We start from the raw sequence: 113,743 nt of genomic DNA, 5'->3' as shown, positions 1-113,743 counted from the left end.
TTTCAGGCATCCGTGTGGTGCGCCCCCGATGCGGTATGCAGTCCCCATGAATCATGAGACCCCTGGGACGGAAGAGACCCTCGCCGCCCACCCCGCGCCCGCGCGGCCCGCGCCCACCCGGCCCGCCGCCGCCGAGCCGCTCGTCGCCGGGCTGCTGCTGGCCGCCGGGGGCGGCCGGCGGCTCGGCGGCCGGCCCAAGGCCCTGCTGTCCCATCGCGGCCGGCCGCTGGTCGAGCACGCGGTGCGGGTGCTGCGGGAGGGCGGCTGCGAGGTGGTGCACGTGGTGCTCGGGGCCGCGGCCGAGCGCGTACGGGCGGAGGCGCGGCTGCCGGGGTGCGTGCTGGTCGACAACCCGGAGTGGGCCGAGGGCATGGGCTCCTCGCTGCGGGTGGGCCTCGCGTCGCTGGAGGCGGAGGTCCTGCCGGTGGAGGCGGCCCTGGTGTCGCTGGTGGACCAGCCGGGGATCGGCGCGGCGGCGGTGGACCGGGTCCGGGCCGCGTACCGGGGTCCACGGACCCTCGCGGCCGCCTCGTACGAGGGGCGGCGCGGCCATCCGGTGCTGTTCGGCGTGGACCGCTGGGCCGGGATCGCGGCGGGCGCGGTCGGGGATCAGGGGGCTCGGGACTATCTGAAGGAGCACCGGGATGCGATCACGCTCGTGGACTGTTCGGATGTGGCCGAGCCGTACGACATCGACACGGAGGCGGACCTGGTGCACCTGGAGTGAAGGGGGTGGCACCGAGCGCCATCTTGTGTCGACCCAAAGAATCTCGACATCAACAAACCATTGAACTTCCACTATGAGGAAACTAGTATCCACTGTTCAGAAGCGCCTGATCCTCCGTGACGGCGCTCCCGGCCGTATCCCGGCGCCTGTGGCACTGCGTGCCGCATGACGACGCCCGGCGGCCGGATGGCACCGCCCGTGAAGTCCGCTGAAGGAAGTGACAGTTCATGTCCGCACCAGCGCCGTCCTCCCTGGTCGTCGTCGAAGCCGAGCCCCTGCCGCGCCAGGAGGAGGTGCTCACCGACGCGGCCCTCGCCTTCGTGGCGGAACTGCACCGGCGGTTCACCCCGCGCCGGGACGAGCTGCTCGCCCGGCGGGCCGAGCGCCGCGCCGAGATCGCCCGCACGTCCACCCTGGACTTCCTGCCCGAGACCGCGGCGATCCGCGCCGACGACTCGTGGAAGGTCGCTCCCGCCCCGGCGGCCCTGAACGACCGGCGCGTGGAGATCACCGGTCCGACCGACCGCAAGATGACGATCAACGCGCTGAACTCGGGCGCCCGGGTCTGGCTCGCGGACTTCGAGGACGCCTCCGCGCCCACCTGGGAGAACGTGGTCCTGGGTCAGCTCAACCTGATCGACGCCTACACCCGGAACATCGACTTCACCGACCCGAGGTCGGGCAAGTCCTACGCGCTGAAGCCGGCCGAGGAGCTCGCCACGGTCGTCATGCGGCCGCGCGGCTGGCACCTGGAGGAGCGTCACCTCACCGTCGACGGCCGCCCGGTGCCCGGCGCCCTGGTCGACTTCGGCCTCTACTTCTTCCACAACGCCCAGCGCCTGATCGACCTCGGCAAGGGCCCGTACTTCTACCTCCCGAAGACCGAGTCGCACCTGGAGGCCCGCCTCTGGAACGAGATCTTCGTCTTCGCCCAGGACTACGTCGGCATCCCGCAGGGCACCGTCCGCGCCACGGTCCTCATCGAGACCATCACGGCCGCGTACGAGATGGAGGAGATCCTCTACGAGCTCCGCGACCACGCCGCCGGACTGAACGCGGGCCGCTGGGACTACCTCTTCTCCATCGTCAAGAACTTCCGTGACGGCGGGCAGAAGTTCGTCCTGCCGGACCGCAACGCGGTCACGATGACGGCCCCGTTCATGCGCGCCTACACCGAACTCCTCGTCCGCACCTGCCACAAGCGCGGCGCGCACGCGATCGGCGGCATGGCGGCCTTCATCCCGTCCCGCAAGGACCCCGAGGTCAACAAGGTCGCCTTCGAGAAGGTCAAGGCCGACAAGGACCGCGAGGCCGGCGACGGCTTCGACGGCTCCTGGGTCGCCCACCCCGACCTGGTCCCGATCGCCATGGCCTCCTTCGACGCGGTCCTCGGCGACAAGCCCAACCAGAAGGACCGGCTGCGCGAGGACGTCTCGGTGGCCCCCGGCGACCTCATCGCCATCGACTCGCTGGACGCGCGTCCGACGTACGAGGGTCTGCGCAACGCGGTCCAGGTCGGCATCCGCTACATCGAGGCATGGCTGCGCGGCCTGGGCGCCGTCGCCATCTTCAACCTGATGGAGGACGCGGCCACCGCCGAGATCTCGCGCTCGCAGATCTGGCAGTGGATCAACGCGGAGGTCGTCTTCGAGAACGGCCGGAAGGCCACCCCCGAGCTCGCCCGCGAGGTCGCCGCCGAGGAGCTGGCCGCGATCCGCGAGGAGATCGGCGAGGAGGCGTTCGCGGCCGGGAAGTGGCAGCAGGCCCACGACCTCCTGCTGCACGTCTCCCTCGACGCCGACTACGCGGACTTCCTCACCCTCCCCGCCTACGACGAGCTGGTCGGCTGACCGCACAGCAGCCGCCCGGCCCCTGAGAGGCCACGCAAGGCCCCGCCCCCGGTGTTCGCACAGCACCGGGGGCGGGGTCTTTTCGCCCTTTGCACGCTTTTCGATCCATGGTGTTTCACAAGTCACGTAACGCAACCGAGACGCGCAGCTACCTAGCGGTAACAAGCCACGGCATGCGAAATTCCGCCATGCCACCGGCCGGCGGCTGTCCCCACCGCTCCGCGTACGACGCCGTACGCACACCGCAGGAGTACAGCCATGCCTTCGTCCCCTCACCGTGCGCTGCGCGGGTCGCTCGTGCTGTGCCTCGCCGCCGCGCTCTCCGCGCTGACCCCCTCCCCCGCCGCCGCCTCCCCCGGCTCCGGTCCGACCGCCGTCGTCGCCATGGGCGACAGCTACATCTCCGGCGAGGCGGGCCGCTGGCTGGGCAACAGCCTCACCACCAGCGGCAGCCGCAACGGCACCGACCGCGCCTGGACCGGCAGCGGCTACGACCCCTCGCGGGTCTACGGCAGCACGGCGGCCAACGGCTGTCACCGCTCGGACACCGCCGAGGTCAAGAGCGCCGGACCGATCGCCTCCGCCCTCGTCAACCTGGCCTGTTCGGGCGCGACCACCGACCACGTCTTCCGCGCGACGCACGGCGGTGTGGCGTACAAGGGCGAGGCCCCGCAGGCCGACCAGCTCGCGACCGTCGCCGCCACGCACGACGTGAAGCTGATCGCGCTGTCCATCGGCGGCAACGACCTCGGCTTCGCCGACATCATCACCACCTGCGCCACCGACTACATCGTCTGGTACTCCTACTGCCACGACGACCAGCAGGCCGAGGTCGACGCGAAGATCGACGGGGTGATGGCGGACGTCGGCAAGGCGATAGACGAGATCCGGGCCGTGATGACCGGTGCGGGCTACGCCTCCGGCGACTACCGGATCGTGCTCCAGTCGTACCCCTCCCCCATCCCCCGGGCCGCCGAGAACCGCTACTCCGAGAGCGGCTGGAGCCGGACGAACACCGGCGGCTGCCCGTTCTGGGACAAGGACTCCGACTGGGCGCGCGACTCCCTCGTGCCGCAGATCGCGAACCGCCTCAAGGCCGTGGCCACGGCCAAGGGCGCGCAGTTCATGGATCTGCGCGACATGCTGCAGGGGCGCGAGGTGTGCGCGAAGGCCAGCAAGCAGGTGAGCGCGACCGTGCCGGCGTCGGCGGCGACGAGCGAATGGGCCCGCTGGATCGACCAGAACCAGACCCAGGGCCCGCTCCAGGAGAACATGCACCCCAACGCCTACGGGCAGGCGGCCCTCGGCCGCTGCCTCGCCCTGGTCGACGAGCGCCCCGGTGGCAACGTGAGCTGCCGCAACACGCCGGGGACGGGCGCGTCGGGGATGTACCTGACGGCCGGCTGACGTCGGGACTGACGGCGGGGCTGACGTCGGGGCGGGGGCCGGAAGGGCGGGCGGGCCCGGGCGCCCGGGCGACTCGCGCGGTCGCGCCTCGTACGGTCCGGCCTCACGGCAGGCTGATGCCCAGCGGGCCCAGGACCCGGGCGGTCTCGTGGGGGTCGGCTTCCGCCATCGCGTGGACCAGGGCGGCCGAGCCGCCGGGCCAGTCCGCCGCGGCGGCGTCGAAGGCGGCGCGGCGGGACTCCAGCGGGCCGCGCTTGGCCGGCAGGCGGTCGAGGACGTGCAGGGCCCGGGCGGCCCGGGGCACCGCCTCCGGGTCGACGGACTCGCCCCGGGCCCGGAGCTCCTCGGCCGCCCGGGCGCCCGCCACCGGGTCGGTGACGGCCGTGCGGAGCACCGCCGCGGGGGCGGCGGACCAGTCGAGGACACCGAGCAGCGCACGGGTGGCGGCGGCGTCGGTCGCGTGCGCGTGCACGCTGCCCACCGCGCCGAGCAGGCGCCGCCAGGCCGCCTCGGCTCCGTCACCGCCTCCGTCACCGCCGCCGTGGGCGCGCAGCCAGTCGGCGAGGACCCGGGCCGCGACGGCCGGGGGCCAGCCCTGGGCGGCGGCCACGAGGGCCGGCGCGTCCCAGGCACGCGCGGCGGCGGCGTCGGGCACCGCGACCCCGCGCACGCCGAGAAGGTGGCGGACGACGGCGGCGCCGTGCGGGGTCAGACCGAAGGCGTCACCGCTGCGGAAGACGAGCCCGGTCGCGGCCAGCCGGTCGACGACCGCGGCGAGCGCGTGCGCGGGCCTGTCGAGCCGGGCCCGGTCGGTGTCGTTGACGCCGGGCGTGCCGAGCAGCCGGGCGAGCTCCCCGGCGGTCGGGGTGGTGTACGCCGGGGAGGCGGGCGACGGTACGCGGACGGGGGCGTCCTCCAGGGCCGGATCCACCGTCCAGTCCTCGAACTCGGCGGCTCTGCGGGCGACGGACTCGGCGGAGCAGCCGCGCTGGTAGAGGGTGTACAGGAGGTGCGCGGCCTCGCCGCCGTACGCCCCGGTCTCGGGGTCCGGCTCCGCGAGGGCCTCGACGGCGGCGGCGAGCAGGTCGGCGTCGTGCTCCAGGTCCTGTTCCCGGGCCGACCGTGCGTCCTGGTCCCGGGACGTCGGGGCGTCCTGGTCCCGGGCGTCCTGATCCGGCGCGGCCTCGGGCTCCGGTGGCGGCAGCGGGACGGACGGCTCCCCGTAGTAGTCGAGGTGCTCGTCGAGCAGGGCGTCGGCGAGGACGAGATGGGGGAAGTCGTCCGGTCCGGGCGCGAGGTGCGCGTAGTCGCCGACGAGCCCCTCGGCGAGCCCCGCCGCCGTCCAGCGGTCGAGCAGCGCGGCGGCGACGGTGCCGATGCCCTGGGCCACGTCGTGGTCGCTCAGGACCGGCCCGGCGGCCGGCGGCCGCTCGGCATCCCGTACGTACGCCCGGGTCAGGGCCTCGGAGAGGAGCACGTCGGCGAGGGCCGTACGGCCCATCAGGTCCGCCCGGCGCGCCCCGTCGGGCAGCGGCGGCTCCGCCAGGCCGTCCAGCCACGCCCGTACGGCCTCGGGGTCGTCCGGGTCGGTGCCGTCGGCGCGCAGAAGCTGGGCGTACCAGCGGGGCCAGGTGAGGTTCCCGGGGTCGCGCATGGCCCGCTCGAAGTCGCCCGCGGCCTCGCCGATCACGCGCTCGACCCGCGCCCGCCGCTCCCCGTCGAACCGTCCGGCGAGCGCCCGCAGCACCGCCGGGTACAGGTCGAGCTCCTCGGCTGCCGCGCACACGAAGGCGGGCAGGTCCTCCAGGAGCAGCCGCTCCGCGAGCTCCGGCGTGGGCTCGGGCACCCCGGCCGTCCGGTCCGCCCCGCGCAGCGCCAGCAGACCGAGGACGGCGTCGGCGGCGCGGGCCGCTCCGGGACTCCGGAACTCGGGGCTCGCCTCCAGGAAGGCGTCGAGCCCGGTGTTGGTGAGAACGATCTCGGCCACGTTTCCCAGCGTAGTTCCGGGCGGGGCGGGGCGCTCAGACCGTGACGGCGGTGCGCGGGGCGGAGAAGTCGCCCCAGGTGCCGTCGGGGAGCCGGGCGCGGAGGGTGAGGGTGTGGCGGACGCCGGGGTCGGCGGGGACGGTGAGGGTGTAGCCGACGGGGCCGGGCGGAGGCTGGGCGCCCCAGACGATGGTGGTGGCGAAGCGTCCGTTCAGGTGGAGTTCGTACTCCTTGACGGGGGCGCCGGTGCGGGGCGGGGTCCAGGTGAGGGTGATCGCGCCCTTGGTGGCGCGGACGGTGACGTCGGTGGGGGCGGTGTTCGGCCGGGCGCCGGGGGCGGGCGCGGTGGTGAGGTCGGCGGGGTCGCTGTCCGGGGAGGAGTTCTCGGCGGCGTCGCGGGCGCGGACGGTGAAGGAGTAGGCGGTGCCGGGGCGCAGGCCGGTCAGGCGGGCGGTGGTGGCGGTGCCGGGGACGGTGTGGACGCGTGCGTCCGCCTGGTAGACGTCGTAGGCGGTCACCCGGGTGTCGTCGCGGGCGGGGCGCCAGGTGAGGGTGGCGCCGTCGCGGCCGGCCGGGGTGACGCGCAGGGCGGTGGGGCGGGTGGGCGGTGTGCGGTCCTGGGCGGTGGCGGCGAGCGTGGTGGCGGTGACGGCGGCGCTGTCGGCGGAGACGTTGCCGGCGGCGTCGCGGGCCCGGACGGTGAAGGTGTGGGGGGTGGCGGGGGTGAGACCGGTGATGTCGGTCATGAGGGTGCCGGCCGGGAGCTCCTTCACCTTGTGGCCGTGGCGGTAGACGGTGTAGCCGGTGACGGCCCGGTCGTCGGTGGCGGCGCTCCACATGACGTGGACGCTGCTCGCACTGCCGGCGGTGGCGGTGACGGCCGTGGGGACGGAGGGGGCGCGGGTGTCCTCGGCGGGTTCGGCGGCGCCGGAGCAGGCGGTGAGGGTGAGCGTCGAGAGCGTCAACAGGCTTGTGGCGAGCGGGCGTCGCACGGGATGCCTCCGTCCGGCCGGGCGGTCCGTGTCCGTATCCGTGTCCGTGTCCGTGTCCGTGAAAGGTCTGGACCTGTATGACACACGGGTCGGGGGCGCGGCAAGAGTGCGGGGGGACGGAGGCATGGAGGGGGCGTTGTCAGTGGGGTGCGCTTCACTGGGTTCATCACTCTCCGTAGTCGAATCTGGGGGAATCGTGACGGACCGTACGACATATGTGTCCCTTGCCGGACTGCGCGGGCGCGGCTGGAGCGACGCGATGGTCAGCGAGCTGCTGGGCCAGGCCGACGTCCAGGGCCGCGACCCGAGGCGGTGGTCGCCCGCCCCGGTGCGGCTCTATCTCCTCGCGCGCGTCGAGGCGGTCGAGCGCACCCCGGAGTTCACCGCCGGGCGGACCTCCGCCGCGACCGGCGTGGCCGCCGAGCGACGGCGCCGTGCCGTCCTGGCCGCGATCCGGGCGGAACCGATCGAGGTGCCCCGCCTCCCGGCCCCGGAGCTGGAACGCCGCGCGGTGCGCCACCGCCACCTGCTCGGGGCGCGCGGCCCCGGCGGCATCACGGCGGCGGCGATGGCCCGCTGGCAGGTCGGCTACCTCCGCCACGCCCTCTCGCGCTACGAGTCCCTCCTCGACGACCTCTACGGCGACACGGGCCGCGCCGAGGCCGAGCGCCTCCTCCGCCGCCGCCTCTACGAGGCCATCGCCGCCGCCTACCCGGCCCTGGCCCCGGAGTGCCGACGCCGGATGGAGGTGGAACGGTGACCGGGACGCAGCACGCCCGCTCCGGCGCGGCTCAGCCCTGCGGGCCCTGTTCCCGCAGGAGGCGCAGCACCTGGCGGCAGGCGGCCGGGACGGCGAACAGGACACGGCACGCCCAGCCCGGCGGGGTTCAGCCCTGCGGGCCCTGCTCTCCCAGCAGGCGCAGCAACTGGCGGCAGGCGGCCGGGACGGGGGCGATGACCGGCAGGTCGAGGCGGTCCTGGAGGGCGGTGGCGGCGTCGCCGAGCGGGCCGCCGCCGATGACGACGGCCTCGGCCCCGTCCCGTACGACGCAGGCGCGGACGGCCTCCTCCAGGGCGGCGAGCAGCACGTCGGGGCGCGAGGCGAGGTCGCCGGGCGAGCCGGGAGTGAAACGCGTGCCCGTGAACCGGTCGGCGAGACCCAGGCGGGCGACGTGGGCGACGATCGAACCGGCAAGGCGCGGCGTGGTCGTGGCGATCCCGAAGCGCCGGCCACCGGCCGCGGCCTCGGCGAGCGCCGCCTCGCCGATCCCGACGACGGGGACGCCCAGCGTCCCGTGGCCCCACGCCGGGTGGCCCACGCCGGCCGGCCGAGGGCCGGGCGCGAGACCCTCCGGCCCGTACGGCCCGTACGGCGGCGCCGGCCCCTCGGCACCGGCCGTCAAGCCGGGGTGGCACGGCGGCACGGAACCTGCGGGGCCGGTCGCCAGGCCCGCCGCAGGGCCGTACGGCGGCACGGAACCCTCAGGCCCGGACGCCCAGCCGGGGCGGTGCGGCGGCACGGAACCTGCGGGGCCGGTCGCCAGCCCCGCCGCAGGGCCGTACGGCGGCAGGGAACCCTCGGGCCCGGACGCCGCTCGGTCCTCGGCCGCCCGCCAGGGCACCGGTTCGGCATCCGGCGAGCCGTACGGCCCGGGCGCCGCTCGGTCCCCCGCGGGCCGACGGGGGCCCGTCCCGGCACCCGGCGGGTCGTACGGCGGCACCGTCCCCTCGCCCCGTCCCCGCGACCAGCGGGCCCGTAGTTCCGACACGCCCGGGTCGCCGAAGGCGCCGACGACGAGGGCCGTGCAGGCGCCGCCGGTCAGGGCCTCGTGGGCGGCGGTGAGGACGTGGGGGACGGCGGCGCGGAGGGCTGCGGGGGTGGTCAGCATGGACGGGCCCGCGGGGGCCGTGACGCCCCGGACGGGGAGCCCCGCGGCGGACAGGGAGCGGCGGGCGATCGCCGTCATCAGGCGGGTCGTCGCCGTGGAGGTGTTGGGGTTGATCAGCACCACGGCCGCGGCCCCGGGCCCCGCGAGGTGCGCGGGGGCCGGGGCGGCGGGGTGGAGAGGCGGACGGCGGTGGCTCAGTGGACGTGCGCCGCCTTCGCCGTACGGGTCTCGGAGATCTCCTCGCCCGGCTCCATCGGAGCGGTCACCTCGTCGTCGTCCCGGCGCCGGCCGAGGTGGTTGAAGACGATGTTCAGGAGCACGGCGGCGACGCAGCCGGTGGAGATGCCCGAGTCCAGGATGATCTTCGCCGTCTCGGGGAAGGCGTGGTAGAACTCCGGCTTGGTGATCGGGATGATGCCGACGGCCAGCGAGACGGCCACGATCAGCACGTTGTTGTCCTTCTCCAGACCGGCCTTGACCAGGGTCTGGATGCCGCTGGCGGCGACCGAGCCGAAGAGGACGACGCCCGCGCCGCCGAGCACCGGCCGGGGCACGACCGAGATCAGCGAGGCGGCCACCGGCGAGAGGCCCATCAGGACCAGGAAGCCACCACCGGCGGCGACGACGAAGCGGCTGCGGATCCGGGTCATGGCGACCAGGCCGATGTTCTGCGCGAAGGCGCTGCACATGAAGCCGTTGAAGAGCGGGCTGATCGCCGAGCCGAGGGTGTCGGCGCGCAGACCGGCGGCGATGGTCTTCTCATCCGCAGGGCGGTCGACGATCTCGCCGAGCGCCAGCATGTCGGCGGTCGACTCGGTCATGGACACCAGCATGACGACGCACATGGAGATGATCGCGGCGAGGGCGAACTGCGGGGCGCCGAAGTGGAACGGGGTCGGGAAGCCGACGATGTCGGCCTCGGTCACCGGGCTGAAGTCGGTGACGCCGAACGGGATGGCGATGAGGGTGCCGATGACGAGGCCGACCAGGACGGCGACCTGCTTGAGGAAGCCGCGGGTGAAGCGGCGCAGCAGCAGGACCACGACGAGGGTGATGCCGGCGAGCGAGAGATAGGTGGTCGAACCGTAGTCCTTCGCCGCGGGGTTGGGCCCTTGGGCCCAACCGAAGGCGACCGGCAGCAGGGACACGCCGATGAGCGTGATCACGGAGCCGGTGACGACCGGCGGGAAGAACCGCACGAGGCGGGAGAACCAGGGGGCGGCTATGAAGCCGAGGAGTCCGGCGACGATGATCGCGCCGAAAATGACGGGGAGGGCGTCGGCCTTGTCCTTCGTCGTGTCGATGATCGCGAGCATCGGGGCGACGCCGGCGAAGGTGACACCGTTGACGAACGGCAGCCGGGCGCCGATCTTCCAGACGCCGAGGGTCTGGAGGAAGGTGGCGAGTCCCGCGGTGAAGAGACTGGCTCCGGTGAGGAAGGTCAGTTCGGTGCCGGAGAGGCCCACGGCCGCTCCGACGATCAGGGGCGGGGCGACGACTCCGGCGTACATGGCGGCCACGTGCTGCAGGCCGCTGGTGAGCATCTTGATGGGCGGCAGCGTCTCGTCGACCGGATGCTTCTCGCGGTCTTCGGGAGCGGAGCCTTCGTCTGGTGCATTGCGAACCTGGGGCGTGGCGGCCACGGCGGTTCCTCCGGTCGGTTACACGTCGGCGGCGACGAGGATGTCAGGGAGGTGGTGCGATGCGGTGCGGGTGCGAGGGTGCGGCTCGTTGCTCGGTGGTGCGGTGCGCCGGGCGGAGGGGTGCGGCGCGGTGACGGTGCGTCCGGTGGGGGCGGCGGACGCGGGTTCACCGTTCCGGGGGGTGCCGTACGACTGGTGCGTACGGACACCCCCCGGCCCGGCTGCCGTGCACCCCGCTCGGGTGCGCGGCGACCGACCGAGGGCCGTCCCCCTCGGTCGGACTCCTGGGGGAGGATCAGCCCTGGGCCGCGATGCGGGCCAGGCGCTGGGCCTCCGTGCGCGCGTCGCGCGCGATCTCGTCCTCGTCGGCGGTCAGCAGTCGGTTGTTCTCGACGATCTGCTTGCCGTTGACGAAGGACGCGGTGACCGGGGCCGCCGCGCCGAAGACGATGGCGGTGACCGGGTCGGCGATCGACGAGTGGCCGAGGCCGTCGATCTTCCACAGGACGAAGTCGGCGAGCTTGCCCGGCTCCAGGGAGCCGATGCTGTCCGCGCGGCCGAGGACCTGCGCACCGCCGTAGGTGCCGAGGCGCAGGGCCTGGCGGGCGTTGAGCGCGGCCTCGCGGTGGGCGCCGAGGCGGTTGATCAGCAGGGCGTTGCGCAGCTCGGTGTGGAGTTCGCCCGACTCGTTGGAGGCGGTGCCGTCGACGCCGAGGCCGACCGGCACGCCCGCCTTGAGCATGTCGGGTACGCGGGCGATGCCGGCGGCGAGGCGCGCGTTGGACGACGGGCAGTGGGCCACGCCGGTCTTGGTGCGGGCGAACGCCTCGATGTCGGAGTCGTTCATGTGGACGCAGTGCGCCATCCACACGTCCTCGCCGAGGAAGCCGGTGGACTCGAAGTAGTCCGTCGGGCCCATGCCGAACAGCTCGTGGCAGAACTTCTCCTCCTCCACGGTCTCCGAGCCGTGGGTGTGCATCCGCACGCCGAGCCGGCGGCCGAGGGCCGCGCCCTCGCGCAGCAGCTCGGTGGAGATGGAGAAGGGCGAGCAGGGGGCGACGGCGACCTGGGTCATCGCGTCGAAGGAGGCGTCGTGGAACTTCTTCACCGTCTCCTCGGTCGCGGCGAGCGCGCCCTCGGTGGTCTCGACGGCGAAGTCCGGCGGCAGGCCGCCGTCCTTCTCGCTGCGGTCCATGGAGCCGCGGGCGAGGGTGAAGCGGACGCCCATGTCGCGGGCGGCCCCGATGATGGCGCCGGACAGGTCGCCGGAGCCCTTCGGGAAGACGTAGTGGTGGTCCATCGCGGTGGTCACACCACCGCGGGCCATCATGGCGAGGGAGCCCTGCGCGGCGACGCGCACCATCCGCTCGTCGATCCGCGCCCACGTCGGGTAGAGCGCGACCAGCCAGTTGAAGAGGTTGTGGTCGGTCGCGAGGCCCCGGGTGATCCACTGGTAGAAGTGGTGGTGGGTGTTGATCAGACCCGGCGTGACCAGATGGCCGGTGGCGTCGATCCGCCGGACCACGTTCTCGAGGCCCTCGGGCGCCTTGCCGGCACCGATGGACTCGATCCTGTTGTCGGCGACCACCAGGTGGCCGGTGGCGTACTCGGTGTCGTTCGCGTCGACGGTCGCGATCGCCGCGTTCTCGATGACGATGCGCTGGGGGGCTGCCGAAGGTGCTGCCATGGCGGTGCTTCCTTCATTCCAGGGGAGACGGTCGGGCACGGCAGGACCCTAGGAGGATTTGAGTGCCGGGGCCGTGTGACGGCTCCGGGTGCCGAGATGATGGAAGAACAGGTTCAGCAGGACGGCGACGAGCGCGCCGGCGCTGATGCCGGAGCCGAGCACGGTCTGCGCCCAGGCGGGGAATCCGGCGTAGAAGGTGGGAGCGGCGAGCGGGATGATGCCGGCTCCCAGGGCGACGGCCACCAGGATGATGTTGGAGCTGTCGTCGAGGCCCGCTTCCGACAGCGTGCGGATGCCGCTGACGGCGATGGAGCCGAAGAGGACGATGCCCGCTCCGCCGAGGACCGGCATGGGGACGAGCGAGACGACCGCGCCGAGGACGGGGAAGGCGCCGAGGACCAGGAGGGCGCCGCCGGCGACGGCGACCACGTACCGGCTGCGCACCCGGGTCAGCGAGACGACGCCGACGTTCTGGGCGAAGGCCGAGGTGGGGAAGCCGCCGAAGACGGGGCCGAGCAGGGTGGCGATGCCGTCGGTGCGCAGGCCGCGGGTGATGGTCCTGCCGTCGCTGCGCCGGTCGCAGATCTCGCCGAGGGCGAGCATGCCGGCGCTGGACTCGGTCATCAGGACCAGCATCACGATGCACAGGGACAGGATCGCCGCGGGCTGGAACTCGGGGGTGCCGAAGGCGAAGGGGGCCGGCAGCGCGGCGACCGGTGCCTCGCGCAGGGCGGTGAAGTCCGCCATGCCGAAGGGGATCGCGGCGAGCGTGCCGATGAACAGGCCGAGCAGCAGGGCGATCTGCTTGACGAATCCCTTGCCGAAGCGCTGGAAGAGCAGGATGACGACGAGGGTGAAGCCGGCGAGTGCCAGGTACCTCATGGCGCCGAAGTCGGCGGCGTGCCGGTCGCCGCCCTGGGCCCAGCCCACGGGGACAGGCATCAGGGTGACCCCGATGAGGGTGATCACGACGCCGGTGACCAGCGGCGGGAAGAAGCGCAGGAGCCGGCCGAAGAAGGGGCCGACGGCGAGGCAGAACACACCGGCGACCATGACCGCGCCGTAGATGGCGGGAAGCTGGTGTCCGGGGGCGCTGGTCTCGGCGATCGCGAGCATCGGCGCGATGCCGGCGGAGGAGGCGGCGTTGACGAACGGCAGCCGGTTTCCGGCGAAGCGGCCGAGGCCGAGGGTCTGCAGGACGGTGGCACAGCCGGCGATGAGGAGACTGGCGGCGATCAGCCGGGTCATTCCGGCGGCGTCGAGGCCGACGGCCTGGCCGATGATGAGCGGAGGGGTGACGACGCCGGCGTACATCGCGGCGATGTGCTGGAGTGCCGCGGGGACGAGCCGCGAGGCGGGGAGCTTCTCGTCCACGGGGTGGCAGGCGGCCGGGGTGGACGGCGGGGTGGAACACGGGCCTTCGGCGGTTGCCGGCCCCTGTGCAGGCTGTGCCATGGAGGTTCCCTCCGGTCTGGTGCACCGGCCCCGCCCGACTGCGGGCGGGCGGGACCGGTGACGCAGTGCCGCTTAGAGGTTGGTCATGTCGACCGGGATCTGCGCCGTGGCGCCGTCCCGGAGGACGGTGGCCTCGATGAGGCCGTACATGCGGTCCGCGGCGTAGTAGACCTCGTTGTCGTTCTTCAGACCGAAGGGCTCGAGGTCGACCAGGAAGTGGTGCTTGTTCGGCAGCGAGAAGCGGACCTCGTCGATCTCCGCGCGGTGGTTGATGATCCGCGTGGCCATCTGGTAGAGCGTCTGCTGCAGCGAGTACGAGTACGTCTCCGAGAATGCCTCGAGCATGTGCTTCTTGGTCTGCTCGTAGGACCGCTCCCAGTTGGGCATGCGCTGGTCGTCGTCGGTCCAGTTGAACCGCCAGCGGCCCGACACCTGGGTGGCCAGGATGCGGTCGTACGCCTCCTGGAGGGTGGTGTACTTGTCCTTGATGTAGCCCCAGAACTCCGAGTTGGTGGAGTTCATGACGACGAGGTCCTTGAGGCCGGAGATGACCTCCCACTTCTCGCCGTCGTAGGTGATCTGGGTGACGCGGGTCTCCTGGCCCTTGCGGACGAAGGAGTGGTTCACCTCGTCGGCGCCGATGAACTTGGAGTTGGCGTCGGAGCTGGCGATCCGCTCCCAGGCGTACTCCTCGATCCGGATCCGGGCGCGCTTGATCGGCTCCTGGCTCGTCACGAAGTGGCGGGCGAGGTGGATGCCGAACTGCTCGGCGGACTCGATGCCGTACTCCTTGGCGAACGCGAAGACGGTGTTCTTCGTCGTGTCGGTGGGGAGGCAGTTGGCGTTGGAGCCGGTGAGGTGGACGTCGTCGAGGTCACCGGAGAGGGCGACGGAGACGTTCAGGTCCTTGATGTGGTGGGTGGCGCCGTCGCGGGTGATCTTGACGACGCGGTTCTCTGCTTTGCCGTACTGGTTCTGGCCGAGAATCGTGGGCATGTCTGCTAGCTCCCTCGGTAAACGGAGTAGCCGAACGGGTTGAGCAGCAGCGGTACGTGGTAGTGCTCGCCCGGCACGACGGCGAACGTGATCGCCACCTCCGGGAAGAACGCGACCGGAGCACCACTGTCCCGATTCGCGGGGGCGTCCTGCTGCGCCTCGGCTTGCTTGTTCTGCTTGCTCAGGAAGTACGCCTCGGTCTGGAAGTCGAGCCGTACGTGGGTCGTGCCCTCCGGCAGGGCCGGGAGGTCCTTGCAGCGCCCGTCCGCGTCGGTGGCGGATCCGCCCAGGGCGACCCACTCGGCGTCGGAGCCGGCGCGGGCCGCGAGCGTGATGGCCACGCCCTCGGCCGGTCGGCCGATGCTGGTGTCCAGGATGTGGGTGGACACCGAGGCGGTCGTGTCGGTGCTCATCAGTTCTCTTCCTCGGTCTCTACGAGACGGGTCAGACGGATGCGGTTGATCTTGCCCAGTTCGGTGCGGACGATCTCCCGCTCCTGCTCGGGCGAGTTCTCGATCCTGATCCGGATGGCGTCGCGCATCTGCTCGCCGGTCCTGCCGGTGGCGCAGATGAGGAAGACATGACCGAACTTGTCCTGGTAGGCCAGGTTGAGTTCGAGCATCTCGGCCTTGAGCTCCTCGGAGGCACCGGCCATCCCGCTCTGCTCGCGGGAGGAGGTCGGGTCCCCGGCCTTCGGACGACCGATCGGCGGGTGGCCCGCCATCGCCTCGGCCAGGTCCTCGGCGGTGAGCTCGGCCATGGCGGCGTCACTGGCGAGGAAGAGGGCTTCGGCGGTGGCAAACGGGCGCTGGGCGAGAATCTTGCTCCCCCACGCCGAGCTGGAGCACACCTCGTGGAGCGCGGCGAGGGCGTCGCCCTCCGCCGAGGTGTTGAACCGGGTGAGGCCCGGTGTCGTACCTGAAGTCACGGGAAGCCTCCGTGGCTGTTTTTCGCTGTGCGTCGGACGGGCTGCGGATAGCTAACGCCCTCCGCAACACGACGTCAACACTTTGTTGAAAACTCGGCCACACAAAAGCCGTCGTCCCGACATCTGGACGACGGCTTCCGGTGCGGATTGATCAACTAGCTGTCCTTCGGGGCTTTTTCCCTGTTCAGGGCGGTCTCCCGGTTCAGGTAGTTGTACACGGTGAAGCGGCTGACGCCCAGGGCGCCGGCCACCGTCTCGACCCCGTGGCGGACGGAGAAGGCACCGCGTGCCTCCAGGATCCGGACCACCTCCTGCTTGCTCTTGCGGTCGAGCTCGGCGAGCGGCATCCCGTGCCGTCGTTCCATGGCGGCCAGAATGTGGTCGAGGGATTCGGACAACTGCGGCAGCCGCACCGCGAGCACGTCCTCGCCCTCCCAGGCGAGGACGACGTCGTCGGCCTCGGCCTGCTCCGGCACCAGCATCTCGGCGCCCATGGCGTCGACCAGCGGCTTCACCGCGGTGACCAGAGGATGCTCGGTCACTTCGCCCCCTCGCCGGCCGCGTCGCCGCCGGCCTCGCCGAGCACGTTCACCTGGAGCGACACCCGGGTGGCGCCGGCCGCGAGGGACCGGCGCAGCAACGCGTCCACCGCCGTGAGCACCTCGTCGGCGCGCCCTTCCGCCGTGTTGCCGAAGGGGCCGACGTCGACCGCGTCCAGTTCGGCCGACTGGATGACCTCACGCGCCACGACCGCGTGCGCCGGGGCCTCGTCGAGGTCGAACGGCTCGGTCGTGAACTCCACTCTCAAACGCACCATGCCCCCACGCTACGGGCCGTTCGGCGGCTACGGGAGCCCCGGACCTGCGGGGACCCCTTGACAAGCCGAGCGCTCTGCTTGCAACATTCCGTCAGACAGAAAGTTACTTCCGCAATACGGAAGGAGCGCCGACCCCTCATGGGATACACGGACCAGCGCTTCGATGTGAACCTGTCGATCCTCTTCACGGAACTCCCGCTCCTGGAGCGCCCCGCGGCCGCCGCCGCGGCGGGCTTCACCGCGGTCGAGCTGTGGTGGCCCTGGATCGACACCGCCACCCCCGCCCAGAGCGAGCTCGACGCCCTCAAGAAGGCTCTGGAGGACGCCGGCACCCAGCTCGTGGGCCTGAACTTCTACGCCGGACAGCTCCCCGGCCCGGACCGCGGCGCGGTCTCGGTGCCCGGTGAGGAGTCGGACCGCTTCCGGGCCAACATCGACGTCGCCGCGGACTTCGCCGCCTCGGTGGGCTGCAAGGCGCTCAACGCGCTCTACGGCAACCGCGTCGAGGGCGTGGACCCGGCCGTCCAGGACGAGCTCGCCCTGGAGAACCTGGTGCTCGCGGCCCGCGCCGCCGACCGGGTCGGCGCGATCCTGCTGATCGAGACCCTCAACAAGCCGGAGTCCCCGCTCTACCCGCTGGTGAGCGCCCCCTCCGCGATCGAGATCGTCGACAAGGTCAACGCGGCCACCGGACTCGGCAACGCCAAGTTCCTGCTCGACATCTACCACCTGTCGATGAACGGCGAGGACGTGAGCGAGGTCATCGCGCGCTACGCCGACAAGACCGGCCACGTCCAGATCGCCGACATGCCGGGTCGCGGCGCGCCGGGCACCGGCGAGCTCCCGCTCGAGCGCCTGCTCGACGAGCTGAAGAAGGCCGGTTACGACGGCTGGGTCGGCCTGGAGTACAAGGCCGCCGACGCCGCCGCCTCCTTCGGATGGTTGCCGGAAGAGGCCCGCGCCGCCAAGTAAGTCCAGGCGTTCCGCCAGGCGACCCCCGACCTTTTCGTACGAAGCTTCAGAGAAGGACCCTCACCATGAGCACCCTCCCCAAGATCGCATGGATCGGCCTCGGCATCATGGGCTCCCCCATGTCCGAGAACCTGATCAAGGCCGGCTACTCGGTCACCGGCTACACCCTCGAGCAGGACAAGCTGGACCGTCTGGCGAAGGCCGGCGGCACCGCGGCCGGCTCGATCGCCGAGGCCGTCAAGGACGCCGACGTGGTCATCACGATGGTGCCCGCCTCCCCGCAGGTCGAGGCGATCGCCTACGGCCCCGAGGGCATCCTGGAGAACGCCAAGTCGGGTGCCCTGATCATCGACATGTCGTCGATCACCCCGCAGACCTCCGTGGACCTGGCCAAGAACGCCGCCGAGAAGGGCCTGCGCGTCCTGGACGCCCCGGTCTCCGGCGGCGAGGCCGGCGCCATCGAGGCCGTCCTGTCGATCATGGTGGGTGGCGAGAAGGCCGACTTCGACGCGGCCCTGCCGATCCTCGAGGCCCTCGGCAAGACCATCGTCCTGTGCGGCCCGCACGGCTCCGGCCAGACGGTGAAGGCGGCCAACCAGCTCATCGTCGCCGTCAACATCCAGGCGTGCGCCGAGGCCGTGGTCTTCCTGGAGAAGTCCGGCGTGGACCTGAACGCCGCCCTCGACGTCCTCAACGGCGGTCTGGCCGGCTCCACGGTCCTGACCCGCAAGAAGGACAACTTCCTGAACCGGGACTTCAAGCCCGGCTTCCGGATCGACCTGCACCACAAGGACATGGGCATCGTCACCGACGCCGCCCGCAACGTCGGCGCGGCCCTCCCGGTCGGCGCCGTGGTCGCCCAGCTCGTCGCCTCCCTGCGCGCCCAGGGTGACGGCGGCCTGGACCACTCGGCCCTGCTGCGCGCCGTCGAGCGCCTCTCCGGCCAGCAGGTCTGATCCGCCCCCCGTCCGTGACGGGGCCCAGATTTCCGGGCGGTGGCGGCGCTGACAACCTGTCCTGTCGCGCCCAGGCGTCGCCGCCGCCCGGAACACCAGACTTCATTTTCAACAAACTGTTGACGTTGTTCGCGGCGCGTCCTTACGCTCCAGAGCACTCACCCGCAGTCAGCAGTGCAGCTCTCCCGTACGGAAGGTCGACCCGACAAGATGGTCCAGCGTGTGCTTACGACCGAGTCCGGCGCGCCCGTCGCCGACAACCAGAACTCCGCCACCGCCGGCGTCGGTGGCCCGATCCTGCTCCAGGACCAGCACCTGCTGGAGAAGCTCGCGCGCTTCAACCGCGAGCGCATCCCGGAGCGCGTGGTGCACGCCCGCGGTTCCGGTGCGTACGGCTTCTTCGAGGTGACCGACGACGTCACCGCCTACACCAAGGCCGCCTTCCTCTCCGAGGTCGGCAAGAAGACCGAGCTGTTCCTGCGCTTCTCCACCGTGGCCGACTCGCTCGGCGGCGCGGACGCGGTCCGCGACCCGCGCGGCTTCGCGGTGAAGTTCTACACCGAGGAGGGCAACTACGACCTCGTCGGCAACAACACCCCGGTGTTCTTCATCAAGGACCCGATCAAGTTCCCCGACTTCATCCACTCCCAGAAGCGCGACCCGTTCACGGGCAAGCAGGAGCCGGACAACGTCTGGGACTTCTGGGCGCACGCCCCCGAGGCGACGCACCAGATCACCTGGCTGATGGGCGACCGCGGCATCCCCGCCTCGTACCGTCACATGAACGGCTACGGCTCGCACACCTACCAGTGGACCAACGAGGCGGGCGAAGCCTTCTTCGTCAAGTACCACTTCAAGACGAACCAGGGCATCCGCTGCCTCTCCTCCGAGCAGGCCGCCGAGGTCGTCGGCAGCGACGCCAACTCGCACCAGACCGACCTGCTGCAGTCCATCGAGCGCGGTGTGAACCCGTCCTGGACCCTCTACGTCCAGATCATGCCGGCCGCCGAGGCCGCGGACTACCGCTTCAACCCGTTCGACCTCACCAAGGTGTGGCCGCACGCGGACTACCCGCTGCAGCGCGTGGGCCGTCTGGTCCTCGACCGCAACCCGGACAACGTCTTCGCCGAGGTCGAGCAGGCCGCGTTCTCCCCGAACAACTTCGTCCCGGGCATCGGCCCCTCGCCGGACAAGATGCTCCAGGGCCGCCTCTTCGCCTACGCGGACGCCCACCGCTACCGCCTCGGCGTCAACCACACCCAGCTTCCGGTGAACGCCCCCAGGGCGACGGTCGCGGACAACTACGGCCGCGACGGCTTCATGGCCACCCGCAACGGCTCGCGCCACGACAAGAACTACGAGCCCAACTCGTACTCCGGTCCGCGCCAGACCGACGTCCCGCTGTCCGCGCCGCTCGCCATCCACGGCTGGACCGGCACCCACGCGGCCCCGCAGCACACCAAGGACGACGACTTCTTCCAGGCCGGTGAGCTCTACCGCCTGATGTCCGAGGACGAGAAGGCCCGCCTGGTCGCCAACATCGCCGGTGGCCTCTCGCAGGTCTCCCGCGAGGACATCATCGAGAAGAACATCGCCCACTTCGCCGCCGCCGACCCCGAGTACGGCCGGCGCGTCGAGGAGGCCGTCCGCGCCCTGCGCGAGGACTGATCCTCCGACACCCCGACTGCGTACGGCCCCTGACGGGAGGTCAGTGCCGTACGCGGTCCGGATCGCCGGCCCGGATGAGGGGTGGTCGGCGAACCGGACAGCGTGAGGACCGCGGTGGCGCCGAGCCAGTGCGGTGGTAAGGGCCCGAGGCTCCCCTTCTTGACCTGAAGGAAGGGGATGTCCCCGGCGCCCGTCGGCACCACCGCGGTCCCAACGCCCCCCTTCTCGCACAAGAAGGGGGCCCATACTCCGCCCGGCGGCGCGAACGTCCTGTCGCGCCAGCCTCGCACCGTCGGGCGGGCATCACGAGAGCGCGGAACCAGGTTTACGGTCCCTGGTTCCGCGCTCTTCCTCGTGTACGGGGAGGGCCTCGGCGATCCGCAGGGCGGCGGTCACCGCGAGCGAGCCGGCCGCCGGCACCGTCATCGCCGTCGCCGGCGAGGTGAGCTGGGCGACGGCCCCGCGAGGGCGGCGCTCACCCCTTGGAGCGCGAGCATCCCCCGAGGCGTGCAGACCGACGAGGACGAGCGGAAGCCCGGGGCGGAGGAGGAAGAGGAGGTACGGGGCCGCGAGCAGCGCCTGCAGGGGCGTGGCGAGCCGGCCCCGCCACCGCACCGGAACGAACCGTCCGACCACGGTGTCCCCGGCCGGCATCCCGACGGCGGCACACACGAACAGCAGCCCGGCGCGCTCGGGCTCGTACGGCACGAAGAGCGATTCGCAGCCGACGACCAGCCCGTTCGGGATCCACAGCGCCAGATAGGCGTGCCGGCGCGGCCGCGAGGACCACAGCCGGGCGTTGGTCCGCCAGGTCTCGGCGGCCGACGCCCGGCCGGTCGCCCGTGGGGACCGCCGGGAGAGCCCCCAGCGGGCGAGCAGGGCGCCGGCCGGCAGGGTGCCGCGCGGCGAGAGCAGCGCCATCGTCAGCCCACCCGCGGCGAAGCCGACGATCTGGCAGACGCCGACGGCCATGTCGAACACCGATCGGCCGATCAGGAGCCGCTCACGCGGCAGGATCTCGGTGAGCAGCCCGTAGCGCACCCCCCCCCCGCCGACGGAGCCGACGAGCCCCTGGAGGAAGAGCAGCGCGAAGACGGCAGCGACCGGCAGGCCGGGGACGGCCTGCGCCGCGGTGCCGGCCGCGAAGACGAGGGCGACGGCGGTCAGTGCCGCGCGCGGCGGCAGCCGGTCGGCGGCCGAGAGCAGGATGGTGGCGCCCACGAGCTGCGCGAGCGCCGGAGCGAACATCGCGAGGGCGGACAGCAGCGGGGAGCCGGTCGCCCGGAAGACGAGGGTCGCCAGGCCGAGCCCGGCGAGGGTCTGGGCCGCGGCCAGCGCGGACCCGCTGAGGAAGAGCGGGGTGAACTCGGGCGTGCGGAAGAGATCGCGATAACGGGGCATGCGGCGGAGTCTGGGGCCGGGCCGTGCACCGCCGTTATCGTTTCGCACGGAGACGAAAGAAGGACGCGTGCGAGGGGGGCCATGGGCTGGTGGCACATCGGTACCGACGCGCTGGCGCGCAGCCGGTTCGTGGTGTCGCCGCTCGCACGCCGACTTCCTCACGCCGACGCCGCTGGGCGAGGGCGAGCCTACCTTCGAGGAGGAGATGGAGGCGGTACGGGAGGCCGAACCGGCCGATGCTGTACCGCAGTTGGAGGTGGCCGTGGGCGGGCCCGTACCGGAGCCCCTGCGGTCGCGGCGCGATCTGCCGCGACGGATGGCCGAGGTCCTGGAGTGGGTGTGGCGGGAGACAGTCCTGCCGGAGTGGCCCCGCCGGAGGCGGATCGTCGAGACCGATGTGGTCGCGCGGACGGCCCTGTTGAGCCGGGGCGGCTGGGCGGCGGCGCTGGACGAACTGTGTCCGGGCAGGTTGCGCCGGCTCGGTGACGGCCGGCTCCAGATCAACACCCGTGACTACCCGCCGCGTTCGGTCGACGGCGGCAGGCTGCTGTTCGTCCCCGGTGACACCGGCCAGGGGCTGGTCGTCATGGGAGGGGACGGAGCGGTCCGCGATCGTCTACCCGTGCGCGGGCGTTCTGGCGGACGCCGCCGGCCCGGTGGTGCCCGAAGCGCTCGGCGCGCTCCTCGGGCGGGCCCGCGCCGGGATCCTCGTACGGCTCGGATCGCCCGAGTCCACCAGCCAGTGGGTCGCGCTCACCGTGCTCCTCGACGCGGGGCTGGTCCGGCGGAGGCGGGCGGGGCGCTCGGTGCTGTGCGATCGGACGGAGGCCGGGGCCGTTCTCGTACGGGCGGGGCGGGAAGGGTGAGGCCCCCGCCCCGGTGCTCCTCGGGGCGGGGGCCTGGTCACGGCACCCGGATCGGACGGCGGAAGGTCAGACCTTCAGGGCCTTGATCGCGGTGGGCGCGTGGCCCGGCTCGGTCGCGAGCTCCTCGAACTCGGTGACGTCGCTCATGTCGACCGTCTTGCTCATCGCGATGTTGGTGATGCGCTCCAGGATCGCCTCGACGACGACCGGGACCTGGAACTCGACGGCCATCTTCTTGGCCTGCTCCAGGGCCTCGCCCAGCTTGTTCGGGTCCTCGACGCGGATCGCCTTGACGCCCAGGCCCTCGGCGACCTTGACGTGGTCGACGCCGTAGACGCCGATCTCCGGGGTGTTGATGTTCTCGAACTCGAGGTTGACCTCGAAGTTGATGCCGAGGCCGCCCTGTGCCTGACGGATCAGTCCGAGGTAGGCGTTGTTCACCAGGACGTGGACGTAGGGGACCTTGTGCTGGGCGGCGACCGCCAGCTCCTCGATCATGAACTGGAAGTCGTAGTCGCCGGAGAGCGCGACGACCGGGGTCTCCGGGTCCGCGGTGGCGGCGCCGATCGCGGCCGGGATGGTCCAGCCGAGCGGGCCGGCCTGGCCGCAGTTGATCCAGTGGCGCGGCTTGTAGACGTGCAGGAACTGCGCGGCCGCGATCTGGGAGAGGCCGATGGTGGTGACGTAGCGCGTCTCGGGGCCGAACGCCTTGTTCATCTCCTCGTAGACGCGCTGCGGCTTCATCGGGATGTCGTCGAAGTGCGTGCGGCGCTGGAGGGTGGCCTTGCGCTCCTGCGCGGAGGCGGCCCAGGCGGAGAAGTCGGGCAGCGTGCCCGCGGCCTTCCACTCCTTGGCGATCTCGACGAAGAGCTCCAGGGCGGCCTTGGCGTCGGAGGCGATGCCGTAGTCCGGGGCGAAGATCTTGCCGAGCTGGGTCGGCTCGATGTCGACGTGGACGAACTTCCGGCCCTTGGTGTACGCGTCCAGGTTGTAACCCGTGTGGCGGTTGGCCCAGCGGTTGCCGATGCCGAGGACGAGGTCCGACTCCAGGAAGGTCGCGTTGCCGTAGCGGTGCGCGGTCTGGACGCCGACCATGCCGGCGGCGAGCTCGTGGTCGTCCGGGATGGTGCCCCAGCCCATGAGGGTGGAGATGACCGGGATGCCCGTCAGCTCGGCGAACTCGACGAGCAGGTCGGTCGCGTCGGCGTTGATGATGCCGCCGCCGGCGACGATCAGCGGGCGCTCGGACTCCAGGAGGAAGTTCAGGGCCTTCTCGGCCTGGGCGCGGGTGGCGCGCGGCTTGTAGACCGGCAGCGGCTCGTACGTCTCCGGGTCGAACTCGATCTCGGTGAGCTGGACGTCGATCGGCAGGTCGATGAGGACCGGGCCGGGACGGCCGGAGCGCATCAGGTGGAATGCCTGCTGGAAGACGCCGGGGACCTGCGCGGCCTCCAGGACGGTCGTCGCGGCCTTGGTGACCGGCTTGGCGATCGTGGCGATGTCGACGGCCTGGAAGTCCTCCTTGTGGAGCTTCGAGACCGGGGCCTGGCCGGTGATGCAGAGGATCGGGATCGAGTCGGCGATCGCGGAGTACAGGCCGGTGATCATGTCGGTGCCGGCGGGGCCGGACGTGCCGATGCAGACACCGATGTTGCCGGCCTTGGCCCGGGTGTAGCCCTCGGCCATGTGGGACGCGCCCTCGACGTGGCGGGCGAGGGTGTGGCTGATCCCGCCGACGTTCTTGAGCTCGCGGTAGAAGGGGTTGATCGCCGCGCCGGGCACGCCGAACGCGTTGGTGACGCCTTCGCGCTTGAGGATCTCAACGGCCGCTGCGGCGGCGGTCATACGAGGCATGGGAGTGCTCCTGCTTCGGGGCCTGACGACTTGTTTCCATAATGCGGAAGTACTGTTCTGCTATACGGAAGCAATGTAGGTGGGGTGGTGGAGAGGCGTCAAGAGACGTCCGAAGAGGGGGACGGGGCCCGGCCGCACGGGATGGCCGAAGTCCACCCCCCGGGCGGCCGGATTGGTGGACGATGGGGAGGCACGAGGCGGAGGGGGTTCGGTGTGGGTGATTCGGTCGAGGTGCGCTGCCCGGAGTGCCTCCGCGCGCTGCGGTACGCGGCGCCCGCCTTCCCCTGTTCCTGCGGCACCCCGGTCGCGCCCCCGGTGATCCCCGGCGCCACCGCCACGCCCCTCACCCACCGCAACGGGGCCGACGAGTGGGTGACCGTCCACTGCCCCGCCTGCGCCCGTGCGACCGACTGGCCCCACCCGGAGGTCGGCTGCGCGTGCGGGGCGGTGCTGCGGGTGCCGGTACGGGAGGCGGGCGGGTCCGACGGATCCGCAGGGTCCGGCGGAGGTACGGGTACGGTGCGCGGCGCACTCCCGGGTGCCCAGGAGCCCGTGGGCACGGGCACGGCGGTCGGGCTCGACGCCGTGGTGGAGCGGGACGAGCAGGGGCCCGGCGGGACAGGCGCGGCCCGGGCGGAAGGCCGCCGGCCGCTCGTACCGGAGAGCCCGGAAACTGCTCCCGACCTGGACCGCCCGGACGACCTGGACACCCGTGGGGAGGCCGCTGCCGTGCGGCACCCGGGCCCGGAGGCGCTCTCCCCCTTCGTACGACGGCATCCCTCGCCCCTGCCGCCGCCGCGCCCCGCGGCCGCCCGGCCCGGCCCCGAAGCCGCCCGTGCCCCGTTCCGGCCCGTCACGATCCGCACCACTCGGGACGCCGTCGCCGCGTCCGCCGGGTATCTGCGGTGGCTGGGCTTCCGGGACGTCGTCCAGCCCGAGGAGCGGTCCGCCTCGGCCGTGGACCTGCGCGGGCCCGGGCTCGTCGCCCAGGTGGACCCGAGCACGCGGCCGACCGGACTGCGGGCGGTCGAGTGCCTGTGGCTCAACGGGCTCAGCAGCGCGGCGCTGAGCGTCTCCTTCTCCCTCGCCGGATACACCCCCGAGGCCCATGAGCGCGCCGAGGGCCTCGGCATCCCGCTCTTCGTCCTCGACCTCACCGGCACCCCGCAGCCCGTCAACGGCCCCGCGGCCGAGCTCCTCGCCACCGGAGCGCCGTGAAGCCATGAGGCCGTGAGGCCCCATGGCCGAGGGAATTCGGCCATCCGGCACGTGACGATCGCCCCTCCCCCGGGCACAACACCTACGGGGGGTGAACACCATGACGACGGGGATGTGGTGGTTCCTGGGGGTGGCGCTCGGTCAACTGGGCCTGGCGGCCGTGCTGTTGCATACCCGCAGCCAGGAAGGGCCCGAACCGCCGCCGCAGGCGCTCGCGCTGCTGCGCGGCGGCCCGCGGGCGGCGGTCACGGTGGCCCTGGTCGCCCTGCACCAGCGCGGTGCGGTGGCGGCGGGCCGGCGGGGCACGATTCGCGCCAACGGCGGGGCCGGCCGGACCCACGACCCGCTCCAGCTCGGCGTGCACCGCTCGCTCCAGCGCGCCCTCGCCCTGCGGGTCCTGGCCTCCCGGCCCCAGGCCCGCCAGGCCCTCGCCGCGCTGGCCGCGGAGCTCGGCAGCCGAGGTCTGCTGCGCCCGCCGGGGCGGCTCCTGGCGGCCCGGGTGCTCCTGCTGTGCGTGCCCGTCACGGTCGGCACGGGTCTGTGGACCACGGGCGCGTCGGGCCCGGCGCTCGCCGCCGGCGCCGTGCCGGTGCTCGCCGCCGCGGCCCTGCTGTGCGTCCCGCCCACCACCCGCGCGGCCCACCGTCTCCTCGCGGACCTCCGCGCCCGCCACCCCCTGCCCGCCCACCGGCGCGCGGTGACCGACGGCCGGGACGTCCTCCTGTACGTGGCCCTCTACGGCGACCCGGCCCTCGCGCTCTTCCTCCCCCACTTCTCCCGCGACGGTGGCCTCCTGTCCCGCCACCCCCAGGAGGACACCCCCTCCGGCCCCCGCGGCTGGACCCCCGACGGGCCCGCCTGCCCGGACGGCCTGCCGGAGTGACCTCGGCACGGAGCGACCGGCGCCCCGCCCCGCACCCCCCGCCTCCGAGCCGGCGCACGCCCCTGACACCGCCCTGACACCGCCCCTGCCCGCGCCGCGCCATACTGGCGTATGCGCATCCGAGTGGCCGCACGGGCCGAACTCTCCCTGCTCCAGGACATCGAACGCGCCGCCGGTGAGGCATTCAGGCCGCTCGGCATGGAGGAGATCGCCGACGACGAGCCGCTGCCGCTGGACGTCCTGGAGGGCTATCGCGGGGCGGGCCGGGCGTGGGTGGCGGTGGACCGGGAGGACCGGCCCGTGGCGTATCTGCTCATGGACGCGGTCGACGGCGCCGCGCACATCGAGCAGGTCTCCGTGCACCCGGACGTCGCCCGTCGGGGCGTCGGCCGGGCGCTGATCGAGCACGTCGCGGCGGCCGCCCGGGAGCAGGGCCTGACGGCGCTGACCCTGACGACCTTCGCCGAGGTCCCCTGGAACGCCCCGTACTACGCCCGGCTCGGGTTCCGGCACGTCGGCGAGGGCGACCCCGCGCTCACCGAGGGGCTGCGGGCGATCAGCCGGGCCGAGGCGGCGCACGGCCTGGCCGCCTGGCCCCGCGTCTGCATGCGCCGCGAGCTGCCCGCCGCACCCTGACCCACCGCCGGGGCGCCCCTCCTAGGAGGCCCCCGCCCCGGCCCCGTACCGCTCGCGCAGCTCCACCTTCCGGACCTTCCCGCTCACCGTCATCGGGAACTCGGCCAGGATCTCCACCCGGCGCGGGATCTTGTAGTGCGCGAGGCGGTCGCGGCAGAAGGCCGTGAGTTCGTCGAGGGTGGGCGGGTCGGCCGGGTCGCGCGGGATGACGCAGGCGAGGATCTCCTCGCCGTACCGCTCGTCGGGCACGCCGACGACCTGCACGTCGGCGATCTTGGCGTGCCCGTACAGGAACTCCTCGATCTCGCGCGGGTACACGTTCTCCCCGCCCCGGATGATCATGTCCTTGATGCGGCCGACGATCTGGACGTAGCCGTCCTCGCGCATCACGGCGAGGTCACCGGTGTGCATCCAGCGGCCGGAGTCGATCGCCTCGGCCGTCTTGTCAGGCTGGTCCCAGTAGCCGAGCATCACGCTGTAGCCGCGGGTGCACAGCTCGCCGGCCGTGCCGCGCGGGACGGTGAGGCCGGTCGCCGGGTCGACGATCTTCACCTCGACGTGCGGCATGACCCGGCCGACCGTACCGGTGCGCCGCTCCAGGTCGTCGTCGCGCCGGGTCTGGGTGGAGACGGGCGAGGTCTCCGTCATGCCGTAACAGATGGACACCTCCGCCATGTTCATCTCGGCGACCACCCGTTTCATCACCTCGACCGGGCACGGCGAGCCCGCCATGATGCCGGTGCGGAGGCTGGAGAGGTCGTACGCGGCGAAGTCGGGCAGGTTGAGCTCGGCGATGAACATCGTCGGCACCCCGTAGAGGGAGGTGCAGCGCTCCTCCTGCACGGCCCTGAGGGTGGCGGCCGGGTCGAAGGACGGCGCCGGGATCACCATGCAGGCGCCGTGCGAGGTGGCGGCGAGATTGCCCATCACCATGCCGAAGCAGTGGTAGAAGGGCACCGGAATGCAGATCCGGTCCTGCTCGCTGTAGGCGATCATCTCGCCCACGAAGTACCCGTTGTTGAGGATGTTGTGGTGGGAGAGGGTGGCGCCCTTCGGGAAGCCCGTGGTCCCGGACGTGTACTGGATGTTGACCGGCTCGTCGCAGGACAGCGGCTCCGGCCGGACGCCCTCCGGTGCCCGCCGCGCGAGGAGTTCGTCCCAGCTCGGATCCTCGAAGTAGACCGTCTCGCGCAACTCCGGGCAGTCGCCCCGCACCTGCTCGACCATCGCCCGGTAGTCGCTGCTCTTGTGCGTGAGCGAGGCGAAGAGCAGCGAGATCCCGGCCTGGTTCAGGACGTACTTCAGCTCGTGCGCGCGGTAGGCCGGGTTGATGTTCACCATGATCGCGCCGATGCGGGCGGTGGCGTACTGGACGAGCACCCATTCCGCGCGGTTGACCGCCCAGATGCCGACCCGGTCGCCCTTCGCGACGCCGCTGCCGAGCAGCGCGTCCGCCAGCCGGTCGACGTCGGCGCCGAACGCGGCGTACGTCCAGCGGCGCCCGGTGGGGACGTCGACGAGCGCCTCGCGGTCCGGCCAGGTGGCGACGGCCCGGTCGAGGTTGGCGCCGATGGTGTCGCCGAGGAGGGCCGTGTCCGACACCCCGTGCGCGTACGAGAGAACGGCGGTGTCGCTCATGCGAGGTCCCCCTCGGTGTACTCGGTGCCGGTGTTCCCCTCCGCGGTGAGCCTGCGCAGTTCGACGCGGCGGATCTTGCCGGAGACGGTCTTCGGCAGCTCGGCGAACTCGATGCGGCGGATCCGCTTGTACGGGGCGAGGACCTCGCGCGAGTGCGCGAAGAGCGCCTTCGCGGTGTCGGCGTCCGGCTCCCAGCCGGCGGCGAGGACGACGTACGCCTTGGGGACGGCGAGCCGCAGCGGGTCGGGGGCGGGGACGACGGCCGCCTCGGCGACCGCCTCGTGCTCCAGGAGCGCGCTCTCCAGCTCGAAGGGGCTGATCTTGTAGTCGCTGGCCTTGAAGACGTCGTCGCCGCGCCCGATGTAGGTGAGGTAGCCGTCGGCGTCGCGGGCGCCGATGTCGCCGGTGCGGTAGTAGCCGCCGGCCATCGCCTCGGCCGTACGCTCCGGGTCGCCGTGGTAGCCGGCCATCAGGCCCACGGGGCGGGCGGAGAGGTCGAGGCAGATCTCGCCCTCCTCGACGTCCGGCGTGCCGCTGACCGGGTCGACCAGGGTGACCCGGAAGCCGGGGCTCGGCCGGCCCATCGAGCCTTGCTTGAGCCGCTGGCCCGGGCTGTTGGAGACCTGCACGGCGGTCTCGGTCTGGCCGAAGCCGTCCCGGATGGTGACGCCCCAGGCGCGGCGGACGGTCTCGATGACCTCGGGGTTGAGGGGTTCGCCGGCGGCGACGACCTCGCGGGGCGGGGTGGTGAGCCGGCCGAGGTCGGACTGGATCAGCATGCGCCAGACGGTGGGTGGGGCGCAGAAGCTGGTGACGCCGTGCTTCTCCATCTCGGCCATCAGGCGGGCCGGGTCGAAGCGGCTGTAGTTGTGGATGAAGACGGTCGCCTCGGCGTTCCAGGGGGCGAAGAGGTTGGACCAGGCGTGCTTGGCCCAGCCGGGCGAGGAGATGTTGAGGTGGACGTCGCCCGGCTTGAGGCCGATCCAGTACATCGTCGCCAGGTGGCCGATGGGGTACGAGGTGTGGGTGTGCTCGACGAGCTTGGGGCGGGCGGTGGTGCCGGAGGTGAAGTAGAGCATCAGGGTGTCGTCGGCGAGGGTGTCGCCGTCCGGCTCGAAGACGGCCGGCTGGGCGTACGCGTCCTCGTAGCGGAGCCAGGCAGCCCCGTCGGCACCGGCCGCCCCGTCGGCACCGGTCACCTCCTCGGCACCGGCCGCCCCGTCGGTACCCGTCGCCCCCTCGCCGGCCGCCCCGTCGGTGCCGACCGCGATCCGGGTGTAGTCGCCGGGGACCTCGTCGAACTTGGCGCGGTCCTCGGCGCGGACGAGGACGTGACGGGCCCGGCCGCGCTCCACGCGGTCGCGCAGGTCGGCGGGGCCGAGGAGGGGCGTGGCGGGGATGACGACGGCGCGCAGCTTCATCGCGGCGAGCATGGTCTCCCACAGCTCGACCTGGTTGCCGAGCATGACGATCATCCGGTCGCCGGCCCCGACCCCCTGGGCGCGCAGCCAGTTGGCGACCTGGTGGGACCGGGCGGACATCTCGGCGAAGCTCAGCTTCGCCTCGCGGCCGTCCTCCTCGACGATGTGCAGGGCGGTGCGGTCGTTGCCCTCGGCGATGACGTCGAACCATTCGAGCGCCCAGTTGAACCGCTCGGGCCGGGGCCAGGTGAAGCCCTCGTACGCCGTCTCGTAGTCCTCGCGGTGCCGGAGCAGGAAGTCGCGGGCGGCCCGGAACCTCTCCGTCGCCTGCGTCGGCCGCGCCGCGCTGGTTGCCGTCATGTGTCCTCCTCGTTGCGGGACCCGTCCCGCACATCGTGTAATCAGTGACCCAGGTCTCACCACCCCCGTTCGGGGGGTAGGGAGGCGGCGAAGGTGGCGGAGGGGCGCGGAGTGTCCGAGCACGAGGAGTCGGTGGAACTGCGGGGCGCGCTGCTGGGGCTGCGGCGGGCCACCGGTCTCCCGGTGGTGTTCGGGGGGCTGGGCCGCGACGGCCGCGCCATGCGGATCGCGGAGCTGGACGGGGCGGTGACCCCGGCGCTGCGGGGTCTGTCGATCACGGCCGGCTCCGGCCTCGGCGGCAGGTGCCTGGCCCTGTCGCGTCCCTGCGCGGTCACGGACTACGCGTCGGCGCGGCACATCACGCACGAGTACGACGGCGCGGTCTCGGCCGAGGGGCTGCGCTCGGTGATCGCGGTGCCCGTCGTCGTGCGCCGCCAGGTCCGTGGCGTGCTGTACGGGGCGCTGCGCGACGCCCTGCCGATCGGCGAGCGGGTCTTCGACGCGGCGGTCGCGGCGGCCCGGGACGTGGAACAGGCCCTGGCCGTACGGGAGGAGACGCGGCGGCTCGCGGCCGAGCGGGAGGAGATGCGGCTCGCGTACGGGGAGCTGCGGGCGCTCGCCCCGAAGGTGACCGACCCGGAGCTGCGGGAGCGGCTGTTGGCGGTGTGCGGCCGCTTCGAGGCGAGCTCGGGCCCGGAGGACGACGGCGGCCGGCCGGCTGCCCGGGTGCTGCTCACTCCGCGCGAGACGGACGTGCTGGCGGCGGTGGCGTCGGGGGCGACGAACGCGGCGGTGGCGCGGCGGCTCGGGCTGCGCCCCGAGACGGTGAAGGGCTATCTGCGGTCGGCGATGCGGAAGCTGGGCGCGCACACGCGTCTGGAGGCGGTGGTGGCGGCGCGGCGGGCGGGGGCGCTGCCGTAGGGGACCCGTGAGGGCTCGCAGGACCGTTGGGCGGGAGGCGGTGACGGTGACGCGGTGACGTGGTGACGTGGTGACGCGGTGACGCGGTGACGCGGTTGCGCCGTCACGCCGCCGGCGCCGGTTCACCGCTCCTGGTTCACGGCTCACGGCTCACGGCTCACCGCTCCTAACTCACGGCTCCTGGCTCACGGCTTCGCGAACGTGATCTCGTACGGGACGCCCTGGGGGCCGAGGAGGCGCAGGGTCCGCTCGGCCTCGGCGGTGAGTTCGTCGCGCTGGGCGCGGGTGAGGCGCTGGAAGGCGTCGATGGTCAGCGTCGTGCGCTGCCGGGTCTCCTCCAGGTGCCAGATCCCAGCGAGGAAGCCGTCGAGGAGGAAGACGCGGTGGGCCTGGTTGCCGGTCCAGGTGCGGGTGCGGTGCTCGGCGGGGACGACGCGGGTGCGGTCGGCGTGGGAGAGCAGCAGGTTGTCGAACTCGGGGAGGAAGCGGGGCGGGGCCGGGGTGTCCTCGTCGGGCCGGGGCGCGTCGGGGAGGTCGAACAGCTCGGTGCCGTTCTCGTCGCGGAGGACGAGGAGCCGGGGGCGCAGGCGCTCGAAGGCGGGTCGCAGTCGGGTGAGCCCGCACCAGGTCTGCATGTCCTGGACGGAGGCGGGCCCGAAGGCGCCGAGGTAGCGGAGCACGGTCTCGTCGAGGTCGGCGGCCTCCCGCGCGGGCCGGTCGAACCACGTCTCGGCCGGGGAGAGCGCGACCTGCCCGCTCCTGCCCCAGAGGCCGCGCGGGGTGACCTGGACCATCGGCAGCAGGCAGCGGGCGGCGACCCCGAGGGCGAGCGGGTCGGCGGCGGGCCATTCCCGGAGGAGGTGTTCGCGCAGGTCCTTGAGCGTGCGGGGGCGCTCGTCGGCGTAGGCGGCGGTGAGGGCGGTCAGCCGGTCGAGGTCGACGCCGTCGAGCCCCTTGCGGAACTGCCTGAGTTCCCGGTCGATCGCGCCGGCCTGGACGAGGCGGCGCAGGGGCACGGCGTCGGCGGCGGTGTGGGTGTGGACGGTGGAGCGCAGGGAGACGATGCGGGCGACGCGGCGGGTCTCCATGAGGGTGGACAGGTCCTCGGGCCGGAAGCCGTCGAGGCGGGCGGCCAGCGCGTAATAGGGGGGCTTGGTGTTCTGCGCCTGCAGGCCGACGAGGTGGTGGACCGCCTGCTCGGCGGAGAGGGAGGAGGGGCGGAGCAGGAGCTGGCGGTCGAGGGTGGCTCGGTTGAGGGCGCGTGTGGTGAGGACCATGAGGGGAACGCTAACGGGGATTGCGGACAGGGAGGGTCCGCGATGAAGGGACCGTCGCGGCCGCGGTGCCCTGATTCACCCCCTATATCCTGTCCTACGTCGACCGCCGACCGCCCTCCGAGAAGGTGACCGCCCGATGCCCGACCGCCCCGACCCCCGTCCGCGCGTCGCGGCCCGGCGACGCCCGCCGGAGCCGCCGGCGAACCGTCCGAGCGTGGTCCAGGCGACCGTGTACCGCGACGGCCGTCGCGTCTCCTCCCCCGACACCCTGGCGGAAACCTTCCGCCGGCTGCGCGAGCACCCCGACGGCATGGCCTGGATCGGCCTGCACCGCCCGACGGAGGCCGAACTCCACTCCCTCGCCGCCGAGTTCGACCTGCACGAGTTGGCCGTCGAGGACGCGATGGAGGCCCATCAGCGGCCCAAGCTGGAACGGTACGGCGACACCCTCTTCGTCGTGCTGCGCGCCGCCCGCTATCTGGACGCCCAGGAGGAGGTCGACTTCGGCGAGCTGCACGTCTTCGTCGGCCCCGACTTCCTCATCACCGTCCGCCACGGCGCCGCCCCGGACCTCTCCGCCGTCCGCCACCGCATGGAGGAGAACCCCGACCTCCTGCGCCTCGGCCCGGAGGCGGTCCTCTACGCGATCCTGGACGCGGTCGTCGACGGCTACGCCCCGGTGGTCGCGGGCGTCCAGAACGACATCGACGAGATCGAGACGGAGGTCTTCGGCGGCGACCCGGCGGTCTCCCGCCGCATCTACGAACTCTCCCGCGAAATGGTCGAGTTCCAGCGCGCCACCCGCCCCCTGGTCGGCATGCTGCACGGCCTGATGGCCGGCTTCGCCAAATACGGCACGGACGAGGAACTCCAGCGCTACCTCCGCGACGTCGCCGACCACGTCACCCACACCAGCGAACGCGTCGACGGCTTCCGCCAGGCCCTGACGGAGATCCTGACGGTCAACGCGACCCTCGTCACCCAGCAACAGAACGCGGAGATGCGGGCGTTGGCGGAGGCGGGCTTCGAGCAGAACGAGGAGATCAAGAAGATCTCGTCCTGGGCCGCCATCCTCTTCGCCCCGACGCTGGTCGGCACGATCTACGGCATGAACTTCGACACGATGCCCGAGCTGCAATGGACCTTCGGGTATCCGTTCGCCATCCTCCTGATGGCGGTGGTGTGCACGAGCCTCTACTTCATCTTCAAGCGGCGGGACTGGCTGTAGAGGCCCGCCCGGGCGAGGCCGGCGAACCTTCCCCGAGGTCAGGGGTGTGGCGGAGCTCACCCCCGTGTGAGTTTCGGGCTCACATGATGTCAGGTCATAGCGTCCTGTCCCATGACCCAGTCAAGAACTCATGACGCGACCCGAAGGCTCCTGTTCCTGGGGTTCGTGATCGGTGCCTTCGCACTGGGCACCAGCGAGAACGTGGTCGCCGGGATCCTGCCCGACATCGCTCGCGGGCTGCACGTCAGCGAGGGTTCCGCCGGGCTGCTCGTGACCGCGTACGCCGGCACGGTGACCGTGGCCGGGCCGATCGTGACGCTGTTCCTCGACCGGGTGGGACCGAAGAAGCTGGTGACCGGGGCGATCGCGCTGTACCTCGCGGGATCGGTCCTGGCCGCCGTGGGCGGCTCGTTCGCGATGGTCGTCGCGGGGCGGGTCGTCACCGGTCTCGTGCACACCACGATCATGGTCGTCTTCATGACCGCGGCCATGCGCGTCGCCGAGCCCGGCAAGGAGGCATCGGCCGCGGCCAACATCACCCTCGGCCTCTCCGTCGCGACCGTCCTCGGTGTCCCGATCGGCGTCTTCCTGGGCCAGCACCTGGCCTGGCAGGCATCCTTCTGGCTGGTCGCCGTGCTGGCCGCGGTCAGCCTCCTGGTGGTCCTGGCGGCCTTCCCCGCCGACACCCGGCCCGAGGAGGCCGGGGCCGCCGGCGGGTCCGCCGGTGACGGCACGCCCCGGGCCGGGCTGCGCGGACTCGGGCGCCCCGAACTGGTCATCGGCATCTGCGTCACCGCGCTCACCGGCATGGCCGCCCTCACCGTGGTGACCTATGTGGCGCCGTTCCTCACCCAGGGCTCCGGGGTCGACTCCGGCCTGATCGTGTGGATCATGCTCGCGTACGGCGTCGGCTGCGTCATCGGCAACACCCTCGGCGGACGGCTGGCCGACGGCCGGGTGCTCCAGGCGATGGTCGGCACCGTCACCGCGACCCTCGCCGTGCTCGCCGTACTCCTGCTGGTCTCCGGCAGCGCCGTGCCGACGGTGGTCCTCACCGTCCTGGTCGGCCTCGCCTACTTCGCCACCTTCCCGGCCCTCAACACCTGGGTGGCCTCCAACTCCCAGGGCATCTCGCCGAACCTCGCCCTGGCCCTCAACAGCTCCGCCTTCAACATCGGCATCGCGCTGGCCGGCTGGACCGGCTCGGCCTGGCTCGACTCCGACCGGCCGATCGAGAACCTGCCGCTCATCGCGCTCCCGCCCGTCGCCCTGGCGGCCGCCCTCGCCTGGTTCCTGGTGCGCCGCCGGCGTACCGGTGCCGGCCACACGGGCCCGGACCAGGACCCGGCGGGCGAGGCCCACGCGGGTTCGCCCACGACCGCCTGACGGTCCGGCACCGCCCGACCGGCCGTTCCCGCTTCCGATTCTCTCGATCCGTTCGATGGAGATTCCATGGCTTCTTCCGTGATCACCTCCGCCGCCCCGCACAAGCACGCGCTCACCCGCCACCCGCAGGGCAGATGGACGGTGGACGCCGTCAAGCAGGTCTCGTACGAGGTGCTCGTGCGCGACAACCTGCTCGACCCGTCCGACCCCTTCCTCGCCGACACCCTCCGCCGGTGCGTCGCGGGTGTCGCGGACGTCGCGGGGGCGTCCAGCGACCGGCGGCTGCTCGTCGTCGACAGCACCGTCGAAGAGCTCTACGGCTCCGCGATCGCCGACTACTTCGCCACCCACGGCTTCACCACCCACACCCTCGTCCTCGACGCCCACGAGCAGGTCAAGGACTGGGACAGCGTCGACGCCGTCCTCGCCGCGATGGACGAGTTCGGCGTGGACCGCCGCCGCGAGCCCGTCATCGCCATCGGCGGCGGCGTGCTCTGCGACATCGTCGGCTTCGCCGCCAGCGTCTACCGCCGTGGCACGCCCTACATACGCATACCCACCACGCTCGTCGGCCTGGTCGACGCGGGCGTCGGCGTGAAGACCGGCGTCAACCACCGCTCCGGCAAGAACCGCATCGGCACCTACGCCCAGCCGCTCCTGAGCCTCCTCGACACCCGCTTCCTCGCCACCCTCCCGGAGCGGCACCTCAGCAACGGCCTCGCCGAGATCCTCAAGGTCGCGCTGGTCAAGTCCGAGTCGCTGTTCACCACGCTGGAGCGGGCCGGCCGGTGCGGCATCCGGCACCTCTTCGACGACGCGTTCCACGCCGACATGGCCGAGTACATCACCCACGAGTCCATCCACCTGATGCTGGAGGAGCTCCAGCCGAACCTGTGGGAGGCCGTCCTCGAACGCTGCGTCGACTACGGCCACACCTTCAGCCCCACCATCGAGATGCACTCCGTCGCCGAGCTGCTGCACGGCGAGGCCGTGGCCGTCGACATGGCCCTGACCACGGCCATCTCCCTGGGGCGCGGCCTGATGACCGAGACCGAGGCCGAGCGGGTCCTCGCCGCCATGCGCGGTCTCGGGCTCACCCCCTGGAACGACGCCCTGGCCGACACCGATCTGCTCGTACGGGCCCTGGAGGACACCGTCCGGCACCGCGACGGGCAGCAGCGGCTGCCGCTCACCCAGGGCATCGGCGACCACGTCTTCGTCAACGACGTGACGCCGGAGGAGATCGTCGCCGCGGTCCGCCACCTGGCCGCGCACGCCGACGCCGACGCCACCACCGCCGGCGCCACGCTGGAGGCGGCCGCCGCATGAGCACGAGGGACAGCGTCCACCAGGGAACGGGCGGGGCTGAGGACGTCGTCGCCCAGGGCTTCGTCGCACCCGGCTTCGAGGCCGTACGGGAGTGCTTCGAGACCAATCTGCGCGAGACCGAGGTCGGCGCCGCGTTCGCCGTCCACCACCGGGGCCGGCTCGTCGTCGACCTGTGGGGCGGCGTCGCCGACCCGGCGACCGGGCGGCCCTGGACCGCCGGCACCCGGGCCCAGATCTTCTCCGGCTCGAAGGGCGTCATCGCCGCCGCCCTGCTGCGCCTGTGCGACAGCGGCGTGCTCCGGCTCGACGACCCGATCGCCCGCCACTGGCCGGAGTTCGCCGCCCACGGCAAGGACCGGTTCACCGTCTCCGACGCCGTGACGTACTGCGCGGGCCTCCCCGCGATCACCGACCGGGTCGTCGAGATCGGCGACCTCTCGGACGCCCGGGCCATGGCGCGGGCCCTCGCCGAGCAGGTGCCGGTGACCGAACCCCGGCTGATCTACGGGCCGTGGACGATGGGCTGGCTGGTGGAGGAACTCACCTTCCGCACCACCGGGCTCTCCCTCCGCGCGTACTTCCGCCGCGAGATCGCCGAGCCGCACGGCCTCGCGATCGACTGGTGCCTCAGCCCGGCCGACGAGGTGGCGACCGTCGTCCACGACGACGCGTTCGCCGCCCAGTACGACCGCTTCAACGAGAGCGACGACCCGCTGACCCGCGCGATCTGGGCCAACCCGATCCCGTTCCCCAAGGGCAGGGTGGTGTGGAACGAGGAGGCGGTGCGCACCGCGTACATACCGGCGGCGAACATCGTCGGCACCGCCCGTGACATCTCCCGTCTGTACGCGCTGGTCATCGAGGACCTGCACCGCCCGGACGGCGAGCCGGGCCACCTCGCCCGCGCGGCGACGGTCCGCGACGCGCTCACCCTGTACGTACGGCAGGAGGACCCGACGCTCGGGTTCCCCTTCGCGTACGGGCGCGGCGGGTTCCGCCTCAAGGGCACCCCGCGCACCGGCGTCGACGCCGACATGTTCGGCCACGACGGCGGCGGCGGATCGGCGCACTTCGGGTGGCCGGGTGCCGGGATCGCCCTCTCGTACACCCCCAACCACCTGCTCGACATCGGCAACGACGACCACCGGGCCGGAAACCTGATCCGCGCCCTGAAGTCCGCCCTGCGGGACCTCCCGCCGGAGCCCGGTCCTGAACTGCGGCACGAGCAGGGCGCGGGAGAGGCGGTGCCGGCGTGAAGATCAGCGTCTCGGTCTTCCAGACCACCCTCACCGCCAAGGTGACCGACCTGGCACGCCGCCTGGAGGACACCGGCTACGACGCCCTGTACTTCTGCGAACACACCCATCAGTCCCTGGCGTTCGCCCGGCAGGCGCCCACGCTGGAGCGCCGGTTCCGGGAGACCTTCGACCCCTTCGTGGCCTCGCAGGCCGCGGCCGCCGTGACCGAACGCCTGCGGGTGGGATCCGCCATCAGCCTGCTGGCCCAGCACGAGCCGATCGCCATGGCCAAGCGGCTCGCCAGCCTGGACCGGGTGGTCGACGGCCGCCTCGACGTCGGCGTCGGCGCCGGCTGGATCGAGGACGAGATGCGCCGGCACGGCGTCGACCCGGCCCGCCGCAACGCGCGGCTGACCGAACACGCCCTGGCGGTACGGGCCCTGTGGTCAGGCGAACCCACCACGATCCACTCGGAGCACGTCGACTTCGAGGACGTGGTGGTCCTCCCGACGCCGCTGCAGCGCCCAGGGCCGCCCCTCCTCGTCGCCGGCGCCGGCCCGCGCGCCCCGCACCGGGTGCGGACCTTCGGCGACGGCTGGATGCCCGACTTCGGCTCGGTCCCGCTGCCCGAGCTGCTGAAGGGTGTCGCCGCGGTCCGCGAGATCGGCCGGGAACAGGGCCGGCACCTGCCCGTCGTCGTCATGGGCGTGCCGCACGACCCGGCCGTCATCACGGTCCTGGCCGAGGCCGGGGTCGACCAGGTGGCCACGTTGCTGCCGTCGGCGCCGCTCGACGAGATCGACGCCTTCCTGGCGCCGTACGAGGCCGCCCTGCGCGGCGCGCTCGGCGTACGGGTGGGGCGTTGAGGCCGTAACGCGGGCGGAACGCCGGCGGCACGGGCGACGGCGGTCGGGGGCGCGCCCCGACCGCCGTACCTCCCCCGGCCCGTGCCGCCACCGGCCCGGCCCTCCCCCCTACGGCCCGGCACCAGCACCCCCACCCGCGACTTCACGAGGAACAGCGCCGACAGGCAGCGGCACGCACGGAGAACGGACGAATGGACAGACACACCCCCAGCCACGACGCAGCACCCGCCGGCCCTGCCGGTCCCACCGGTCCCGCCCGTCCCGCCGACGAGGCCGGAGCCGCGCGGCCCGGCCGGGCGGCGGCCGGCTCGCGGCGCCCCCGCCTGGGCCGCCGCGGCTTCCTCACGGCGGTCGCCGGAGCCGGTGCGGGCGCGGCCGGCGTGGGCGGCGTCGGCGCGGTCGCGGCACCCTCCGCGGCCGCCGCGACCGCCGCCGTCCCCGCGAGGACCACCGCCGCCTCCGCCGGAGTTCCCGTCGTCCTGCCCGGCCGGGACCCGCAGTACGACTCCCTCCGCACCGGCTACAACCGGCGCTTCGACGTCCGGCCCGCCGAGATCCTCGCCCCGCGCACCGCCGCCGAGGTGGTCGCGGCCGTGCAGCGCGCCCTCGACGGCGGGCGGCGGTTCACCGTCTACGGCGGCGGGCACTGCTTCGAGGACTTCGTCCTCTCCCCCGACGTGCGGACCCTCATCACCATGGGTTCCCTCGACCAGGTGCGGTACGACTCCGCGCGGGGCGTGTACGAGGTCGGGGCCGGCGCCCGCCTGCTGAACGTGTACGACCGGCTCTACCGCGACCACGGCGTCACCATTCCCGGCGGCGTCTGCTACTCCGTCGGCGTCGGCGGCCACGTCACCGGCGGCGGCTACGGCCTGCTCTCCCGCAAGCACGGGCTGACCGTGGACCACCTCGCGGGCGTCGAGGTGGTGACCGTGGACGCCCACGGCAGGGCCGCGCTCACCTACGCCCGGCGCGGCGACACCGGCGCCCTCGGTGACCTGTTCTGGGCGCACACCGGCGGTGGCGGCGGGAACTTCGGCGTCGTCACGCGGTTCGACTTCCACAGCCCGGACGAGCCGCGCGGTCTGCCCTCGCCGCCCGCCGAGGTCCGGTTGGTGTTCTGCGACTGGCCGTGGGACGGCGTGGGGCCCGAGCGGCTCGGCGCGTTCTTCGACGTGTTCGCCGACTGGTGCGCACGGCACCACACCTCCTCGGGACCGGCCGACGCCGTCTTCCCGTGGCTGACCGTCCGGCACCGGGACAACGGCGGCGTGGGCATGGTCATGCAGGTCGCCGACCCGGCCGGCGAGGCCGTCGGAGACGACCTGGTGAAACGTCTCGCCGCGGCCCTGGGGTACACCGACGACGAGCGGTACGTCACCCGGACCCGGATGCCGTGGATGAACTCGGTGCGCCTCATCGGCACGTCGAGCGACGAGAACAGCGACCCCAACCGGCGTGGCAAGCAGGGCTCGGCCAACTTCCGCGGCCGGCTGACCCGGACCCAGGTCGCGGAGATCCACCGGGCGCTGCACGAGCCGATCGAGGGCTCCCTGTCGGCCGGTGTGGACATCGCCGCCCTCGGCGGCGCGATATCCCGGGTCAAGCCCACCGACACGGCCGTGTTCCAGCGCGACGCCACGATGAAGTTCCTCGTCCAGACCTTCTGGGCCGACGAGCGGCACGACGCCGCGAACATCGCCTGGCTGCGCCGTGCCTACCACGGGATCTTCCAGGAGACCGGCGGTGTGCCCGGCTACGACGAGGTCACCGCGGGCAGCTACGTCAACTACCCGAACAGCGACCTGTCCGACCCGGCGTGGAACACCTCGGGCCTGTCCTCCGGGGACCTCTACTACGGCGCCAACCACGCCCGGTTGAGGGCGGTCAAGCGGCGGTGGGACCCGACGAACGTCTTCCGGCACGCGCAGTCGGTGCGGCCGTGAGCGCGCCCGAGGCCGATGTCCCGGCCGTGCCCACGACATCCGACACCGTGACGGAACTGCCCTGCGAGGCCCTCCTGTTCGACATGGACGGGACCCTGATCGACTCGGCGGCCTCCATCGAGCGGGCCTGGGCCGCCTTCGCCCGGGAGGAGGGCCTGCCGGTCGACGCCGTGCTCGCGGCGCTGCCGGGCAGGACCGCCGTCGACATCCTGGCCGACTTCCTGCCCGGGCCGCGCGCGGTCGCGGCGGGCGCCGAGCGCGTCCGCCGCATGCAGCGCGACCACGTCCGGGACGTACGTCCGCTGCCGGGCGCCCGCGACCTGCTGACCGGCCTGCCCGCCGGCCGGTGGGCCGTGGTGACGGCCGCGTACGAGGAGGTCGCGCGGGCCCGGCTGGCCGCCGCCGGCCTGCCCGTACCACCGGTGCTGATCGCCGCCGACTCCGTACGCCGGGGCAAGCCCGATCCCGAGGGGTACGAGCGCGGGGCGCGCGCCCTCGGCGTCGCACCGCAGGCCTGCGTGGTCTTCGAGGACGCCGACGTGGGCGTCCGGGCCGGCCGGGCCGCCGGCGCCCGCTGCGTCGGCGTGGGTGGGGCGGTGACGCACCCGGAGGTGGCGGCGCGGGTCGCCGACCTGCGCGGCATCCGGGTGACCGCGACCGCCACGGGCCTGCTGCTGCGGGTGCCCGTAAGCGCGCATGCGGCCACGGCGGACGGAGGCCCCCGATGAGCTCCACGTACCCGCCCTCGGCCACGTACCCGCCCGTGCCCACGCCTGCGCCCGCGTCTGTCGGTGTGCCGGTGCCTGTCGGTGTGCCGGTGCCCTCGGTCGACGCCGAGGCGGTGACCGGCTTCGACATCGGCGGCACCTGGCTCCGTTTCCGGTCCGGCGGGCGGACCGTCCGGCGCCCGGCGCCGAGTCTGCTCAACCACCCGGGGCTCTCGGTCGACGCGCTGACGGACCGCCTGCTCGACGAGCTCACCGGACCGGAGGTCGGGTCCGGCCGCGTGGTGGTGTCCCTGGGCGCGGCCATGGACGACCTGACCTCGCGGGTCCACGGCTCGGGGCCGCTGTGGGGCGCGGGCCGGCCGGGCGTCGACCTCGTCGCCGAACTGGCGCGGCGGCGCCCGGACATCCGCTGGCACGTGTACAACGACGTCACCTGCGCGGTGACGGATCTCGCCGCCGGGCGAGGCGCCGCCCTGCCCGGTGCCCCGCGCGTGGCCTATGTGACCGTCAGCAGCGGCATCGCGCTGAAGACCGCGGATCTCGGCGCGCGCACCATCACCGTCGACGCGGACGGGTTCCAGGGCGAGATCGGCCATCTGCCCGCCTCCGTCCCCGCCGGTCTCGATCCCGCCGTCCTGGCCCGGCTCCTCGACCTGCCCTGCGAGTGCGGCGGGCGGGGTCATGTGGCCGCGCTCTCGGCGGGTCCGGCGCTGCCCCGGGTGGCCGGGGTGCTGGGCCTCGGCCCGTTCGACGGGGCGCGGCTCGCGGACCGGGTGGCGGACGGGGACCCGGGGGCGATCCTGCTCCTCGACGTCGTCACCCACCCGTTGGCGCAGGCGATCCGCTGGCTCTCGGCCGTCGATCCCGTGATCGCCCTGGTGGGCATCGGAGGCGGGGTCGCCGAGGGACTGGGCGCCGTCTACCAGCGGGCCGTCGAGCGCCACCTCGACCGGGAGGCCGACTACACGTCGGGCGCCGGCCGCCGGACCTCGCCGACCGTGCTCGCGCCCGGCGAGATCGATCCGATCCGTGGGGCCGCGCTGCTGGCGGAGGGATTTCTGACGGTGGTGAAGCCATGACGGCGGCCACGAGGGCGAGTACGGGCCCGACTCCACGCGCCGCAAGCGCCGCGCACACCCCACGCACCCCACGCATCACACCACACGAGCACGCGAAGAGAGGGAACATGGCCACGCACCGCGCCATCGTCCGCGAGGCCGGCGTCAGCAGGATCGTCCGCCGGGAGACACCCGTTCCGGGCCCGGGCGAGGTCCTGCTGGCCCCGGAGGCGGTCAGCCTGTGCGGTACGGACATCCAGATGCTGCGCGGTCTGCGCGACGACCCGTCGCCGGTCCTGGGCCACGAGGGCGCGTGCCGGGTGGTCGCGGTCGGCAGCGGGGTCACCCGGGTCCGCCCGGGTGACCGGGTGACCGTGAACCCGACCCACCCGGGCGACCCGTCGTTCCTGCTCGGGCACAACGTCGACGGACTCTTCCAGGAACGCGTCCTCATCGCGGCCTCGGCCGTGTCGGCGGGCCTGCTGGTGCCGATCGGGGAGGAACTGGGCCCCGCCGAGGCCACCCTGGTGGAACCGCTCGCCGTCGTGGACTACGCGTGGGAGTGCCTGGTGCCGCGCGCGGGCGAGCACCTGGTGGTGATCGGCGCCGGCCTGGTCGGGAACCTGGCGGCGGCCCGCGCCCGCGACCTCTTCAGCGGTACGGACACGGAGGACGGCCTGGCCGTCACCCTGGTGCACACCAACCCGGCGGGGCGCGCGTGGTCGGAGAAGGCGTGGGCGGACCGGGGCGTCCAGCACACGGACCTCACGGACCTCACGGACCTGGCGGACCTGCCCACCGCCACGGCCCCGGCCGCCGACGCGGCCGCCGGTACGGACGCGGGCGCGGACCGCCCCGTGCTCGTCCTCGTCGCCACCCACCGGGACCGCACCGTCGAGGCCCTGGAGCTGGCGCACCGCCGCTTCGGCAGGGCGGTGCGCGCGGTCCATGTGATCGGCGGCGTCGCCCCCGACGCCCGGAGCGCCTTCCACCCCGGCGTGGACCTGGCCGGGGTGCGGGCGGCCAACACCGGTGGCCCCCGGCCCCCGCACCGGGTCGTGTGGAGCGACGGGCGCGGCACGACGACCGCTTTCACCGGCAACCGGGGAGTCACCGGTGAGGCCCTGGCCGCGGCGGCCGCCGAGCTGGGGCGGCAGCCCGAGCGTTACGGGCGGCTGCTCACCCACCGGCTCGGCCCGGAGGCCGGGGTGGACGTGATGAACCGCCTGGTGGCGGGCGGTCGGGTGGTCGACGGCGAGGTCGTCGTCCGCCTGGTGATCGAGCTGGCGGCCGAGGGAACGGCCGAGGAGACGGTCGGAGGCGCGGCCGCCGAAGGTACGACAGCGGGTACGGCAACGGGTACGGCAGAAGGAGCAGAGGCATGACAGGCACGGCGGTCGTGACGGGCGCCAGTTCCGGCATCGGGGCGGCCACCGCCCGGGCGTTGGGCGAGGCCGGGTTCGACGTGGTGGTCGGTTACGGCGGCAATCGGGAGGCCGCCGAGACGATCGCGCGCGAGATCGCGGAGGACGCGAAGGTCCGTACATGGGCGGTGGGCTTCCCGCTGACGGACCCGGCGGCCGCGGTGGCGGCCCTGCGCGCCGCCGTCGAGACGGCGGGCGGCATCGACGTCCTGGTGAACAACGCGGGGATCAACCGGCGGGCCTCCGCCCTGGAGGAGGACCTCGACTCCTGGTCGCACGTGCTCACCGTGGACCTGCACAGCCCGTTCGCGCTGGCCCAGGAGGCGGCGCGCACGATGGTGGCGCAGGGGCGGGGCGGGCGGATCGTCAACGTGACGAGCGTGCACGAGCACATCCCGATCGCGGGCGGCAGCGCGTACTGCGCGGCCAAGAGCGCCCTGGGCATGGTGACGAAGACGATGGCCCTGGAACTCGGCGAGCACGGCATCGCGGTGGTGTCGGTGGCGCCCGGGGAGACCGCCACGCCCATGAACGGGCACGACGAGGCCGTCGATCCGGCCACGGTCGCCCGGCCGGTGGTGCCGGCCGGGCGCCCCGGTGACCCCCGGGAGGTGGCCGATCTGATCCGCTGGCTCGTCTCCGGCCGGAGCGGATACGTCACGGGGCAGTCGTTCGTCGTGGACGGCGGACTGTCCCTGATCGCGGCGGACGCCAATGTCCGCTCGGTGCTCGGTGAGGACGCGGTGGGCTACCGGGGCCGTGCGGCGGCCGGGACGGGCTCCTGACCGGCTCGCACCGCCGGGGCGCCGTCCGCCAGCGGGCGGCCGGTCAGCACCGCGATGTAACTGCGGGTGAGGACGAGGGACTCGATCTCCTTGCTGATGCGGACGAACTCACGCGTCAGCACGGAGTCGAGCTCCCCGCACACCCGTGCCACGTCCACCCCCTCGTGGACGCATTCCAGCAGGAAACGGATGTCCTTGGTGCTCATCCCCCCGTCGAGCAGGAATCTGACGAGCCGCACCCGGGCCACGTCCGCCCGGGTGTAGACGCGGTGCCCGGTGGCGGTGCGTCCCGGCGTGAGCAGGCCCCGGCTCTCGTAGTACCGCAGCAGTCGCTCGCTGACCCCGGTGGTCTCGGCCATCTCCCCGATGCGCAGGGTCTCGTCGGACTCCTTGACCGACCCCGTCCCCCAGTCCCCCGGGCCGGGTGCGGGGGTGTCGGGGACGAACGGGAGCTCGAGGCTTTCGATCGCTCCGAGTTCGAGAAGCCGGTCGAGGGTGTCGGCGGACCGGTTCATGACGCGCTCCGTTCGTCCGCATGCGGCCATGGACGCCGTGGGCGCCGCGCCGTGGGACGGGCAGCGGGGAACGCGGGCTTCGACATGACGTGTTTCTCCTTCGTGACGGGCCCCGGTTGCGAAGCCTGTAGGCACCAAGTATCTCGGCGCCCCTCCGCTCCGACGGTCGTTTTTACATAGATTTATCCCGCCGTCACGGCCGTTTACAGACGGCCGGCCACCGACAGGGCGCGAACGGCACGGCACTTCCGGCCAGTTGACGGGCCGTCCGCGCCCGGCGCGAGGGCCACCGCCGGGCGCGGACGGCCCCGGACGTCTGCGGAAGTCCGTCAATTCCGGCGGTGGACGTCGGTCGCCCGACGTAGGACCTCCGCCCCATGTGCTCGTCGACGGTGGCGACTAGCGTCGGCGCGCATGCAGGACACGACGACGGTTCCCCGCTCCCTGGCCGAACGCCGGCGCGAGACCTTGGCCCGGCTGGCCACCGAGCGGGATGTCTGGGTGGCGACGGCCCACCCCGATCACGGCCCCCACCAGGTCCCCTTGTGGTTCCTGTGGGACGGGCGCGCGGTGTGGGTGTGTACGAGCGCGACATCGGCGACGGTACGGAACGTACGGGAGGATCCGCGGGTGCGGCTGTCACTGCCGGACAGCTTCGACGTGGTGCTGCTCCAGGGGACCGCGCGGTGGTTCACGGACCGGGAGGTGCCGGCGGATGCGGCGGACGCCTTCGCCGGGAAGTTCGCCTGGGACCCGCGGGCGGCGGAGCGTCCGTACGTGTACCTACGCATCGAACCGACGGTGGTACGGGCCTGGCGCGGGACGCCGGAACTGAGGGGCAGGGTCATCATGCGGGAGGGGGCCTGGCTGGAGTAGCCCCGGCCCGGAACGGCCGCCCCGCGAAAACGACTTGGAGCGTGCCCACCGCGTGACTACGGTGAAGTCCACCAGCACCTCCCGGTGCGCGGGTCCACGGCTACTTCTTCGGGTGAACGCACGCCGTGGACCGATTCCGATCTCGGGAGGCGCATGGCGGCGGGGTGCCCGGTGCGCAGGCCGGGGATACTTCCACTGATAATGGGGCGGTCGCGGGTTCGAATCCCGTCCGGCGCTTCGGGCGCCGGTAGCTCAGCGGCCAGAGCACCTTGTCTCCCCTTCCGATTCGATCTCGGGCACCCCCACGCCGCGCCTCCCCTCCACATGTGAGGGGCACGTCCATGGCTCGCTTCAACCTCCGCGGCGCCCGCCCGGCCGCCGGCTCGCCCGTGACCACCACGGGGCGGCCGACGCGTACGCACGAGGGCGCGGCCGGACTCCTCCGCGACGCGAAGAGCGAGCTGTTCCTCCTGGCCGTCGCCCACACCGTCGGCACCGACGCCTTCTACGAGAAGGCCGACGCCCGCGACGAGCGGTACACCGCCCTCGTACGGCGGCTCGCCGTCGAGGACCCCACGTGGACCTCCGGCCTGCTCGGCTGGCTGCGCCGCGAGGGCAACATGCGCACCGCGTCGCTCGTCGGCGCCGCCGAGTTCGTCAAGGCCCGCCTCGACGCCGCGCCCACCGCCGGCCAGGCCCCCGCCGACGGCGGTGGCGGTGGCGGCCCGGCCGACGGTGGCGCGCCCTGGTCGAACCGCGCCGTGATCGACTCCGTCCTCCAGCGGCCCGACGAGCCCGGGGAGATGCTCGGCTACTGGACCGGCCGGTACGGCCGCCGCCTGCCCAAGCCGGTGAAGCGCGGCGTCGCCGACGCCGTGCGGCGCCTCTACACCGAGCGGTCGCTCCTGAAGTACGACAGCGACACGAGGGGCTACCGGTTCGGTGACGTCCTCGAACTCACGCACCCCGCGCCGCATCCGGACCGGGCGTGGCAGGGCGACCTCTTCCAGCACGCGATCGACCGACGGCACGGCCGTGACGAGCGGATACCCGAGAGCCTCGGCCTGATCCGCCGGCGGCGGGCCCTGACGGCGCTGCCCGTGGCCGACCGCCGCGCGCTCCTCCTCACGCCGGACGGCCCGGACCTCCTGGGCAGGGCCGGCATGACCTGGGAGGCGCTGGCGGGCTGGCTCCAGGGCCCCATGGACAAGGCGGCGTGGGAGGCCGTCATCCCGTCCATGGGCCTCATGGCGCTCGTCCGGAACCTGCGGAACTTCGACGAGGCCGGCGTCTCCGACGCCGTCGCCGCGCGGGTCGCGGCGCGCCTGGCCGACGCGGACGAGGTGCGGGCCTCGCGCATGTTCCCGTTCCGGTTCTGGGCCGCGTACAAGGCGGCGCCCTCGCTGCGGTGGGGCCACGCCCTGGAGCGGGCGCTCGCGCACTCGCTCGCCCACGTGCCCGCGCTGTCCGGCCGCACGCTGATCCTGGTCGACCGGTCGCCGTCGATGTTCCCCGGCTACGGTTTCTCGACGCCGAACCGGTCCGACATCCCGCTCGCCGAGCAGGCCGCCGTCTTCGGCGCCGCGCTCGCGCTGCGCGCCGCGGCGCCCACGCTCGTGGAGTTCGGCTGGGACTCCCGGGAGATCGCCGTGCCGCAGGGCGGCAGCGTCCTGCGGCTGGTCGAGCGCTTCGGGAGGATCGACGGGACGGACATCCCCTCGGCCGTCCGGAGGTACTACGCCGGTCACGACCGGGTCGTCATCGTCACCGACGAGCAGACGCGCCCCGGCTGGCTCCCCTCCAACGCCGGCGGCCACCACGGCGGGATGCCCGAGACCCGCATCGACGACCTCGTACCGAAGAACGTGCCCGTGTACATGTGGAACATGGCCGGCTACCGCGAGGCCGCCATGCCCTCCGGCAGCGGCAACCGTCACGCACTGGGCGGCCTCACCGACACCGCCTTCCGCATGATCCCGCTCCTCGACGCGGGCCGCGACGCCCGCTGGCCGTGGGAGGAAGCAGCGGCCTGACGCGAGCGACACCGGGGGGCGACACCGGGGGGCGACACCGGTGCGGCACCGGTGGCCGGCTCCGCCCGACCGGCCAGGTGCCGATGCCGTTACTCGCACTCACAGGACCAACGCCTGGCTGGTTGGGGGCCGGTGGGAGCGCCAGGGTGGGGCGGGTCGGCGCCGACGTCCCCTGAAGCTCGTGCGAAAGGCGATCCCCCCGTCATGGACAGTCCTGCTTCCTCGCCCTCACCCGCCTCCCCACCCGTCTCCTCATCCGCGTCCGCTCCGGCGACCGCGGCCGGCTCCGGAGGTCCGGCACGGTTCCGCTGGGGTCCGTACGCCTCCGTCCTCCTTCTGCTGTTCCTGTTCGGCACCGAGACCTTCCTGGTGTCGCCGCTGCTCCCGACGATCGCCTCCGACCTGTCGATCCCGGAGTCGGCGGCGGCGTACAGCGTCACGGCGTACGTGCTCGTGTACGCGGTCTGCGCACCGTTCCTGGGTCTGGTGAGCGACCGTGCGGGACGGCGGCGCACGCTGCTCGCGGGCGCGGTCCTCTTCCTGCTGTCGAACGTCGCGGCGGCGCTGTCCGAGGGCCTGACGCTCCTGGTGGTGTCGCGTGCGCTGGCCGGAGTGGCGGCGGCCGCCGCCGGGCCCGCGATCTGGGCGCACATCTCGGAGACCACCGAGGACACGGTGCGCGGCCGGGCGCTGGGCCTCGGCATGGCGTTCTTCTCCTGCGGCCAGGTGCTCGGCGTGCCGCTGGGCAGCCTCCTCGCGGGCGCGGCCGGCTGGCGGGCCGCGTTCTGGGCCATGGGCATCGGCACGCTCGTGGTGGTCCCGATGCTCCTGAGGCGGATTCCGGCCGGTGCCGCCGCCCCGGCGTCCGGCGGCATGGGCGCCGGTGCGGTGTTCGCGCCCTGGGGCCATGGTGCGCTGCGCAGGTCCCTGCTGGTCAACACGGTCTTCAACGCGGCGAATCTGGGTGCCTACACGTTCATGGGCGTGGTCCTGGCGGAGCGTTTCGACCTGTCCGTGACCGTCCTCGGCCTGATCGGCGTCCTGGTCGGCGCGGGCAGCGTCGTCGGCTCGACGGTGGGCGGCCGGCTGGGCGACCGGGCGCGGGCCCGGGGCCGTACGGACCTTCCGACGCCGGCCGTGTGGGGCGTGCTCCTCGCGGTGGGCGTGGCCCTGACGGTGTGGGGCCCGGGGCTGGTCCTGGCGCTGGTCGGGGTCGTGATCTGGTTCGTCGCGAGCGGTGGTTTCGTGACCGACCAGCAGACGCTCGCCGGCACCGCCGCTCCCGAGCTGCGGGCGACCTCCAGCGCGTGGCTCACCTCGACCATGTACGCGGGTACGGGCGTCGGTGCCTGGGCCGTGGGCCTGTTCACCGATCTGACCCTGGGTACGGCGGTGATCGGTGTGTCCCTCGCGATCGTGGCGGCGCTCGGCGGCCTGAGGGTCGGCACGCGACGGTGATCGGCCGGACGCCGCCGCCCGCGCCCGGTCAGCCCGCTTGTCTGTTCGCGCCGACGCTGCGCAGCGGGCGGTCGACGAGAGCGGTGAGGGCGGCGGAGTCCTCCCGGCTCGTGGGGGTGAACAGCAGGATCAGCGCGCCCGGGTCGTCGACCGGGCGCAGCGAGGACAGCGCCATGCGGATCGGCTCGGCGCCGACCGGGGTGACGCCGACGACGCGGGTGGTGAGCTCGCCCACCGAGTGGCAGGTCCACCAGTGGCTGAGCTCGGGCACGTCGGACGCCAGCCGGTGGTGGAGCTCGGCCACGCGGGGCTCCGCCAGGTGGGGCTCCGCCAGGTGGGGGCCCGCCTGGGAGCGGAAGTGCTGGAAGACGCTCATGGCCAGCGGCTCCCAGTCACCGTCCTGGAGCCGGCCGCGGAACCGCTCGTCGGCGGCCACGAACCACAGCAGGTTGCGCCGGTCGGCCGGCACCGTCGACGGGTCGCCCCAGACGGCCGACCAGGCCGCGTTCCAGGTGACGAGGTCGAAATGGCGGTCGAGGAGGACGGCGGGGCTGACCGGCCAGGAGTCGAGGACCGGCCGCAGGGAGTCGCTGAGCGGCTCGCGGCCCGGACCGGACTCGGGCTCGTAGTAGCCGCCGAGGCGCAGGACGTGGCGCACCTCGCCCTCGTCGAGCCGCAGCGCGCGGCCGACGGATTCGAGGACCTGCCGGGAGGCGGTGACCCGTCCCTGCTCGAGCCAGGTGTACCAGGCGATGCTGACCCCGGAGAGGGAGGCGACCTCTTCCCGCCGCAGGCCGGGGGTGCGGCGCCGGGAGGTGCTGGGCAGACCGACGTCCTCGGGCTTCACCAGGGCGCGGTGGGCGCAGAGGAACGCGCCGAGTTCCCTACCCGCTGCGGGAGTTGACATGGAGCGACTCCTTCACGAGAGCCCGGGCGGCACCCGGTCATGATAGTGCGCACCGGTCCGCCCCCGTCGGGGGCGCCCTGCCGGGGGAGTCGTCGCGGGCCGATGCGGTCGACCCGTCTCAACGGGTCGACCGCGCGGGCGCCCCGCGGTGCCGGAGGTTGACGGCCGTGGCCCTGGCCACCGCCGCCGGGTTCAGGAAGCGCAGGGGGCCGATCAGGCGGGACGCGAACAGGTGCATGTGCCGCGCCAGCGCCGCGTCCCGGGCCGCCGCCGAGAACATCAGCCGCTCCAGGGGGTTGAACGGCCGGGCCTTGGCGAAGTCGGCGGCCAGGCGCTGATGTCCGAGCAGCCGGCGCCGGTGGGTGCGGGCGTAGCGGACCAGCGCCCGGTCGAGGTCGCCCCGGCCCGCGGCGGCCGGGGCGACCGCCTCCGCCAGCCATCGCGCGGACTGGAGCGCCCAGCCGCAGCCCACTCCCCACAGCGGGTCGCCGGTCAGGGCGGCGTCGCCGACGAGCGCGAGGCCCGGAGCGGTCGGAGTGCGGCTGTGCAGGGGATAGTCGACGGTGCCGATGATCTTGGAGACGCGTTCGGCGTCGTCGAGGGGCGGCGCCCCGGGCAGGGCGCGGAGGAAGGCGAGGAAGCTGCCCTCCAGGTCCTCCCGGAAGGCGGGCAGCCGCTTCTTGTCCGGGAGCACCGCGAGGACCGTCACCCCGTCGTCGTTGGGGAAGGCGTACGCCATGTCGGGTTCGAGGAACCAGATCCGGCCGATCCCGTCGGGCAGCGGGAGGTCGCGGAAGTGCGCGAGATAGCCGAACCGCGTGTTCTCGTACCGCCGGACGGGCATCCCGGCGAGTTTCGCCACGGCGGAGTCCTTGCCGTCGGCACCGACCACGAGGCGGGCCCGGATCTCGCGCTCCCCCCGGGGCGTCGAGGCCCGCACCCCGACGGTCCGGCCGCCCTCCCGGAGCAGTCCGGTCACCTGGTGGGCGAGGAGCAGGTCGACGCCGGGGGTGCGGGCGGCGTGGGACCGGATCAGCGGATCGAGGACGCTGCGCCGGATGTTGTACGCGTACGGCAGCTCGGGCCCCGCCGGCGCGGCCCTCGGCTCGATCCAGCCCCAACGGGTGTACCAGCGGGCGGTGTTGCGGACGGCTCCCGCCTTTTCGAGGGCGGGGACGAGGCCGAGCTCGTCCAGCACCGGGTAGGCGTTGGCGGTGATCGAGTGGGTGCACAGCACCTTGTACGCGTCGGGGTCCGAGCGGCGTTCCAGCAGGGCGACGCGGACACCGCGCCGTGCGAGCAGGATCGCCGCGGCGCTGCCGGCGAGGCTCGCTCCGCTGATGACGACGTCGTAGTCGTGCCCCGCGCTCTCAGGCCGTGTCATGCGCTGATCGCCCCCCTTGGGATTCCGGTGCGTCGGTCGGGTCGCTGCCGTGCCAGTGCTGTCAGGAACATGCCCGACTGTCAAGGGCCGGGCCCGACGGCCCCCGCCCGGGGGACGTCTGGCGTTTACCTCGCTCGCCCGCGGGTGCGCACTTCGCTTACCCGGGCCGGGCGCCGCCCGTGCCAGGCTTGGCCGCGGTGTTCGAACGGCTGACTGGCGCCGCGTCGGCGGTGCCCGGCATGGGAGGGACAACCCGATGAGCCTGGTGGATGTGTACACCGAGTGGGATCCGCTCGAGGAGATCGTGGTGGGGACCATCGCGGGTGCGCGGGTGCCGACGACCGATCGGAGTCTGCTCGCCGCGGAGTACGGGGACATCGACGATCCGCAGGAGATCGTCCCCGGCCCGTATCCCGCCCACGTGGTCGAGGAGACCGAGGCCGAGCTCGAGGAGCTGGTGGACATCCTCACCGGTCTCGGTGTGAAGGTGCGGCGGCCCGGCGGGCGCGACCACAAGGCGGTCGTGTCCACCCCGGACTGGAGCACGGACGGCTTCCACGACTACTGCCCCCGGGACGGCTTCCTCGCCGTCGGCAAGACGCTCATCGAGTCGCCGATGGTGCTGCGCTCCCGGTGGCTCGAGGGCTTCGCCTACAAGGACCTGTTCGTGGAGTACCTGGAGAGCGGCACGCGCTGGATCTCGGCGCCCAAGCCCCAGCTCCTCGACGACATGTACGAGCCGTCCGCGCCGCCCGGGGAGCGGCTGAAGAACCTGGAGCCGGTCTTCGACGCGGCGAACGTCCTCAAGTTCGGTACGGACGTGCTCTACCAGGTCTCCGACAGCGGCAACATGCTCGGCGCGCGCTGGCTGCAGGCGGCGCTGGGTGACGAGTACACCGTGCACCCGTGCCCCGGCATCTATACCTCCACGCACATCGATTCGACGATCGCGCCGCTGCGTCCCGGTCTCGTCCTGGTGAACCCGTCCCGGGTCAACGACGCCAACATGCCCGACTTCCTGCGGGGTTGGGACCGGATCGAGTGCCCGGAGCTGGTGGACCAGGGCTTCGTCGGCCCGCACCCGCGCGGGTCGGTGTGGATCGGGATGAACTTCCTGACCGTCGGCCCCGGCAAGGTCATCGTGGACAAGCGGCAGGTGGACCTCATCCGGCTGCTCGAACGTCACGGGGTCGAGTGCATCCCGGCGCAGCTCACCCACGCCCGGTCGCTCGGCGGCGGTTTCCACTGCGTCACCCTCGATGTGCGCCGCACGGGCGAGCTCGCCACCTACCGGTAGAGCGCGCCGCCGGCCGGCTCTCCGCCGATGCCCCACACATCGGCGGAGGGCCGGCCCGGTGTGCCCCCGCACGCCGCGCGCCGGCACCGTTCCGGCTCCGCGCCGGTGTTCCGCCCGGCGCCGGCTGCCGAACCGCGCCGATGTTCCGACTCACAAGGGAAGTAGCTGACGATGGTGAACAGCTCCCGCGCGGGAACGACCCGTGTGGCGATCGTCGACTGCCGCTCGACGGGGCGCTATCTGCCGGGCGCGCTGCTCCGGCACGGCATCGAGTGTGTGCACGTCCACTCGGAGCACCCCGACGTCCACATGCCCTTCGAGGCCGACGGCTTCGTCGACGACATCCGGCACGACGGCGACCTCGCGGCCACCGCGGCCGCGCTGCGCAAGCACGGCGTCGGCCACGTGATCCCCGGCACGGAGTCGGGCGTCGAGCTGGCCGACCGGCTCTCCGCCGAACTCGGCACCCCGGGCAACGGGATGAGCCGGCCGTCCGCCCGCCGCAACAAGCACGACATGGTCCTGGCGCTGCGCGACGCCGGACTCGACCACGCCGCCACCGTCGTCTCGTCCGACGTCGACGAGATCCTCGCGTGGGCGGAGACGACCGCGGGCTATCCGGTCGTCCTGAAACCGGTCGCCAGCTCCAGCACGGACAACGTGGCGGCCTGCGCGACCCCCGAGCAGGTCCGCGAGGCGCACGGCACGATCATGGCGAGCACCGACCGGCACGGGATGGCCAACACGGTCGTGCTCGCGCAGGAGTTCCTGGACGGCGACGAGTACTACGTCAACACGGTCAGCCGGGCCGGCCGGCACCATACGGTCGAGATCTGGCGCTACCACAAGCGCCGTGTCCCGGGCGGCGACTTCATCTACGACTACGACGAGCCGCTGGCGCCCGACGACCCGGTCGCCCGGCGCCTGGAGAGGTACGCCCACCGGGTGCTGGACGCCCTGGAGATCCATAACGGCGCCGCCCACACCGAGATCATGCTGACCGCGCGGGGACCGGTGCTCGTCGAGTGCGGAGCCCGTACGGGCGGAGGCCAGGTCCCGGAGATCATCACCGGCTGCTTCGGCGTCAACCAGGTGGATCTCCTCGCCCTGTCGGTGGCGGACCCCGACGCGTTCGACCGCCTGCCCACCACCGCGTACCGGCTCCTGAAGCACCCCCGCTTCGTGGCGCTCATCAACCCGAGGGACGACGGCGTGGTCCCGTCCCACGAGGCGATGGCCCCCGTCCGCGCGCTGCCCTCCTACGCCCACACCGTCATGGCGCATCCGGCGGGGCACCCGCTGCCCCGGACCGTCGACGTCGCCACCTGGCCGGGCTATGTGTACCTCATCTCCGATGACCCGGCGCGGGTGCGCGCCGACTACGACGCGCTGCGGCGCATCGAAGGTGACTTTCTTTACGCCAACAGATCCCGCTGAGGACCCTGTCGAAGGAGTGTCGATATGACGACCACGGACGTCGTCTCCACCCAGGACCACATCGCGCTCGCCGAGCGCTGGGGCGCCGAGGACTACGTCCCGTTGCCCGTGGTGCTCACCCACGGTGAGGGCGCCTGGGTGACCGATCTGAACGGCCGGCGTTATCTCGACTTCCTCGCCGGGTACTCCGCGCTCAACTTCGGCCACCGGCATCCCGACATCGTCGCCGCCGCGAAGGCCCAGCTCGACCGTCTGACGCTGACCAGCCGGATGTTCCACCACGACCAGTTCGCCCTGTTCTGCCGCGAACTGGCCGAGCTGACCGGCACGGAGCGGGTGCTGCCCTCCAACTCCGGCGGCGAGGCGGTCGACACGGCCGTGAAGATCGCCCGGAAGTGGGCCTACCGGGTCAAGGGCGTGCCGGACGGCGCCGCCGAGATCGTCGTCGCCCGCTCCAACTTCCACGGCCGGACCACGACGATCGTCTCCTTCTCCACGGACGCGACCGTCCACGACGGCTTCGGCCCGTACACCCCGGGGTTCAGGACCGTGCCGTACGGCGACATCGACGCGCTGCGCGAGGCCGTCGGCCCGAACACGGCGGCCGTCCTGCTCGAACCGATCCAGGCCGAGGCGGGTGTGGTCGTCCCGCCGAAGGGCTACTTCGCCGAGGTCCGTCACCTGTGCGACGACACCCGCACGCTGCTCGTCGCCGACGAGGTCCAGTCCGGCCTGGCCCGTACCGGCGAGACCCTGGCCCTGGACCACGAGGGCGTCCGCGCGGACCTGTACACCCTGGGCAAGGCGCTGAGCGGCGGCCTGATGCCGGTGTCCGCGGTGGCCGGCCGGGCCGATGTCATCGGAGTGCTCAAGCCCGGCGAGCACGGCTCGACCTTCGGCGGCAACCCGCTGGCCGCGGCCGTCGGCCGTGCGGCGGTACGGCTGCTCGCGACCGGCGAGTTCCAGGAGCGGTCCCGCGAGCTCGGCTCGTACCTGCACGCCCGGCTCCGCGAACTGGACGGCGTCGCCGAGGTCCGCGGCCGCGGCCTGTGGGCCAACGTGCGGATCGCCGACGGCCGTCCGAAGGGCCGCGGGGTGTCCGAGGCGCTGCTGGAGCGCGGGCTGCTGTGCAAGGTGGCGGAGGAGAACCTGCGGGTGTCGCCGCCGCTGGTGATCACCCGCGAGGAGCTCGACACCGGCATCGACGCGATTGCCGACGTGCTGGCCTGACGGTCGCCGCCCGCCGCGGGGCCGGCCCGGCACGCCCGGCCGGCCCCGACGTCCTTCCCCGCTCCCGGCGGTCCCGCCGGGAGGAGAGCTGAGACAAGGAGCCACGTTGTCCGACCATGTCGCACCCACCGGACGGCCTCGCGTGCTGGTCGTCGGCGGCCGGCTGAAGCAGGTCCGCAAGGCCCGCGAGCTCGGCCTGGACGTGGTGTACGTCCAGCATCCGGACGCGTACGACCGCGCGCACTGGCCCTATGTCGACCAGGCGCTGCTCGTCGACTACTGCGACGTCGACCGGCTCCTGCCGATGGTCCGGGCGCTGCACGAGGTGTATCCGTTCGAGAAGGCCGTGACGCTGACCGAGTTCGCGCTGCTGCCGACCGCGCGGATCAACGAGGAGCTCGGGCTCACCGGCGCGTCCGTCGACACCGTCGAACTGCTGCTCGACAAGGGGCGGATGCGCCGGCATCTGGCGGTGAAGGGCATCAGCCCGGTGGCGTCCGCGGTGGGCCGCACCACGCGGGACGTACGGGACTTCGTCGCGGCCCACGGGCTTCCGATCATCGTGAAGCCGGTCCGCGAGTCGGGCAGTCTGGCGGTGTTCTGCGTCCGCGACGAGGCCGAGGTGGACGCCGTGGCCGAGCGGTACCGGTCCCTGAACGAGAAGGAGTGGGCCCCGGGTGACGTGGCCTTCGCCGACTCCTTCCAGGAGTTCCTCATGGAGGAGTACCTGGAGGGGCCGGAGTTCAGCGTGGAGACCCTGAGCTTCGACGGCCGGCACGTGGTCGTCGCGACGACCGACCGCGAGCTGGGCGGGACCGGCTTCGCCGACTTCGGCCGCACCGGCTTCGCGGAGATCGGGCTGTGGCAGCCCAGCGCCCACCCTCCCGAGCAGGTGCGCGAAGCCATCGCGCTCGTCCAGGAGTTCCTCGACGCGGTCGGACTGCGCGAGGGCCCGGCCCACACCGAGGTCAAGCTGACCCCGCGCGGCCCGCGGATCATCGAGTCGCACAACCGCGTCGGCGGTTACGCGCTCAACGAGACCACCGAGCTCGTGTACGGCGTCGACATGGAGCGCCACGCGCTGGCCGCCGGGCTCGGCCTGCTGGAGCCGCTGGCCGAGTCGCCCGCGCCGCGCGGCGCGGCGGCCCTGCAGGCCCTGATCCCGGAGCCCGGCCGGGTGGTGGAGGTGACGGGTCTCGACGCCGTGCGCGCGGATCCGGCGTTCGTGGACCTCCGCCTGATGGTGGAGCCGGGCGACGTGGTGCCACCGCTGACCTGGAACGAGGACATCGGCGGTTACGTCGTCGCGCGCGGCGCCGACACCGCCGAGGCGATCGCGCACAGCAAGCGGCTGGCCGCCGCTGTCACGATCCGCACCGAGCCCGTCACGTAAGTCCCCGCCCGCGTCACCGTCCTGAGGGAGTGTGAGGTCCCTCAGGACGGGAGGTGGGCGAGGCTGCGGTTGAGGGCGCTGTCGGGGCGGCCGGTGAGCTCCTCCCAGGTCCCCTCCTCCGCGATGCGTCCGGCTTCGAGGACGGCGATCCGGTCGGCCCGGCGGATGGTGGCGCGGCGGTGGGCGATGACGACGGTGGTACGGCCTTCCTCCTGGAGCGCGGCGGCGAGCTGGGCGTCGCTCGCGTTGTCCAGATGGGCGGTGGACTCGTCCAGGATCAGGACCCTCGGCCGGCCCAGGAGCGCGCGGGCGAGGGCGATGCGGGCCCGCTGGCCTCCGGAGAGGGTGGAGCCGCGCTCGCCGACCGGGGTGTCCATCGGGGCGATCCGGTCGACACCGCAGCGGCGGGCCGTCTCGGCGAGCAGCTCGTCGTCGGCCTCGGGGGCGGAGAGCCGCAGATTCTCGGCCAGCGTGCCGTGGAAGAGGGGTGTCTCCTGGCCCACCAGCGCGACGGCACGCCGCAGTTCGGCGTCGTCCAGCTCGCGCAGGTCGACCGCGGTGCCGTCGGTGCCGTCGGTGCCGTCCGCCGGCAGTAGCTGGATCCGTCCCCCGGTCGGGTCCCAGAAGCGGGCCAGGAGATGGGCACAGGTCGACTTGCCGGCGCCCGAGGCGCCGACCAGGGCGAGCGTCCGCCCGGCGGGGACGGTCAGGTCGACGCCGTCGAGCACGGGCCCGCCGCCGTAGTCGAATCTCACCCCGTGCAGGCGCACCCCCAGCGGGCCCGGGGGAATCGGCCGTGGCGCGGCGGGCGGCGGGGCCAGCGCGGGGGCCTTGACGGCCGCGCCGACCCGGGCGGCGGCCGCGCGCAGCGCCACGGCCTGGCTCAGGGACCGGGCCGATTCCGCGACGGGCCCGAGGACGGCCAGGGCGAGCGCCATCGCGGCCGGGGCCCACGCGCCGTGCAGCCGCCCGGCGGTCAGGGACTGGGCGGCGGCGAGCACCACGCCGAGGAGCGCGGCCACGATGAGGAGGTCGCGGACCGCGGCGGCGACGGCCTCCCACGTGGCCTCGGCCCGCTGGGCGTCGCCCACCTGCCGCCCGCGCCCGGCCAGCCGGCGCCGCCGGCCGGTGAGGGCGCCGAAGGCGAGCAGCTCCCGCAGTCCGTCGACGATCTCGACGGTGTCGGCCGACAGCGTCGTGACCGCCGCCCGGGTGCGGGCGCCGCGTGCCGCGCGCCCGCGCGCCTCGGCGAAGGGGGCCGCGGTGAGCAGCGCCGCGACCGGCAGGACGGCCGCGAGCAGCCAGGGCTCCACGCCGGCGAGGACCGCCGCGCCGGCGGTGAGGACCGTGCCCGAGGCCAGGAGCTGGGCGGTGGTGTGGGCGTAGAAGAACTCCAGGGCCTCCACGTCGGCCATGGCGGTGGCGGCGAGGTCCCCGCTGCGCCGGCCGGCGACCCGGGCGGGCGCGCTGCGGGCGAGCCCGTCGAAGACCCGTACGCGCAGGGCGGCGAGCACCCGGTAGGCCAGGTCGTGCGAGAGGTCCATCTCGCGCCAGGTCGTCAGGGCCCGGACGAGGACCAGGGCGACGAGCGCGGTGACGGTGGCGGCCGACGGGGCCCTGCCGTCGATGACGGCCGTTCCCACGGTGTGCGCCGCCAGCGTCACCAGCGCGACGAGGGAGCCCTGTTCGAGAAGCGCGGCGGCACAGGTACGGGCCGTCATGGCACGGTGCCCGGCGAGCGCGGGGAGCAGGGCACGCAGGGCACCCCGCTCGGGCGGCCCGGCGTCGGGGACCGGGGGGCGCGAGGCCGGAGCCCCTGCGGTGCCGGTGGTGCCGGTGGGGTCGGTAGTGCCAGTGATGCCTGCGGGGCCTGCGGGGCCGGTGATGTTGGCGGGGCCAGTCATGTCGGTGAGGCCGGTGGTGCCGGCGCGGCCCGTCGTGCCGGCGCGGCCGGCAGGGTCGGTGATGTCGGCGGGACCCGTCGTGCCGCTGGGGCCGGTGATGTCGGCATGTCCAGCCGTGTCGGCGGGGCCGGTGATGCCAGCGGGTCCAGCCGCGTCGGCGGGGCCGGCGGGGCCCCTCGTGCCGGCGGGGCCGACGGGGCCCATCGTGCCGGCGGGGCCGGTGATGGCGGCGGGGCCGGCCGTGTCGGCGGGGTCGCTCATGTCGCTCGTCCTGCTCGTGTCGCTCATGCGGCGAGTTCTCCTGGGTGGGTACGGCCGGCCTCGACGAGTCGCGTGTAGACGCCCCCGGCCTCGACCAGGCCGGCGTGGTCGCCGACGGCGTCCACCCGGCCCCCGTCGAGGACGACGATGTGGTCGGCGTGCCGGACGGCGGCGAGCCGGTGGGCGATCACCAGGACCGTGCGGTCGCCGGCGGCGTGCAGCAGCTCGCGGACGATGTCCGCCTCGCGGCGCTCGTCGACCGAACTCGTCGCCTCGTCGAGGACCAAGACGGGGGCGTCCGCCAGCAGGGCGCGGGCGAGCGCGAGCCGCTGACGCTGACCGCCGGACAGGGTGGCGCCGCGCTCGCCGAGGACGGTGGCGTAACCGTCGGGCAGGGCGCTGATCTCGTCGTGGACCCCGGCGGTGCGGGCCGCCGCCGTCAGTTCGTCGTCCGTGGCGTCCGGCCGGGCCATCCGCAGGTTGGCGGCGATGGTGGCGTGGAAGAGGTAGGTGTCCTGGGACACGACGGCGATGCCCTGCCGCAGTGCGTCCAGGGCGTATCGGGTGGTGGGCAGCCCGTCGAGGGTGATCCGCCCCCGGTGCGGGTCGTGGTGGCGCAGCAGGAGGGCGAGGAGGGTGGACTTGCCCGCGCCGGACGGGCCCACGATCGCGGTGGTGCGTCCCGCCGGCGCGGTGAAGGAGACACCGCGCAGGGCGGGCGCCGGTGCTCCGTCGTAGGTGAACCGGACGTTCTCGAAGCGGAGTTCGGGCGGTGCCGGCCAGTGGGCGGGGGCCGTTCCGGTGTCGGCGACCTCCGGTTCGGCCGTACGCAGTGCCGCGATGCCGTCGGCGGCCGACACGCCCAGGTATCCGGCGTGCCATTCGCGGGCGAGGTCGCGGACCGGCCGGAAGCACTCGGAGGCCAGCAGCAGCACCAGGTAGGTGCCGGTCGCCGTGGTGGAGCCGGTGACGGCCGACCAGCAGGCGAGGAGCGCGGCGGCGGCGGTGCCGCCCTGGATGGCGAGGTCGGTGATGCCGGTGTCGACCAGGGAGACGCGCAGTTTCGCGACGGTCGCCCGGTGCAGGGCCGCGGAGCGCTCCTCCAGGCGGGCGCGGGTACGGCCGACGGCGCCCGCGGCGCGCAGGGCGGGCATGCCCTGCAGTGCCTCCAGGTAGTCGGCGCCCAGTCTTTCGTACGTGTCCCAGTGCTCCTTGCCGCGGGCGGCGAGGAGCCGGTCCCAGGCGCGCGGGCCGAAGAGGGCGAGCAGCAGGGCGGGGACGAGGCCGAGCAGCACCGCCGGTTCCACCGCGACCAGGGCGGCGAGCACGAGGGGCGGCACGGTCAGGGTGATGAGGAGCTGGGGCAGATAGCGGGAGACGTAGGCGTCGACGCCTTCCACACCGTCGACGAGGGTGGTGCGGACGGCTCCGGCGCGTGCGGTGGTCAGGTGCGCGGGGCCCAACCGGCCGAGATGGGCGACGAGTTCGTCCCGCAGGGTGACGCGGACCTCGGCTCCGGCGCGGGTCGCGGTGCGCCGCTGCCAGGTGCCGAGCGCGGCGCGGGCGGCGACGACGGCGAGCACCGCGGCGAGCAGCCAGGGCAGGCCGTCCGTGTGGCCGCCGGCCAGTCGGGCGAGGGCGAGGGCGAGCAGGGCCGCCTGCGCCAGGTGGGTGAGGGTGACGGCGCCTTGCAGGAGGGTGGCGGCGAGCAGGGGGCGCCGGGCGCGGCGGGCGGCGCGGCGGAGCTCGGGGTGGACGATCACGGGGTGTTCTCCTCGTCGGCGTGGAGGGTGCCGAGGGTGCCGAGGGCCAGTCCGTGGACGATCCAGTCCTGGCCGGGTGGGGCGCCGAGCGCGGCGCCGAGGTCCGCCTGCTGCCACGAGCCCACGGGCCGGGCGGTGAGCCCGTGGCGCCGGGCGGTGACGTGGGCGAGGTGGACGGCGAACCCGGCGCGGAGGTGGGCGCGGCGGATGCGGGGCTCGTCGGCGTCCGAGGGGCAGCCGCGGGCGAGCAGGACGGCGCCCGCCTCCGCGATCCACCCCTGGCCGGCGGCCCATCCCGCGAGGGCGGTCCTGGCCTCCCCCCGGGCGCACCGCCGCAGCCCCGTGCCGTCGGCGTCCGGCTCCAGGAGGCCGGGACGCGGCCCTCCGACGGCGACGCACCACCGCAGCTCGTCCCCGCCGGCGCGGACGGCGTCGGCGACCACCGCCGCCAGCGCCTGCGCCCCGGGCGCCCCGGCCAACGGCGGCGGATCGCTGCGCCGGGCGAGGAGCTCGTGGGGCGTGGGGACGGGCATGGGCGCGGGGAGGCAGGTGGGCTCGGCCACGGAGGGGGGCGCGGGGTGCGCCGGCCGGCCCGGCGGCGGGATGTGGACCCCGGCCAGGGGGTGCTCCACGTGACCGTCCAGCCGGAGTGCGGGGTCGCCCGTGCGCAGGGCGTGGGCCGCGAGGAAGAGGGACGCGGCGGCGTGGCCGGTGTCGAGGAGGAGGAGCGGCCAGGCGCGGTGGCCGTAGTGGGAGGCCGTACGCCGGGGGGTGACGGACAGTTCGGCGGTCACGCCCGGCGGGGTGCCGGCCGGCTGCGGGCCGAGGGGGTGGACGCGGTGGCGCAGGGGGTCGTAGCCGTAGCGGCCGGGCGGCAGGGAGCAGCCGGTGCCCACGACGAGCACGGTGTCCACCGGGTGCAGCGCACCGGCGGACGGGGTGGGCCGCAGCCGTCCGGTGGCGTCCGAGGCGGCCAGGGAGAGCCGCAGCAGGGCCCGGAGGTCGAGGTCGGACGGGCCCGCCTCCGGGATCGGACGGGGCGGCCCGGGCCACGCCCGGACGGCCCGGCCCGCGGGGGTGTCCGGGCCGGGACGCCGCGCGGAGCGGGCCAGGGCGAGCGCGGCGGCGAGGTCCGTCGGGCGGTCCTCATCGAGGTGTTCCACGGTCGGTCCGGTCCTCACATGTGCGGCGGGGGCGCCAGGGTGAAGTCCTCGGGGGCGCCGGTCACGTCCGTACGCCAGCCGCGTCGCACGGCCGCCTCGGCGAGCCGGGGGCAGCCGAAGTAGCCGAAGGCGGCAGGCGCGTTGGGGAGGAGTCCGGAGACGAGGACCCGGGCCACCCGCAGGGACGTCTCGGCGACGTCCTCGGTGGTGAGGTCGAAGGTCATGACGCGGTGGCCGCCCGCGTGCAGCGCGCGCTCCAGCCGCTCGCGGCTGCCCGGTTCGACGGCCTCGATGGACACGGTCCCGTGCGCGGGGTCGGTGAACCGCCGCGCCTCGGCGGCCATCCGCGGGTCCAGCCACACCTGGACGTGCGCGCCCAGGTCCCGTACGTGCTCGAACCGTTCACCGCACGCGTCGAGGTAGCGGCCGTCGGCGCGGTGCTCCAGGTAGAGCCCGCGGGCGAGCAGTCCGGCCTCGACGGCCTGGAAGACCCAGCCGTCGGGGTCGGTGAGGCCCTGCGTGAAGACCCAGGTGTGGACGGCTTCGAGCACCGCCTTGCGGGCGGCCTCGGCGGGGTCGTACTTGCAGGCGAACCCGGCCGCGTACAGGCCGAGGCGCGGGTCGTGGACGAGCGCGGCCATGCAGGGGGCGAACTCGGACGGCATCTCGACGAGGTGGACCTCGAGCGCGGATCCGGCCAGGTCGTCCAGGAGGCCCGGCACGCTGGCCGGGTCGATGCCGCGGGTCGGTCCGTCGAGGTGCCACCACAGTTCCAGGGCGTCGCGTTCGACGATCTCCAGCAGGCCGCGTTCGACGGCGTCGTCGAGTCCCTGGCCGGTGGCGATGCCCGCGTAGTTGAGGTGGTGGGTACGGGGCAGTTCGCGCAGCTCGCCCTGGCGCCAGTTGAGGTGGGTGAGCGCGACGGGCGCCCAGACCTCGGTCGTCCCGCCGTCCGGCAGCCGCTCGGTGCCGCGCGTCCACAGGGACGGGGTGTCGGCGGTGAGGCGGCGGTAGGGGAACCTCTCCTGCGCGTACTGCCAGGGCGCGTACGCGGGCAGGTCGTCGGGGCCGTAGAGCCGCAGGCCCTTGTCGGCGAGTTCGGCGGCGGTGGCGCGCAGCGGGCTGTCGGGGTGGCCGGGCGGCGGCACGCGGTTGCCGCAGTACCGCTCGACGCCCTCGGCTATCGCGGCGATCCGGGCCTGTTCGGGGTCGCCGAAGGTGGTGCCGAGGGAGACCCGGTCGGCGGGCCACAGCCCGAGCCGGCGGGCGTCGGATATCTCGGCGGTGAGCGCGGTGTAGCGGGGCGGGGCGCCCGCGGGGTGTGCGACGGGCTTGACCTTGCGGACGATGCCGCAGACGGGGTCGACGAGTGCTTCCAGCGGCAGCGCCGTCATCGCAGGGTCTCCTTGGCGGGGTCGGTGGGGGTGGGTCGGGAGGGGAGGACGGGCAGGGTCAGCGTCACGCTCTCCGGGTCGACCTCCCGCCGGGAGGCGAGCAGCCGGTCGGCCGTGATCGGGTCCTCCCCGGTGTGGGGGTTGCGGGCGTGGGCCGGGAAGTGGTGCCCGGTGATCTCGAGCCGCAGCCGCGTGCCGGCCCGCAGGCGGCGCGCGAGGTGCCCCAGCTCGACGGTGAACTCCGCTGTGGTGTCCGTGCCTTGGCCGGGCCCGTCGGCGGTACGGACGTGGTCCCGGTCCTGGTGCCGGCCCTCGTCCGGGGCCCGGTCCCGGTCCCGGTGCGGGTCGCGGTGCCGGCCCTCGTCCCCGTCCCCGTCCCGGTCGCGGTGCGGGTCGCGGTACGGGGCGCGGTGCCGGCCCTCGTCCGGGGCCCGGTCCCGGTCCCGGGTCCCGGCTTCGGCCGGCGCGTCGGGCCGTCCGGCCGGTCGCCCCCACCCGGCCGGTTCCCCGCACCGCCGTACACCGACGGCGAGCCGTTCGGCGTGCCCCTCCGGGGTGAGGGCGACGAGGCGGGCGAACCAGTCGGCGGACGGGGTGTCGGCGGTGGCCCGCAGCCGGACCCGCACGGGCCCGACGACGTCGAGCGGACGCGGCAGCGGCGCGCCGACCAGCACACAGCGGTCGGCCGGGACCCCGGGGGACGCGGCGGGCACGGTGAGATCGTCGGAGCGAACGGGCCGCTCGGGGTCGGCGGTGAAGACGGCGCCGTGCAGCGGCCGCAGCCGCTGCGGGCGGGCTTCGCCCTCGGTGCCGGCGGGCAGCCACAGGTCGGCGCCGCCCAGCGCGAGCGCGCCGTGCCGGCCGGGCGCGAGGTCGCCGGCCAGGGCGCGGCGGGCCCACTCCGCGTACAGCTCGCCGAGGACCACACGGTGCGCCGGGCCCGCGTCGGGTCCGGGCGCGGCGACGAGGCCGTGCCCCCAGGGGCCGAGCAGCAGGCGCGCCGAGGGGCCGCCCCAGGTGCGCCACAGGGCGAGGGTGTCCTCGGTGAAGTGGTCGTGGTGGCCGCCGACCGCGAGCAGCGGCATACCGGCGTGCGCGGCCCGCGCGGCGAGCCGGCCGCGCGCCCGGTGCCGCCAGAGGCCCGGCCAGGAGGGCAGGCTGCGGCCGAGCCGTCGGGGCAGGCCGGCGAGCGGCAGGTGGGCGAGCAGACCGGGGTCGTCGGCGAGGGCCTTGTCGAGCGCGCCCTCGTCGGAGTCCCGCCGGTCGCCGTGGGCGGCCCACCAGCCGGCGCGGGCCGACAGCCTTTCCACGCCGGAGGGTTCGCGCGCCGTCTCGGCGGGGCCGAGGGCGGGCACGGCGAGGATGACGCCGTGCGGTGGGGCGTCCCCGTGCGCTTCGAGGGCGAGGGCGAGGACCAGGGCGCAGTGGGCGGCGTACGAGGCGCCGACGGCGACGAACCGGCCGTCGCTCCACGGCTGTCGCCGGATCCATCGGGCGGTCATCGCGCCGTCGGCGGCCTCGTTCTCGTACGGGCGCCACTCCCCCGGCGACGCGTGCCGGCCGCGCACGTCCTGGACGACGGCGGCGAAGCCGCGGCGGGCCCAGCCGCGGGCCTCGGCCAGGTGCCGGGTCCGGTCGTAGGGCGTGCGGATGAGGACGGCGGGGAAGGGGCCGACGCCGTCGGGGAGGCACACGTCCGTGGCCAGTTCGGTGGCCGGCCCCTCGACGAGTGCGGTGGTGTGCGAGGACGTCGGCGTCATCCGGCCTTCTTCGGCATCGGTGCGACGTCGGGCACCGGCAGGACGGGGTGTTCGGTGACGGTCAGCGTGCGCAGGTCCACGCGCCGCAGGCGGCGTCGCGCCGGGAGGCCGGCCGGGCCGGGGGCGCCGGTGGCCCAGCGGCCGAGGTCGTCGGCGAGGAGGGCCGCGAGCAGCGCGGCGGCGGGCACGGCGAGCCGGAAGGGCGCGCCGGACGTGCGGGGTCCGCTCCAGTAGGCGGCCAGCTCCCGGTGAGCGGGGGTGGCGGCCAGCCGGCGGGCCCGGACGTGGGCGGAGGTGACGTCTCCGGGGAGGGCGGCGAGGGGTTCGACGTACGCCTGCCAGCCCTCGCGGTGGCAGCGCAGCCAGGCGACCCCGTGTTCGGGCAGTCGGTCGGCGGCGTCCCACAGGCCGTCGGGCACGGGTCCGTCGAGGCACCAGACGACGGCGGCGGGGCGTCCGTCGAGCAGGTCGTGGAGCTCCCGCGCGGTGGCGTCGGACGCCGCCGGTGCGGAGGGAGGCGCCGACGCGACGGGTGCCGTACGGGGCTGCGCGCCCAGGGCGGTCAGGTGCGCGGCCAGCGGCCCGGTCAGGACCGGGTCGCCGAGGAGCCGGATGTCGCGGCGGTCCGCGGGCCACTCAGTGGGCGGCGTCCCGTCCGTCAGGTAGCCAGCCTCCTCGAAGGCCCGGACGACGCGGTCGAGTTCCTCGTCAGGGGCGGTCGCGGCCGTGGCGGCCGTCTCGGCGCCGGAGAGCCGGGAGAGCAGGGCGTTCCCGTCCGCGTCTCGGGTCCTGACGCCGAGCAACTCCCCTTCGGTGGTGTGGACGACGAGACCTCGCCCGGGCACGGCGACGACTTCGACACCGGGTACGAGCCGGCTACGGGACACGACGATCCTCCTGACGGGACAGGGCTGGGGTGGGGCGTGGGCCCGCCCGGAAGGCAACGGGCGGGCCCACGAACGAGGGTGGTGAGGCCCTCGCTTACTCCTCGGTGTCCTCGAAGGGGTTCTCGACGAGGGCGTTGGAGTGGGAAGCCGAGGCGTGGGCGAGCTGCCCGGGGTCGGCGATCGGGGCGAAGATCTGCTCGTTGTCCATGAACTCTCCTTGTTCGTAAGGGAGATGCGGCGTTCGGATGAGCGCCGCGACCGACACTAATGGAACTGATTTTCATTTTCTAGTACTGCTTCGGCGTCCAGAGGGTGATCTGGGTAACACACCGGCCAGCCGCCCTCGGGGTCCCGGCCCACCCGGCCGGCCACCTTCAGCACGTCCGCGAGCAGGCCGGGTGTGACGACCTCCTTCGGCGGCCCGTCGGCCACCACCCGGCCCTCGCGCAGGGCGACGATGCGTTCGGCGAACCGGGCGGCGTGGGCCAGGTCGTGCAGCACCATCACCACCGTGAGCCCGCGCTCCTCCCGCAGCCGGACCACCGTCCGCAGGACGTCGAGCTGGTGGTGCAGATCGAGGTACGTGGTCGGCTCGTCGAGCAGCAGGACGCGGGTGTCCTGGGCGAGGGCCATCGCGAGCCGCACCCGCTGCCGCTCGCCCCCGGACAGCGCGTCGACGTCCCGGTCGGCCCACCGCTCCACCCCGACGTCCCGCAGGGCCCGGCGCACGACGGGGTCGTCACCCTCGCGCAGCATGCCCAGCGGGCCCCGCGCCGCGTACCGCCCCTGCCGCACCAGGTGACGTACCGTCATGCCAGGCACGGACGGCGCCGATTGGTGGAGCAGCGCCACGCGCGCGGCCGTGGCCCGCCGCGACAGCCCGGCGAGGTCGTCCCCGCCCAGCAGCACCCGCCCCCGGTCCGGCCGGATCAGCCCGGCCGCCAGCTTCAGCAGGGTCGACTTGCCGCAGCCGTTGAGGCCGATGAGGGCGGTGAGTTCGCCCGGCCGCACGGTCAGGTCGACGCCCCGCAGCACGGGGCGCGCGGGGTAGCCGAAGTGGACTCCCTCGACGTGTATTCCCAGGGACGCGCCCTTGGACTCGGTCATGCTCTGTCCTCCGTCGGCTTCAGAACGTACGGCCCGGCGCGCGGCGCACCACGACCAGCAGCAGGGCGGCGCCGAGGCAGGCGGTGAGCGCCCCGACCGGCAGGGTGAGGCTCCCGGAGCCGAGCGCCCCGGTCAGGAGCCGCGAGGACGACTGCGCCGCCGCGTCCGCCCCGCACACCACGACCGCGCCGAGCAGGGCGGCGCCCGGAAGGCTCGTCCGCAGGTCCGCGCCGAAGACGGCCAGCGCCAGATGCGGCACGAGGAGCCCCACGAAGCCCAGCGCCCCGACGGCGGCCACCGCGCCGGCCGTCAGCGCCACCGCGCACAGCAGGGCGAGGGTGCGGGCCCGCCGGGCGGAGAGGCCGACGGCGAGCGCGATGTCGTCACCGCAGCGCAGCAGGGTCAGCGGCCCGGCCATCAGCCAGGCCACGGCGCCCCAGACCAGCGCCCAGGGCCACAGCAGATGCCAGTGCGCCCACACCCGGCCCTCCGTGGTGCCCACCAGCCACTGCACCACGCTGCCGAGTTCGCCCGGCTCGACGAGCAGCACCATCGCGGTGAGGCCGCCGAGGACCGCCGACACGAGGACCCCGTGCACGGCGGTCCGGGCGGGATCCCCTCCCGAGCGGCCGGCGAGCAGCCACAGCAGCAGCGCCCCGCCGCAGCCGCCCGCGCACGCGGCGAGGACCACGGCGAGCGGCGAGTCCCACCCGGCGAGGCCCAGCGCCGTCGCGGTGACGGCCCCGAGGACCGCACCCGGGGTCACGCCCGTCACCTCGGGCCCGGCGAGGGGATTGCGCAGCGCGGACTGGAGGACCAGTCCGGCCACGGCCAGGCTCGCGCCCGCGCCGAGCGCCACCAGCGTGCGCGGCAGGCGCAGTTGGAGGAGGATGTGCCGCTCGGTCGGGTCGCCCCCGCCGCCCAGCACGTCCCAGACCGCGCCCGGGGACATCCCGCGCCCTGCCACCAGTTCCGCCCCGGCGCACACGACGGCCAGGACCGCGAGCACCGCGAAACGCCCCTTCACCGCGCCTCCTCCCTTCCGGTCGCCTCCACGGAGGCTCCGGTCGCCGTCGTCGTCCCCACGGCGGCGTCCGCGCCGTGTGTCCCGCGCCCTCCGGCCGCGGTGGCGACACGGGCCGGACCGGGCGGACCGGCCGAACCGGGCGCCGCCGTACGGCGGTTCCGCCGGCCCGGTCGGCCCGATCGCATCAGGGCGATCCCGGCCGGCACTCCCAGCAGGGCCGTCCAGGCACCCGCCGGGGTCTCCACGGGCGCGAGCGCGAGCCGGGCGGGGACGTCGGCGACCGTCACGACCACGGCGCCCCACACGGCCGCCCAGGGAAGCCACCGCACCGCTCCCGACGCCGGGGCGAACCACCGGGCGAGGTGCGGGGCGAGGAAGCCGACCCAGGCGACGGGCCCGCACACGGCCGTGACGGGCGCGATCAGCACGACGGCGACGGCCAGCGCCGCCAGCCGGGCCCGCTGGGCGCGCACGCCCAGCGCCTCGGCGTCCTCGTCGCCGAGCCGCATCACCGACAGCACCGGCGCGCACAGCACGAGCGCGGGCACCGCGACGAGCAGCCAGGGCCAGAGCCCCGTCACGTCGTCCCAGGTCCGGGCGGAGAGGGAGCCGAGGAGGTAGCGGTAGATGAGCTGCAGGTCGAGCTGGTCGGCCATGACCATCAGGACGAGCAGCGCGGCCTGCAGCGCGGCCGCGACCGCGGCGCCGGTCAGCAGGACGGCGGAGGGGCTGCGGCCCAGTCCGGCGGCGAGCAGGGTCAGTCCGCCGCCGAGCACGGCCCCGCCGAGGGCCAGGAGCGGCTGGACCACGGCCGGCAGGGACAGGGCGAGCACCAGGGGCGCGGCCACGCCGAGGGCCGCCCCCGAGGAGACGCCCAGCATCTCCGGTACGGCGAGGGGGTTGCGGAGCGCCTCCTGGAGCACGAGCCCCGCCGCGCCCAGGCAGGCTCCGGCGATCAGCGCCAACACCAGCCGGGGGACGCGGAGTTCGGTGACGACGATGCCGGCCAGGGTGGTGTCCCCGTCCAGGACCGCGCCGGCGAGCCGGTGGGGCGGGACGTAGGGCGTGCCGAGGCAGAGGGCGCAGACCGACGCGGCGGCCAGCAGCGCGACCGCCAGGAGGGGCTGCCAGAAGGGCTTGCTCACCGCAGCGCGGCCGTGGCCTCGTCGAGGACGATGCCCAGCGACCGGGTGCCGCGTCCCTTGGCCCAGACCTCGGGGTTCACCTCGTGGACGTCACCGTTCTTGACGGCCGGGATCTTGCTCCAGAGGGGGTTCTTCGCGAGCTTCTCCGAGAGCTTGCCGTCCGCGTCGCCGAAGCTCATCGTCTCGACGAACAGCACGTCGACGTCCTGGGCGAGGATCTCCTCCAGGCTGTAACTTCCTTCCACGCCACGGGACTTCCACGGGTAGTGGGCGATCCGGGGGAAGAGGCTGGCGGTCACGTCGCCTTCGGGGGTGGCGACGCCGAAGTTCTCGTCACTGCCGTAGATGACGAGGGCGGTCTTGTCGCTCGGGGTCTTCTCGGCCGCGGCGAGCTTGGTACGGAAGGTCCGCTCGGCCTTCTCGCCCTCGGTGGTCCGGCCGGTGAGGGCGGCGGTGTCCCGCAGGTAGCCCACGCTGTCCTCCCACGTCTCGGGCTGCATGGCCCAGAAGGTGGTGGCGCCCTTCAGGGCGGGGGCGAGCTTGCCGTGGGTGTCGCCCAGGCCGATCACGAGGTCCGGCTTGTGGGAGAGGATCGCCTCCACCTCGGGGGCGATGAATCCGCCGGGGACGACGGGCACCTTCCCGGCCTTGTCCTTGCCGAGGAAGCCGGGGTGGGCGAGCAGGGCGCTGTTGGTGGCCGTCGGGACGATGCCGAGCTCGGTCAGGATGTCGTCGCAGAGCGCGAACAGGCAGACGATCCGCTGCGGCTTCTTCTCCAGGGTGACGCGGACGCCGTTGACGTCGGTCAGGTCCGTCGCCGCCTTGATGGGCTTGACGGTGACCTCGGTCTTCGCGGGGGGCTTGGCCTCGTCCCGGGCGGGCGCGGCGGCGGGCGAGCCGCAGCCGACCAGGACGGAACCCACCAGCGCCGCGGTGAGCCAACTACGGACGGATCTCGACGGTGCGCGCAGCATCGCTGCCCTCGCTTCTTCTCGGGGGAACGGGAACGCACCGAAGATACATGATAATCATTTTCACCAGATCGCCCATCAGATCGGCTGTGGATCGACGGCCGAATCGACACCCCGGAGGCCCCATGACCACCGCGCCGCCCGCTCCCGTGCTGCTCGTCTCCGACCACAGGGACGGGGCGGTGCACGTCCTGACCGTGCCCGACGGCGCCATGGCGGGCCGCCTCCCGGGGCGCCACCTCTCCGAGCACGCGGGCTTTCTGGCGCTGCCCGGCGGGCGGGTGGCCTGCGTCGACGACCGCCGGGGGGAACTGCTGGTCCTCGACCCCTTCGGCGGCGAGCTCGTGGAGCGCGCGGTCCCGGTCGCCGTACCGGCCGAGCATCTCGCCTGCGATCCGTCCGGTCGCCTGCTGGCCGTGACGACCGGCCTGGGCGGGAACACCGAGCCGTGGTCGGACCTGTTGACGGTCGTCGACCTCGCCACCGGTGAGGTCGCACGGGTACGCACCCGGGCCGGCGAACCGGGGGTCACGATCCTCGGCGGCGGCGAGCCGCTCGTCGTGCTGCGGCACCGAGAACCGGGCGCGCTGGCCGTCCACCGGTTCGCGGACCTCCTCGCGGCGCCGCCCGGCTGCCCCGTCGTCGCCCCGCACGCGCTCCTGCCGCTGCCGGACGACGGACACGGGGACGCACAGGACCCCGGCTGGGGGCGGGTGTTCGCGGCCACGGGCGAGGGCGTGCACACGGCCCGCAGGAAGGGCGACACGCTCGTGGCCGAGAGCGTGATCCCGTGGGAGTCGCCCGCCCGGGGCTGGTACCTCCGCCTCGACACCCGCCGCCGGGCCCTCTGGAGCACGCTGCGCGGCGGTGACCCGGACCCGCTGCGCTGGCCGGACTGGACCAACCAGGCGTGGCGCCACGACCTGGAGACGGGCCGGACGTCCCGCGTCGACCTCGGCCCGGGCCTGGTCTTCCGGCTCGCCCTCGCCCGGCACCACACGGCCTTCACGCGTATCCACCCCGACGGCGACGAGCTGGTGCTCCTGGACGCCGACGACACCCCGCGCCGCGTCCCGCTCCCCGCCATGGACGGAGCACCGCGCCGCGGCGGCACCCCGTGGGAGGGCGTCCAACGCCGCGCCGTGGCCGCCTCACCGGGCTGCGACTGGGTGGCCGTCACCCGCGGCGGCCACGGCGAGGTGCACCTGGTCGACGCGAGGACGGGGCGGGAGGCGGGCCGCGCGCGGCTGCCGACGCCCCTGCACCACGGCGGCCATGTGGCGCTGATCGGCCCCGGCGACGGAGCCGACGGCGACCCCGTGGGCCGCTGAGAACCCCGGGCCAAGGCCCACGGCCCCGGCCGGACCCACGGACCCGCGCATGTCCACCTCGGCCCCGGCCCCGTGCCCCGGCCCCCTGGACCCACCGCGGCCACCCCGACCGCCCCGACCGCCCGGAACTAGCCGGGAGCGCCGCCCAGGACCCGTACCGCCTCCACGATCAGGTCCCAGAACGCGTCCGTGTCGACCTCCATGCCGACCTCGGTCTCGGCGGGCAGGCCCGTCACACCGTCCAGGTCCACCACCGTCGCGCCCCGGGTGTACGTGCCGCGCAGCTCCACCCGCACCGCCGCCCGCACCAGGCTGACCAGCGACGGGTTGATCAGGTGGGCGACGGTGAGCGGGTCGTGCAGCGGCGGCGCGTCGAAGCCGTACACCTCGCGGTAGGTCGAGGCGAAGTAGGTGAGCAGATCGACGCAGAGCCGGCTCAGCGGCGTGCCGAGCGCGGCGATCCGGGCGACGACCTCGGGCGTGGCCCGGACCTGGTGGGTGGCGTTGAGGCCGAACATGGTCACCGGCAGCCCGCTGCCGAAGACGATGTCCGCGGCCTCCGGGTCGCAGAGGATGTTGAACTCGGCCGCGGGCGTGGTGTTGCCGCGCCCCGCCGAGCCGCCCATGAGCACGATCCGCTCGATCCGCGGGGCGAGTCCGGGGTGGGCGAGCAGGAAGGCCGCGATGTTGGTGAGCGGCCCGGTCGGGACGAGCGTGACCGGTGCCGGGTACGACAGGACGGTGTCGCGCAGGAGGGTGAGCGCGTCGCGCGGGTCCTGCGGGACGTCCGGCTCGCCCTCGCCGAATCCGGGCCCGTCCAGGCCGGAGCCGCCGTGGATGTTCTCCGCGATCCGGCGCGGCCCGTGCAGCGGACGGTCCCGGCCCGCCGCGATCGGTACGCCCCGGATCCCGGCCACCGCGCACACCCGGCGCGCGTTCAGGGTGGTCTACTCCACCGTCTGGTTGCCCGCGACGGTGGTGATCGCGAGCAGCTCGACCGCGGGGTGGGCGGCGGCCAGCAGGATGGTGAAGGCGTCGTCGTGACCGGGGTCGCAGTCGAGGATCACAGGGACCGGCATGGTGTCACCGTCCCACACCAGGGCCGCGGGCCGAAGCAGGCCGCGACTCCGCGCCGCGCGGTCCTTCCGCCTCGGCGGGGCGCCGCGCTCAGGGGGCCCAGTAGCGCTCCAGCGCCCCTTCCCGGTACGGGGCGGGGCTCACGCTCAGTTCGCCGGCGAAGGGGCGGTCGAGGACGAAGACCAAGAGGAGGCTGAAGCCGATGAGGGCGGCGACCGAGGCGACGAAGAGGAGCTGGACGGGCAGCTTGCGCATGCCGTACAGGAAGGTGAGCGGGATGAGGACGAGCGCCCCGCCGAAGGCCAGGGCCTGGAGCAGCGGGGGCAGTTCCTGCTCGGCCATGGTCAGCCGGGCGCGGCGCTGGGAGGCGACGTCGTCGAGGTGGCCGACGGCCTGCTCGTAGAAGACCTCCTCGCGGGCGGTCCTCGGCTCGTACGCCTGCAGCACGTCGTAGACGGACTGGAACTTCTCGGCGGTCGCGCCGTGGCTCGGCTGTCCGGCGCGCATCTTCGGCCACTGGTCCTCGACGACCGCGTGGACGTAGTCGCTCAGGGCGGCGTCGAGGCGGGCGCGGACCGGGGGCGGGAAGGCGGCGGCGTCACGGGCGATGAGCGCCATGTCGGTGGCCTCGGTCGCCACGATGGTCTGGGTGTTCTCCAACTGCGTCCAGAGGGTGACGATGACGAACGCGAGGATGATCCCGTAGATCGCGCCGAACATGCCCAGCGTCACCCCGACCATGTCGTTGTGCTCCCCTTCCGCCAGGGACGGGTGTCTGCGGCGCAGCAGCAGACTGCCGGTCACGGCGAGGGCGACGGTGCCGCCGACGGTGAGCACGGCGAGGGTGAGGGTGCTGAAGTGGTTGAGCAGCCAGAGCGACATGTGCGGGGAGTCTAGGCAGGGGGCGTGCGCGCGGATTCCGTCGCTCGCGGCGGCGCGGGGGCACGCACGGGGGCGCGGGGACGGGTCCAGGGGCGCGGGGGGCGGGTGTGCGGGGGCGGCTCGCGCCGGGCGGGGGCCGCGCGTCGGCGCTTCGGATCCACTCCATCGAGTGAGGGGTGTTCCGGACACGACCGGGATACGCCGGGGGGCACGTCTTGCCTTCGTGTGCGCTCCAACGCCTAGCGTGCGGGGCGGTCGGCACTTCGAGGCCGACGGAGACGACGATCGAGCGCGAGGGGGACGGACGTGAAGCAGGTCGAACTGGGCCGCACCGGACAGCGGGTGAGCCAGGTGGGGCTCGGCTGCATGCTGATGGGGACGACCACGGACGAGGAGACGTCGGTCGCGATGCTCGACCGGTTCGTCGAGGCGGGCGGAACGTTCCTGGACACCGCCAACTGCTACTGCTGGTGGGAGCGGCCGGGGAGCGACGGCGGTGAGAGCGAGGCGCTGCTCGGGCGGTGGATGGCCCGGGGAAGGCGGCGGGACCGGGTGTTCCTGGCCACCAAGGCGGCCGGTCTCGTCGTGAACGCGGACGAGGCGCGCCTCGACGGGGGCGGGGCCGACTGGAGCCGGGTGCGGTTCGACGGGGCCGGGGCGAAGACGCTGCGCACCTCGATCGACGACAGTCTGCGGCGGCTCGGCACCGACCACGTGGACCTCTTCTACATCCACGTGGACGACCGGGAGACCCCGCTGGAGGAGACGCTGGAGGCACTGGCCGGGATCGTGCGGTCGGGGAAGGCCCGGTACATCGGCTGGTCCAACGTCCGCACCTGGCGCATGGAGCGGATCCGCGCGCTGTGCGAGCGGTACGGCTGGCCGACGCCCGTCGCCCTCCAGCAGCAGCACTCCTATCTGCGGCCCCGCACGGGCCTCGACGCGGCGTCGGTCGTGGACCACGAGCAGCTCGACTACCTGCGCGCCCACGACGACCTGAGCCTCGTCGCCTACTCCCCGATCCTGCGGGGCATCTACGACGACGCGGCGAAGCGCCGGGGCCACTGGATGATGGAGCGGTACGCGGGGCCCGACGCCGACGCCCGGCTGAGCGTGCTCGGCGAGACGGCGGCCGAGCTCGGGGTGACGCCGAACCAGCTCGTGCTGGCCTGGCTGCTGCACCAGACCTCGCCCCGGGCCATTCCGCTGATCGGCCCGCGCACCCTGGAGCAGTACGAGGCGTCCCTGCCCGCCCTCGGCCTCGCCCTCTCCCCCGACCTGCTGAACCGCCTGGACGCGGCCGGGGCATGACGGAACGTCAGTAGGTCACGGCGGCAGCCGTCGACTCCTCGTCCGGCACCCACGGCCAGGGCACGGCGGGGCGGCCGCCCGGGTCCAGGCCGTAGGGCAGATACGGGTCGACGGGCAGCCGCCCGGCGGCCCGGGCCCAGCGGGCGAACGCGTCGGCCTGCGGCGACCCGGCCTTGCGCAGGGCGGTCAGGAGCGGCTCGTCGTCGGCGTCCGCGCTGCCGCCCCGGTCGATCCGCGCCAGTGGGTCGCGGCGCAGGAGCTGCTCCACGGCGTCGCCGGCGCCCGCCGCGAGGAGGGCCTCGATCAGCCGGGCGACACCGCTGCGGCCGGTGAGCGACGCGCCGGCGGCGGCGCGCCGGATCAGGGTGGCGCGCGGGGCGGACAGACCGTGCTCGGTCATGGTGTCAAGCAGCTCCGCGATGCCGTAGGTGTCGGTGAGGGCGATACCGGCGGCGGCGCGGTCGGCGAAGGCCCGTGCGGCCGCGGCCGCGGCCGGTCCCGCCGTGCACAGGGTGTCGAGGAGGCTGCACACCGCATGCCGGTCCGCGTCGCCGGTGGCCGGGTCCAGCCGGTCCACGAGCCCCCGGTCGAGCAGGAGGGCCAGTGCCTCGGACGCGCCGGCCGCCTTCATGGACCAGAGCAGGTAAACCACGAGGTCCAGGCCCGGGTCGGTCACGTGCCGGGCGATGTGGGTGGCCAGCCGGGCGGCCGCGTCGTGCGCGCCGGCCTCGGCCAGGTGGTCGACGACGAAGATCACGTACTCGGCCGGGCGGTGGGCCGTCGCCCGTGCCAGCAGTGGGGCGATGCCCCGTTGCCCGCCCGTCTCCCACAGCACCTGGACGATCTCGCCGACGACGTCCGGGTCGGTGATGTCCACGTCGGAGACGACGGCCGCCGCCAGGGCGTCGTACGCGGCCGTCGCACCGGTCCTGAGCAGCGTCCGCAGGAGGAGGGCGAGTTCCGCCGGGTCGTAGTAGTCCATCTCGGCCATCGGCGTGCGGGCCAGGAGCTGCCGCGCGTTCTCCGTCCGGCCGGCGGAGTGGAGCAGGTCGAGGAGCGTCGCGACCACGATCGGCGTGTCGTTGTGCATCCCCGTCGCGAGGCGGTCGGCGAGGATCCCGAACTCCTCGGCGGCCCCGAGGGTGTGAAGCTCCGTCAGCAGTTCGCAGAGCAGGGAGTCGAGTTCGTAGAAGTCCGGGTCGCCGGGCACGTCGACGTGCCGGGCGGGTGAGCGGTCGAGCAGGGTCCGTACGCCGTCGTCGTCACCGGCCAGGCGGAGCACCCGCAGCAGGCTCAGGACGACGTCGGCGTGGACGAGCCCGATGCGCGCGGCGGGGTCGAGGACGATGAGGGCGCGCACGGCCTCCTCGGCGCCGTCCTTCCACAACCGCTCCATGAGGACGGGGAGTTCGTCCGGGTCCAGGTCGGATGCCCCGGCCACGACGCGGGCGACGAGGTCCGCCGTGGCGTCGGGCACATCGGCGGAGGCGAGCGCCGCCATGAGCGGGACGGCCCGGTAGGCGTCCGTGAGGTCGGCGTGGGCGGCGACGTACCGCGCGGTCGCCCGGAACACCGGGCGCGGGACCCTCGCCGCCAGACGCGAGAGCGCCGCGCCGAGGACGTGGGGATCGGTCCGGGCGAGTCCGTCCGTAAGGGAGACGGCGAGGGCGTCGGCGAGCGCCTCCATGAGGGACTCGGTCAGGGAGGCGGCGACACCGTCCGAGACGCCTCGCTCCGCCAGGAGGGACACGAACGCGGCGACGGCCGGCACGTCGGCCGGGTCGACCCGCGCGGCGAGCCGCCGGGCCAGCGCGTCGACGGCGTCCCGCGCTCCGGACGCCCGCAGCGCCTCGAAGAGCCGGGCCACGGCGGCCTCGTCGGCCAGGTCCATGTGGGTCACGGCCCAGTCCGCGGCCCGGGCCGCGTCGGGATGCCGCGCCGTGCGCTCGACGATCCGTACGCAGGCGTCGCCGCTGCCCAGGAGCGCGGCACGCCAGTCGAGGCTCAGCGCGTGCCGGAACAGTCCGCGCTTCCAGGCGGCGGACTGGAGCCGGTGCACGTCCTCGGCGCCCCGCGTGTGCCGGACCAGCGCCGTCCACAGGCTCGCCGGGCCCTCGCGGTCGCCGTCGGGGCGCGCGGCGTGCTGGAGCAGATAGTCCGAAGGCTCGTAGCGGGGAGGTGCCCCGGCGGACGCGCGCACCGCCGCGAGCGGGGTGAGGGTGTGCCGGATGTCCGCGCGGGAGCCGTCCGTACGCCTGCCGCTCGTCAGGGCCGCCAGGTCGGTCGCGGCCCAGTCGGCGCGGTCGGCCCGTTCGTACGGGGCCAGGGCACCGTCGGCGGCCGTCGCGAGGAGCCGCTGCGGCAGGGGCTCCTGGTGGCCGAGGCGGCGGGCGTCGAGGGCGGCGGTGACCAGGGCGTGTTCGCGTGACGTGAAGTGCGCGCCGGGGCCGCTGAGATAGGCGTCGAGCAGCTCGGGCCCGCCGCTGAGGTGCTGGACGACCTGCCCGTCCACCGCGCCCGCGCGCCCGGCCGCCGCGAGGCGGGGGTCCTCGCTTGCGCGGGCGAGCTCCTGCCAGCGGGCGTGGTCCTCGGGAGTCAGCCGGTGCGGCACCCGGAAGCGCCGGGCGTGGGCGCCGGTCAGCAGGAGCCGGGTGTGCCGGGCGGGGTCGCCGGGCAGCCCTTGCGCGGTGAAGTCCCGCCAGTACGGGTCCTCCCACAGACTGGCGACGGCGAGGATCCCGGGCCGCTGCCCGAGGACGGTGGTCAACTCGGCGGCGGCCTCGTCCCCTTCGCGGTCGAGCAGGATCCGCTGGAGCTCGTTCAGCCACAGCACGCACCCCTCCCCGAGCTCGTTCCCGGCGAGCAGGCCGAGCAGGGCGCGGGCGGACGGCGGTCGCAGCAGCCTCCGCTCCGGTGCCACCGCACGGACCGCCTCGTACATCGCGCGGGTCTTGCCGGTGGACGAGTCGCCGGTCAGCACCGCGAGCACGGACGACCCGCCCCCGGCCGCGCCGCCGCTCACGGCGGTCGTGAGGTAGGCACGCAGGGCGTGGTCGTGGGCGCGGACGAGATACGGCGTGAGGGAGGCGGGCACGGCGGCACCGGGGCCGTACGCCGGGTGAGCGCCGGGGGCGGAAGGGCCGTACGAGGGGGCAGCGCCGGGGGCGGAAGGCTCGTACGAGGGCGTAGCACTGGGCGGGGGTGCCTCGCTCACCTCCAGTTCCCGGGCGGTGTGCTCGCCCACGGTCGTCCGGCCGGCCTGCCCGGCGGACGCCGGGCCGCCCGCCGCCTCCTCCCGCTGCTGCCGCTCCCGCCGCTGCTCGTCCCGGGCCCGTTCCAGCAGATCGCGCAGGTGCCGCGTGGACAGGGGCTCCCCCGCCCAGCCGGCCCAGAGGGCGGCGAGCGCGACGACCCGGTCGTCGCTGCGGGCCTGCGGGATCGCCAGCGCGGACGGTGTGTCGGGCGCCCAGTCGCTGATCCGCTTCCCGGAGAAGCCGGGCACCCTCAGCGCGCGTTCCACCGCGTCCTGGGAGTCGGGCCGTCCCCGCGCCCTCCGCGCGGACTCCGCCGCCTCGCGCAGTCCGCGCAGGCACTCCCAGAGCCGCTGCCGCGCCGCACCCATCGTGCCGGCCTCCCCCGCCCTCCCCCGTGCCCGTTCCCCCCGGAGCGGGCACTCCGGAGCGGGCACTCCGGGCGCCGGTCCCCGGCGCCCTGACCAGCAGGATAGTGCGCCGCCCGCCCGGTCCGCCCGGCTCTCCCGGCCGGCGGCGGCGCGCGGCCCGAGGCTGAGGCCACCACCGCACAAGGGGAACCACGAGGGGAACGGAGAGGGTGCGCATGCGTCGCGACGAGGACCAGCCGGAAGAGGACCGTACGGAACGGGGAGAGCGGCCCCCGGCCCTGCGCGGGGAGGCAGGGCGGCGGGCCGTACTCGGCCTGGCGGATGCCGTGGGCCCGCTGCTGATCACGCTGGTGGGATGGTGGATCCCGCCCCGTTGCTAGCGGTGTCCCGCCGATCGCGCGGGAACGACGAAGGCGAGGGGGGTACACCCTCTCCTCGCCACTCTTAACTTATAGCGCACCGGGGGACTTGCGGCAAGGCCCCCGTCGTGGCTCACAATCGCTCATCTATGAATCTCACCTCCAGCGCTTTCGCCCTGTCCGACCACCTCTCCGCCAAGGCGGACCCGGCCCTGATCTCGGCCGACGAGCAGCACTTCGCGGCCGTCGCGCAGAGCCTCCGGGAGTCGATCACCGATCTGTCCGAGCGCCTCGACGTCCTGCGCAAGGCGCCGGGCGGCATCGGCCGCGAGGCGATGGACCGGGACGCCGAGATCCACCGGCTGACCGGGCGCCTGCGCACCCTGCACCGCTTCGGGCTCGACCTGTGCCTGGGCCGCGTCGTCCGCGCGGACGGCTCCGAGCCGCTCTACATCGGCCGGCTCGGCCTCACCGACGGCGAGGGGCGCCGGCTGCTGATCGACTGGCGCTCCCCCGCCGCCGAGCCCTTCTTCGCGGCGACCCACGCCGACCCGATGGGTCTGGCGAGCCGCCGCCGGTACCGCTGGACCGACGGCCGGATCGCCGACTACTGGGACGAGGTGTTCACCGCCGAGGGCCTCGAAGGGCACGCGGCCCTCGACGACCAGTCCGCCTTCATCGCGAGCCTGGGCGGCAACCGCTCGGCCCGGATGCGGGACGTGCTCTCCACCATCCAGGCCGACCAGGACGCGATCATCCGCGCCGGGTCCCGCGGCGCCCTCGTCGTCGACGGCGGCCCGGGCACCGGCAAGACCGTCGTGGCCCTGCACCGCACCGCCCACCTGCTCTACTCCGACCCGCGGCTCGGGCACCGCCGGGGCGGCGTGCTCTTCGTCGGCCCGCACCAGCCGTACCTGGCGTACGTCTCCGACGTGCTCCCCAGCCTCGGCGAGGAGGGCGTGCAGACCTGCACCGTGCGGGACCTCGTACCGGAGGGCGCGACGGCCGGGGTCGAGACGGACCCGGAGGCGGCCCGTCTGAAGTCCACCGCGGACATGGTCAGGACGATCGAGATGGCCGTCCGCTTCTACGAGGAGCCGCCCACCGAGACCCTGAAGGTCTCGACCCCGTGGACGGAGGTCCGGATCGGCGCCGACGACTGGGCGGAGGCGTTCGAGGCGGTGGAGGGCATCCCGCACAACGAGGCGCGCGACCGGATCCGGGAGGAGCTGGGCTCCATCCTCCTCGACCGGCTGGACGGCGCCTTCGACGAGGACGTCCCGGAGGAGCAGTTCCGGCAGACGCTGCTGCGGGACAGGCAACTCACCGAGGCCCTGAACCGCGCCTGGCCGCTGATCGAGCCGACCGACCTCGTCGGAGACCTCTGGTCGGTGCCCGCGTATCTGCGGCTGTGCGCTCCCTGGCTCGGCCCGGACCAGGTCCGCAGGCTGCAGCGGGCGGACGCCCACGCCTGGACCGTGTCCGACCTGCCGCTCCTCGACGCGGCGCGGCAGCGGCTCGGGGACCCGGCGGCCTCGCGGCGCAAGCGGCGGCGCGACGCCGCCGTCGCCGCCGAGCGCGCCCGCATGGCCGACGTCATCGCCGACGTCCTCGCGGCCGACCACGACGGCGACGGCGCGGTCACGATGCTGCACGGCCGGGACCTTCAGGAAAAGCTGGTCGACGAGGGCGCGCTGCCCGGCGTCGAAGCCGATCTGCTGGCCGGTCCGTTCGCGCACATCGTCGTCGACGAGGCGCAGGAACTCACCGACGCCGAGTGGCAGATGCTGCTGCTGCGCTGCCCGTCCCGCAGCTTCACCATCGTCGGGGACCGCGCCCAGGCCCGGCACGGCTTCACGGAGTCGTGGCGGGAGCGGCTCGAGCGGGTCGGGATCGACCGGATCGAGGTGGCCTCCCTGAGCATCAACTACCGTACGCCGGAAGAGGTCATGGCCGAGGCCGAGCCGGCCATCCGGGCCGCGCTGCCGGACGCCAACGTGCCGACGTCCGTACGCAGCAGCGGCATTCCCGTCACGTACGGCGCGGCCGCGGAGCGGGACGAGATCCTCGACGCCTGGCTCGCCGAGCACGCCGGGCAGGCCGAGGGCATCGCCTGCGTCATCGGCGACCCCGCCTTCAGGGGCACCTCGCGCGTGCGGTCGCTGACGCCGGAGCTCTCGAAGGGCCTGGAGTTCGACCTGGTCGTCCTCGTCGACCCGGAGAACTTCGGCGAGGGGGTCGAGGGAGCCGTGGACCGCTACGTCGCCATGACCCGGGCGACGCGGCAGCTCGTCGTGCTCCGGAGCTCCTGAACGCTCCTCGGCCGTCCCGGCGCCGGCGGCGCGGTCACCTCGGCCCGGTGGCCGGGGTGACCAGGCCCGACTCGTAGGCGAGGACGACGAGTTGGGCGCGGTCGCGGGCGTGGAGCTTGGTCATGGCGCGGTTGACGTGTGTCTTGGCCGTCGTCGGGCTGATCACCATGCGGGCCGCGATCTCGTCGTTGGACAGGCCCTGCGCGACCAAGGCGACCGCCTCCCGTTCGCGGTGGGTCAGTTCGTCGAGCCCCCGCGCCGGGCCGAAGCCGGTGGCGGGCGGCTGGGCGACGTAACGGTGGATCAGCTTGCGGGTGATCGAGGGGGCGAGGAGGGCGTCGCCGCGCGCCGCGACGCGGACCGCGTGCAGGAAGTCCTCCGGCACGATGTCCTTGACGAGGAAACCGGCCGCTCCGGCGCGCAGCGCCTCGAAGACGTACTCGTCGAAGCCGTAGTTGGTGAGGATGACGACGTGCACCCCGGCGAGCGCCGGGTCGGCCGCGATGCGCCGGGTCGCCTCGATGCCGTCGACGAGCGGCATCCGGATGTCGACGAGCGCGACGTCGGGAAGGTGCCGGGCGGCCAGGACCAGGCCCTCCTGGCCGTCGGCGGCCTCGGCCACCACTTCGATGTCGTCCTCGAGGTCGAGGAGCGCGCGGAATCCGCTGCGGATGAGGGGCTGGTCGTCGACCAGGAGGACACGGATCACGGGGTCTGCTCCACGGGGAGTTCGGCCTGGACGGTGAAGCCGCCCCCGTGGCGCGGTTCGGCGCGCACCCGGCCGCCGAGGGCGGTGACGCGTTCGCGCATGCCGAGCAGCCCGAGGCCGGACACGGGGGCGGGGGCGGGCATGAGGGCGGGGGCGGGCACGGGGGCTGGGGCGGCGCCCGGCGGCGTCTTCCCGCCGTCGTCGTCGACGCGGACCGTCACGGCGTCCGGGCGGCAGGCGATACGGACCGTGGCGGTGGTGGCGCCGGCGTGGCGGGCGACGTTGGTGAGCGCCTCCTGCACGATCCGGTAGACGGTACGGTCGACCGCGGCCGGCACGTCCTGCCGGGGTCCCTCGATCGTCAGGGTGGCGTCCAGGCCCATCCCCCGGGCCCGCGCGACCAGTTCGGGCACGTCGTCGAGACCGCGCGGCGGTGCCGTGTCGTCGTCGCGCAGCGCCTCCAGGGTCGCGCGCAGCTCGCGGCTCGCCTCGCGGCCCGCCGTCCGGATCGCCAGCAGGGCCTCCGGCACCTCCTCGCCGCGCCGCCGGGCCACGTGGACGGCGACCTCGGCCTGCACCGTGATGACGGAGATCTGGTGGGTGAGCGCGTCGTGCAGCTCGCGCGCGATGTGCAGCCGCTCCTCGTCGGCACGGCGCCGGGCCGTCTCCTCCCGGGTGCGTTCGGCCTCGTCCGCCCGCCGCTCGGCCTGCCGCAGGGCCTCCCCCGCCGCGCCGGCCGCGACCAGCCAGGCGATCTCGAGCGCGCCCCGGGCCTGCGCGAACGCCGCACCGGTGTCGTGCCGGCCGGACGCGAGGGCGGCGAGCGGAAGAGCGGCCAGCATGGCGACGCTCGCGACGATCGTGACGGTGCGGTGGCCGGCCCGTACGGCGGCGTACACCGCGAACAGGTAGGCCACGGCGGGCACGTCGAAACCCACCGCCTGGTACCCGGCGCCGCAGAGCCCGGTGACGGCGAGGACGGCCAGCGGGGCGCGCCGCCGCGCGACGAGCGCGAGGCCGCCGGCCGCGAGCAGCCCGTAGCCGAGCGTGGCGAGGCCCGCGGCCGTGCCGGCCGCACGCTGCCCGGACATCCCGGTCACCAGCAGCGCGGCCGCGACGCCGACGGCGATGGCCCAGTCGAGGGCGAGGGCGAGGGCGTGGGAGCGGAAACGCGGGCGGGCGGTGGGGCGGTGGGCGGGGCGGACCGTGGCCCCGGCCGCCGAGCGCCTGAGGGAACGACCCGTCGGGCCGTCCGCCGGACCATCCGCCGGGCCGTCGTCGTCCCGGTCCGCCGGGCGGTCATCGGAGCGGTCCTTCGGGCGGTCCGGTGACCGGTCCCGTGGCTCATCCGTACGCATGCGCGCACCCTAACCGGGGGCCGTACCCGGGCGAGTCGGCTGCGCGGACGAGGGCCGACTACCACGGACGCGGTAGGCCACCGGGCGCTGCCACGGGCGCGGTAGCGAGAAGTGTCCGCGGCCGGCGGACGACCGGGGGCCGGGCCGGCGGACATGCTCGGGGACGTCACGCCGCGGACAGCGGCACGCAGCCGACCCTTCCGGAGAAGGAGCACCGTCATGTCTCTCCCGTCCGTTCTCGCCCCGGTGCACGCGGGCCCCTCGGCGCACCTGCTCGCCGCCGACGTCCTCACCGTCTCCACCGGGCGGGTCGCCGCCTCCGCCTCGGCCGTCGTCGCCCTGGTCGGCCTCGTCGCCGGCGCGCTCGCCCTGGCCCGCGCCACCGGCCGCCTCCGCTCCGGGAACGCGCGGGCCCGGGCTCTGGTCGCGCTCGTGGCGAGTCCGATCGGCATCGTCGTCGGCGCGGTGGTCGTCCTCACCGCCGAGGGCGGCCTCGGCACCGGCAACGGCCTGGGCGGCGGTGTCGTCGCGGCGCTGCTGGGACTCGCCGGCCTGGCCCTCGGCGGCCTGGCGCTGTCCCGCTCGCCCCTGTCCCGCACGGCCTGATCCGACCGCCCGTCCGTCCTTGCGCGAAGGGGCGGTCCATCCTGGAAGAGTCCCCGCCCGCGTGGAACCGGGGCCGGCATCGGAGGGTCGCCGACATGACGCGGGCGTTCAGTGCACCCGATGCCCGCACTCCGCCGGCAACAGCACCGCACCGGGCGGCAGTTCGTCCGGATGCCGGGCGAACACCCGGAGGCAGGCTTCGAGAGAGCCTTCTGCGGGCGGGTACTCGAGGGTGAGCTCGTCCAGCACGGTGATGTCATCGGTGACATGCATCTCCGCCGCCCGCACGCCGTCGGGGAGACGGCCCGACAAGCGGCCGTACACGGCCGTGTCGCTGCCGTCGGCGGCGCACTCGCGGATCTCGAAGCGCCAGTGCGCGGCTGCGGCGTCCAGCAACGACCCGCCTTTCTCACCCAGTTCGACAAGGGAAGCGGTGCGAGCTCGCACCTGATGGGCGATGGCGCAGCAGAGGGGCGCCGCGATGCCGCCAGGCGTCGCCACCCGCGTGTATCCGGCATGCGGGTGGTACGACATCGCCTGATCGAGCAGTTCCAGCGCGGTCGCCTTCGCCGCCGGGTGCCCTCGCCGAACGATGTCCAGGAGCAGCGGGGCCGCCGTCACGGCCGCGGGGAACACCGCGGCGCTGTGAGCATGCACGATGCCACCGCCGCCGAGCTGCGATCCCGCCTCCGCCGCCTGCACCGGGGTCGCCGCCTCGGCAAGGGCACGCAGACCACGGGCTGCACGATCCGGTTCGTACCGGTCGGGATGGCCCGGCAGGGAGCTCCAGTCCACTGCCTCGATCTGAGCCCGCTCGGTCTCCTCCAGCACAGCGGCATCCTCGCACGGGCCGCTGCCGGGCGGCGCAGCGGCTGGGGGTCGAGGCGCCGGGCGTGCGGGTGACGAAGCTGGTGGGGTGGTGTTCGCGGGCGCCTCGGCGAAGAAGGACGCGTTCCTGACCCAGGCCCGGCCGGCCCGTGTCCTCGTGGAGATCGTCTCGGCGGACGGCGGCGCGTCGACCCGCCGGATCAGCCTCAAGGACCAGCCGGGCCAGCAGACCTTCGACCTGCGGGGCTCGCGGGTGATCCGGGTCCGCATCACGCCGGAGACCGCCTACGGGACGGCGCGGGGCCCTCATCTGGCCGTCGCCGAAGTCGAGTTCTTCGGCCACCGCCGTTGGGGCCGGGCGCCGCGGCCCGGCGGAAGACCTAGGGCCCGGTACGGATCCGGCCTAGGGCTTCCGCCGGTTACGGCGGGCCCGTGGCGCCGCCTACCGTCGGTCCCATGGAGACCACCGGCACCCGCACACACCCCGGCACGGACACCACCGGCACGCTCGACGAGGCCCTGCAGCGGCTGCACGCCTCCGGGCCCGAGCGACTGGGGCGGCTCACCAATCACGCGCCGATGGCCGTCGAGGCCCTCGCCGCGCACGGGCAGGCGCGTGCCGTGCACCGCTGGCTCGACCGGTACGCGCCGAAGCTGGAGGAGTTCCCGGCCGGTGTCGCACCGGTCACGGCCGCCGACTGGCGCGCTGCGCTGGGCGATCCGCGCCGGGCGGCCGACTGGATCGCCCACTTCGAGCGGGAGCTGGCCGAGCGGCCGTGGCGGGACGTGCTGGCGGAGTGGTGGCCGCGGCTGCTGCCCGGGATGTACGGGGGTTCGACGCATCCGGTGATCCGGGTGGGGCACGCGGTGCGCACCCTGCTGGCCGGCGAGCTCACCGCGCCGCGCCTGACGGAGCTGGCCCACGGTCTGGGCTACTGGGCCGCCCGCCACCGTCCGGTGACCGGCCTCGCCCCGCTGCCCGGCGCCGACAGCGCGGCCGACGCCCTCGACGCGGTCCCGCCGATCGCCGGGCAGGACGGCGGCTTCCCCGCCCGGCTGGGCCGGGTGACGGGGCTGCCGGTGTGGGCGGCCTCGGTCGACGACCCGGACACGGCGCACCGGCGCCTGACCGAACTCGTCCGGGCGGCCACCCACCGCTACGCCACCCACGGCCACGGCGAGGAGACCATGCTGGTCCACGCGGCCACGGCCCCCAACGCCGTCCTGCGGACCCTCCCGGCCCTTCCCCGCGCCCTGTGGGTCCCCAGCCTGCGGGCCGCGTGGACCGCGTCGGCCGCGGTCACCGCGATGTACGCCCCGGCGACGGCGGTCGCCCCCACCCCGCCGGGCTCCCTCACCGCCGAGGAGGTCTTCGCCCGCGCCCTGGCCCACGGCGACGAACACGTCATCAAACTGACCGACACCGCCCTGGACGTGGGCGACGAACGCGCCCTGTCCGCCGCCCTGCGCGCGATCGAACTGAGCGCCCGGCCGGACTAGGCTCCCCCGGCCGCCCTGCCGAGAGAGCCGAGGGAACTGAGGGAGCCGAGGACGCGGAGGTGCGGGCGGCCGTCCGGGCCGGGGTGGGTGACCTCGACGCGCACGCCGTAGACGTCGGCGACGCGTTCGGCCGTGAGGACCTCGCGCGGGGTGCCGGCGGCGATCACGCGGCCGGCGGAGAGGACCACGAGCCGGTCGCAGTAGGCGGCGGCCAGGTTGAGGTCGTGAAGGGCGACGATCGTGGTGACGTCGAGGCCGGTGACCAGGTCGAGCAGATCCAACTGGTGCTGGATGTCGAGGTGGTTGGTGGGTTCGTCGAGCAGCAGTTCGCGGGGCTCCTGGGCGAGGGCGCGGGCGATCTGGACGCGTTGGCGTTCGCCGCCGGACAGGGTGTGCCAGGGCTGCGCGGCCCGGTCCTCCAGGGCGGTGCGGCGCAGGGCGTCCCGTACCGCCCGTTCGTCGGCGGCCGTCGGGGCGGACCAGGCGCGGCGGTGCGGGACGCGGCCGAGGCGTACGACCTCGGCGACGGTCAACTCGACGAGGGTGTCGGCCTGTTGCTCGACGACCGCGACCCGGCGGGCCACGTCGCGGCGGCGCAGCTCCGGCAGGGGCCGGCCGTCGAGGGTGACGACGCCGGCGGTGGGGGCGAGGACTCCGCTGAGGATCCGCAGCAGGGTGGACTTGCCGGAGCCGTTGGGGCCGAGGAGTCCGGTGACGCCGCCGGGCGTGGGCGTGACGGTGACGCCGTCCAGGATCAGCCGGCCGCCGGTGGTGCGGGCGACGCGTTCCGCGTGCAGGGTCCGGGCCGTGTTCGGGGCCTCGTTCGGGGGCCGGGTCCGGGTCCGGGGCTCGTCGTGGGCGTGGGCGGTCATCGGTGCGCGCTCCTGCTCCGGTACAGGACGAGGACGAAGGCGGGGACGCCGACGAGGGAGGTGACCACGCCGACCGGTACCTCCTGGGGTTCGAGGACCGTACGGGCGAGGGTGTCGACCCAGACGAGGAAGACCGCGCCGCCGAGTGCCGCGGCCGGCAGCACCCGGCCGTGGCCGGAGCCGACCAGGGCGCGGGCGGCGTGCGGGAGGACGAGGCCGACGAAGCCGATGGCACCGGCGGAGCTGACGAGGGCCGCGGTGAGCAGGGCGGTCGCGGTCAGCAGCACGAGCCGGGTGCGCGCGACGCGTACGCCGAGGGTGGCGGCGGCGTCCTGGCCGAACGCGAAGGCGTCGAGGGTACGGGCGTGGGCGAGGCAGACGGCCAGGGTGAGCGCGAGGACGGCGAGGCACAGCCAGACGTCGGTCCAGCCGGCGCCGCTGAGCGAGCCGAGCAGCCAGAAGAGGACGCCGCGGGTCGTCTCGGCGTCGGCGGAGGTGACGACGACGAAGGAGGTGAGCGCGGAGAAGAGCTGCATGGCGGCGACGCCGGACAGGACGACCCGGTCGGTCGTGCCGCCGAGGACATGGCTGAGCAGCAGCATCGCGGCGAACGAGCAGACCGCGCCGGCGAAGGCCCCCGCGGAGACGGAGAGGGCTCCGCCGCCGACGCCGAGGACGACGACCACGACGGCGCCGGTCGAGGCGCCGGAGGAGACGCCGAGGACGAAGGGGTCGGCGAGCGGATTGCGCAGCAGTGACTGCATCACCGCCCCGCAGAGCGCGAGTCCGGCCCCGCACACGGCGGCGAGCAGGGTACGCGGCAGCCGCAGGTTCCAGACGATGCCGTCCCGGATGGGGCTGAGGCCGGAGGGCCTGCCGCCGAGGTGGGCGGAGACGGCGGACCAGACGTCGGTGACGCCGATGTCGGCCGGGCCGATGGTGACGGCGACCGCGAGGGAGAACAGCAGCACGGCGCAGCCGACGGCGCCGCGCAGGAGCGTGCCCCGCAGGGTGCCGCGCGAGAGGGTGCCGCCAGGGAGAGTGCCGCGCGGGAGAGTGCCGGTCACCGGGCGACGCCGGGGGCGCGCAGGGCGGCGGCGACCTGTTCGATGCCCTCGACCGTACGGATGGTGGGGTTCATGGCCTGGCCGCTGAGGAGCACGTACCTCTTGTTCCGTACGGCGTCCATCGTCTTCGTGACGGGGTCGGACTCCAGGAACGCGATCTTCTTGGCGGCGCTCTCGCCGGACTGTGCCGTGCGGGTGAGGTCGCCGATCACGAGGAGGTCGGGGTTCCGGTCGGCGACGGTCTCCCAGCCGATCTGGGGCCATTCCTCGGTGGTGTCGTCGAAGACGTTCTTCGTGCCGGTCGCGCGGGCGATGACGCCGGGCGCCCCGCAACAGCCCGCCATGTAGGGGGCGTGGGCGTCGGAGAACCAGTAGAGGACGCTGACGTCGGCGACGCGGAGGCCCGCGGTGGCCTTCGCGACCCGCGCCTCGAGTTCGGCGACGAGCCGCTCGCCGCGTTCCTCGACGCCGAACAGCCGGGCGAGGTCGCGGACCTCTCCGTAGACGGTCTCCATGGTGAGCGGGGTGGTGCGCCTGCCGTCGCCGCCACCGGAGTTGTCCTTGCCGAGGCAGTCGGACGGGGAGAGGTACGTGGGGACGCCGAGCCGCTCGAACTGGTCGCGGGTGGCGACGCCTCCCGTGCCGAGGGTGGAGGCGAAGGAGGCGGCCACGAAGTCGGGTTCGGTGTCGAGGACCTTCTCGAAGGACGGGTTGTTCTCGGCGAGGCGGGGCACGGCGGCGGCGGACTTCTCGAGCCCCTTCATCACCGGGTCGGTCCAGGTGGCGGTGCCCACCATGCGGTCGGCGAGGCCGAGGGCCAGCATGATCTCGGTGGTGCCCTGGTTGAGGGAGACGGCCCGCCGCGGCCCGCCGGGCGGCACCTCCACCGTCCGGCCGCAGTTCTTCAGGGAGCGGCTCTTCCCGTCGGCGGACGCGCCCGCGCCCGCGCCCCCGTTCTGCGTGGGGGCGCCTTGGCAGGCGGTGAGGAGCAGGGCCCCGCAGAGGAGCAGGGCGGCGGGGCGGACGCGGCCTCCGGGACGTGCGGGGCCTGCGGGACGGGAAGGGGGCACGGCTCATCCTGGTCGTCGAGGGCCCTGTGCGCGAGGCCCGGTCCGTACGGTCCGCCAGCAGGTCTTCGGACTCGGGATCGCTCGGTCGGGGCGCCTTCCCGGCCCGGTCGTCCCGGCCCAGTGGCGTCGTGCCCCGCCCGTCCCCCTCACCGCTGCGCGTCAGTTCCGGATTCGCACCGGATTCCCTGACCACCGTGCGTCACGCACGGGAGTTCGACTGGCCACCGCAAGCTACCACAGCCCAAGATCACGACCCGGGGCGCGGCGCCCCGGTCCCGGGCCCCCTTCCGGGTGCGTCCGCGCATAGGGGACGCGGATCGGGGCACGTGCTGGGCGGAGGTGTGGTGATGGTCCACGCGCAGTTCGTGCCACCCCCGGACGCGGCCCCGGGACCCCGGACGTACCGCGCTCCGTCGGGTACGGCGTGGGTGGTGCGTGAGCCGTCGCCCGCACCGGGCACGGTCGTCCTGTCGGCGACCGGGGAGTTCGACGTCGAGACGGCGGGCTGCCTGCACGACGCGCTGGCCGACGCCCGGCTCGACGAGTCGCGGCTGGTCGTCCTCGACGTCTCGCAGGTCTGCTTCGGGGACTCCTCGTTCCTGCACGAGCTGGTGGCCGCGCACTTCGCCGGTCACCGCTTCGTGCTCGCCGGGCCGTTGCCCCGGCAACTGCGCCAGTTGTTCGCGTTGACCGGGACGCTGCGCCTCTTCACCATCGTCAAGGATCGCGCCGACCTGCGCCTCCGCTGATCATGGTGCTACGCCGAGGACGGAAGGGAGCTGTGACCGCATGGGAGCCACGGAGGCGGCGGAGGACTTCGCGGGGCGGCTCGGCGTCCACGTCCTGGAGGGACGAAAACCCGGCACGGTCGTCCTGACCGTGACCGGCGAACTCGACCACGACACGGCGGCCCCTCTCAAGGAGGCGCTGGTGCGGCTCGCCCGGGCCGGGCGCGTCGTCGTCGACTGCTCGGGCCTGCGTTTCTGCGACTCGACCGGACTGAACGTGCTGCTCAGGGCCCGGCTGCGGCTGATGGAGAGCGGCGGCCGGCTCGACCTCGCCGGGTTGCGGGCGCCGGTGGACCGGATGTTCGAGATCACGGGTGCGCGGTCGGTCTTCCGGGTGTACGAGAACACGGCCGCCGCCCTCGCGGACGCACCGACGGCGGACAGCACACCGACGGGCGGCGCGGCGGCGGGCGACGCTTCGATCAACACCCTGTCGACGGGGCACACGTCGACAGGCAGCGCGGCGCCGGACCACGCGTCGACGGACGGCTCACCAGCGGCGGAGGGATCATGAGGCGCGGGGACACCGCGGGGACCGGGAACACCGGCAACACCGGGAACACCGGCAGCACGGGCAGGACGGGGCACGCCGGAGGTCTCGAAAGGACCGGGAACCTCGCCCAGGGGCAGGTGCGGCGGCTTCTGCTGCGCGGAGCCGGCGGGGCGGTGACCCGTTGCCGGGACTTCACCGCGGCGGCCCTCACCGACTGGGGGTGGTTGCCCGGCACGACACCGGAGGACCGGGAACGGGCGGAGGACGTCCTGCTGATGGTGTCCGAGGTGGTCACCAACGCCTGTCTGCACGCCGACGGGCCGGAGCAACTGGTCCTGCGCCATTCCGAGGGTCACCTCCGGGTGGAGGTGTACGACACGAACCCGGCCCCGCCGCGCCCCGGCGTCCCGCGCTCCCCCGCGCTGCCCGGCGGCCACGGGCTGATGGTGCTCGACCGGCTGGCCGGGGCCTGGGGCTCCGCGGCGAAGGACGACGGCGCCCCCGGCAAGGTGGTGTGGCTGGAGGTGGCGCTGCCCTCGCGGCCGCCGTGGCTGCGGGACGAGCCGCCGGGCGTTTGACCCGGCCGACAGGGGTAATCCGCAGCCCATGGTCAGGGGAGAGGAGACCACCTCCACCCGCCGGTCGCTGCGGTACGAGCTGGCCGAGGGGCCCGGCCTGGTCGCGCAGTGCCGCGACCTCACCCAGCGGGCGCTGGCCGCGTGGTTCGGTGACGCGGGCGCGCGCGGACGCGAGCCCGTCGAGGACGTTCTGCTCCTGGTGTCCGAGGTGGTCACCAACGCGCGGAAGCACGGCACGGCGCCGTACGAGCTGTGCCTGGAGGGCCGGGGACGGGCCCTGTGGGTGCAGGTCGGCGACAGCAGCCCACGGCCGCCCGCCCCGCACGGCCCGCACCGCGCCGGCCGCCCCTCGGGGCACGGGCTGTACCTGCTCCAGCGGCTCGCGGCGCACTGGGGCTCGGTGTCCCGGGACCGGGGCGGCAAGACGGTGTGGTTCGAGGTGGACGTGCTGCGCTAGCGGCGGCGGACGGCGGTGCCGGACCGCTCCGGAGGACCCCGTCCCGGGGCGGACCTAGAGTGGACGGGTAGGGCGCCCACCTGCGGACGAGGTCCTCCATGGCACAGCGCAGACCAGCACCCCGCGGCAGCCGCGGCCACAGCGGCGACGGCGGTCGGCACGGCAACCACACCCCCGGCGGTCCCGGAGGCCCCGGGGGCGGCGCGGGGGGCGGGTGGGGCGGCGACGGCGCCGGTTCCCCGGCCGGCGAGGACGCCCTGCGCAGGCTGCTCGCCGGGCTCACGGCCGTACGGGACGGGGATCTGTCCGTCCGGCTCGCCGAGGGTTCCGACGGCGTCCTGGGCGAGATCGCGACCGTCTACAACGACATGGTCGACCGGCTCTCCCTGCTGACCTCCGAGGTGACCCGCGTCGCCGGTGAGGTGGGCGGTCAGGGGCTCCTCGGCGGCCGGGTGCGCGAGCCCCTGGCGCGCGGCGCGTGGCGCGAGCTCACCACCGGCGTGAACACGATGGCCGACAACCTGACCTCGCAGGTGCGCTCCATCGCGCAGGTCGCGACCGCCGTGGCCCGCGGCGACCTCACGCAGAAGATCCGGGTGGACGCGCGCGGCGAGATCCTGGAACTGAAGGAGACCATCAACACCATGGTCGACCGGCTCTCCTCCTTCGCCGAGGAGGTGACGCGGGTGGCCCGCGAGGTCGGTACGGAGGGACTGCTCGGCGGCCAGGCCAGGGTGGGCGGGGTCTCCGGCACCTGGAAGGACCTCACCGACAACGTCAACTCGATGGCCGACAACCTGACCAACCAGGTGCGCAACATCGCCCAGGTCACCACCTCGGTCGCCCAGGGCGATCTGACCAGCCGGATCGACGTGGCGGCCCGGGGCGAGATCCTGGAGCTCAAGACCACCATCAACACCATGGTCGACCAGCTCTCGTCGTTCGCGGCCGAGGTGACCCGGGTGGCCCGCGAGGTGGGCACGGAGGGGAAACTCGGCGGCCAGGCGGAGGTCGAGGGCGTCTCGGGCACCTGGGCGAGGCTCACCGAGAACGTCAACGAGCTCGCCGGGAACCTCACCCGGCAGGTCCGGGCGATCGCCGAGGTCACCAGCGCGGTCGCCGAGGGCGACCTGACCCGTTCCATCACCGTCGAGGCGCCCGGCGAGGTCGGTGAACTGCGCGACAACATCAACTCGATGGTCGAGTCGCTGCGGGCCACCACCCGCGCCAACGAGGAACAGGACTGGCTGCAGACGAACCTGGCCCGGATCACCGCGCTGCTCCAGGGCACCCGCCGGCTGCCCGAGATCGCCGAACTGATCATGGCGGAGGTGCCGCCAATGGTCTCGGCGCAGTACGGCGCCTTCTTCCTCGTCGCGGAAGGCGGCGAAGCGGCGCGCGACCCCGAGCGCGAGCCCGGGCGGCGGAAGGCCGGAGAGGACCCGGCGGGCGGGGACACGGCGGGAGAGGACACGGCGGGAGAGGACTCGGCCGGGGAGGAGTGGGCCGAGGAGGAGTGGGCGGGTCCGACCCTGGTGATGGCCGCCTCGTACGGGCTGCCCGTCGGCCCAGGGATTCCGCCGCGCCGGTTCCGCTTCGGCGAGGGGCTGGTCGGGCAGGCGGCCCGGGACCGGCGGACCCTGCTCGTCGATCCGGTGCCCCAGGGGTACGCCACCGTCTCCTCGGCCGTCGGCAGCGCGGAGCCCGCCGCCCTCGTCGTGCTGCCGATCGTGGTCGAGGACCAGGTGCTCGGCGCCGTCGAACTGGCCTCGCTCCAGCCGTTCGGGGCGCTCCAGCGCGACTTCCTGGACCGTTTCGTGGTGAGCGCGGGCGCGGTCCTCAGCTCCCTGGTGGCGAACCTCCGCACCGACGAGCTGCTCGCCCAGTCCCGTAACCTCGCCGACGAACTGCGCTCCCGCACCCAGGAGTTGCAGGCCCGCCAGCGTGAACTCCAGCGCTCCAACGCCGAACTCCAGGAGCAGGCCGCCCTGCTCGCCGAGCGCAACAAGGACATCGAGTCGAAGAACCGGGTCATCGAGCAGGCGCGTCAGGAACTGGAGACCCGCGCCCAGCAATTGTCGCGCACCTCCATGTACAAGTCCGAGTTCCTCGCCAACATGAGCCACGAGCTGCGGACCCCGCTCAACAGCCTGCTGATCCTGGCCCGTCTTCTCGCCCAGAACCCCGAGGGCAATCTGACGGAGAAGCAGATCGACTACGCCGAGGTGATCCACTCGGCCGGTTCCGACCTGCTCCAGTTGATCAACGACATCCTCGACCTGTCCAAGGTGGAGGCGGGCAAGATGGAGGTGCGGCGCGAGCCGTTCGCCCTGTCCAAGCTCATGGAGTCGCTGGAGGCGACCTTCGGCCCGATCGCGGACGAGAAGGGCCTCGAGTTCACGGTGTCCGTGGCGCCGGACGTGCCGGCGTACCTGACCACGGACGAGGGACGGCTGCGGCAGGTGCTGCGCAATCTGCTGTCCAACGCGATGAAGTTCACCGAGGTGGGCCGGGTCGAGCTCACGGTCGAGCACACGCCGCCGGACGAGATCCCCGCCGTGCTGCGCGACGGACGGCCGGTGCTCGCCTTCCGGGTCGCCGACACCGGCGTCGGCATCCCCGCCGACCGGCTCCGCAACATCTTCGAGGCGTTCCAGCAGGGCGACGGCACCACGGCGCGCCAGTACGGCGGTACGGGCCTCGGCCTGTCCATCAGCCGGGAGGTGGCCACGCTCCTGGACGGCACCATCGAGGTGGAGAGCACGCCGGGGCGGGGCAGCCGCTTCACCTTCCACCTGCCCGAACGGCCGGTGCCGCACGAGCCCGGCGCGGCCACGGCGCCCGTCGCCGGGCAACCGGCGTCCCCCGCACCGGCCCCGGAACCGGGCGCCGCTCCGGCCGGCGCCTCCGGCGCCGCCCGTACGCCCCCCGGACGGGACACGGGCGGGAGCACGGGCGGGAGCTCGGGACGGGACAGGGCAGGGGCGGCGGCACCGGAGGAGGCGCCCGAGCGTCCCGGCGACACCGTCCTGGTCGTCGACGACGACGTCCGGAACGTCTTCGCCCTCACCGAGGTCCTGGAGACCCACGGGCTGCGGGTCCTGACCGCCGACGGGGGCCGCCCGGCCATCGGGATGCTCGCGGGCCACGAGGAGGTCCGGCTCGTCCTCATGGACATCATGATGGCCGGCATGGACGGCTACCGGACCATCGAGGAGATCCGGCGGCTCCCGGGCCGCGAGGGCCTGCCGATCATCGCCGTCACCGCGAAGGCGATGCCGGACGACCGGGCCCGGGCCCTCGCGGCGGGCGCCGACGACTACCTCGCCAAGCCGGTCGACGAGACCGAGCTCATGGTCAAGATCCGGCGCCGACTGGGAGGTTGACCCTCTCCTCGCAGGGATGTCACCCGGCCCGAGCCGCAGGGACGTGACCCGGCCCGAGCCGCACGGAGGTCACCCGGCCCGAGCGGCGCCGCCGACGCCCCCGACCCCCCCGACCCCGCCGGTACGGCTGCCGGCCCGGGCCCCGGACTCGGCCTCGGCGTACGCCTCCGCCTCCGCTTCGGCCTCGGCCTCGCCGGGGCGCCTGACCCGCACGGCGACGATGCTCGTGTCGTCGTCCGTGTCCCCCAGCGCCGCGCCCAGCAGCCCGTCCACGAGCAGCTCCGGGCTCTCCCGGCCCGCCAGCCGCCCGGCCGTCGCGACGAGCCGGGCGAGCCCGGGGCCCAGGCCGTCGTGGCGCCGCTCCACCAGGCCGTCGGTGTACAGGAGCAGCGTGTCGCCCGGCCGGAGCACGGTGCGCCGCTCCGTGTACGCGTACGAGGGCACCGCCCCGAGCAGGATGTCGTGCGGCGGTTCGAGCAGCCGGGCCCGGCCGTCGCGGATCAGCAGGAGCGGCAGGTGTCCGGCGCTGGACCAGACGAGGCCGCCGTCCTCGGGGTCGTACAGCGCGCACACGGCCGTGGCGGTCGCGCCGCCGCCGGTCCGCAGGGTGACCTCGTTGAGCCAGCTCATCAGTTGCCGGGGCGGGCGGCCGGTGAAGGCCAGGGCCCGCTGGGCGTTGCGCAGGGCGACCATGCCGGTGACGGTGTCGATGCCGTGCCCCGCGATGTCGCCGACGGCCACCAGGACCTTGCCGCTGGGCAGCGGCAGCACGTCGTACCAGTCGCCGCCGACCTGGTACTCCTTGGCGGCCGGCCGGTAGCGGGCGGCGACGGCCAGGTCGCCGGGCAGTTCGCGCAGCGCGGTCACCTCGGGCACGATCGCCTGCTGGAGCTGGAGGGCGAGCTGGTGGCGCAGTTCGGCCTGGTCGCGGACGGCGGTGAGGTGGTCGAAGGTGGCCGTGAGGGCGAGTTCGGTGCGCCGGGTCGCCGACACGTCCTGGTACACGCCGACGAAGCCGGTGACCGTGTCCCCTTCGAGTAGCGGTTCGGCCGCCACCCGCACATGGCGCACGGAGCCGTCGAGAAGCACGATCCGCAGCACCGCCTGCGCCCCCGAACGGCGCTCCATCAGCGTCCTGAGCAGTCCGGTCAGGGCCTCGCCGTCCTCCCGGTGGACCCTGCCGCGCAGCGCGAGCAGCGGCAGCGGCGCCTCGTGCCGGGACATGCCGAACATCGCGTACGCCTGCTCCGACCACACCGTGTCGCCGCCGGTCAGGCTGTCCTGGAAGGTGGCGACGCTCTGCAGCCGGGCGACGGCCCGGCCGGCGGCGACGCCGGGGTCGCCGACGGTGTGCCACAGGACGACGGACCGGTTCGCCCCGGCCGGCAGCACGCGCACGTCGAGGAGGGGGCCCGGCGCGCCGGCGGGGCGGCCGGCCGGCAGCCGGGCGGCGTGCTGGGGGCGGTGGGTGTGGCGGGCGCGCCGCACCAGGCGGGCGAGCTCCTCGTGGGCGTGCGGGAAGGCGCGGTGCAGGGAGCGGTCGTCGGCGGGGAGGGCGCCGCCGAGGGCCACTGCGGCGGCCTCGTTGACGTGGTCCACGACGGGGGCGCCGGTGGTGGGGTTCGTGCGGAGCAGGGCGCCGGGGTGGACGAGTGCGTCGAGGACGTCCACGAGGACCGGGGCGCCGGGTTCCTCGGCGTCGGGGCGGTCGAGAACGGCGACGGCCACGTCCATCAGACCGGTGACGGCCCGCCGTACGGAGGGGGTGAGCTCCGCGGGGCCGGGCCAGCCGACCAGGGCGAGGCCGACCGTGGCCCCGCGCCGTCGCAGCGGCAGCACCGCCCTGGCCGCGTCCGGCCCGGCCCCGGGCAGCGGGCCGGCGTCGCCGGGGCCGTTCTCCAGCCACACGGGGACGTTCCCGGCGAGGGCGGCGCGGATCGGTTCCGGGGCCGCGGGCGGGATCGACCACCAGGCCACCGCCTCCGTCGCCCCGACGCCGGCCTGTCCGGCGAGCCGCAGACAGCCGGCCTCGGCGCGGCGCCACAGCCAGAGGCTCTCCGCTCCGAGCGGAACGAGGCCGCCCTCCAGGAGCGTGCGGACGCCCTCGGTCACACCGTCCGCGATCTCGGCCGCGGCGGCCGTACGGCGCAGGCGGCGGCCCAGCACGGGCGGCAGGTCGTCCGGGTGGAGGGCCTCCGGCCCGAGGAGCGTCGCGGAGCCGGCCGGCGCGCCGGTGAGCCAGTCGCCCGGGGAGCCCAGGGGGTCCTTGGGAGCGGCCGACGCGTTGAGGACGTCGGCGGCGAGGTCTTCGGCGGACAGGCCGGTCGCCCGGGCCAGAGCGGCGAGGTGCTCGGCGGCGTCGGCGGTGGAGACGCCGAGCTGGACGGCGAGGACGCCGATGGCGAGGTCCAGCAGATGGCGGCGGACGAGCTCGGCGCGCAGCCGCCGGTTCTCGGCGGCCAGTCCCGCGAACGCGGACTCCGCCCAGGCGGCCGACGTCGCCGCGGACGCCTCGCCGGACGACTCCGCGGGCGTCCCCGCGGGCCCTGCGGAACGGGTCAAGACGACCTCCGGAACACGCGCTCGTGCCTCTTCGGAGTCTACCCGCGCCACCCTTCGGGCGGCCGGACGGAGGACGGGGGTGAACCGCGCCCGCCGGCGCCCGGCGCGGCGGGGACGGACGGGTCGGGACAACCGACGGCTCCCGCCCGACAGGCCCCCGGGTGGGCGGGAGCCGTGCAGGCCGCGCCGGACGGCCCGCTCCGGCCCGACGGCTTCACGGACGCTCCGGAGGACGGCATGGCGGCCCGGCGGCGGAACGAGGGTCGACGGACCGGCGACCCGCGTTACGCCGACCGGATGAGGCGCGGCCGAAAGTTGCGGTCCGTGCCCGGAACCTTTCCGGCGCCCCGCCCCTCATCTTCGGTGAACGGGTCGGCCGGAGCCGTCCGGCCCCGTCGACCCACCGAGGCTCGTCCCCCACCGAAGCAGAAGTAGAGGAAGCCTGTGCTCCGTTCGCCGCACCGACGCCTGGCCGTGGGCGCCGCTCTGATCGCCGCGCTCGCCGGAGGTCTCGTCCCGGCCGCCACCGCCTCCGCCGCACCCGTCGCCGCCCCGGCGCCGCCGGAGACCCCCGCCCCCGCACCCGACATGGAGGGCGTGGTCGCCGCGCTGAACGCCGCCTTGGCCGAGGGCGCGCCCGGCGCGATGGCCCGGTACACCGGTCCGGACGGCGTCCGGAGCCGTACGGTCGGGGTCCGCGACCAGTCCACGGGCGCGCCCATGGACATCCACGCCCGCTTCCGGATCGGCAGCGTCAGCAAGACGTTCTCGGCCGTCGTGCTGCTCCAGTTGGTGGAGGAGGGCCGGCTCCGGCTCGACGACCCGGTGAACCGTCTGCTGCCGGGGCTCCTGCCCGACGACCGGATCACGGTCCGTCACCTCCTCACCCACCGCAGCGGTCTGGCGGACTACACGAACAAGATGTTCGAGCACACCGTCCCGGGCTTCGAGGCCGTGCGGAACAGGGTGTTCTCCTACCAGGAGCTCGTCGACCTGTCCCTCGCCGAGCCGCGCACCGTCGAGCCGGGCGCCGCGTACGCGTACTCCAACACGAACTTCGTGGTGGTCGGCATGCTGATCGAGAAGCTGACGGGGCGGCCGGTGGCCGACGCGTACGAGCGCAGGATCATCAAGCCGCTGAAGCTGCGCGGCACTTCGTACGTTCACCCCGACACGCGCATCAAGGGCCTGCACGTCCGGGGTCATCTGCACCCGGACGAGGCCGGGGCGCCGCTCGTGGACTCCACCGAACAGACGGTCTCCTGGGCGCAGTCGGCGGGTGCCGTACTGTCCACCCCGGCCGATCTGAACACCTTCATGAGCGCGCTGATGCGCGGCCGGCTGCTGACCCCGCCGATGCTGGACGCCATGACGACGGTGACGCCGACGGACCCGACCGGCAGCCGGGCGTACGGGCTCGGCCTGCGCCGCTACCAACTGTCCTGCGGCACGCAGGTGTTCGGTCACACGGGGACGGTGCAGGGCTACTACACGTACGCCTTCGCCACCCGGGACGGCCGGCGCAGCCTGTCGGCGCTGGCGAACACCTCGAACCACGGGGCCGCGAACACGGCGCTCGGCGGGACGCTGGAGGCCGCGTTCTGCGGCCCCAAGCCCGCCGCGCAGCCGACGGCGCGGAGCCTGGCGCCGGAACGGGCGCCTGAGGGAGCGCCGACGGGGGCGCCGAAGGGGGCCCTCGACCGCCCGGCGGAGCGTGACCTGCCCGAGCGGCACTGACGCGACGCGTAGCGAGCGGCGGCCCGGCCCGGGTCCAGGGACTCGGGCCGGGCCGGGGCCAGCTCGGGGCGCGGCGCTCAGGGCGCGGCGCTCAGGCCGCGTTCGGGCCCACGTCGGCCGTCGTGAGCGGACGACGGACCGGGGCCAGGGTGGAGTACTCGTCGGCGCCGACGTCACGGGCGGCGCCGCGGGCGTGCCCGTCGAGGTCCTGGGTCACGACGGGCTCGGCCAGCGTCGCCGCGTCGATCGCCGGGCTGTCGGCCGACAGCCGGTGCACGCCGTCCGCGTCCAGCCGCAGCCTCGGGTCGACCCTCCGGTAGCCGGCGGCGGGCAGGGTGCCGTCGGCGGCGGCGCCCCAGAGGATGTTGCCCTGCCACAGGAAGCCGACGGTCTGGTCGAGGTCGACCAGGGTTCCGGTGCCGGAGACCAGGATGTTGTCGGCGACGACCACGTCGCTCGGCGCGTAGGTCCGGCTCTCGCCGGTGAGCGTGCGGGCGTTGCCGACGAGCGTGTTGTGGGCGATCACCGCGCGGTCGCAGGCGTCGTTGCCGCGCCGCTCCTCGGTCGTCTCGCCGGAGTGGTGGTCACGGGTGGTGCCGCTGCCGATCACCAGGGCGCGGCCGGTGAGGCCGCCGAAGTAGTTGTTGACCACCAGGTGGTCGTTGCCGTAGAGGCGGACGCCCTCCACGCCGCCGAGGAGGTGGTTGCCCTCGACGGTGGTGCGGTTGCCGTGGCGCAGCACGATGGCGCCGCGGCTGTCGCGGACGGTGTTGTAACGGACGGTGTTGTCGGAGGACTTCACCGAGACGGCCTCGGGGTCGCCGTCGCACCGCTCGAAGAGGTTGTACTCGACCACGGCCGAGGCGCTGGACAGGGCGCGCGAGCTGACGCCGAGGCGGATCGGTTCGCCGCCGTTGGCACCGGTGTAGGAGTGGTCCGAGAAGTGGTTGCGGAGGATCTGGGTCCGCTGGGCCATGGCGGTGCTGCCGGGGCCGTCGACGACGAGGAAGATGCCCTCGGTGGTCTTGTGGTGGAAGCGGTTCCGGTCGATCTTGGCGTCGTCGCCGCGTACGACCACCCAGTCGAGCCCCGGGGTGTCGGCGAAACGGAGGTCGTTGCGGGTCAGCCGGATGCGCGGACAGTTCGCCGGGATCTCCAGGGTGGTGCCCTGCCGGAGCGCGAAACCGCTGACGACGATGTCGCTGGAGTCGGAGAACACGAAGCCGCGTTCGCCCTGGAGCACGGCGCCGCCCCGCGACTCGGCGACGATCGTGATGGGGGCGGCGGTGGTGCCGTGGCGGCCGGAGACGGTGATGGCGCCGCCGGAGGGCACGGTGTAGGTGCCGTTGGCGAGGACGATCCGGTCACCGGGTATCGCGCGGTCGATCGCCCGCTGGAGCTCGCCGAGGGAGCCGACGGTGACGGAGGTCGCGGCCGAGGCCGTGACGAAGGACGGCACGGTGGCGAGGGCCGTGCCGAGTGCGGTGCCGGTGAGGAACGTACGTCGTCGCATGATGCCCCTTGGGGGATGGCGGATGGGTCCGCCCTCAGCCGGGGACACGCCCCTGTCGTTCCGCTGGCGTCCCGCTAACGCGCCCCGGCACCCTCGCCGGCGCGGTCGTCGGCACGGTCGTCGGCGCGGTCGCCGTGGCCCGCGCGCAACGCGGCGACGGTGCCCGCGAGTTCGGGTTCGGCACCCAGGGTGTCCAGGGTGCCGGAGAGCACGTCGGCGTACGTGCCGCGGGCGTCCTCGTAGCGGCTGCGGCCCTCGGCGGTGATCACGGCGTAGACGCCGCGCCTGTCCGAGGGGCAGAGGTCCTTGAAGGCGTAGCCCGCACCCTTGAGCCGGTCGACCAGGCGGGTGACCGAGGACTGGTTGAGGCCGATCCGGTCGGCGAGTTCCTGCATGCGCAGCTCGTTGTCGGGCGAGGCGGCGAGATTCTCCAGGGCCCGGTACTCGGAGAGACCGATGCCGTGCCGGCGCTGCAGCGCGGTGGCGAGTTCGCGCTCCACGCGGGCGTGCACGGTGAGCACGCGGTCCCAGACGGCCTGGTCGCTCATGGGCCTCTCCTTCCAGGGGGTTTGACAACAGGTTATATGACCATGCAAGCTCCTCACCCAAAAGAACATGCACGTACAAGCAACCACAGTGAGGACCGCTCATGTCGTCCCCGTCATCCACGGCCACCACGGCCTCCACGGCAGCATCCGCGTCCGCATCCGCATCGACGGTGAAGGACAAGGGGAAGCAGAACGTCGGCTGGGCGTGGCTGCTCTTCTCCTCCCTCTTCGAGATCACCTTCGCGCTGTCCACCGAGGCTACCCACGCCTTCACCCGCCTCGGCCCCTCCCTGCTCACCGCCGCCGCGGCGGCCTGCGGCATCTACACGCTGTCCCGGGCCCTGCGGTACGTGGACGTCGGCGTCGGCTACACCGTGTGGGCGGGCATCGGCGGCGTCGGCACCGTCGTCTTCGGAACGCTCCTCTACGACGAGCCCATGACGATCTGGAAGGTCATCGCCTTCGTGCTGATCATCGGCGGCGGTACGGCGCTGCGGATCACCGACGGGCTCGCCACGGAGAAGGCCGCGAAGGCCGCGAAGGCCGACGCGGAACGGGCCACGGTCTGACCGCCCCGCCCCACCCACCACCCCGCCACCTCACGCCTGACACCTCACACCTCACGAACAGAGAGAGTCACCTCCCATGACCTGGGTGTTCCTCGGCATCGCCATCGTCTTCGAGATCCTCTTCGCGCTCGGTACCAACGCCACCCAGGGCTTCACCCGCCTGTGGCCCAGCGTGCTGACCCTGCTCGCCGCCGCCGGCGGCATCTACACCCTGTCCCTCGCCCTGCTCGACCTCGACGTCTCGGTCGGCTACACCCTCTGGACCGGTATCGGCGGTGTCGGCACCGTCGCCTTCGGCGCGATCCTCTTCAAGGAGAAGATCACCCTCGCCCGGCTGCTCTCCTTCGCGTCGATCATCGGCGGCGCGGTCATCCTGCGCGTGACCTCCGTCTGAGGCCCGCCGCGACAACCCGCCCCCACGCGCGGGAACGAGCGCCGAAGGGTGGCGTTCGGCGAGAGGATCGGGGAGGCTCGTGCGCATGATCTCGGTACTGCAGAACGTGGCGATCGACTGTGCGAATGCCTACGAACTGGCTCGCTTCTGGAGCCAGGTGACCGGCCGTCCCCTGCACCCGGAGGACGGTCCGGGCGCCCGGGAGACCCAAGTGCTCCTGGCGGAGGGCCCGGTGCTGTACTTCAACCAGGTTCCCGAGCCCAAGACGGTCAAGAACCGGATCCACCTGTGTCTGCGCCCGGACACCTCGCGCGATCAGGAGGTGGACCGGCTGCTCGGCCTCGGCGCCGCCTTCGTCGCCGATCACCGGAATCCCGACGGGTCCGGCTGGGTCGTCCTCGCCGACCCCGAGGGCAACGAGTTCTGCGTGCTGCGCAGCGAGTCCGACCGAGCCGCCGCCGATTCCTGACCGGCACCGGCCCGTCAGGAGGGGGCGAGTACGCGGAACTCGTGCCCCTCCGGGTCGGCGAGGCAGGTCCACGGGACGTCGCCCTGGCCGATGTCGAGGTCGGTGGCGCCGAGGGCGCGCAGTCGCGCCACCTCCGCCGCCCGGTCGTCACCGGGGCGGGGCAGCAGGTCGAGATGGAGGCGGTCCGGCGCGGTCTTCGCGTCGGGCGTGCGGAGGAACTCGAGGTAGGGGCCGTGGCCCTGGGCGGAGCGCAGCACCGCACGGTCGCCGGTCACCTCGTGCACGACCCAGTCCGTCGCCTCGCCCCAGAACCGGGCCATGGCCCGCGGGTCCGCGCAGTCGACCACCACGGCGGCGATCGGTCCGGTGTCCCGGTAGGTCTCCCGGGGCTCCAGGACGCAGAACTCGTTGCCTTCGGGGTCGGCGAGGACGGTCCAGGGCACGTCGCCCTGCCCGATGTCGACGGGCCACGCGCCCAGCGCGCGGAGTCGTGCGACCAACTCCGCCTGGTGGGCCGGGGATTCGGTCGCGAGGTCGAGGTGCAGGCGGTTCTTGGCCGGCGTCTTGGGTTCCGGTACGGGGACGGCGTTGAGGCCGAGGACGACCGGGTCCGGCCAGACGAAGCCGCCGGCGGGTCCCACGTAGGTGGTCACACGGGGCCGGTACGCGGTCCAGCCGAGCGCCTCCGCCCAGAACCGGCCGACCGCCACCGGGTCGACCGCCTTGACGTTCACCTGTACGGGTCGCAGCGCCATGCCGACGATCCTATGCGCCCGCTCCGCCCCGGGCGGGCGGCCAGTCGGGCGCGGGGTCCTCGGGGAGGAGGGGGCGCAGGGCGCCCACCGCGGCGCCGACGCAGGCGTCGCGCAGCTCCGTACGGTCGTAGGTCTCGTCGGTCAGCCAGTCCACGCACAGGACCTGGACGAAGACCAGCCACGCCTTCAAGGCGGCGGACACGGCCTCCCGGGTGCGCGCGTCGGCGAGCGGGAGGACGCCGAGCAACCGGGCGCGCAGGGCGTCGAGTTCGTCCGTCATGATCGTCTGGATGACGGGGTCGCCGGCGAGGACCCGGTTCGCGGCCAGGACGGCGTGGCGGTTGGCGATGAAGTAGTCGAGGTGGGCGTCCAGGCCCTGGGTCAACTGGTCGACCAGACCGGCGTCGGGATCGAGGCGGGTGGCGGCGAGCAGGCGGTCGGCCGCCTGCCGGTACACCGCCGCGAAGAGGGCGTGCTTGCTGGGGAAGTGCCGGTAGAGCAGGGCGCGGGAGACTCCGGCGCGCTGCGCGACGTCCTCCATCAGCACGTCGTCGTACGGCGCGGCGGCGAAGAGTTCGGCGCCGACGGCGAGCAGGTGGGCGCGGCGGTCGGCGGAGGTGAGACGTCGGCGGGGCGGCACACCGGCAGATTACTTGACATGTGTCTACCACGGACCTCTACCCTGACCGTTAGTAGACACATGTCAACTAAGCCGAGGCGAGGTGGGGGTCGTGGACAAGGCACTCCGGGCGTTCGCGTGGACGATGGGGATCGCGTGCGTGGCGATCGGGCTGTTCCATGTGATCGGCGGGAACGCCGCCGTCCCCGGCGAGGCGGACGCGGGACCGACCCTCGACAGTCTCGGCCGGTTCCTCGGCGCGATCTTCGCCGGCTACGGGCTGGTCTGGCTGTGGGCGGTCCGCCAGGACCCAATCCCGGCCCGGGTGGTGCGCTGGCTCGCCGCGGTGTTCCTGCTGGGCGGTGCCGGACGTCTGATCTCCCTGGCCGTGCACGGCTGGCCGCACTGGTTCCAGGTCGTCCTGACCGTGATCGAACTGGTCTTCCCGCCGGTCTGGTTCCGGCTGGCGGACGCCGACGAGCGCGCCTTCCGGACCCGGACCGCGACCTCCGCCCCCGCCTAGGCGCAGCCCTCCGTTCATGGGAGCGCTCCCCTCCACTCCCTTGACGTGTCCCTGCCCGACTCCTAGTTTGGCAAGCGCTTTCTATCCGTTGACCACGGAGAAGACGAGGACACCCATGCGCTCCAGAGAATCGCTTTCCCTGCTGGCCTGTGCCGCTCTCGCGACCGGAGCCGTCGTCGCGCTGCCCGCCACGGCCACCGCCGCCTCGGCCCGGTACGAGGCCGAGACCGCGCCCGCCAACTGTGACGGGACCGTGGACGCGGACCACGCCGGTTACACGGGGACCGGCTTCTGCAACGGCCGCAACGCGGTCGGCGCGGCCGCGCAGTTCACCGTCGACGCCCCGCAGGACGGGACCGCCACCCTGGCCTTCCGGTTCGCCAACGGCACCACCACCGCCCGCCCGGCCGCGGTGGTGGTGAACGGCGCCGCCGCCGGCACCGCGTCCTTCGGCTCCACCGGCACCTGGACGGGCTGGACGACCCACACGCTCACGGTGCCCGTCCGTTCGGGCCCCAACACCGTGCGCCTCAGCCCGACCACCGCCGCCGGACTGCCCAACGTCGACCGCCTCGACGCCGAGACCAGCGGCACCACCACTCCCCCACCGTCCGCCACCGCGCTCTACGTCGCCCCGAACGGCACCGACGGCGCCGCCGGCACCCTCTCCGCCCCCACCACGCTCCCCTCGGCCATCTCCCGCGTGACGCCCGGCGGCACGATCTACCTGCGCGGCGGCACCTACGCGTACGCGCAGACCGTCACCGTCCCGGCCGGGAACAACGGCACGGCCGGCGCCCGCACCCGGCTGTCCGCCTATCCGGGCGAGAGGCCGGTCCTCGACTTCTCGGCGATGACCGAGGCCCCCGCCCACCGCGGACTCGTCCTCAACGGTTCGTACTGGCACGTCCACGGCATCACCGTCCAGCGCGCCGGCGACAACGGGATCTACGTCGGCGGCAGCCACAACGTCGTGGAGCGCACCGTCACCCGCTTCAACCGCGACACCGGCCTCCAGCTCGGCCGCATCGCCTCCACCACCCCGCGCGACCAGTGGCCGTCCGGCAACCTGATCCTCAGCGCCGAGTCGCACGACAACGCCGACTCCGACGGCGAGGACGCCGACGGCTTCGCGGCGAAGCTGACCGTCGGCGCGGGCAACGTCTTCCGCCACACCGTCGCCCACCACAACATCGACGACGGCTGGGACCTCTACACCAAGCCGGACACCGGCCCCATCGGCGCGGTGACGATCGAGGACTCCCTCGCCTACGGCAACGGCACCCTCAGCGACGGCACCGTGAACGCCAACGGCGACCGCAACGGCTACAAGCTGGGCGGCGACGACATCGCCGTCGACCACGTCGTCCGGCGCAGCATCGCCTACCGCAACGGCAAGCACGGCTTCACATACAACAGCAATCCCGGCTCGATGAAGGTCTCGGACAACCTCTCCGTCGACAACGCCCAGCGCAACTACACGTGGGAGGCGGGTACTTCGGTCTTCCGCGGCAACACGTCCTGCCGCTCCGGGAGCGGTTCGAACGACCGGACCGTCGGGGACGCGGACGGCACGAACCAGTTCTGGTCCGGTACGAACGGCTCCCGCTGCGCCGCGTACACCGGCGCGCTCGCCTGGTCCTTCGCCTCGGACGGCCGGCTCGTCGTCACCCTCGGCGGCAGGGAGGTCCGGCTCGGCTCGTGACGCGACGAAGGGCGAGGCCGCCGGTGGGCACAGGCCCGGGTGACCGGTTCACCCGGAGACTATAGTCGATCACATGACACGCAGTCACCTCGCCCTCACCGCAACGCTTCTGACCTGTCTCACGCTGTCGGCCTGCTCGGCGGACAAGTCATCGCAGGGGGCGCCGCCGTCCGGGGGCGCGACGGGCACGGTGCAGCCGTTCAAGGACGACACCGACAAACCCCTGACCCGGCAGCTCACCACGGGCGAGCTCACCCAGGCGATCCCGGACGCCGAGGACGTGGTCCCCGGCTACTACCCCGGCAGCCTGCACAAGAACATGCCGGGCGAGCCGGACGACTGCGCGCTCTCGGACGCCCCCGCGCCGGCCGGTTGGCAGCGGGCGGGCAACGGTGACTACGACTACCGGGGTTCGACCGTCTCGCGCGGGATCGACCTGGACGTCTGCCAGTTCGACACGGCCGCGCACGCGAAGGCGGCGTACGACCGGTGGCAGGACAAGGAGGAGACGGCTCCCGCCGCGGTGCGCGGACGGGTCGGAGAGGAATCGGTCTTCCTCGCGCACACCGGTTCGAGCGGCACGGTCTACGGCTACAGCCGGTCGGGCACGGTCGTCGCCCGCGTCCAGGTCGAGGACGCGGGCGGCGATCCCACGGACGCCCATGACGTGCTGGCCGCCACGATCAAACGCCTCCAGCAGGTCCAGGCGGGCCGCCGGGCCACGGCGACGGCACCCGAGATCGCCGCGGCCGAGGAGGCCCGGGGCCGCTAGGCCGGGCCGCTAGCCGGCTCGGGCTCCTCGCGGGGCCGGTCACGGTGCCGTACGGCGGTCGGCGCCGGCGCGGCAGTCGGCCGGTACGGCGCCCCTGGCGCTACGGCTGGGCCGCCTCGGCGAGGACGCGGGCGAGTTCGCGGGGACGGGTGATCATCGGCCAGTGGCCGGAGTCCAGGTCCACGGAGGCGAGTGCGGTGGCGCGGGCGAGCTCCGGGCTCTCGCCGCCGGCGATCCACTCCTTCGCCTGGGCCGGGGTGAACTCGGGGCACACGAGCAGCACCGGCACGTCGAAGCGGCGTTCGTCACGGAGTCGTACGGTGCCCCGGGCGACGCCCTCGGGGACGGGAACGGCGGCGGCGGCGAAGCGGCGCCGGGCCGCCTCGTCGAGGTCGGCGGCCTCCGGCCCCTCGAAGGGATCCCAGCCGGGGAAGGGCATGACGCCGTCCTCGACCGCGAAGAAGTCGGCGTAGGCACTGCCGTCGGAAGCCGGGAACCCGCCGATCAGGGCGACCTTCGCCACCTTCCCGGGGCGGGCGTCGGCGGCCAGCCATGCCAGGCTCGCCGCGGCCGAGTGCCCCACGACCAGCGGTTTCCCGGGCGCGGCGTCCACCGCAGCGACCACCGCCGCCACCTGGTCGTCGAGGGTGGCGGCACCGTCGCCGTCCCCCTGTCCGGGAAGACCGACCGCCACGGGCCGGTGACCGAGCGCCCCGAGCTCGGTCACGACGTCGTCCCACGCGGATCCGTCGAGCCACAAGCCGGCGATGAGCAGGATGTCCATGGAACGGTCCTCCCGGAGGATGTACGGCGACTGGCCGGAATCTGACCCGCGCACGCTATCGGGAGGCTCTGACAACACCCTCCGGCCGACGTGCCCTCGCCCTGGGCCCGGGGCCGGCCGGGAGCCGGAGGACCCGCTGGGGGCGGGGCCCCGGCCGCTCAGGCGGTGGTGGTGGTCGCCTTCGCCGCGGCGACGAAGGCGCGGACGCGGGTGTGGTCCTTGACGCCCGGGGCGGATTCGACGCCGCTGGAGACGTCGACGCCCCAGGGCCGGGCCCGGTCGATCGCCTCGGCGACGTTGTCGGGGGCCAGGCCGCCGGCCAGGAGCCAGGTGCCGGCGGGGCGGGCGTCGTCGAGGAGGGAGAGGTCCCAGCGGGCGCCCGAACCGGCGCGGGGGGAGTCGAGCAGGAGGACCTCCTCGCCGTGGGCGCCGACGCGGGTGTCGGGGCGCTCCTTGAGGGAGGTGGCCCGCCACAGGCGGGGGAAGACGCGCGCGGCCTTCTCGAAGTCGGCCCGAGTGTAGGGCCCGTGGAGCTGGAGGGCGTCGACGTCCAGGTCGCGGGCGAGGCGTGCGGCCTCTTCGGCGGGCGTGTCGTTGACGACGAGGACGGACAGCACGTGCGCGGGCGTGTGCGCGCGGGCGTGGGCGGCGAGCCGCGCGGCCGTGTCCCGGTCGAGCCCCCGGACGCTGGTTCCGCTGATCACCAGGCCGATCGCGTCGGCCCCGGCCTCGACGGCCACGTCGATGTCGGCGGTCGTGGCGAGCCCGCACACCTTGACGAACACTGTCTCTCCTCCATGCCGGTCCGGCCGATCCTATGCCCCCTCGGTCTCCTCGGCCGGGGCGTCGGCGGCGTACGGGTGGACGTAGCGGTCGTCTCCGTACGCGGTGAACCAGGCGCCGAAGCGGAGGAGCGACGCGGGGTCGTGCCCCGCGTCCGTCGTGTCGCCGCCGCGGACGTGGGCGTCGAAGCGCTCCAGGGCCGCCGTGACCTCGTCGTCCAGGAGGCCGTAGAGGTCGAGGGCGACATGGGCCTGTTCCAGGAGGAAGCGGAGGACGAGTTCCTCGGCGGGGCAGCCGAGCCGGCGGAAGCCGCCGTCGGTGAACCGGGTGGTGAGCGCGACGGCGGTCACCAGGAACCGGCGGGCGAACAGCTCGTCGTAGCGCTCCGCGTGCCGCTCGGGCAGCCGGTCGAGGTGCCAGAGGTGGCCCTGGCAGGCGGCGACGTGGGTGTCCTCCTCGGCGAGGGTCTGCACGTCGTCGTACAGCTCGTCGATGAGGATCTCGGCGCCGTGGACGAGGGCGCCGGCGGCGAGTTCGGCGGTGTCCGGGCTCGCGCCGAACACGGCCGGGTCGAAGGAGCGCAGCCGTACGGCCATGGCCCGTATCCCGGCCTCCGGATCGGGGCTCTCCTCGACGACGTCGGACCACACCTCGTGACCGGCCTCACCGGCGCCGAGCTCTCCCCCGGCCACGACGCCGCGCCCGGCGTCGGTGGCGGCGGCGTGTCGGGCCCGGCGGAGGGCGGGGTCTCCGGGCGGGGCGTCGGGGCCGTCGGCGGCCTCCAGGCTCTCCCGGGCCCGCTCGGTGTGCAGCTTGACCTCGCTGTTCACCACCACCCACGCGGCCAGCGGTTCCGTGCGGTCCAGGATCTCCTGGGCCACGGCCCCCACCGCGTCCTCGGCGGCCTCGAGGGTCGGCGCCGCCACGGTCACCGTGAGTTCGGCGCCGCGCGGGTGGGCCGCGACGGCCACGTCGAAGACGTCCACCTCCACGCCGTCGGGCCCCTCGGCCCCGGCCACGGAGCCGAAGCCCCGCTCGATCAGCACGACGGCCCCGATCCGGCCCAGTTCGTCGAGGTCGGGGGCGTCGTCCGGTATGCACGTTTCCACGGTCACGACGTACGTCACGACGGCAAGGGTGCCAGGCGGGCGCGGGCGGTTCGCGCCGATCGGGGAATCTCGTCCGGCCTTGGCCGGGTCCCGGCGCCCCGCTGACCAGGATCCGAGGTCAGGGGTGGCGCGGGCGGAAACCCGCCACCCCGTGTCCGGAACCACACGGGACCCCCCCTGCCGCCCGCAAAAATGGTCGGGTTAGCATATGAGCACCGCCTAGCTCGAAAGATGCACTGTGACTGTCAACGAGGACTCGTTCACAAACTGGAAGAACCGCGAGGAGATCGCGGAGTCCATGATTCCGATCATCGGGAAGCTGCACCGAGAGCAGGACGTCACGGTCCTCGTTCACAGCCGCTCCCTGGTGAACAAGTCGGTGGTCAGCATTCTCAAGACCCACCGATTCGCCCGCCAGATCGCCGGCGAGGAGCTCTCGGTCACCGAGACCCTGCCGTTCCTGGAGACGCTCACCACGCTCGACCTGGGCCCGTCCCAGATCGACATCGGCATGCTCGCCGCGGAGTACAAGACGGACAACCGGGGCCTCTCGGTCGCCGAGTTCACCGCCGAGGCCGTCGCGGGTGCCACCGGGGCCAACAAGATCCAGCGGCGTGACGGCCGCGACGTCGTCCTGTACGGCTTCGGCCGCATCGGCCGGCTCGTCGCCCGCCTGCTGATCGAGAAGGCCGGCTCCGGCAACGGCCTGCGGCTGCGCGCCATCGTCGTGCGCGGCGGCGGCGAGCAGGACCTGGTGAAGCGCGCCTCGCTGCTGCGCCGTGACTCCATCCACGGCCAGTTCCAGGGCACCATCACCGTCGACGAGGCCAACGGCACGATCGTCGCCAACGGCAACACGATCAAGGTGATCTACGCCAACGACCCGTCCGAGGTCGACTACACGGCGTACGGCATCGAGAACGCCATCCTCATCGACAACACGGGCAAGTGGCGCGACCGCGAGGGTCTGTCGAAGCACCTGCGCCCGGGCATCGACAAGGTCGTGCTGACCGCGCCCGGCAAGGGTGACGTGCCGAACATCGTGCACGGCGTCAACCACGACACGATCAAGCCGGACGAGCGGGTCCTGTCCTGCGCGTCCTGCACCACGAACGCGATCGTGCCGCCGCTCAAGGCGATGGACGACGAGTTCGGCGTGCTGCGCGGTCACGTGGAGACCGTCCACTCGTTCACGAACGACCAGAACCTGCTGGACAACTACCACAAGGCGGACCGCCGCGGCCGCTCCGCGCCGCTCAACATGGTCATCACGGAGACGGGTGCCGCCTCCGCCGTGGCCAAGGCGCTGCCCGAGCTGAAGGCGCCGATCACCGGCAGCTCGATCCGCGTCCCCGTCCCGGACGTCTCGATCGCGATCCTGAGCCTGCGCCTGGGCCGCGAGACCACCCGCGAGGAGGTCCTCGAGTACCTCCGCGACGTCTCGCTGCACTCGCCGCTGAAGCGCCAGATCGACTTCACCACGGCTCCCGACGCGGTCTCGATGGACTTCGTCGGCTCGCGCCACGCCTCGATCGTCGACGCCGGCGCGACCAAGGTCGACGGCGACAACGCGATCCTGTACCTGTGGTACGACAACGAGTTCGGCTACTCCTGCCAGGTCATCCGGGTCGTCCAGCACGTCTCCGGTGTCGAGTACCCGACCTTCCCGGCTCCGGCGGTCTGATCCGGCGGTCCGACGGCCCCTCGGGGCCGAACAGTCCGGTACGAACGGCGGTGGGGCTTCGGCCCCGCCGCCGTTCGGCGTGTCAGGGCGCGGCCGCCGGCCAGTGGCGGTGCAGCGCGTCGATGCGGAAGTCGTGGGTGTGACGTCCGGCCGCCCCCGACCCGGCCAGGTGCGGGTGATCGGCCGGCAGCTCGGGGTGGGCGTGCGGCAGCGCGACCGGGTCCGTACGCGGCCACAGGCGGGTCGCGGCGAGGGCGGCCAGCAGCGCGAGCCCGCCCAGGAGCGCCGCCGGGAGGACCGGTCCCGTACGGGCGACGAGCCAACCGGCCAGCGGATAGGTGAGCAGCCAGCAGGCGTGGGCGAGGGAGAAGCGGGCGGCGAAGGCGGCGGGGAGGTCGGCCGGATCGGCCGAGCGCCGCAGCAGCCGGCCGGCCGGCGTGAGGACCGCGGAGGTCGCCGCCCCGGCGAGCAGCCAGGCCGCGAGCAGCCCGGGCCACGCCAGGGCGCCGTCGGCCGGAGCCGAGGCCGGGAGTCCGAGGGCGAGGGCGAGCGCGCCCAGGACCGCGGGGAGCGCGAAGGCGCCGGCCAGCATGACGCGCCGGTCGTCCACCCGGTCGAGGAGGCGCGGCAGCAGCAGCGCGACGGTCATGGAGCCCGCGCCGTACGCGCCGAGGGCGAGGGCCACGTCGCCCTCCGGGCGGCCCAGGGTGTCGCGGACCAGGGTGACGGTGCCGACCAGGACCAGGGCGCCGGCCGCCGCCACCGCCAGTTCGAGGGCGAGCAGGGCCCGCAGCCGCGGGGTGCCGAGGAACAGCCGGACCCCGAAGCCGGCCCCGGCCCCGAGGCGTTCGCGCGCGACCGACCCCGCACCCCCCACCACCGGTCCCCCGGCCGGCACCGGGCGTCGGGAGCCCGGCAGGGCCACGGACAGCACCAGCACCGCCGAGGCGAGGAAGCCCGTGGCCGTGCCCGCGAAGAGCCAGGGGTACGGGACGAGAGCGAGGAGCGCGGCCGCGAGGGCCGGGGAGGCGAGGCTCTCCAGGTCGTGGGCGAGCCGGGAGAGCGAGAGGGCCTCGGTGTACGGGCGTTCGCCGGGCAGCACCTCGGGGACGGTGGCCTGGAGGACCGGGGTGAAGGCGGCGGAGGCGGCCTGGAGCAGCACGATCAGGGCGTAGACGTGCCAGACCTCGCTCACGAAGGGCAGGGCGAGGGCGGCGGAGGCGCGGACCAGGTCCGACGAGACGAGCAGGGTGCGCCGGGAGATCCGGCCGGCCAGGGCGCCCGCGAGCGGGGCGACGGCGACGTAGGCCGCCATCTTCAGGGCGAGGGCGGTGCCCAGGACGGCGGAGGCGTCGGCGCCGGCGAGGTCGTACGCGAGCAGCGCGAGGGCGACGGTCGCGAGGCCGGTGCCGAGGAGGGCGACGGCCTGGGCGGTGAAGAGGCGCCGGAAGGTGGGCTCGCGCAGCACGGAGAGCACGTCTCCACGATATCGACATGTGCGCGCTTGCGCACATGTCGACGGGATCGAAGGGGGGCCGGTCGGCGGACCGGCTCTCAGTCGTGCCAGGGCTCTCCGCTCACCTCGTGGTCGGCCCGGCTGATCGCCTCGACCACCAGCCGCTTGAGGTGGCCGTCCGGCATCGCGTACACGACCCGGCGCCCGTCGCGGCGGGACTGGACGAGTCCGCCGAGCCGCAGTTTGGCCAGATGCTGGCTGACGGCCGGACGCGAGGCGCCGCACGCCTGGGTGAGGGCGCTCACGTCGGCCTCTCCCTTGGTGAGCAGCCAGACGAGCTGGAGGCGGGTGGGGTCGGCGAGCAGCGCGAAGACGGCGGCGGCGGCCCCGAGTTCGGCGGGCCCGGGAGTCCGGTCGTGCGTTGGGCGTTCCGACATGCGCTCATCGTAGGCAGCCGGGCGCGGACGCCCGCGCCCCCGCACGCGGCGGCCCGCCGGTACCGGACGCACCCGACCGACGCACGCGCCGCTTCCGCCCCGCGCGGCACGCCGTACCCCCGTACGACGGCACTCCGCCCCCCGATACGAGGCGCCGCACGCCGAGCCACTAGCATCGTGGCACTGAGTGTGTTTTGCTGAGGGTACTCAGTGCCAAGACCGTGCCGAATGTGCCACAAGCATTGCTAGGGGAGCCCCAGACCATGGCCAAGGACTTCGATCTGTATCGCCCGTCGGAGGAGCACGAGATGCTCCGGGAGACGGTCCGGGCGCTGGCGGAGGCGAAGATCGCGCCGTTCGCCGCCGCGGT

General features: G+C 74.0%; 95 protein-coding genes, 2 pseudogenes and 1 riboswitch. Of the genes and pseudogenes, 48 read left to right on the top strand and 49 right to left on the bottom strand.

Translation table 11 applies throughout. The features are described 5' to 3' along the window. Positions 1–46 precede the first annotated feature (46 nt). The 3 genes from ABZ135_RS17615 (at position 47) to ABZ135_RS17605 (ending at position 3,984) form a co-directional block, all read left to right on the top strand. Positions 47–727: a nucleotidyltransferase family protein gene (locus tag ABZ135_RS17615; protein WP_356696605.1), complete on the top strand. Its 681-nt coding sequence runs from the start codon at positions 47–49 to the stop codon at positions 725–727. A 227-nt stretch (positions 728–954) separates the two neighbouring features. Then, on the top strand, positions 955–2,577 hold the full coding sequence (gene aceB, locus ABZ135_RS17610; protein WP_356696603.1) for a malate synthase A: 1,623 nt from the start codon (positions 955–957) through the stop codon (positions 2,575–2,577). A 258-nt stretch (positions 2,578–2,835) separates the two neighbouring features. Then, positions 2,836–3,984, top strand: a complete 1,149-nt coding sequence (locus ABZ135_RS17605) for a GDSL-type esterase/lipase family protein (protein WP_356696601.1) — start codon at positions 2,836–2,838, stop codon at positions 3,982–3,984. Between the two features lie 103 nt (positions 3,985–4,087). Here ABZ135_RS17605 and ABZ135_RS17600 read toward each other — a convergent pair whose 3' ends face one another. Both ABZ135_RS17600 and ABZ135_RS17595 read right to left on the bottom strand, forming a co-directional pair. Beyond that, the gene (locus ABZ135_RS17600; protein WP_356696599.1) at positions 4,088–5,971 is read right to left on the bottom strand and encodes a hypothetical protein; all 1,884 of its coding nucleotides are present in this window, start codon (positions 5,969–5,971) and stop codon (positions 4,088–4,090) included. Between the two features lie 34 nt (positions 5,972–6,005). Then, positions 6,006–6,962 (bottom strand): fibronectin type III domain-containing protein, encoded by a 957-nt coding sequence (locus ABZ135_RS17595; RefSeq protein WP_356696597.1) that lies wholly within the window; start codon positions 6,960–6,962, stop codon positions 6,006–6,008. Positions 6,963–7,179: 217 nt separating this feature from the next. Between ABZ135_RS17595 and ABZ135_RS17590 the strand changes: the two genes are divergently transcribed. Beyond that, positions 7,180–7,722 carry a hypothetical protein gene (locus ABZ135_RS17590; protein WP_356696595.1) on the top strand — a complete coding sequence of 181 codons (543 nt, stop codon included), beginning with the start codon at positions 7,180–7,182 and terminating at the stop codon, positions 7,720–7,722. A gap of 127 nt (positions 7,723–7,849) precedes the next feature. Here the strand turns inward: ABZ135_RS17590 and ABZ135_RS17585 are convergent, their stop codons facing one another. The 9 genes from ABZ135_RS17585 to ABZ135_RS17545 form a co-directional block, all read right to left on the bottom strand. After that, positions 7,850–8,974: an aspartate/glutamate racemase family protein gene (locus tag ABZ135_RS17585; RefSeq protein ID WP_356696593.1), complete on the bottom strand. Its 1,125-nt coding sequence runs from the start codon at positions 8,972–8,974 to the stop codon at positions 7,850–7,852. 71 nt (positions 8,975–9,045) lie between these two features. Further along, positions 9,046–10,395, bottom strand: coding sequence for a nucleobase:cation symporter-2 family protein (locus ABZ135_RS17580; protein ID WP_356696668.1), 1,350 nt, complete (start codon positions 10,393–10,395; stop codon positions 9,046–9,048). A 394-nt stretch (positions 10,396–10,789) separates the two neighbouring features. Next, positions 10,790–12,181, bottom strand: coding sequence for an 8-oxoguanine deaminase (locus ABZ135_RS17575; RefSeq protein ID WP_356696591.1), 1,392 nt, complete (start codon positions 12,179–12,181; stop codon positions 10,790–10,792). A gap of 48 nt (positions 12,182–12,229) precedes the next feature. Continuing rightward, entirely contained in the window at positions 12,230–13,636 is a 1,407-nt protein-coding gene (locus ABZ135_RS17570; protein WP_356696589.1) for a nucleobase:cation symporter-2 family protein, read from the bottom strand. 72 nt (positions 13,637–13,708) lie between these two features. Then, positions 13,709–14,632, bottom strand: a complete 924-nt coding sequence (gene pucL, locus ABZ135_RS17565) for a factor-independent urate hydroxylase (RefSeq protein ID WP_356696587.1) — start codon at positions 14,630–14,632, stop codon at positions 13,709–13,711. Positions 14,633–14,637: 5 nt separating this feature from the next. Beyond that, a complete protein-coding gene (gene uraH, locus ABZ135_RS17560; RefSeq protein WP_352079732.1) occupies positions 14,638–15,045 on the bottom strand; it encodes a hydroxyisourate hydrolase in 408 nt (135 codons plus the stop codon). Beyond that, complete coding sequence (uraD, locus tag ABZ135_RS17555; protein ID WP_356696585.1) at positions 15,045–15,560, bottom strand: 2-oxo-4-hydroxy-4-carboxy-5-ureidoimidazoline decarboxylase; 516 nt, start codon at positions 15,558–15,560, stop codon at positions 15,045–15,047. Before uraD ends, uraH begins: the two co-directional genes overlap by 1 nt. Positions 15,561–15,715: 155 nt before the next feature. Beyond that, entirely contained in the window at positions 15,716–16,054 is a 339-nt protein-coding gene (locus tag ABZ135_RS17550; RefSeq protein WP_356696666.1) for a helix-turn-helix domain-containing protein, read from the bottom strand. A gap of 44 nt (positions 16,055–16,098) precedes the next feature. Continuing rightward, positions 16,099–16,374 carry a thiamine-binding protein gene (locus ABZ135_RS17545; protein WP_356696664.1) on the bottom strand — a complete coding sequence of 92 codons (276 nt, stop codon included), beginning with the start codon at positions 16,372–16,374 and terminating at the stop codon, positions 16,099–16,101. A 141-nt stretch (positions 16,375–16,515) separates the two neighbouring features. On the opposite strand from ABZ135_RS17545, the gene ABZ135_RS17540 reads away from it, so the two are divergent. The 3 genes from ABZ135_RS17540 to ABZ135_RS17530 all read left to right on the top strand — a co-directional run bounded on the left by ABZ135_RS17540 (position 16,516) and on the right by ABZ135_RS17530 (position 19,973). Next, entirely contained in the window at positions 16,516–17,349 is an 834-nt protein-coding gene (locus ABZ135_RS17540; RefSeq protein WP_356696583.1) for a TIM barrel protein, read from the top strand. 65 nt (positions 17,350–17,414) lie between these two features. Then, positions 17,415–18,305: a 2-hydroxy-3-oxopropionate reductase gene (locus ABZ135_RS17535; RefSeq protein ID WP_356696581.1), complete on the top strand. Its 891-nt coding sequence runs from the start codon at positions 17,415–17,417 to the stop codon at positions 18,303–18,305. Positions 18,306–18,515: 210 nt separating this feature from the next. Continuing rightward, the gene (locus ABZ135_RS17530; protein WP_356696580.1) at positions 18,516–19,973 is read left to right on the top strand and encodes a catalase; all 1,458 of its coding nucleotides are present in this window, start codon (positions 18,516–18,518) and stop codon (positions 19,971–19,973) included. Between the two features lie 303 nt (positions 19,974–20,276). Here ABZ135_RS17530 and ABZ135_RS17525 read toward each other — a convergent pair whose 3' ends face one another. After that, positions 20,277–21,374: an MFS transporter gene (locus ABZ135_RS17525; RefSeq protein ID WP_356696578.1), complete on the bottom strand. Its 1,098-nt coding sequence runs from the start codon at positions 21,372–21,374 to the stop codon at positions 20,277–20,279. A gap of 81 nt (positions 21,375–21,455) precedes the next feature. On the opposite strand from ABZ135_RS17525, the pseudogene ABZ135_RS17520 reads away from it, so the two are divergent. Beyond that, positions 21,456–22,240: pseudogene (locus ABZ135_RS17520) on the top strand (transcriptional regulator). A gap of 66 nt (positions 22,241–22,306) precedes the next feature. Here ABZ135_RS17520 and gcl read toward each other — a convergent pair. Beyond that, complete coding sequence (gene gcl / locus ABZ135_RS17515; RefSeq protein WP_356696662.1) at positions 22,307–24,085, bottom strand: glyoxylate carboligase; 1,779 nt, start codon at positions 24,083–24,085, stop codon at positions 22,307–22,309. Positions 24,086–24,307: 222 nt separating this feature from the next. Between gcl and ABZ135_RS17510 the strand changes: the two genes are divergently transcribed. From ABZ135_RS17510 to ABZ135_RS17500, 3 genes are all read left to right on the top strand, one after another. Continuing rightward, positions 24,308–25,312 (top strand): hypothetical protein, encoded by a 1,005-nt coding sequence (locus tag ABZ135_RS17510; protein ID WP_356696576.1) that lies wholly within the window; start codon positions 24,308–24,310, stop codon positions 25,310–25,312. 100 nt (positions 25,313–25,412) lie between these two features. Next, positions 25,413–26,195 carry a TIGR04222 domain-containing membrane protein gene (locus tag ABZ135_RS17505; protein ID WP_356696574.1) on the top strand — a complete coding sequence of 261 codons (783 nt, stop codon included), beginning with the start codon at positions 25,413–25,415 and terminating at the stop codon, positions 26,193–26,195. Between the two features lie 111 nt (positions 26,196–26,306). After that, positions 26,307–26,831, top strand: coding sequence for a GNAT family N-acetyltransferase (locus ABZ135_RS17500; RefSeq protein ID WP_356696573.1), 525 nt, complete (start codon positions 26,307–26,309; stop codon positions 26,829–26,831). A gap of 21 nt (positions 26,832–26,852) precedes the next feature. Here ABZ135_RS17500 and ABZ135_RS17495 read toward each other — a convergent pair whose 3' ends face one another. After that, positions 26,853–28,469 carry an AMP-binding protein gene (locus ABZ135_RS17495; protein ID WP_356696571.1) on the bottom strand — a complete coding sequence of 539 codons (1,617 nt, stop codon included), beginning with the start codon at positions 28,467–28,469 and terminating at the stop codon, positions 26,853–26,855. Then, entirely contained in the window at positions 28,466–30,250 is a 1,785-nt protein-coding gene (locus tag ABZ135_RS17490; protein WP_356696569.1) for an AMP-binding protein, read from the bottom strand. The genes ABZ135_RS17495 and ABZ135_RS17490 overlap by 4 nt, the downstream gene beginning before the upstream one ends. A 111-nt stretch (positions 30,251–30,361) precedes the next feature. Between ABZ135_RS17490 and ABZ135_RS17485 the strand changes: the two genes are divergently transcribed. Beyond that, the gene (locus ABZ135_RS17485) at positions 30,362–31,171 is read left to right on the top strand and encodes a helix-turn-helix transcriptional regulator (RefSeq protein WP_356696567.1); all 810 of its coding nucleotides are present in this window, start codon (positions 30,362–30,364) and stop codon (positions 31,169–31,171) included. Between the two features lie 185 nt (positions 31,172–31,356). Here the strand turns inward: ABZ135_RS17485 and ABZ135_RS17480 are convergent, their stop codons facing one another. Beyond that, positions 31,357–32,448 (bottom strand): winged helix DNA-binding domain-containing protein, encoded by a 1,092-nt coding sequence (locus ABZ135_RS17480; RefSeq protein WP_356696565.1) that lies wholly within the window; start codon positions 32,446–32,448, stop codon positions 31,357–31,359. 136 nt (positions 32,449–32,584) lie between these two features. On the opposite strand from ABZ135_RS17480, the gene ABZ135_RS17475 reads away from it, so the two are divergent. The 10 genes from ABZ135_RS17475 (at position 32,585) to ABZ135_RS17430 (ending at position 44,436) form a co-directional block, all read left to right on the top strand. Beyond that, positions 32,585–33,676 carry a magnesium and cobalt transport protein CorA gene (locus ABZ135_RS17475; protein WP_356696563.1) on the top strand — a complete coding sequence of 364 codons (1,092 nt, stop codon included), beginning with the start codon at positions 32,585–32,587 and terminating at the stop codon, positions 33,674–33,676. A 111-nt stretch (positions 33,677–33,787) separates the two neighbouring features. Continuing rightward, complete coding sequence (locus ABZ135_RS17470) at positions 33,788–35,062, top strand: MFS transporter (RefSeq protein ID WP_356696561.1); 1,275 nt, start codon at positions 33,788–33,790, stop codon at positions 35,060–35,062. A 66-nt stretch (positions 35,063–35,128) separates the two neighbouring features. Further along, the gene (locus tag ABZ135_RS17465; protein ID WP_356696559.1) at positions 35,129–36,391 is read left to right on the top strand and encodes a sedoheptulose 7-phosphate cyclase; all 1,263 of its coding nucleotides are present in this window, start codon (positions 35,129–35,131) and stop codon (positions 36,389–36,391) included. After that, on the top strand, positions 36,388–37,647 hold the full coding sequence (locus tag ABZ135_RS17460; protein WP_356696557.1) for a serine hydrolase domain-containing protein: 1,260 nt from the start codon (positions 36,388–36,390) through the stop codon (positions 37,645–37,647). The genes ABZ135_RS17465 and ABZ135_RS17460 overlap by 4 nt, the downstream gene beginning before the upstream one ends. Beyond that, positions 37,644–38,495, top strand: coding sequence for a TIGR03619 family F420-dependent LLM class oxidoreductase (locus tag ABZ135_RS17455; RefSeq protein ID WP_356696555.1), 852 nt, complete (start codon positions 37,644–37,646; stop codon positions 38,493–38,495). Before ABZ135_RS17460 ends, ABZ135_RS17455 begins: the two co-directional genes overlap by 4 nt. A 191-nt stretch (positions 38,496–38,686) precedes the next feature. Continuing rightward, positions 38,687–40,441: an FAD-binding oxidoreductase gene (locus tag ABZ135_RS17450; RefSeq protein WP_356696553.1), complete on the top strand. Its 1,755-nt coding sequence runs from the start codon at positions 38,687–38,689 to the stop codon at positions 40,439–40,441. Beyond that, a complete protein-coding gene (locus ABZ135_RS17445; RefSeq protein WP_356696551.1) occupies positions 40,438–41,169 on the top strand; it encodes an HAD-IA family hydrolase in 732 nt (243 codons plus the stop codon). The genes ABZ135_RS17450 and ABZ135_RS17445 overlap by 4 nt, the downstream gene beginning before the upstream one ends. Next, complete coding sequence (locus ABZ135_RS17440; RefSeq protein ID WP_356696550.1) at positions 41,166–42,248, top strand: ROK family protein; 1,083 nt, start codon at positions 41,166–41,168, stop codon at positions 42,246–42,248. The genes ABZ135_RS17445 and ABZ135_RS17440 overlap by 4 nt, the downstream gene beginning before the upstream one ends. A 107-nt stretch (positions 42,249–42,355) precedes the next feature. Continuing rightward, on the top strand, positions 42,356–43,612 hold the full coding sequence (locus tag ABZ135_RS17435) for an alcohol dehydrogenase catalytic domain-containing protein (RefSeq protein ID WP_356696548.1): 1,257 nt from the start codon (positions 42,356–42,358) through the stop codon (positions 43,610–43,612). Further along, positions 43,609–44,436, top strand: coding sequence for an SDR family oxidoreductase (locus ABZ135_RS17430; protein WP_356696546.1), 828 nt, complete (start codon positions 43,609–43,611; stop codon positions 44,434–44,436). Before ABZ135_RS17435 ends, ABZ135_RS17430 begins: the two co-directional genes overlap by 4 nt. Here the strand turns inward: ABZ135_RS17430 and ABZ135_RS17425 are convergent. Then, on the bottom strand, positions 44,400–44,951 hold the full coding sequence (locus ABZ135_RS17425) for a MerR family transcriptional regulator (protein WP_356696544.1): 552 nt from the start codon (positions 44,949–44,951) through the stop codon (positions 44,400–44,402). The two genes, ABZ135_RS17430 and ABZ135_RS17425, sit on opposite strands and share 37 nt — an antisense overlap. 414 nt (positions 44,952–45,365) lie before the next feature. On the opposite strand from ABZ135_RS17425, the gene ABZ135_RS17420 reads away from it, so the two are divergent. The 3 genes from ABZ135_RS17420 (at position 45,366) to ABZ135_RS17410 (ending at position 49,318) form a co-directional block, all read left to right on the top strand. After that, positions 45,366–45,827 (top strand): pyridoxamine 5'-phosphate oxidase family protein, encoded by a 462-nt coding sequence (locus ABZ135_RS17420; RefSeq protein WP_356696542.1) that lies wholly within the window; start codon positions 45,366–45,368, stop codon positions 45,825–45,827. 341 nt (positions 45,828–46,168) lie between these two features. Further along, a complete protein-coding gene (locus ABZ135_RS17415) occupies positions 46,169–47,860 on the top strand; it encodes a TROVE domain-containing protein (protein ID WP_356696540.1) in 1,692 nt (563 codons plus the stop codon). A 204-nt stretch (positions 47,861–48,064) separates the two neighbouring features. Then, a complete protein-coding gene (locus tag ABZ135_RS17410; protein ID WP_356696538.1) occupies positions 48,065–49,318 on the top strand; it encodes an MFS transporter in 1,254 nt (417 codons plus the stop codon). Between the two features lie 28 nt (positions 49,319–49,346). Here the strand turns inward: ABZ135_RS17410 and ABZ135_RS17405 are convergent, their stop codons facing one another. Next, positions 49,347–50,225, bottom strand: coding sequence for a helix-turn-helix transcriptional regulator (locus ABZ135_RS17405; protein WP_356696535.1), 879 nt, complete (start codon positions 50,223–50,225; stop codon positions 49,347–49,349). Between the two features lie 118 nt (positions 50,226–50,343). Next, complete coding sequence (locus ABZ135_RS17400; protein WP_356696534.1) at positions 50,344–51,609, bottom strand: NAD(P)/FAD-dependent oxidoreductase; 1,266 nt, start codon at positions 51,607–51,609, stop codon at positions 50,344–50,346. A gap of 256 nt (positions 51,610–51,865) precedes the next feature. Here ABZ135_RS17400 and ABZ135_RS17395 point away from each other — a divergent pair, with 256 nt between their 5' ends. The 4 genes from ABZ135_RS17395 (at position 51,866) to ABZ135_RS17380 (ending at position 56,966) form a co-directional block, all read left to right on the top strand. Then, complete coding sequence (locus tag ABZ135_RS17395; RefSeq protein ID WP_356696532.1) at positions 51,866–52,906, top strand: inosamine-phosphate amidinotransferase 1; 1,041 nt, start codon at positions 51,866–51,868, stop codon at positions 52,904–52,906. A gap of 171 nt (positions 52,907–53,077) precedes the next feature. Next, entirely contained in the window at positions 53,078–54,343 is a 1,266-nt protein-coding gene (locus tag ABZ135_RS17390) for an ATP-grasp domain-containing protein (RefSeq protein ID WP_356696530.1), read from the top strand. 24 nt (positions 54,344–54,367) lie between these two features. Next, positions 54,368–55,573: an ornithine--oxo-acid transaminase gene (gene rocD / locus ABZ135_RS17385; protein WP_356696528.1), complete on the top strand. Its 1,206-nt coding sequence runs from the start codon at positions 54,368–54,370 to the stop codon at positions 55,571–55,573. A gap of 106 nt (positions 55,574–55,679) precedes the next feature. After that, positions 55,680–56,966: an ATP-grasp domain-containing protein gene (locus tag ABZ135_RS17380; RefSeq protein WP_356696526.1), complete on the top strand. Its 1,287-nt coding sequence runs from the start codon at positions 55,680–55,682 to the stop codon at positions 56,964–56,966. Between the two features lie 41 nt (positions 56,967–57,007). On the opposite strand, the gene ABZ135_RS17375 is transcribed toward ABZ135_RS17380, so the two are convergent. The 11 genes from ABZ135_RS17375 to ABZ135_RS17325 form a co-directional block, all read right to left on the bottom strand. Continuing rightward, positions 57,008–59,158, bottom strand: a complete 2,151-nt coding sequence (locus ABZ135_RS17375) for an ATP-binding cassette domain-containing protein (protein WP_356696524.1) — start codon at positions 59,156–59,158, stop codon at positions 57,008–57,010. Beyond that, on the bottom strand, positions 59,155–60,894 hold the full coding sequence (locus ABZ135_RS17370; RefSeq protein ID WP_356696523.1) for an ATP-binding cassette domain-containing protein: 1,740 nt from the start codon (positions 60,892–60,894) through the stop codon (positions 59,155–59,157). Before ABZ135_RS17370 ends, ABZ135_RS17375 begins: the two co-directional genes overlap by 4 nt. Continuing rightward, positions 60,891–62,057, bottom strand: coding sequence for a SagB/ThcOx family dehydrogenase (locus ABZ135_RS17365; protein WP_356696521.1), 1,167 nt, complete (start codon positions 62,055–62,057; stop codon positions 60,891–60,893). Before ABZ135_RS17365 ends, ABZ135_RS17370 begins: the two co-directional genes overlap by 4 nt. Before the next feature lie 14 nt (positions 62,058–62,071). Continuing rightward, the gene (locus ABZ135_RS17360) at positions 62,072–63,451 is read right to left on the bottom strand and encodes a YcaO-like family protein (protein ID WP_356696519.1); all 1,380 of its coding nucleotides are present in this window, start codon (positions 63,449–63,451) and stop codon (positions 62,072–62,074) included. Further along, on the bottom strand, positions 63,448–65,211 hold the full coding sequence (locus tag ABZ135_RS17355) for a CocE/NonD family hydrolase (RefSeq protein ID WP_356696517.1): 1,764 nt from the start codon (positions 65,209–65,211) through the stop codon (positions 63,448–63,450). The genes ABZ135_RS17360 and ABZ135_RS17355 overlap by 4 nt, the downstream gene beginning before the upstream one ends. Continuing rightward, positions 65,208–66,098 (bottom strand): hypothetical protein, encoded by an 891-nt coding sequence (locus ABZ135_RS17350; protein WP_356696515.1) that lies wholly within the window; start codon positions 66,096–66,098, stop codon positions 65,208–65,210. Before ABZ135_RS17350 ends, ABZ135_RS17355 begins: the two co-directional genes overlap by 4 nt. Before the next feature lie 94 nt (positions 66,099–66,192). Next, entirely contained in the window at positions 66,193–66,306 is a 114-nt protein-coding gene (gene amiA / locus ABZ135_RS17345) for a streptamidine family RiPP (RefSeq protein ID WP_356696513.1), read from the bottom strand. Positions 66,307–66,362: 56 nt separating this feature from the next. Continuing rightward, positions 66,363–67,205, bottom strand: a complete 843-nt coding sequence (locus ABZ135_RS17340) for an ABC transporter ATP-binding protein (protein WP_356696511.1) — start codon at positions 67,203–67,205, stop codon at positions 66,363–66,365. A gap of 19 nt (positions 67,206–67,224) precedes the next feature. Continuing rightward, positions 67,225–68,232 (bottom strand): iron ABC transporter permease, encoded by a 1,008-nt coding sequence (locus ABZ135_RS17335; protein WP_356696509.1) that lies wholly within the window; start codon positions 68,230–68,232, stop codon positions 67,225–67,227. Next, a complete protein-coding gene (locus ABZ135_RS17330) occupies positions 68,229–69,335 on the bottom strand; it encodes an iron ABC transporter permease (RefSeq protein ID WP_356696660.1) in 1,107 nt (368 codons plus the stop codon). Before ABZ135_RS17330 ends, ABZ135_RS17335 begins: the two co-directional genes overlap by 4 nt. A gap of 38 nt (positions 69,336–69,373) precedes the next feature. Beyond that, complete coding sequence (locus ABZ135_RS17325; protein ID WP_356696507.1) at positions 69,374–70,351, bottom strand: ABC transporter substrate-binding protein; 978 nt, start codon at positions 70,349–70,351, stop codon at positions 69,374–69,376. A 122-nt stretch (positions 70,352–70,473) separates the two neighbouring features. Between ABZ135_RS17325 and ABZ135_RS17320 the strand changes: the two genes are divergently transcribed. Beyond that, a complete protein-coding gene (locus ABZ135_RS17320; RefSeq protein ID WP_356696505.1) occupies positions 70,474–71,679 on the top strand; it encodes a hypothetical protein in 1,206 nt (401 codons plus the stop codon). 128 nt (positions 71,680–71,807) lie between these two features. Here the strand turns inward: ABZ135_RS17320 and ABZ135_RS17315 are convergent. Both ABZ135_RS17315 and ABZ135_RS17310 read right to left on the bottom strand, forming a co-directional pair. Beyond that, a pseudogene (locus ABZ135_RS17315) lies at positions 71,808–72,758 on the bottom strand (nucleoside hydrolase). A gap of 88 nt (positions 72,759–72,846) precedes the next feature. Next, on the bottom strand, positions 72,847–73,638 hold the full coding sequence (locus tag ABZ135_RS17310) for a DUF4239 domain-containing protein (RefSeq protein WP_356696503.1): 792 nt from the start codon (positions 73,636–73,638) through the stop codon (positions 72,847–72,849). A gap of 306 nt (positions 73,639–73,944) precedes the next feature. Here ABZ135_RS17310 and ABZ135_RS17305 point away from each other — a divergent pair, with 306 nt between their 5' ends. Then, positions 73,945–74,949 (top strand): aldo/keto reductase, encoded by a 1,005-nt coding sequence (locus ABZ135_RS17305; RefSeq protein ID WP_356696501.1) that lies wholly within the window; start codon positions 73,945–73,947, stop codon positions 74,947–74,949. 7 nt (positions 74,950–74,956) lie between these two features. Here ABZ135_RS17305 and ABZ135_RS17300 read toward each other — a convergent pair whose 3' ends face one another. Next, the gene (locus ABZ135_RS17300) at positions 74,957–78,571 is read right to left on the bottom strand and encodes a hypothetical protein (RefSeq protein WP_356696499.1); all 3,615 of its coding nucleotides are present in this window, start codon (positions 78,569–78,571) and stop codon (positions 74,957–74,959) included. A 215-nt stretch (positions 78,572–78,786) separates the two neighbouring features. Here ABZ135_RS17300 and ABZ135_RS17295 point away from each other — a divergent pair, with 215 nt between their 5' ends. Both ABZ135_RS17295 and helR read left to right on the top strand, forming a co-directional pair. Beyond that, entirely contained in the window at positions 78,787–78,951 is a 165-nt protein-coding gene (locus tag ABZ135_RS17295; RefSeq protein ID WP_356696497.1) for a hypothetical protein, read from the top strand. Between the two features lie 128 nt (positions 78,952–79,079). Beyond that, on the top strand, positions 79,080–81,242 hold the full coding sequence (gene helR / locus ABZ135_RS17290; protein WP_356696495.1) for an RNA polymerase recycling motor ATPase HelR: 2,163 nt from the start codon (positions 79,080–79,082) through the stop codon (positions 81,240–81,242). 34 nt (positions 81,243–81,276) lie between these two features. Here the strand turns inward: helR and ABZ135_RS17285 are convergent, their stop codons facing one another. After that, positions 81,277–81,951 (bottom strand): response regulator transcription factor, encoded by a 675-nt coding sequence (locus tag ABZ135_RS17285; protein WP_356696493.1) that lies wholly within the window; start codon positions 81,949–81,951, stop codon positions 81,277–81,279. Next, positions 81,948–83,042 (bottom strand): histidine kinase, encoded by a 1,095-nt coding sequence (locus ABZ135_RS17280; RefSeq protein ID WP_356696658.1) that lies wholly within the window; start codon positions 83,040–83,042, stop codon positions 81,948–81,950. Before ABZ135_RS17280 ends, ABZ135_RS17285 begins: the two co-directional genes overlap by 4 nt. A 486-nt stretch (positions 83,043–83,528) precedes the next feature. On the opposite strand from ABZ135_RS17280, the gene ABZ135_RS17275 reads away from it, so the two are divergent. Further along, positions 83,529–83,915 carry a DUF6223 family protein gene (locus ABZ135_RS17275; RefSeq protein WP_356696491.1) on the top strand — a complete coding sequence of 129 codons (387 nt, stop codon included), beginning with the start codon at positions 83,529–83,531 and terminating at the stop codon, positions 83,913–83,915. Between the two features lie 108 nt (positions 83,916–84,023). Here ABZ135_RS17275 and ABZ135_RS17270 read toward each other — a convergent pair whose 3' ends face one another. Further along, positions 84,024–84,746 (bottom strand): hypothetical protein, encoded by a 723-nt coding sequence (locus tag ABZ135_RS17270; protein ID WP_356696489.1) that lies wholly within the window; start codon positions 84,744–84,746, stop codon positions 84,024–84,026. Positions 84,747–85,199: 453 nt separating this feature from the next. Here ABZ135_RS17270 and ABZ135_RS17265 point away from each other — a divergent pair, with 453 nt between their 5' ends. Continuing rightward, the gene (locus ABZ135_RS17265) at positions 85,200–86,243 is read left to right on the top strand and encodes a questin oxidase family protein (protein WP_356696487.1); all 1,044 of its coding nucleotides are present in this window, start codon (positions 85,200–85,202) and stop codon (positions 86,241–86,243) included. Here the strand turns inward: ABZ135_RS17265 and ABZ135_RS17260 are convergent. From ABZ135_RS17260 to ABZ135_RS17250, 3 genes are read right to left on the bottom strand one after another with little or no spacing between them, the layout of a single operon-like run. Continuing rightward, positions 86,240–87,115, bottom strand: coding sequence for an ABC transporter ATP-binding protein (locus ABZ135_RS17260; RefSeq protein ID WP_356696485.1), 876 nt, complete (start codon positions 87,113–87,115; stop codon positions 86,240–86,242). The two genes, ABZ135_RS17265 and ABZ135_RS17260, sit on opposite strands and share 4 nt — an antisense overlap. Further along, complete coding sequence (locus ABZ135_RS17255) at positions 87,112–88,125, bottom strand: iron chelate uptake ABC transporter family permease subunit (protein WP_356696656.1); 1,014 nt, start codon at positions 88,123–88,125, stop codon at positions 87,112–87,114. The genes ABZ135_RS17260 and ABZ135_RS17255 overlap by 4 nt, the downstream gene beginning before the upstream one ends. Positions 88,126–88,178: 53 nt before the next feature. Next, the gene (locus ABZ135_RS17250; RefSeq protein ID WP_356696483.1) at positions 88,179–89,252 is read right to left on the bottom strand and encodes an ABC transporter substrate-binding protein; all 1,074 of its coding nucleotides are present in this window, start codon (positions 89,250–89,252) and stop codon (positions 88,179–88,181) included. A 38-nt stretch (positions 89,253–89,290) separates the two neighbouring features. Then, positions 89,291–89,489: riboswitch (cobalamin riboswitch) on the bottom strand. A 110-nt stretch (positions 89,490–89,599) separates the two neighbouring features. Between ABZ135_RS17250 and ABZ135_RS17245 the strand changes: the two genes are divergently transcribed. The 5 genes from ABZ135_RS17245 to ABZ135_RS17225 all read left to right on the top strand — a co-directional run bounded on the left by ABZ135_RS17245 (position 89,600) and on the right by ABZ135_RS17225 (position 94,954). Further along, positions 89,600–90,001: an STAS domain-containing protein gene (locus ABZ135_RS17245; protein ID WP_356696481.1), complete on the top strand. Its 402-nt coding sequence runs from the start codon at positions 89,600–89,602 to the stop codon at positions 89,999–90,001. Positions 90,002–90,041: 40 nt separating this feature from the next. Further along, positions 90,042–90,554: an STAS domain-containing protein gene (locus tag ABZ135_RS17240; protein WP_356696479.1), complete on the top strand. Its 513-nt coding sequence runs from the start codon at positions 90,042–90,044 to the stop codon at positions 90,552–90,554. After that, positions 90,551–91,111 (top strand): ATP-binding protein, encoded by a 561-nt coding sequence (locus ABZ135_RS17235; protein ID WP_356696477.1) that lies wholly within the window; start codon positions 90,551–90,553, stop codon positions 91,109–91,111. Before ABZ135_RS17240 ends, ABZ135_RS17235 begins: the two co-directional genes overlap by 4 nt. 28 nt (positions 91,112–91,139) lie before the next feature. Then, positions 91,140–91,568, top strand: coding sequence for an ATP-binding protein (locus ABZ135_RS17230; RefSeq protein WP_356696475.1), 429 nt, complete (start codon positions 91,140–91,142; stop codon positions 91,566–91,568). A 98-nt stretch (positions 91,569–91,666) separates the two neighbouring features. After that, positions 91,667–94,954, top strand: a complete 3,288-nt coding sequence (locus ABZ135_RS17225) for a HAMP domain-containing protein (protein WP_356696473.1) — start codon at positions 91,667–91,669, stop codon at positions 94,952–94,954. 69 nt (positions 94,955–95,023) lie between these two features. Here ABZ135_RS17225 and ABZ135_RS17220 read toward each other — a convergent pair whose 3' ends face one another. Further along, positions 95,024–97,516 (bottom strand): SpoIIE family protein phosphatase, encoded by a 2,493-nt coding sequence (locus ABZ135_RS17220; RefSeq protein WP_356696471.1) that lies wholly within the window; start codon positions 97,514–97,516, stop codon positions 95,024–95,026. 444 nt (positions 97,517–97,960) lie between these two features. Here ABZ135_RS17220 and ABZ135_RS17215 point away from each other — a divergent pair, with 444 nt between their 5' ends. Further along, on the top strand, positions 97,961–99,253 hold the full coding sequence (locus ABZ135_RS17215; RefSeq protein ID WP_356696469.1) for a serine hydrolase domain-containing protein: 1,293 nt from the start codon (positions 97,961–97,963) through the stop codon (positions 99,251–99,253). 91 nt (positions 99,254–99,344) lie between these two features. Here the strand turns inward: ABZ135_RS17215 and ABZ135_RS17210 are convergent, their stop codons facing one another. Both ABZ135_RS17210 and ABZ135_RS17205 read right to left on the bottom strand, forming a co-directional pair. Beyond that, a complete protein-coding gene (locus ABZ135_RS17210) occupies positions 99,345–100,766 on the bottom strand; it encodes a polysaccharide lyase 6 family protein (protein ID WP_356696467.1) in 1,422 nt (473 codons plus the stop codon). A gap of 74 nt (positions 100,767–100,840) precedes the next feature. Then, entirely contained in the window at positions 100,841–101,314 is a 474-nt protein-coding gene (locus tag ABZ135_RS17205; RefSeq protein WP_356696465.1) for a MarR family transcriptional regulator, read from the bottom strand. 101 nt (positions 101,315–101,415) lie between these two features. On the opposite strand from ABZ135_RS17205, the gene ABZ135_RS17200 reads away from it, so the two are divergent. The 3 genes from ABZ135_RS17200 (at position 101,416) to ABZ135_RS17190 (ending at position 102,746) form a co-directional block, all read left to right on the top strand. Then, positions 101,416–101,883, top strand: a complete 468-nt coding sequence (locus ABZ135_RS17200; RefSeq protein ID WP_356696463.1) for a multidrug efflux SMR transporter — start codon at positions 101,416–101,418, stop codon at positions 101,881–101,883. A 76-nt stretch (positions 101,884–101,959) separates the two neighbouring features. Continuing rightward, positions 101,960–102,277: a multidrug efflux SMR transporter gene (locus ABZ135_RS17195; RefSeq protein WP_356696461.1), complete on the top strand. Its 318-nt coding sequence runs from the start codon at positions 101,960–101,962 to the stop codon at positions 102,275–102,277. 85 nt (positions 102,278–102,362) lie between these two features. Beyond that, the gene (locus ABZ135_RS17190) at positions 102,363–102,746 is read left to right on the top strand and encodes a VOC family protein (protein ID WP_356696459.1); all 384 of its coding nucleotides are present in this window, start codon (positions 102,363–102,365) and stop codon (positions 102,744–102,746) included. Positions 102,747–102,760: 14 nt separating this feature from the next. On the opposite strand, the gene ABZ135_RS17185 is transcribed toward ABZ135_RS17190, so the two are convergent. Then, complete coding sequence (locus tag ABZ135_RS17185) at positions 102,761–103,501, bottom strand: VOC family protein (RefSeq protein ID WP_356696457.1); 741 nt, start codon at positions 103,499–103,501, stop codon at positions 102,761–102,763. Between the two features lie 10 nt (positions 103,502–103,511). After that, a complete protein-coding gene (locus ABZ135_RS17180; RefSeq protein WP_356696455.1) occupies positions 103,512–104,141 on the bottom strand; it encodes a helix-turn-helix domain-containing protein in 630 nt (209 codons plus the stop codon). Between the two features lie 91 nt (positions 104,142–104,232). Between ABZ135_RS17180 and ABZ135_RS17175 the strand changes: the two genes are divergently transcribed. The 3 genes from ABZ135_RS17175 (at position 104,233) to ABZ135_RS17165 (ending at position 107,120) form a co-directional block, all read left to right on the top strand. Then, the gene (locus ABZ135_RS17175; RefSeq protein WP_356696453.1) at positions 104,233–104,643 is read left to right on the top strand and encodes a DUF4345 domain-containing protein; all 411 of its coding nucleotides are present in this window, start codon (positions 104,233–104,235) and stop codon (positions 104,641–104,643) included. Positions 104,644–104,758: 115 nt separating this feature from the next. Then, a complete protein-coding gene (locus tag ABZ135_RS17170; RefSeq protein WP_356696451.1) occupies positions 104,759–106,348 on the top strand; it encodes a carbohydrate-binding protein in 1,590 nt (529 codons plus the stop codon). A gap of 73 nt (positions 106,349–106,421) precedes the next feature. Continuing rightward, the gene (locus ABZ135_RS17165) at positions 106,422–107,120 is read left to right on the top strand and encodes a hypothetical protein (protein WP_356696449.1); all 699 of its coding nucleotides are present in this window, start codon (positions 106,422–106,424) and stop codon (positions 107,118–107,120) included. Positions 107,121–107,220: 100 nt separating this feature from the next. Here the strand turns inward: ABZ135_RS17165 and ABZ135_RS17160 are convergent, their stop codons facing one another. The 3 genes from ABZ135_RS17160 to ABZ135_RS17150 form a co-directional block, all read right to left on the bottom strand. Beyond that, complete coding sequence (locus tag ABZ135_RS17160; RefSeq protein ID WP_356696447.1) at positions 107,221–107,904, bottom strand: alpha/beta hydrolase; 684 nt, start codon at positions 107,902–107,904, stop codon at positions 107,221–107,223. A gap of 158 nt (positions 107,905–108,062) precedes the next feature. Beyond that, positions 108,063–108,689 (bottom strand): phosphoribosylanthranilate isomerase, encoded by a 627-nt coding sequence (locus tag ABZ135_RS17155; protein WP_356696445.1) that lies wholly within the window; start codon positions 108,687–108,689, stop codon positions 108,063–108,065. 30 nt (positions 108,690–108,719) lie between these two features. Continuing rightward, positions 108,720–109,814 (bottom strand): hypothetical protein, encoded by a 1,095-nt coding sequence (locus tag ABZ135_RS17150; RefSeq protein WP_356696443.1) that lies wholly within the window; start codon positions 109,812–109,814, stop codon positions 108,720–108,722. Positions 109,815–110,034: 220 nt separating this feature from the next. Here ABZ135_RS17150 and ABZ135_RS17145 point away from each other — a divergent pair, with 220 nt between their 5' ends. Continuing rightward, on the top strand, positions 110,035–111,480 hold the full coding sequence (locus ABZ135_RS17145; protein ID WP_356696441.1) for a glyceraldehyde-3-phosphate dehydrogenase: 1,446 nt from the start codon (positions 110,035–110,037) through the stop codon (positions 111,478–111,480). An 82-nt stretch (positions 111,481–111,562) separates the two neighbouring features. On the opposite strand, the gene ABZ135_RS17140 is transcribed toward ABZ135_RS17145, so the two are convergent. Further along, positions 111,563–112,957: an MFS transporter gene (locus ABZ135_RS17140; RefSeq protein WP_356696439.1), complete on the bottom strand. Its 1,395-nt coding sequence runs from the start codon at positions 112,955–112,957 to the stop codon at positions 111,563–111,565. A 77-nt stretch (positions 112,958–113,034) separates the two neighbouring features. Next, complete coding sequence (locus tag ABZ135_RS17135) at positions 113,035–113,373, bottom strand: metalloregulator ArsR/SmtB family transcription factor (protein WP_356696437.1); 339 nt, start codon at positions 113,371–113,373, stop codon at positions 113,035–113,037. Positions 113,374–113,743 lie beyond the last annotated feature (370 nt).

The sequence above is a fragment of the Streptomyces sp. NPDC006339 genome, from assembly GCF_040612775.1.
In the GTDB taxonomy this organism is placed as follows: Bacteria; Actinomycetota; Actinomycetes; order Streptomycetales; family Streptomycetaceae; genus Streptomyces.
The sequence above is the reverse complement of the archived record's forward strand: the minus strand, read 5'-3'. Positions and strand labels throughout refer to the sequence as shown.

What these genes read in the sequence shown, in the direction of transcription:
- ABZ135_RS17615 (WP_356696605.1), top strand. Translation starts at nt 47, where the DNA reads ATGAATCATGAGACCCCTGGGACGGAAGAGACCCTCGCCGCCCACCCC.
- aceB (WP_356696603.1), top strand. Translation starts at nt 955, where the DNA reads ATGTCCGCACCAGCGCCGTCCTCCCTGGTCGTCGTCGAAGCCGAGCCC.
- ABZ135_RS17605 (WP_356696601.1), top strand. Translation starts at nt 2,836, where the DNA reads ATGCCTTCGTCCCCTCACCGTGCGCTGCGCGGGTCGCTCGTGCTGTGC.
- ABZ135_RS17580 (WP_356696668.1), bottom strand. Translation starts at nt 10,395, where the DNA reads ATGCTCACCAGCGGCCTGCAGCACGTGGCCGCCATGTACGCCGGAGTC.
- ABZ135_RS17575 (WP_356696591.1), bottom strand. Translation starts at nt 12,181, where the DNA reads ATGGCAGCACCTTCGGCAGCCCCCCAGCGCATCGTCATCGAGAACGCG.
- ABZ135_RS17570 (WP_356696589.1), bottom strand. Translation starts at nt 13,636, where the DNA reads ATGGCACAGCCTGCACAGGGGCCGGCAACCGCCGAAGGCCCGTGTTCC.
- pucL (WP_356696587.1), bottom strand. Translation starts at nt 14,632, where the DNA reads ATGCCCACGATTCTCGGCCAGAACCAGTACGGCAAAGCAGAGAACCGC.
- uraH (WP_352079732.1), bottom strand. Translation starts at nt 15,045, where the DNA reads ATGAGCACCGACACGACCGCCTCGGTGTCCACCCACATCCTGGACACC.
- ABZ135_RS17550 (WP_356696666.1), bottom strand. Translation starts at nt 16,054, where the DNA reads ATGGGCGCCGAGATGCTGGTGCCGGAGCAGGCCGAGGCCGACGACGTC.
- ABZ135_RS17540 (WP_356696583.1), top strand. Translation starts at nt 16,516, where the DNA reads ATGGGATACACGGACCAGCGCTTCGATGTGAACCTGTCGATCCTCTTC.
- ABZ135_RS17535 (WP_356696581.1), top strand. Translation starts at nt 17,415, where the DNA reads ATGAGCACCCTCCCCAAGATCGCATGGATCGGCCTCGGCATCATGGGC.
- ABZ135_RS17530 (WP_356696580.1), top strand. Translation starts at nt 18,516, where the DNA reads ATGGTCCAGCGTGTGCTTACGACCGAGTCCGGCGCGCCCGTCGCCGAC.
- ABZ135_RS17525 (WP_356696578.1), bottom strand. Translation starts at nt 21,374, where the DNA reads ATGCCCCGTTATCGCGATCTCTTCCGCACGCCCGAGTTCACCCCGCTC.
- gcl (WP_356696662.1), bottom strand. Translation starts at nt 24,085, where the DNA reads ATGACCGCCGCCGCAGCGGCCGTTGAGATCCTCAAGCGCGAAGGCGTC.
- ABZ135_RS17505 (WP_356696574.1), top strand. Translation starts at nt 25,413, where the DNA reads ATGACGACGGGGATGTGGTGGTTCCTGGGGGTGGCGCTCGGTCAACTG.
- ABZ135_RS17500 (WP_356696573.1), top strand. Translation starts at nt 26,307, where the DNA reads ATGCGCATCCGAGTGGCCGCACGGGCCGAACTCTCCCTGCTCCAGGAC.
- ABZ135_RS17495 (WP_356696571.1), bottom strand. Translation starts at nt 28,469, where the DNA reads ATGAGCGACACCGCCGTTCTCTCGTACGCGCACGGGGTGTCGGACACG.
- ABZ135_RS17490 (WP_356696569.1), bottom strand. Translation starts at nt 30,250, where the DNA reads ATGACGGCAACCAGCGCGGCGCGGCCGACGCAGGCGACGGAGAGGTTC.
- ABZ135_RS17480 (WP_356696565.1), bottom strand. Translation starts at nt 32,448, where the DNA reads ATGGTCCTCACCACACGCGCCCTCAACCGAGCCACCCTCGACCGCCAG.
- ABZ135_RS17475 (WP_356696563.1), top strand. Translation starts at nt 32,585, where the DNA reads ATGCCCGACCGCCCCGACCCCCGTCCGCGCGTCGCGGCCCGGCGACGC.
- ABZ135_RS17470 (WP_356696561.1), top strand. Translation starts at nt 33,788, where the DNA reads ATGACCCAGTCAAGAACTCATGACGCGACCCGAAGGCTCCTGTTCCTG.
- ABZ135_RS17465 (WP_356696559.1), top strand. Translation starts at nt 35,129, where the DNA reads ATGGCTTCTTCCGTGATCACCTCCGCCGCCCCGCACAAGCACGCGCTC.
- ABZ135_RS17460 (WP_356696557.1), top strand. Translation starts at nt 36,388, where the DNA reads ATGAGCACGAGGGACAGCGTCCACCAGGGAACGGGCGGGGCTGAGGAC.
- ABZ135_RS17450 (WP_356696553.1), top strand. Translation starts at nt 38,687, where the DNA reads ATGGACAGACACACCCCCAGCCACGACGCAGCACCCGCCGGCCCTGCC.
- ABZ135_RS17440 (WP_356696550.1), top strand. Translation starts at nt 41,166, where the DNA reads ATGAGCTCCACGTACCCGCCCTCGGCCACGTACCCGCCCGTGCCCACG.
- ABZ135_RS17435 (WP_356696548.1), top strand. Translation starts at nt 42,356, where the DNA reads ATGGCCACGCACCGCGCCATCGTCCGCGAGGCCGGCGTCAGCAGGATC.
- ABZ135_RS17430 (WP_356696546.1), top strand. Translation starts at nt 43,609, where the DNA reads ATGACAGGCACGGCGGTCGTGACGGGCGCCAGTTCCGGCATCGGGGCG.
- ABZ135_RS17425 (WP_356696544.1), bottom strand. Translation starts at nt 44,951, where the DNA reads ATGAACCGGTCCGCCGACACCCTCGACCGGCTTCTCGAACTCGGAGCG.
- ABZ135_RS17420 (WP_356696542.1), top strand. Translation starts at nt 45,366, where the DNA reads ATGCAGGACACGACGACGGTTCCCCGCTCCCTGGCCGAACGCCGGCGC.
- ABZ135_RS17415 (WP_356696540.1), top strand. Translation starts at nt 46,169, where the DNA reads ATGGCTCGCTTCAACCTCCGCGGCGCCCGCCCGGCCGCCGGCTCGCCC.
- ABZ135_RS17410 (WP_356696538.1), top strand. Translation starts at nt 48,065, where the DNA reads ATGGACAGTCCTGCTTCCTCGCCCTCACCCGCCTCCCCACCCGTCTCC.
- ABZ135_RS17405 (WP_356696535.1), bottom strand. Translation starts at nt 50,225, where the DNA reads ATGTCAACTCCCGCAGCGGGTAGGGAACTCGGCGCGTTCCTCTGCGCC.
- ABZ135_RS17400 (WP_356696534.1), bottom strand. Translation starts at nt 51,609, where the DNA reads ATGACACGGCCTGAGAGCGCGGGGCACGACTACGACGTCGTCATCAGC.
- ABZ135_RS17395 (WP_356696532.1), top strand. Translation starts at nt 51,866, where the DNA reads ATGAGCCTGGTGGATGTGTACACCGAGTGGGATCCGCTCGAGGAGATC.
- ABZ135_RS17390 (WP_356696530.1), top strand. Translation starts at nt 53,078, where the DNA reads ATGGTGAACAGCTCCCGCGCGGGAACGACCCGTGTGGCGATCGTCGAC.
- rocD (WP_356696528.1), top strand. Translation starts at nt 54,368, where the DNA reads ATGACGACCACGGACGTCGTCTCCACCCAGGACCACATCGCGCTCGCC.
- ABZ135_RS17375 (WP_356696524.1), bottom strand. Translation starts at nt 59,158, where the DNA reads ATGAGCGACACGAGCAGGACGAGCGACATGAGCGACCCCGCCGACACG.
- ABZ135_RS17360 (WP_356696519.1), bottom strand. Translation starts at nt 63,451, where the DNA reads ATGACGGCGCTGCCGCTGGAAGCACTCGTCGACCCCGTCTGCGGCATC.
- ABZ135_RS17355 (WP_356696517.1), bottom strand. Translation starts at nt 65,211, where the DNA reads ATGACGCCGACGTCCTCGCACACCACCGCACTCGTCGAGGGGCCGGCC.
- amiA (WP_356696513.1), bottom strand. Translation starts at nt 66,306, where the DNA reads ATGGACAACGAGCAGATCTTCGCCCCGATCGCCGACCCCGGGCAGCTC.
- ABZ135_RS17340 (WP_356696511.1), bottom strand. Translation starts at nt 67,205, where the DNA reads ATGACCGAGTCCAAGGGCGCGTCCCTGGGAATACACGTCGAGGGAGTC.
- ABZ135_RS17325 (WP_356696507.1), bottom strand. Translation starts at nt 70,351, where the DNA reads ATGCTGCGCGCACCGTCGAGATCCGTCCGTAGTTGGCTCACCGCGGCG.
- ABZ135_RS17320 (WP_356696505.1), top strand. Translation starts at nt 70,474, where the DNA reads ATGACCACCGCGCCGCCCGCTCCCGTGCTGCTCGTCTCCGACCACAGG.
- ABZ135_RS17310 (WP_356696503.1), bottom strand. Translation starts at nt 73,638, where the DNA reads ATGTCGCTCTGGCTGCTCAACCACTTCAGCACCCTCACCCTCGCCGTG.
- ABZ135_RS17300 (WP_356696499.1), bottom strand. Translation starts at nt 78,571, where the DNA reads ATGGGTGCGGCGCGGCAGCGGCTCTGGGAGTGCCTGCGCGGACTGCGC.
- ABZ135_RS17295 (WP_356696497.1), top strand. Translation starts at nt 78,787, where the DNA reads ATGCGTCGCGACGAGGACCAGCCGGAAGAGGACCGTACGGAACGGGGA.
- helR (WP_356696495.1), top strand. Translation starts at nt 79,080, where the DNA reads ATGAATCTCACCTCCAGCGCTTTCGCCCTGTCCGACCACCTCTCCGCC.
- ABZ135_RS17280 (WP_356696658.1), bottom strand. Translation starts at nt 83,042, where the DNA reads ATGTCCGGGCAGCGTGCGGCCGGCACGGCCGCGGGCCTCGCCACGCTC.
- ABZ135_RS17275 (WP_356696491.1), top strand. Translation starts at nt 83,529, where the DNA reads ATGTCTCTCCCGTCCGTTCTCGCCCCGGTGCACGCGGGCCCCTCGGCG.
- ABZ135_RS17265 (WP_356696487.1), top strand. Translation starts at nt 85,200, where the DNA reads ATGGAGACCACCGGCACCCGCACACACCCCGGCACGGACACCACCGGC.
- ABZ135_RS17260 (WP_356696485.1), bottom strand. Translation starts at nt 87,115, where the DNA reads ATGACCGCCCACGCCCACGACGAGCCCCGGACCCGGACCCGGCCCCCG.
- ABZ135_RS17245 (WP_356696481.1), top strand. Translation starts at nt 89,600, where the DNA reads ATGGTCCACGCGCAGTTCGTGCCACCCCCGGACGCGGCCCCGGGACCC.
- ABZ135_RS17240 (WP_356696479.1), top strand. Translation starts at nt 90,042, where the DNA reads ATGGGAGCCACGGAGGCGGCGGAGGACTTCGCGGGGCGGCTCGGCGTC.
- ABZ135_RS17235 (WP_356696477.1), top strand. Translation starts at nt 90,551, where the DNA reads ATGAGGCGCGGGGACACCGCGGGGACCGGGAACACCGGCAACACCGGG.
- ABZ135_RS17230 (WP_356696475.1), top strand. Translation starts at nt 91,140, where the DNA reads ATGGTCAGGGGAGAGGAGACCACCTCCACCCGCCGGTCGCTGCGGTAC.
- ABZ135_RS17225 (WP_356696473.1), top strand. Translation starts at nt 91,667, where the DNA reads ATGGCACAGCGCAGACCAGCACCCCGCGGCAGCCGCGGCCACAGCGGC.
- ABZ135_RS17210 (WP_356696467.1), bottom strand. Translation starts at nt 100,766, where the DNA reads ATGCGACGACGTACGTTCCTCACCGGCACCGCACTCGGCACGGCCCTC.
- ABZ135_RS17205 (WP_356696465.1), bottom strand. Translation starts at nt 101,314, where the DNA reads ATGAGCGACCAGGCCGTCTGGGACCGCGTGCTCACCGTGCACGCCCGC.
- ABZ135_RS17200 (WP_356696463.1), top strand. Translation starts at nt 101,416, where the DNA reads ATGTCGTCCCCGTCATCCACGGCCACCACGGCCTCCACGGCAGCATCC.
- ABZ135_RS17195 (WP_356696461.1), top strand. Translation starts at nt 101,960, where the DNA reads ATGACCTGGGTGTTCCTCGGCATCGCCATCGTCTTCGAGATCCTCTTC.
- ABZ135_RS17190 (WP_356696459.1), top strand. Translation starts at nt 102,363, where the DNA reads ATGATCTCGGTACTGCAGAACGTGGCGATCGACTGTGCGAATGCCTAC.
- ABZ135_RS17185 (WP_356696457.1), bottom strand. Translation starts at nt 103,501, where the DNA reads ATGGCGCTGCGACCCGTACAGGTGAACGTCAAGGCGGTCGACCCGGTG.
- ABZ135_RS17170 (WP_356696451.1), top strand. Translation starts at nt 104,759, where the DNA reads ATGCGCTCCAGAGAATCGCTTTCCCTGCTGGCCTGTGCCGCTCTCGCG.
- ABZ135_RS17165 (WP_356696449.1), top strand. Translation starts at nt 106,422, where the DNA reads ATGACACGCAGTCACCTCGCCCTCACCGCAACGCTTCTGACCTGTCTC.
- ABZ135_RS17160 (WP_356696447.1), bottom strand. Translation starts at nt 107,904, where the DNA reads ATGGACATCCTGCTCATCGCCGGCTTGTGGCTCGACGGATCCGCGTGG.
- ABZ135_RS17135 (WP_356696437.1), bottom strand. Translation starts at nt 113,373, where the DNA reads ATGTCGGAACGCCCAACGCACGACCGGACTCCCGGGCCCGCCGAACTC.